Here is an 84,665-nt window from a genome sequence, read left to right on the forward strand (position 1 = left end):
AGCCCACCGCCCGCGTCGCGCTCGAGCAGATGATGGCCGCAGGCGATCCAGAAATCGTTCATCGGGCAGTTGGCCTCCGGCCCAGATCCACAAGCTTGAGATTGCCGTCAGGCTCGATGTCGTCCTCCATTTCCATGAACGAGAACGCCTTGCCGTGCCCCTGCCCTTCGCGCAGTTGCAGTCGGCGGAAGGACTCGCGGACCTCGCCGTCGCTTACGGCCCGGTGCACCGCAACAAGGGAGCTGATCGGATGGCTGCAGAGCGACTGCGAAAACGCCACCTCCTCTTCTGCGGCGCTCTTCGCTGTCGCCATATCCGGCGCGCCGAAACGATCGACCAGTTGCCCGGCAAGGAGATCGACCAGGCTGCGGTAATCGTCCTCGGTGGCCGGAACGATCTGCGCCAGCGTCGACCAGCCCCAGGATTGCACCCCGAGGAAACCGCCGCGAAAAGCCGCGCGCGCCTTTCCCTCGAGCTTCGCAGCATCGCAATCCCAAAAGCGGAAAACGCCGGAGACAGCCCATTCCCCCGGCTCCGCCGCCACGTCGAACACGAATGTGTCGGAGGGATCGAGCGCGATGGTACGCAGGAGCTTCACAGCCGCGGCCCCCCGAGTGCCGGATCGAGCCAGGATGGGGTCGCGAGCGCCTGCACGAGGTCGCCACGTTCGATCGCGCCCGCCCCAATCCGGCGCGTCAACAGATCGCCGCGATCGTCGATGCGCTGAATGGTCTGCCGTTCACGGGGCATGCGGGAAAGATATTCGCGCGCGACGCCGTCGAAACCGTCCGCCTGCCAGCCATCGAATGCCATCATCAGGTGCCGGGCAAAGCTCTCCGTGATCTGCGCCGCGCCGGCCTCCCCAAAACCTTCCTGGTCGAGTGCCGAAGCGAGGGGATGAAGGCCCGGCTCGTCGTTATTCATGGCGACCGTCCGGATCATCGCGCCGAACACCAACCATGGGGGCGGCTCCTCCTCGATGGCCGCGGAAGGCCATCCCATGCGGCCGCCGCCGACCAGACCTCCGTTGATCCTGACGGCGTCCGGCCAGCCGATCGCGATCGGCTTGCTCGGCGGCGCGGAGGCGCGCAGAGCATCGGTGAGCGCAACCATGCCGGCGTAGAACGCACGCCGCGCGCTACGCAGCGGCTCGGCCGGCTCGAGCACCACGGCGAACTCCGCTAGGTCAAAGCGCCCAACATAGACGAGCGTGCCGGCGCCACTCTCCGGTGCAATGCGGCATGCGTGGGCAAAAGCGTCGCCATTCTCGCGCAACCGCACCAATGTGAACGGCGGCGGGAGGTGGATCGGTTCCGCCAGGGAAACGTGGCTCACTGGGATCGACGGCAGGCCGTCCTCCGCTTTCCTTTTCTTCCCGGTGGATAATGTCTATACGAGGCGAAGGGCCGGCGCGAGTCCGTCGTCGGCGCCCGAATGGCGGAGGGGTCAACCTGGAACAGCCATCGAAGACCGTCCTGATCTGCTCGTGCGAAGACACGATGCGTCTCGACGTGGCCACGATCCGGCGAGGATGCCCCAACAGCGAGATCAAAGGCTTTCGCCATCTCTGCGGCGCCGAGCTCGATCACTTCCGTAACGCGGCCGCCGCTGGTGGCGCGCTGACGGTGGCTTGCACGCAGCAGGCGGCGCAGTTTGCCGAGGAGGCCGGCGAACGGCCTGATGCGATCAGCTTCGTCAACATTCGCGAAACGGCCGGATGGTCGCGAGACGGCGTACGGGCCGGTGCGAAAATGGCCGCCCTGCTCGCATCCGCCTCCATTCCGGGCCCGGATTATCCGCTCGTCACCTTGTCGAGCGAGGGCGTGGTCCTGGTCTACGGGCGCGATGAGGCTGCGATCGAGGCAGGCCGCCTGCTTGCGGATCACCTTGACGTCACGGTGATGCTGAAGCAACTCGATGAGATGGTGCCACCCGCTGCAACGGTCTTCCCGATCGTGAAGGGCACGATCCGCTCCGCGAAGGGACATTTCGGCGCCTTCGAGCTTGCGATCGACGATTATGCGCGTCCCCGCCCCTCCTCGCGCGATCGCTTCGTGCTGGACGCACCGCGAAGCGGGGTCACCTCGCGCTGCGACATCGTGCTCGACCTTTCCGGCGGAATGCCGCTGTTTCCTGCCCACGAGCTGCGCGACGGTTATCTCCGCGCCGACCCGAACGATCCCGCCGCGGTGCTGCGCGCCGTGCTGACCGCACGCGACCTCGTCGGCAGCTTCGACAAGCCGAGATATGTTGACGTTACGCCCGGTCTTTGCGCCCATTCGCGCTCGAACCGCACGGGGTGCCATCGCTGCCTCGATCTCTGCCCGACCGGCGCAATCACGCCCGCCGGCGATCATGTCGCCGTTGATCCGAACATCTGCGCGGGCTGCGGGCAATGCGCCGCCGCCTGCCCGACTGGCGCTGCATCTTACACGTTGCCGCCCGCCGATACGCAGCTTCAAAGACTTCGCGCCATGCTGCTCGCCTACCACGCGGCCGGCGGCGCCAACGCGGTGCTGCTGTTCCATGACGGCTCGCACGGCACACCGTTGATCGAAGCCCTGGCACGACATGGCGACGGTCTTCCCGCGAACGTGCTTCCCTTTGTCGTCAACGAACTCACGCAGGTCGGGCTGGAAGCGATCGTCGGCGCATTCGCTTATGGTGTAACAGCCGTGCGCTATCTGCTGCGCGCAAAGCCGCGCCACGATGTGACCGGACTATCGCAGACGATCGGCATGGCCGATGTGATCCTTGGCGGTCTCGGCTTTGATGGCCAGCGCGTCGCCACGATCGAGACCGACGACCCTGACGCCTTCGTCAGCCATCTGACCGGCATCGGCCCGCTCGCGGCGGTCGCAACACCGGCGACCTTCAGAACCGTCGGCAAGCGGCGCGACCTCCTGCGCTTCGGCCTCAGCGAGCTGCATCGTCTTGCGCCAAAGCCGGTGGACGTGATTGCGCTGCCGCAGGGCGCACCAGTCGGTGCGATCAGCGTCGACACGGACGGCTGCACGCTGTGTCTCTCGTGTGTCTCCGCCTGCCCGACCGGCGCGCTGCGCGACGACCCCGAGCGGCCCGTGCTGAAATTCATCGAGGATGCCTGCGTGCAATGCGGCCTGTGCCAGACCACCTGTCCGGAAAAGGTCATCACGCTCAAGCCGCAGATCGATTTCCGCGCCGCCCGCGCTCCCGCCGCAGTCATCAAGGAAGAGGAGCCCGCGCTCTGTGTCCGCTGCGGCACGGCGTTCGGGGTGAAGAGCACGATCGACCGGATCGCCGCCAAGCTCGAGGGGCGGCACTGGATGTATCCCGTCGGCGACAAGCGGATCGAGGCGCTCAGGATGTGCACCGACTGCCGCGTCATCGTCATGAGCGAGCAGCAATTCGATCCATTCAAGGGCATTCCCGAACGCACGCCGCCGCGAACGACGGACGACTACCTACGTCAGCGCGAGGGCAAGGACTAGACAAGACCACCAGACATACGCCGGGGCAGGAAACCAGGGGAAGCATCACCATGTCTCGTATGATCACAGCTCTGTCGACGTGCTTGATCTCCATCGCTTTCGCCGGCGCAGCCGCCGAAGCTGCCGCTCCTCCCCTCACCAAGGCGCAGAAGACCGCCGTGAAGCAAGCAATCGTCGCCTGCAAGGCCGAAGCCAAGGGTAAGAAGGTCGCGTGGCTGTCGCGCCGGAAATACGTCAATCACTGCGTTGCGGAAGCTCTAAGGGAGCACCCCAACATTGACGTCATTCAGATCCTCAAGCTCCATCCGGAGATGAGGGATCTCCCGATCGACAATTGGGACTCGATCTGAGGTCACTATCGCGATGTCGCGCGACCAAGGAAGTCGGTCAGCGCGCGGCGATCCTCGGCTGAACCGATGCGCTGCTCCGGCATCTTGGTGCCGGGGGTATAGGCGTTCGGTCCAACCTCGAACAGCTTTGCAACGGTCTCCGGCGTCCAGACGATGTCCATGGTCTTCAGCGCCTCGGAGAAGCGGTAGCCCGGCAGCGATGCGATCTTACGGCCAAACAATCCGGCAAGCGTCGGGCCTGCGCGCTGGACCTCTTTGTCCGACAGCGTATGACAGGCAACACACGCCCGGAATACGTCGGCGCCATGATCGCCGGCATAGGCAGCGAGCGGATCGGCCGGTGAGCCCATCAGACCTGAGCCGACCGGATCGCCGGTGCGTGCATTCCACCGCCTGATTTTGCCGTCCGCGCCCCCCGTCATCAGCGTCTCGCGATCCGTAAGGAAGGCAACCGACCACATCGGCAGCCCGGGCCCGACCAGCGTGCGTAGCAGGCTGCGCGACTTGCGATCGATGATCGCCACTGTGCCTCCAATGCCGGCCGCGGCAATCAGCTTGCCGTCGGCCGACATGGTCACGGCCACCACTGGTGTTGGGCCGGCCGATATCTCGCCGCTGACCTTGCCGTCCATGGTCAGCATCCGCAGCATGCCATCGACCGCACCTGTGACGATTTCACCGTCCGGCGCCACGGCCACTGCGTTAAGCGGAGCCGGCAACGTCACGACTTCAGGCTGGCCGTCCGACAACCGCCAGATGCGCAACGTAAGGTCATAGCCGGCGCTGACGAGCGACCTGCCGTCCGGCGTGAAGGCGACGCCGTTGACGTTCTGCGAATGCCCTTCGAGCACGCGCGACACGCCGTCCGACAGCGACCAGAGCCGCACCGTCCGATCCCATGAAGCCGATGCTAGCACCGCACCGTCGGGAGAGACCGCGAGTGCGACGATTGGACCGACGTGTCCCTCGAACACCCGGTCCGGCTGCCGCCGGCCCGCCATCCAGACCGCAATTCGTGCATCGGCACCCGCCGTGACCATGCGGCCGTCGTTCAGAAAGGCGACGGCATTGACCGCATCAGCATGATACCGCAGCACCTCATCCGCTGCCTCCGCCTTTAGCGACCAGCGAATGGCGGCTGAGTCGAAGCTGCCGGACAAGAGGCCGTCCCCATCGGGGGAAATAGCAAGAGCCCGCACGGGGCCGCCGTGTCCCGCCATGTCGGCGTGCACGGATGATACGGCAAAGATGGCCCACAAGGCTGCTGCGCCGCCCGCGCAGAAAGCTAGTCTCATTGACCCTCGCCGCGTCACGTTCACGCTCTCAAGATTGCCAGAAGAGCCGACGGAGATGAATATCTGAACCGATCTATTTGGCTGGTGCCGTCGTGCTCTTGGACGATCCTTGAGGCGCGGCCTGCATTCCAGGCGGACTCTGACCTTGGGGACTTTCGGCGGGCGCGCCACCCGAACCTGTATTGATTGGGCCCGTCCAGCCTTGCGGCTGTGGTTGGCCCTTCTCCTCGGGAGGGGTTGGTGCCGCAGATGAGTTGGTTTGCGCGGGTTGGGCGGAAGCGCTCTGGAAGAAGCAGAGTGCTGCGAAGCACAAGATTGTTGTTGGCAATTTCACGTCGGATCCTCCGGTGCGTGGTACTAAACCGGGCAACGCTGCCTTCCGTTCCGGAGCGTGCATTGCAATAACCTGACTTCGCGCATCCTCCGCTTGAACGCCGGTGGTCCGAAGACTAGTCTCTTGCTGGTCACGTCAAGGACGACTGACATGCAGGGGCCAACGCGGCCATTTCTGCGGATGATGGCGCGGCTGCGCGCTGTCCGAGCGCTTGATGGGCCGAAAGATCCCCTTTCCCGAGAAGACTCGCCCTTCCTGATCCTCGTTGCCATCGTGCTTGCGCTTCTTTTTGCGATATTAGAAGTCGACCTGAATAGCGCGGCGCTTCAGTCCCTGGGCTTGATCGGCGATGGCTTTTCCGTCGATCCCATCTTCAAGAGCCCATAAGATCGCCCGTGCCTTGGTGTGATCAACGAGTTTGCTCGCGGCAAGCCGTGTCGTATAAACACCTTGACGTTTCGATCGAAGGAGGCTGCGGATGAAGGCTTTTCTTCTTGGCTGCGTCGCGGCCATGGTGATCGCGATTGTGGGAATGGTGGTCTTGAATCGGGTCCAGGAGCCCGTCGCCCAAGCGTTTGCGACGACCGGGGTGCGTCTCTGAGACACTCAAATCTCGCAGAGCGTTAGGTCCCGTCGGCGGGTGCCATTCTCCACGCTTCTGCGTGCGAAAGACCCCACGATCGTCTCGGCTTTCGAGACCGTCGGGGCATCCTGTATCGGCAAGATGACACGCGAGGAGTTCGAGAGCATCGAGCCACTTTCGTGCACAGGCCCTGGCGTTTGCGGTGCAAGGTATACTGCACGCCGAGGGCGTCAACCATCGCAGCGTTCGGCGTCAACTTTTCTCGACTAGCCCCACCCGTTTTGGCCTTTCGGTGCACACGAAGCTGGAGTGCACATGCGTAGTGGCCTTCACTCAATTGGCATCAGCAAACTGGCGCGTCCGAGCCCGCTGCAAGACATTGATGCGTGCTGCGACTTTCCGACGGCGCAAGGGCGCCGAAGGATGGGTGACCGCGAAGTCGGCAAGCCAGGCCCGTGCTTCGCGTGGAACCTGGAAGGCCGCAGAATCCTGAGTTCGTGCGATATTTTTGAACCACTATTGCATGATACTCATAATATAAAAGACTATCTCGGCTTCGACCGCAGTTCCGATGGGAGGATAAAATGCGCAGGACCGGTGCACACAATTTTCCGGCAATTGATCGCGTGATCTATGGCAGACCGGCGGCTGAGGCCATCAACGAAGAAGCGGAACGACTGGAGGCAAAGCGCGTCTTCCTTATCGTCAGCCGCACCTTGAACACCAAGACCGACGAGATTGGGAAAATCCGGCATACGCTCGGCGACAAACATGCTGCGACCTTCGATGGAATTGCACAGCACACCACGCGCAAGCAAGCCGCCGAAGTTGCCCTCCACGCCAGGGAAGCACACGCCGATCTCGTCGTGGCCGTGGGCGGCGGTTCTGCCGTTGACCTCGCCAAGATCGTCATCATGGCGATGGAGCACGATATCCGCGATGAAGCCGGCTTCGATCCGTTCCCCATGGGCCCGGGCGTGAGCCATTTCCCGTTCCGCGCGCCTGCAGTCCGACAGATCGCCGTGCCGTCAACGCTGAATGGCGGCGAATACAATGCCGCAGCGCTTGTCACCGATGAGCGCAACAAGCTGAAGCAAATATTCTTTCACCCCCACATGATGCCGGTGGCAGTCATCCTCGACCCTGCCCTCACGCTTCATACGCCTTCGAATCTCTGGATGGGATCGGGCACTCGCTCCATGGATCACGGCATCGAAGCATTGTGCTCGCCAGCTGGCACCCCCCTTGCTGACGAAGTGGCTCTGGCGGGTATCCGCACGCTGCGCGATGGAATGCTCCGGACCCTGCAACAACCTGACGATTTCGAGGCGCGCCGCTTGTCTCAATACGGCTCATGGCTTGCGTCCTTTGGACTGCAGGCACGCGTTCCCATGGGCGCAAGCCACGGCATCGGCCACGTGCTTGGTGGGACTTTCGGGGTTCCTCACTACTATTGCACGCCCGTCATCATGCCGAGCCTTCTTCGCTATAACAAGCCGTTCACCGATGACGCGCAGAAGCGTTTGGCGGCAGCTTTGGGTGCTCCCGGTGGGGACGCGGCAGACGCCTTTGCGGAGTTCGTCAGGCAACTTGGACTACCAGGCCGCCTCGCTGAGGTCGGCATCGGCGAAGACAAGTTCGGCAAGATCAGCGAAATCGCGATCAACCATCGCTTCGTCAAATCCAATCCGCGTCCCTTCAACGACCAAGCCGAAATCGTCGATCTGCTACGCATGGCTGCGTAGCTGCCATGGCGGCGGCCGATGGTAGAGGCACGGCCGTTTGCCTCCGCCATCGGCCCGCCCCGTCGAGAAGCCAACGTTGGGTAAGCCGTGTCTCAATTGTCAGCCGAATGCGTTCTCTCGCAGCCGCTCGCGACCGGACTGCCCAAAGCCTGCCGTCCGGCCTCCAGCAGAAGGTCGGACAAACGCTTGTCGTCGACCGCACGCGCCAGCACGATCGAACCGACCATGGTCGCAATTGCGCCGGCGGCCGTCTGTCTCACATCCGATGACGGCCTCGCCGATGTCAGCCGCGCAATGATGTCGATCATCTTGCCGAGCCCCTGTTCAAGGGTGCGCCGCGCCTCTGGGCCTGACCGCCCGATATCCGCGGCCAAAGCCGGAAGCGCGCAACCGCGTCCCGGATCGTCACGGTGGCGGAGGCTCAGGTAAGACTCGACAAGTGCGTCGAATCCCTTCTCTGCAGGCAGCCCCTGCGTGAGAGCCAACCAATGCATGATCGTTCGATCCATGGCCAGGGCGAGCCCTTCGACGACCAACGCGTCGCGCGATTTGAAGTAGGCGTAGAAGCTGCCATGCGTCAGATTGGCGAGCTTCATCAGGTCGGCCACACTCAGGCCATCGGCGCCGGCCTGGCGCAGACCGCGGGAAGCGCTTTCGACGATGCGTCTGCGGGTATGCTGCCCATGGTCTTTCGGGTAACGCATCGCCTGCTCCGGGATGGCACAAGATATTCGCTGATGACGATCCCATCATGACCGGAGCTTCCAGCCCGCGCAGAGACGACGAATGTCGTCTGCAGCGCGGATCGCAAGCCGTGGCTTCACGCGACCTTCAGATTGGTCCCACTGTCGGCATCAAGGAATCCCGTCAGCCTGCCCCTGATCAATCGCTCGGCGTCCGCCATGATGCGGTCGATCAACTCCTTCACGGTCGGAATATCGTGGATGAGTCCGACGACCATGCCGCAGCTCCAGGCGCCCGCGTTCATATCGCCGTCGATCATCACCCTGGGATAGACGCCTGCCACCTGATCATGGATGTCGTCGATCTTGAGGCTCCTGCCCTTCTCGCGCTCGATCTCAAGCAGATGCTCGACGCCCTTGTTGTTCAGGACCCGCTCGGTGTTGCGGAGCGCGCGCATAACGAGCCTGGTGTCGAGCTCGGACGCCGCGACCAGCGCCTTCTTGACGTTTTCGTGCACCGGCGCTTCCTTGGTGGCGATGAACCGCGTACCCATGTTCATTCCCGCCGCTCCCATCGCAAGCGCCGCAACCAAGCTGCGCGCGTCGGCCATGCCGCCGGAAGCCACGAACGGGATCTTCAGTTCCTCGGCCGCACGCGGCAGCAGGATCATGTTCGGCATGTCATCCTCGCCCGGATGACCGCCGCACTCGAAGCCGTCGACGCTGACGGCATCGCAGCCGATCTGTTCGGCCTTCAGCGAATGCCGGACCGAGGTGCATTTGTGGATCACCTTGATGCCGCCCGCCTTCAAGGCCGGCATGTATTGTTCAGGGCTACGTCCGGCCGTCTCAACGATCCTGACGCCGCCTTCTCTGATGGCAGCGATGTACTCCGGATAAGGCGGGGCGCTGAAGGTCGGCAGGAAGGTCAGGTTCACGCCGAACGGCCTGTCCGTCATGTCCCGGCAGCGCGTGATCTCCTTGGCAAGCAGTTCCGGCGTCCGCTGGGTGAGGCCTGTGATCAAGCCGAGCCCGCCGGCGTTGGATACCGCGGCGGCCATTTCGGCGAAGCCGACATAATGCATTCCGCCCTGGATGATCGGATGTTCGATACCGAACAGTTCAGTGATCGCTGTCTTCACGAATGATCTCCCCGCGTTTCCGCTCAGTGGATGATTTCAAACAAGCCCGCGGCGCCCATGCCACCACCGATGCACATGGTCACCACGCCGTATTTCGCCTTGCGCCGCCGCCCCTCGATCAGGAGGTGGCCGGTGAGCCGCGAGCCGGTCATGCCATAGGGGTGGCCGATCGCGATCGAGCCGCCATTGACGTTGAGCTTGTCCGGATCGATGCCGAGCTTGTCGCGGCAATAGATTACCTGCACCGCATACGCCTCGTTGAGCTCCCAGAGATCGATGTCGTCGATCCTCAAACCGTGGCGCTTGAGCAGGCGCGGGATCGCAGCGACCGGGCCGACGCCCATCTCGTCCGGCTCGACCCCGGCGGCGACGAAGCCGCGGAAGATACCGAGCGGCTTCAGCCCCTTGCTGGCTGCAAACTTGCCGCTCGTGATCACACAGGCCGAAGCACCGTCCGAGAGCTGGCTGGCATTGCCCGCGCTGATGGTCTTGCCCTCGAACACCGGCTTGATCTTGGCGAGGCCCTCGGCCGTGGTTTCCGGACGCGGGCCCTCATCTTTCGTGAGCGTCACCTGTTCGTAGCTGACCTCCTTGGTGTCCTTGTTGACGAGCGCCATCCTGGTCGTGAACGGCACGATTTCATCGCTGAAGCGGCCGGCCTGCAGAGCGGCGCCGACGCGGCGCTGGCATTCGAGACTGTATTCGTCCTGCTTGTCGCGGCCGATCCTGTACCGCTCGGCGACGACCTCCGCCGTATCGAGCATCGACATGTACATTTCCGGCTTCATCGCCATCAACTCGTCGTCGACGGCGTGAAACTTGTTCATGTGCTCGTTCTGCACGAGGCTGATCGACTCGATGCCGCCGCCGATGGCGACGTCGACCCCATCAAGCATCACCGACCGGGCGGCAACGGCGATGGCCTGCAGGCCGGACGCGCATTGCCGGTCGATCGTGGTGCCGGCCACCGTCACGGGCAGGCCCGCGCGGATCGCGCCCTTGCGCGCCACATTCATCACCATGGTGCCTTGCTGCATCGCGCAGCCCATCACCACGTCTTCGACCTCGCCCGGCACGATGCCGGCGCGCTTCACGGCTTCGGCCATCACATGCCCGGCCATGGTCGGGCCGTCCGTGTTGTTGAGCGCGCCACGATAGGCCTTGCCGACGGCCGTCCGGGCGGTGGAAACGATGACTGCTTCAGTCGTCATGCTGGCCTCTTCTCTTTACGCGGCCGCATCCAGCTGCGCGTAGCGCAGCACGTGGAATGCGGGATCGCCGAACTGGATGTTGATGGAGGAGATTCGCTTGAAATAGTGTCCGACGTTCAGCTCGTCGGTCATTCCCATGCCGCCGTGAAGCTGCACCGCCTGGTCGGCTACGAACTTCCCGGCATAGCCGATCTTCGACTTAGCCCCGGAGGCGAGCCGCGACAGGCCGGAATCACCGGCGTTGAGGCTGAGATTGAGATGCTGCATCAGGGAGAGCGCTTCCTGATGGGCAATGAACATGTCGACCATGCGATGCTGCAACACCTGAAAGGAGCCGATGGTGGTGCCGAACTGCTTGCGGGTCTTCGAATAGTCCAGCGTTGCGGCATTCAGCTCGCCGATGGCGCCGACGACCTCGGCGCAGAGCGCGCCGATCGCGCGGTCACGACAGGTTTCCAGCGCGGCAACGCCCTCGCCTTCTGCTCCCAGCAATTGCCCGCGGACCTCGCGCAAACTGATCTCGGCGGCGCGGCGTCCGTCGATCGTCTTGAAGCTCTGGAGATTGACGCCCGCGGCATGCCGGTCGACCACGAACAGGCTGACGCCGTCGCGGTCGCGATTGTCGCCGGCGGTCCGCGCCGAGACGATCAGATGATCCGCCCACGGTGCCGCCATCACCATGGTCTTCTCGCCGCTCAGAACGTAGTCGCCCCCCTCGCGCCGCACTTTGGTCGCGACGTTGGCGAAATCGAACCGGGAGGCCCTCTCGGTCCAGGCCAGCGCCCAGATCCTGGAGCCGTCGATGATGCCTGGAATGAATCCCTGCTTCTGCTCGGACGTACCAAGCTGCTCGATCAGGCCGCCGGCAAGCACCACCGTTTCGACGAAAGGCTCGACGACGAGGTGACGGCCGAACTCCTTCATGACGATCATGGTCGACAACGGACCGCCGCCGAGGCCGCCGACGTCTTCGGAGAACGGCGCGGCGAGCAGGCCGAGCTCGGCGAAGGCCTTCCACCGCGTCCGACTGAGGCCCTCCTCGCTCGCCACGATCTTGCGCCGCGCCTCGAAATCATATTGGTCGCGCAGAAGGCGCTGAACGCTGGATCGCAGCAACTCCTGTTCTTCCGTGAACTGAATATCCATCCGATCCTCCCGATCCGCCGCGGCCTAGAGTCCGAGCACGGCTTTGGCGATGATGTTTCGCTGGATCTCGTTGGATCCGCCGTAGATGCTGAGCTTGCGCGCGTTGAGATATTTCTCGGACGCGGTGTGGCCGTAGTCCGGACCCGGCATGAAGTGGTTGGCACTGACCGGATGCTCGCGGATGGCAAGACCATAATTGCCGATCGCGCGGTGCGTGAGCTCGGTGATGTCCTGGAAGATCTCGGTGCCGCGGATCTTGAACAGCGACGCCGCCGGACCGGGATCGATGCCACGCGCCATCTGGGCGACGACGCGCAGTTCGGTCGCCTCCAGCGCCAGCACGTCGAGCTCGACGCGGGCGATGTCGCGTAGAAATTCCAGATGCGCCGGATCGTCGGCCGGTATCTCGGCCTTCACGATCTGCTTCAGCTTGCGGAGATAGCGGGTGGACCGGCCGATGCCAGCCATGCTGGTGCGCTCGTTGCCGAGCAGGAACTTGGCGTACGTCCAGCCCTTGTTCTCCTCGCCGACCAGGTTCTCGATGGGCACGCGGACGTCCTCGAGAAAGACGTCATTGACCTCGTGACTGCCGTCGATCGTGATGATCGGCCGCACGGTGACGCCGGGCGACTTCATGTCGATCAGCAGGAAGGAGATTCCCGATTGCGGCTTCGCATTCGGATCAGTCCGCACCAGGCAAAAGATCCAGTCGGCGTGCTGGGCCAGCGTGGTCCATGTCTTGTGCCCGTTGACGACGTAGTGGTCGCCCTCGCGCACCGCCTTGGTTCTGACGGTCGCAAGGTCCGAGCCGGAGCCCGGCTCGGAATAGCCCTGGCACCACCAATCCTCGCCGGAAAGAATTTGCGGCAGAAACTTCTTCTTCTGCGCCTCGTTGCCGAACGTGTAGATCACCGGCCCGACCATGGTCACGCTAAAGGCAAGCGGCGGCAGCGTTCCCGCCCGGGAGGTTTCCTGCTCAAAGATGAACCGCTGTGTGACCGTCCAGCCCGGCCCGCCAAACTCCTTGGGCCACAACGGCGCGATCCAGCCCTTCTTGTGGAGGATCCGGTGCCAGAGCAGTGACTGCTCCTTGGTCAGGTCGGTCTCCGGATTGGGAACGCGCATCTCCGCGGGATAATTGTCCGCGATGAAGGCGCGCACTTCATCGCGGAAAGCTGCGTCCTCGGCAGACAGCGCAAGCTCCATCGTAAGAACCTCCTTACCACTTTTCGCCGAAGGGACGGATTTCCAGCTCGAACGTCCACGCGCTCTTCGGCTGCTGATAAAGCTGCCAATAGGACGCAGCGACGGACGACGGCGGCATCAAGAGATCGGGATCGTCGAGCGCATTCGGACCGAGTGCCTCGAGCCGGCGCTGCCGCACCCATTCCGTGTCGACGCCGGAATCGATGATGAGATGCGCGACGTGAATGTTCTTGGGGCCGAGCTCGCGCGCCATCGCTTGGGCCACCGCCCGCAGGCCGAACTTCGCGCTGGCAAAGGCGGCATAGCCGCTGCCGCCGCGGAGCGACGCTGTCGCGCCCGTGAAGAAGATGTTACCGCCGCCGCGAGGCAGCATGAGCCGCGCGGCTTCGCGGCCGGCGAGAAAGCCGGAATAGCAGGCCATCTCCCAGACCTTGCGGAAGACGCGCTCGGTCGTATCGAGGATCGGAAAGTTGACGTTGGCGCCGATGTTGAAGATGCAGACCTCGAGCGGCGCATGCTTGTCGGCATCGGCGAGGAAGGAGATAACCTCCTCCTCCTTGCGGGCATCCAGCGAGCGCGCGTGGATTTCGCCTCCGGTGGCCTCGATCTCCTTGACGAGCGGCTCGAGCTTGGCGCCGTTCCGGCGCCCGGCAAACACCGTGAAGCCCTCAGAGGCGAATTTCTTGGCGATCTCGCCGCCGATATAGTCGCCGGCACCGATCACTGCGACAGTTGCGTTTCTCTTTTGCACGGATCGTCTCCCGGTTGAATTGAACTTCGTTAACTCGGCAGCTTATGCCGTCCTTGCGACCGGCCTGGTTTGCTCGAGGATGGACTCCTCGACGTCACGAAGCTGATCCTTGCCGAAGAACATCTCCTTGCCGACGAAGAAGGTTGGCGAGCCGAACGCGCCTCGGCTGACGGCGTCGTTGGTCAAATCAATCAACCTCTTCTTGACGTCGTCCTGCTGGGCACGGGCGATCAATCTGTCGATATCGAGCCCCGAAGCGATGAACGCGTTCCGGAAGATTTCGAGGTCGTCCATCTTCTTCGGCTCCTCCCACATATGGTGATAGGCCGCGCGAAAATAGGACTCGAACACGCCCTCAAACTGGGCTGCCACGGCGCCCCGCATCAGCATCAGCGTATTGACGGGAAAGAAGGGATTCTGGCGGAATTTCGTGACGTTGTGGCGGCGGATAAACCGCTGGGTCTCGAGCGCCTGATATTCCGGCTTGTTCTTGATCCCACGAAGCGAGTCGAACGGCGACATATTGCCCGTCGCCTTGTAGATGCCGCCGAGCAAGACCGGAACATAATCGAATTTCGCACCGGTGCGCTGCTCGATGCCCGGAAGCGCCACCTCTGCCAGATAAGCGTTCGGGCTGCCAAAATCGAATTGGAATTCAATCTTCAAGGTCATCTCGGCTCCTCCCGCGGAACATGTGCTTGCACTGGCGATCCGGTCGCCGGCCTGACTTTCCTCAAACATACAGTTCTAAAATAGAACTGTCAAACTCTCCCGCAATCTGCTGATTTCGTCTTGCCTGGAAGGGTATTGTTTGGAGTTTAGTACCTATCTAGAATGGCAAATCCCGCGCCGGCCTCCGCAACGATTCGAGATGAGGTCCGTGCCGTGGCGGTGACTGGAGTTTGTGGATGAAGTGGAAGGAACTCGAGGAAGAGCCGTGCTCGATGGCCCGAACTATCGGCGTGATCGGCGACCGCTGGACTCTTCTGATCCTGCGCGAGTGTTTTCTCCGCACGCGCCGCTTCGAGGGTTTCCAGTCGGCACTCGGAATCACGCGGCATCTGCTTGCCGAACGTCTGAAGAAGTTGGTTCGGCAGGGCATCCTGCGCCGCATTCCCTACCAGGAATCCCCCAAGCGGCACGAATATATCCTGACCCAGAAGGGGCTCGATCTGTATCCGATCATGATGGCAATCGTGCATTGGGGCGATACTCACATGGTCGACGAGCGCGGCCGCCCCTTGCTGCACCAGCATCGCAAGTGCGGAAAAGATTTCGATCCGGTCATGGTGTGCTCCGAATGCGGCGAGCCGCTGTCGGCCAAGGAGGTTCATACTCATCCCGGCCCGGGTGCTCGCAGCGCCCCGGCGGCAGCGGCGCCGACGACCTCGAAAACAAAGGCGCGCTCGCGGGCCGCCTGAGGCCTGCGCATCGAAGCAGTCTCGCGGCAGAGAGTGGCGCGGAAGATACCAGCAGACGCGATCTGGCGGCCAGGGAGTCCGTAACGTCCGCACAGCGCCAAGCTCGCTCTCAGACCCGGATCACATCGGCGCCAGCTTCGTGGGTGTAGAGACGCTCAACCTGTTCGGATCGAACTTTCAGCACAGCGCGTTGGTTGACATAGGCCTTGTCGGTGATCTCTCCTGCCGCCATTGATGGCGGATCTTTCAGCAGAACAAAGGAGCAGATCCGTTCGCTGCTTCCGACGGTCTCATTGTAGTCCCGAAAGCGATCCAGCAGGAACCCGACCACGGCGGGATCAGAGGTCAAATCCGCACCCGGAGTTTTCGAGATCCGTGCGGCCTCCGTGGGGTTCAACCAGCAGAGCAGCGCGCACGCCTCACGATTTTCGCCCGCGACCACCATGTCGAGCAAGACACCGCGCGTTGCGGCCAGGATTGCCGCGCGCATATTGCCGATCGAGACCCAGGTCCCATTCGCAAGCTTGAAGTTCTCGGAAATTCGTCCGGTAAAGCGCAGCCCGAGCTCAGGCTTCTGCGGATCCAGAAACGAGACAGTATCGCCGATGCGATAGAAGCCTTCCTCGTCGAAGGCCATTTCCGTCAAATCCGGCCGCCCGAGATAACCCGGCGTGACGTTGGGTCCCTTGACCCTGACCTCGTAAGTGTCCGAGACCGGAATGAGCTTGAGCCGCAGTCCCGGCGCGGGAAGACCGATCTCGCCGGGTCGATCTGTCGCCCAATGGGTCGTACTGATGGTCGGGGCGGTTTCGGTCGTACCGTAGCCCGACATGACCGGAATTCGCCGGCCGGTCGCCGAGAGTGTCAAGCGATAGAGCTTCTCCAGCGTGTCCTTTGAAATTGCAGCGCCGGCATAGCTCATCCGGTCCATCCGCTTGAATACACTGGCGCCCAGATCGAGATCCTTCTCGACCGCGTCACACAGGAGGTTATAGCCGGCAGGCACGTTGAACATGGCGGTCGGCGACACTTCCTTGAGATTGGCGACCGTCTTGTGAAAGAGCTGCGGCAGCGGACGGCCGTCGTCGATATAGAGCGTCCCGCCGTTCTTGAGGATGCCGTGAAGAATGACGTTGCTGCCCATCGTGTGATGCCAAGGCAGCCACTCCACCTGGACTGGCTCGGCCGGAGGAGACACGAGCTGGCTGCCCATTTGCAGGGAGCTTGCCATCATGCGGTGGGTGTTGAGCACGCCTTTCGGAAAGCCTGTCGAACCCGACGTGAAGAGTATCTTAGCGACAGCGTCGCACGAGACCGCACGAGATGCCCCGGCAAATCCGTCGCACGCGACTTTGGCTGTCAGAGCGCGGAAGGGCACCGTGTCCGGCGCGCCATCGACACTGATCCAGGTCGCGGCCGCCAATTCCGGAATGGTGCGGCCTGCGGAAAACTCGCGTCCGCTTTGGACGAACACGAAGCTCGGGCGCAGCACTTCGGCGATGTCCTTGAGACGAGCAAGTCCACCGGGCATCAGCGTGTAGTTTGGCGATATCGACGCCAGGATGACGCCGATTGACATCGCCGCAAACGAAACGACGGCGTTCTCGATCGAGTTTCCGGAGAGGATGGCCAGCTTGTCCTTTGGCTTTGCGCCCAGATCGAGCAAACTCTGGCCCACCGCCTGGACCTGAGACCAAGCCTCGCTGTAGGTGATCTCGTCCCACCCGCCCTTCGCGTTGCGCTGCGCGAGGAATATCCGGTCCGGGGTGGCGCTTGCCCAACTCGGCAAGAAGTCCGTGATGCGCCAGTCACAGGGCTTCCACTCCAGGGGCGAGCTCAATATGAGCGCGCCATCTGGTCGGCGCTCGATTGAAACCTCGCGCGGCGCAAACGTCAGTGCCTTCGTCGACATCGAATTGATCTCCTGAAGTACCGGGATGGCGATCGCACCCCTTGCGCTCGTCGCGCAGGACGCCGGCGCCGGCACGTCGTCAATGCCGCTCGCCCTCTCGCCTGTTACGCGCTCATTCGGACCTGGCGTCCAACACTTCTCCGAAGGCTTCCCAAGTCGAACCGGTCCAGCGCTGCAGACGCATCTGCGTCCAGATCATGTTCTCGGTTTCGCTGGTGTTGATCTTGATGCCCGGCAGTGCGGTCGGGACAACGAAGTCCCGGAGGTTCTTGGCCTGCGCCAGGATGTTCTTGCGGGACAGGTCGTCCCCGCATTGCTTCAGGATCTGCTCGAGCAGGATGCCCTGCTGATAACCGGTGAGATAGCTGCCGTTGGTGATATCGACGCCGGGCAGATATTTGTCGATAAATGCCCGATAGGCCTGCATGCCGGGATCATCTTTCCATTTCGGATCCACGACATCCTTGTTGATGGTGCCGACGATCACGCCAGTCGACTTGTCGAGGCCGGCCGGCGTGAGCGTGCCTCCAACCGAACCGGACGGAAAGTTGATGATGACGGTCGCCTTCCAGCCGATCAAAAAGGCCTGTCGGATCGCCTGCGCAGCGAATTTCGGCGTGCCCGCGATCATCAGGGCATCCGCACTGGAGCTCTTCAGGTTGGTGATCTGCGAATCGACGGTCGGTTCAGTGACCTCATAGGACGCGGTGACGACCCTGCGATCGTAGTCCTTACCGAGAAACGCCTTGAAGGCGTTGACGTAGTCTTTTCCGAGATCGTCATTCTGGTAGAGGATCGCATATTTGGCGTTCGGCAGAGCCTTCGTGAGGTATTTAGCGTAGATCTTTCCCTCGGTATCGTAGCTGACGAGACCTGTCGTGATCAGCGGGTAACTGGCGACATCGGTGAACTTGGACGATCCGCTGACGATCGCGATGCTGGGCACCCCTTTCGACTTCAGGTATTTTGACGTTGCCGAAATGGCGGGAGTGCCGAGCTGGCCGAACATGAATGCAACTTCATCGCTCTCGACGAGCTTGCGAACCTGCTCCACCGCTTTGGGCGGACTATAGGCATCGTCATAGGCGACGTAATTGATCTTGCGCCCGCTGATGCCGCCGCGGTCATTCAGGGACTGAATGTAGGCGATCAGCCCCTTGCCCACGAGACCGATCGATGAAGCCGGTCCGCTGAACGGAAACACCCCGCCAATCTTGATTTCGGTTGCGGTAACCCCGGGCTCGTCGGCCGCGAATGCCGGGCTGCCCAATAGCACGAGCAGAACGGCAAGACTCTTCCATCTCGGCAACATCGGCATCCTCCCTGATGCGCACTCTTCCGGTGCGCCGTTCAATTCTTATGTGTCTCTACGGCTCGCTAGGCGGCATGCCGTGCGAAATCGAGCGCGCTCGCCAAGCGTCGATGGCCAAGCGCGGCAACCGTTGCGCCTCTTGGATCGGCCGTCTTATTCCTCGAACCTACAGTTCTTTTTTAGAACTCGTCAAGCGCTTAGATGCATCTCCCCCTGACAAAGGACGAAGCGCTTGCGGTTTTGTGAAGAGTTGTACGCATGATTCGACAACATCAGAGCTAGAGGCTGATACCGATGTCCAGGCGCGGAGATCCCCCTCTCGGCCCGGATATCGCACGTCGCAATATCAGACCAATTCATTCTGTTATTGAACTTAAGAGATGATCGGAGGTCAGCCGTCAAATAGCACCGACGGCTGCGCTGCAACACGCCCGTCTAGCAGGCCAGCGATCCGCTTTAGATGCGCGGCGCTCGATTGAAGGGCTCAGGCTATAGACGAAGGAACGTCAAAGCGGGAGCACGCTCCACTGAGAGGGGCGAATTCCAAGGTCTTCAAGACGTTCAGGGCGCAGGCGACGCCGCCCGTGATCTCGCGACACGGACGCTACGGGTCATCCTGGCAAGCCAATCCGTGGACCGCGCTGAAGATAAGCGCACACTTCAGGCTTCCAAGAAGAACCCGTGATTTGACCTGCCGCCGAACGATGAGCCTCGCTTGAACGGTGACATTCACGGGGTCTGGGGCCATCACATCTACAGACCGGTCTGGCTTATAAATTTGGTGTTGAGGTAGGCTTCCATCGCCTCGGTGCCCCCTTCCGAGCCGTAGCCGGAATCCTTGATCCCGCCGAACGGCACTTCGGGCAAGGCCAGACCGAAGCTGTTGATGGACATCATGCCCGCTTCGACCGCCGAGCCGATCGCGGTTGCAGTCTTGGTCGAGCTGGTGAAGGCGTAGGAGGCAAGTCCGAACGGCAAGCGGTTGGCTTCCTCGACGACTTCGTCGAAGGTCGAGAAGCGCGAGATCAGTGCCAGCGGGCCGAACGGCTCCTCGTTCATCGCGCGGGCGTCCTTCGGCACGTCGCTCACCACCGTGGGCTCGAAGAAGTAGCCTTTGTTGCCGACGCGTTGGCCGCCCGTCTCGAGCTTGGCGCCCCTGCGGACAGCGTCCTGCACCATGCCTTCGATCGCCGTGACACGGCGCGGATTGGCCAGCGAGCCCATCTTGGAATCGGGATCGAGGCCGTTGCCGACTTTGAACGCCTTGGCACCGTCCACGAACTTGTCGACGAACTCCTTGAAGACGTCGTCCTGCACCAGCATGCGGGTGGGCGAGATGCAGACCTGGCCGGCGTTGCGGTACTTCGCCGCCGCCAAAATCTTCGCAGCCGAAGTGACGTCGGCGTCATTGAAGACGATGGCCGGTGCGTGACCGCCGAGCTCCATGGTGGCGCGCTTCATGTGCAGGCCGGCAAGCGCATTGAGCTGTTTGCCGACATGGGTCGATCCGGTGAAGGAGATCTTCCGGATCACCGGATGCGGGATGAGATATTCGGAAATCTCTGCCGGCACGCCATAGACGAGATTGATGACCCCGTCCGGCACGCCTGCGTCAGCAAAGGCGCGGATCAGCTGTGCCGGCGAGGCCGGGGTCTCCTCGGGCGCCTTGACGATGATCGAGCAGCCGGCGGCAAGCGCGGCCGACAGCTTGCGCACGACCTGGTTGATCGGAAAATTCCACGGCGTGAACGCTGCAACGGGACCGACCGGCTCCTTGATCGCGAGCTGGTAGATGCCCGGTCCGCGCGCCGGGATCAGCCGGCCATAGGCGCGCTTGGCTTCTTCGGCGAACCACTCGATCACGTCGGCGGCTGCCATCGCTTCCATCCTGGCCTCGCCGAGCGTCTTGCCCTGCTCCATCGTGAGCAGCGGGGCGATCTCGTCATTGCGCTCGCGCATGATCGCAGCGGCTTTGCGCATGATGCGGCAACGCTCGAACGGGGCGACATTGCGCCAGACCTTGAATCCTGCTGCGGCAGCGGCCAGCGCCTCGTCGAGGTCGGCCTTGCCGGCATGGGCGACGGTGCCGATCACCTCTTCGGTCGCGGGATTGAGGACTTCGATGACCTTGCCCGACTGGGCCGGACGCCATTTGCCGCTGATGAAAAGCTGGGTGTTCGAATAAGCCAACGGACTCTCCCTGTGATCGCTTCTGTATTGGTTTCAACGTGTGGACGATCGGGCCGCCATGGCAATGACATCGGCGGCCCGCGTCATCTCCGGTCCGAGATAAAGGCGAAAGCGCGGCTCGGCGACCAGGGAGCGAAAATCCGCCATGCGCGTCACCCCGCCGCCGGCTACGAACAGGAATTGCCCGGCGATCTCCGCCAAGATGTCCAGGTGCCAGCTGGCGGTCGGATGCATACAGAGAATGACCAGCCTGCCCTCGTCCCGCAGCTTGCGGAAAAAGTCGAGCATGAAGCCGATATAGCCATCCTGCAGGTTGAACTGCGGCTCGTCGAACAGGTGCACTAGCGGCGTCCGGGTCGGCGACGGCGCCAGGAAGGCCGACGGGACCCGCTTGCGAAAGCGCCGGACCTGGTAGGATTGATGATAGTGGATCGCGAGCCGGTCGCGCTCCCGGTATTTGACACCGTGGATATCGGTACCGGCAACAAGCACGCGGCCTGAGGTGGGCGCATTGGAGCCCGTCATCATCTCGAACAGCGTGGTCTTGCCGGCTCCGTTCGGCCCCACGACACCGACGATGCCGGGTTCGTCCAGCGACAGATTTGCTTCCAGCGTGAAGGTGGGGCGTCGGATGACGCGGCCTCTGGTGTAGACCTTCCGGATATCATCGAGAACGAGCAGCGGCGCGGACACTCTATTGCACTCCCAGCAAGCGCTGACGAAGCCCGCGATCGTCGCGGAGCGTGGCGGCCTCCCCGGTCCAGACGATCCGGCCGCGGTCGATCACCGCGGCATGGTCGGCGACCGACAGCGCGATCTCGGCATTCTGCTCGACCACCAGCGAGGCAATGCCCTCGTCCTTCATCCGCAGAATCGTCGCGAGCACGTCGCCAACGATCTTCGGCGCCAGCCCCTGGCTCGGCTCGTCAAACAGCACCAGCCCGGGCGAGCCGACCAGCGCGCGCGCGATCGCCACCATCTGCATCTCGTCGCCCGACAGATTCTCGCAGTCTCGCTCCATCAGATATTCGAGCGGCGAGAAGATTGCAGCGGCCTCCTTGACGGACCAGTAGCGGAAGCGCGTGCGCTTCTGCGCGATCGACAGATTGCGCGCCACTGACAGGGTCGGGCACAGTCGCCTGTCGTCTGGCACCCAGCCGATGCCGGCACGCGCGATCTCGTGAGTCGGGTTGCGCGTGACGTCATACCCGTCGAAGCGTACCGCGCCACGGCGCGGCCGCGTCAGCCCGAGGATCGAGCGCAGCATGGTGGTCTTGCCAGCGCCATTCGGCCCGAGCAGCGCAAAGACCTTTGCGTGCTCGATGGCGAGCGAGGCGCCGAACAGCGCCTGGGTCTCGCCGTAAAAAGTATCGACCCCGTCCACTTCGAGGATCATGCGAATTTCCCGAGATTGGAGCGCCGGACCCATTCATTCTGCTGCAATTCGTGCGGCGTGCCACGCGCCACCACCTGGCCCCAGTGGATGACGGAGATGCGGTCGGCGAGCGAGAACAGGAACTCCATGTCGTGCTCGATGGCGACGATGGTGAGCTTGCCCTTCAACCGTGCAACGAGAGCGGCCAGCCGCTGCACACCATCCGAGCCGAGGCCGGAGGTCGGTTCGTCCAGGCACAGCACCCGCGGCGCCTGTGCCAGCGCGACCGCGATCTCCAGCGCGCGTCGATCGCCATAGGAGAGATCCTTGGCGCGAATGTCGCCCTTGTCCGCAAGCCCCACCCCGGAGAGCGTTTCGGTCGCCTGATCGGTAAGCCGGCGGTCACCAGCCGCTGCGCGCGCTATGTCAAGGCCGCGCGCGCGAAACGCCGGCAAGCCCATCATGACATTGTCGCGCGCTGAAAATTCGTCGAACAGCGTCATGATCTGGAACGAGCGGGCGATGCCCTTGGCAGCGATGCGATGCGGGCTCAAGCCCGTGACGTCCTCGCCACCGAGCCGGATCGAACCGCGACTCGGTTTCACCCGGCCGGTGAGGACGTTGAAAAACGTGGTCTTGCCGGCACCGTTCGGTCCCATCACACCGTGGAACTCGCCCTCGCCGACCGCGAGATCGACGCTCTCCAGCACCACGCGGTCGCCGAAGCGGACACGTACGCCCGCGGCCTCGATCATGCTCATCGCCCACCCCCGACTAGCAACCGCATCGCGGACGTACCGCGCCGCCTCAGAGCGTTGATGGAATGTTGTTGCACGGCGGCCGAGAGCGCGCCTGCGATGCCCTCGGGACGGAACAGCACGATCGCCATGAACAGAAGACCGAAATAGAGCATCCAGGCATTGGTCAGCGCGCCGATCACGTCGCGGGCCGTGAGGAAGAGAAACACGCCGATCACGGGACCCCAGAAGCTGACGAGCCCGCCGCCGACCAGCGTCATCATCACGACGTAGCCGGATTGATGCAAACTCATGACATCGGGAAATGCGGCAAGCTGCGCCATCGCGAACAGGCCGCCGGCAAAGCCTGATAGCGCGGCCGAGAGGGTGAAGACCGAGGCCTTATAGAGCCACACATTATAGCCCAGATGCGCTGCGCGAACCTCGCTCTGCCTGATGGCGGCGACCACGCGGCCGTAGGGCGAATGTACCAGCCGCCACAATATGGCAGTGCCGACCGCGAAGACCGCGAGCACGAAATAGTAGAACGCGACATTGTCGGTGAGATCGAACGACACCAGGCCGAAATCCGCCGGCAGCCGCCAGATCTTGAGCAAGCCGTCCTCACCGCCAGTGATGCGGTGGGACTTGATCGCAAGCGTCCAGAAGATCTGACCGAAGGCGATCGTCATGAAGGCGTAATAGATGCCGCGCCGGTGCGAGATAAACAGCGCCACCAGCGCGCCGGCAAACCCGGCGATCACGGCTGCAGCAGCGAGACAAACCCAGAGATTAGCGAACATGTCGAACTGGCAGAGCCCGAATGCATAGGCACCGATGCCGAAATAGGCCCCGTGGCCGAACGACGGCAGCCCGGCCGTCCCCAGCACCAGGTTGAAGGCCAGCGCATAGAGCGACCAGATCAGGATCTCGATCCCGAGATAGGGATAGAGCCCGATCCGGGTGATCCAGAGCGGCACCGTCGCCAGCACCAGCCAGAGCACCAGCATCGTCGGCGTGACGAGACGCGCAGCGTCGGATGAGGTCGTCGAATTCGCCATCATTCCCTAGACCTCGAGCACGCTCTTCTTGCCCCAGAGGCCGCGCGCGCGGAACGTCACGACGGCAACGAGCAGGATGTACATGGATAGCAGCGACCATTCGGACGCATAGGCACCGGCGAGTCCGACGCAGAGCCCGACCAGGAGGCCGGCAACGACCGCGCCCCAAAAGCTTCCGACCCCGCCGAGCACGATCACGAGGAACGCGGGGATGACGGCGTCCACGCCCATATGCGGTCGGATGCCCCAGATCGGGGCGACGATGATGCCGGCGATCGCCGCAAGCATGGTGCCGAACACGAACACCAGGAGCCGCAGCCGCGACAGATTGATGCCGAGCGCGCGCACGATCTCGCTGTCATGGGCTCCCGCCTTCACGGTCGCGCCGAACGAGGTCTTTTCGATCAGGACCCAGACCAGGGCGATGATCCCGGCCGCGATGCCGGCTGCGTAGAAGCGATAGCTCGACCAGATCAGGTCGCCGAACAGGAAGCCGCCATTGATGGCTGATGGCACCTGCAGCACATAGTCGCGCGTGCCCCAGACCAGGCGGATCAATTCCTCGATCACCATCGCCGCGCCAAAGGTCAGCAACAGGCCGTAGAGCGGGTCCTTTCCGTAGGTCCGTCGCATGCAGAACTCGATCAACATGCCGATAAGGCCGACGATGACGGGCGCGATGACGAGGGTTGCCGCGTAGCGCCAGCCGAGCGGCAGCGCGAGCCACAACTTTGCAAGATCAGCCGGTAAGGGCGGGCGAGGCCCCGTGAGCTGCATGGCGACATAGGCGCCGAGCGCAAACAGCGAGCCGTGCGCGAGATTGATCTGCTCCATCAGCCCAACGATGAGCATGAATCCGAGCGCGATCAGCGCGAACAACAGGCCAAGCGTCAGGCCGTTCAAAAGATGCGGAAGAAGGTCGAACAAGGTCTGGTCTCGCAACTGTCTTTCCAGGGGCCAGGGCGCGGATGGCGCCGCGCTGGCGGCGCCATCGTTCTGCGACTTGACGACCCGTCCTCAGGAATCGACGGTCGGCACCTGCTCATAGGGCGTGAGCTTGCACTTGGTGGGCGCGGCGTCATCGGCGGCCGATTTCGGTTCCGTCCAGCTGATGATTTCGAACAGATCGGTGTTGTCCGCCGGCTTGGCGTTGCGCCGCGCCAGATAGATCGTCTGCTGCATCTGATGCGTCACCGGATCCATGTAGGCATCGAAATGCTGCATTCGGTCGGTCGCGGAGACTTTCAGGTTCTCGAGCTCTTTGATGATCTTGACGTTGTTGGTCGACCCTGCCCGCTCGATCGCCCGGAGCAGTTCGCGCGTCGACATATATCCGTTGTAGGAGACGTTCCCCGGCACCGGGATCGGACCGTCCTTGTTGGCAGCCTGCCACTTCTTCACGAACTCGGCGACGCCAGGCAGTTGCAGCTTGTGATACCAGGTGGTGCCGAACACGCCGAACAGGCTGTCGGGCGCGCCCCAAACGTCGGGCCAGTCCTGCTGGTTGTTGATCCAGGCGGGCTTGCCGTCGAGCTTGAGCTGCGCGACCTGCTCGCGGAGCGCCTTGATGTCGTCTCCACCGATCGCGGTCGCCACCACATCGGGCTTCGCCTGCTGGATCTTCAGGAGATACGCCGTGAAGTCACGCGTATTCTGCGGCACCAGCAGATTGTCGATGATCTTGCCGCCGGCAGCCTCGACCTGCGCCTTGGTCGCGGCAGACGTCGTGTGTCCCCAGACATAGTCGTTGGTCAGCAACATCCAGTTCTTGCCGATGGAATCGACCGAGTTCTTGACCGATGCCTTGGAGAAATTGGTGCCGTTTCCGTCCCAGACGAATTTCACGCGCGAGCAGTTCTCCCCGGCCTCGCTTGGCGCGGAGGAATTGGTGTTCATGTAGATGACGCCGTATTTGCTGGCGACCTGGGTGATGGCGTTGGCGACGCCGGAATGCAGCGCGCCGATCAGGATGGTGCAGTCCTCGCGGGTGATGAAGCGCTCGGCGACGCGGCTGCCGGTCGCCGGCGTCGTCTCAGTGTCCGCGGTGATGAACGTCACCTGTCGCCCGAGCACGCCGCCTTTGGCGTTGAACTCGTCGATTGCCATCTTGATGCCGCGGAAATCATCCTGGCCGCTGTTGCCATATTGACCGCTGGCATCGCATGTCAGGCCGAGCTTGATCGGCTTTGCTCCCTGCGCCCAGGCATGGTTCTCCCGCCACGGCCCGAAGAAGCTGCCGGTGCCGCCGATGACGCTCGCCATCAAGCTGCCCTTCAAGACGCTTCGCCGTGAGATCTGACGCACTCTCATCGCTCCCTCCCCGTTTCGACGTTTCTGCTCTTTTTATGCGTTTAGAATATTCATTCCAATAACGAAGTAAAGTAGAATATTTGATCCAAACGGTGAAATGCCGTTAAACAGGTGGCCGATCCGGAGACCCGACTCGATGAACAAGGCCCAGGGCGTGATGAGTTACGACGAGCTGCGCGGCGCGATTGCGCAGCGGCACCGCGCCCTATCGGGCCGGCTGCAGCAGATCGCAGAATTCGTGCTCGATCATCCGACCGATGTCGCACTCGGCACCGTGGCGGAGGTCGCACAGCGCTCGGGCGTGCCGCCCTCGGCGATCGTCCGCTTCGCCCATGCGCTCGGATTTGGCGGCTTCACCGAAATGCAACAGGTGTTCCGCTCCCGCCTCGTCGCCGGCGTCGCGCCAAGCTACAAGGCGCGGCTCGCCCGCATGAAGAGTGAGGAGAAATCGGTGCTCGGCCGCCAGCCGGCCGCGGTGCTGTCGCGCTTCGTCTCGGAGGCGCAATCGGCGCTGGTTACGCTCAGTCAGTCCGTGCACACGCGCGAGCTTGAGGCGGCGACGGCGATCCTTGCGAAAGCGCGCGACATCTATCTGCTCGGCCTCGGCGGCTCGTTTCCGGTCGCGATCCACCTCGCCTACGTCTTGCGCAAGCTCGGACGCCGCGTTGTGCTGCTCGACGGCGTCGGCGGCAGCATTCATGAGCAGTCGCACGCGGCCACCGCGGACGACGCGCTTGTCGCGATCAGCTTCCGAAACTACTATCCCGACACGGCACGGCTATTCCCCGAGCTTGTCGCGCGCAGCGTGCCCACAATATCGATAACAGACAGCCTGCTGAGCCCGATCGTCGAAGGCGCGAGCGTCGTCTTCGAGATCCAGGACATGCCCGAGCCGGCGCTGCGCACGCTGGTGGCGCCGATGTGCCTGGTGCAGGCGCTGGCGATCGGCCTCGACCTTGCGGCGGACTGACATTTCATAACAAGGAGAAGATCATGGCATCGCATGACGGAACGAAGGTCTTGGCTGGTCAAGTCGCGTTGGTCACGGGCGCCGGACGCGGGCTCGGCCGCGCCTTTGCAGAGAAGCTTGCCGCGCTCGGCGCCGACGTCGCTATCCACGGCATGCGCGAGAACGGGCCGGCAGAACATGGCGAGGGCACCACGCTGACCGCGGTGGCCGCGGAAATCGGCAAAGACTATGGCGTCCGCAGCCAACGCGTGCTTGGTGATCTCACGGACGGAGAGGACATCGCGCGCGTGATCGCGGAGACGGAAAGCTCGCTCGGTCCCATCGATATCCTCGTGCACAATGCCGGAGGTGATATCGCGGCCGCCGGCGGCAAGCCCGATCCGAACGACGCCGTGAACATCAGGGAGGCCGACGTGCGCGCGGTGCTGGAGCGCAATTTGCTCTCGACCATCCTGACCTGCCAGGCTGTCGCGAAGGGCATGATGGAGCGGCGGCGCGGCCGTATTGTCACGCTCGGCTCGGTCGCCGCTTTCAAGGGGCGCACTCACGGCTCGATTTATGCGGTGGCGAAGGCCGGCGTGACGCACTACACGCGTTGCCTCGCCGACCAGCTCCGCGCCTACGACATCGCCGTCAACTGCATCGCGCCCGGTGACACCCGCACCGGCCGATTTCTCGGCACCCGCGCAGTCGATCCTGACAGGATGGTCGAGACCGGCACGCTCGATCGTATCGCGACCGTCGACGAGGTCGCCCGGGTCGTCGAATTCTTCGCCGGACCCATGGGCGCCTTCGTCTCGGGTCAGGTGCTGCGCATCGACGGTGGCGGACAGGCATGGCCGGCGTGAGCTCCGGTGTGCATGCTCCAGACCGACCAGACGTTTGGCTTCAAATGGGTCACCGGTTCACGTAAGGCCTCTGCGAAGGCTTCTCCCGACCCAACGCTCGAGGTCGTCCATCACCGTGTAAAAGGCGGGCACGTACATCAAACTGAGGATCGTCGAGCTGAGGAGGCCGCCGATCACGGCGATCGCCATCGGCGCCCTTCGCTCGGCATCCGTTCCCATGCCCAGGGCTATCGGCAACATGCCTGCGCTCATGGCTATCGTAGTCATCACGATCGGCCGGGCTCGTTTCCGAGCGGCGTCCAGCAGAGCCTGCGTGCGATCAAGGTTCCCATCGCGCCTGGCCACGATCGCGTACTCGACGAGAAGAATCGAGTTCTTCGCCGCGATTCCCATGAGCATGAGCATTCCGATCATGACCGGCAACGACATCGACATCCGCGTCATCAGCAACGACCCCAGAGCGCCTCCGATCGATAGTGGCAGCGCCGTGAGAATGGTCACCGGCTGAACGAAGCCGTTGAAGAGCAAAGCGAGAACGACGAAGAGCAGAACGATGGCCGATCCAACCGCGAGCTTGAACCCATCGAACAGCTCCTGCATGCGTTCTGAATCGCCTGCAGGCTTGTAGAATACGCCTGCCGGCAGCCCCCTCATCGACGGCATCTCGGCCACCAAGTCCTCCGCCTCGCCCACCGTCAGGCCACTCAGTTCCGCTTCGACCGTCTCGCTTCTGGTGCGGTCGGTCCGCTCGATCTGGAGCGGACCCGAGCCAAAGCTGATATCGGCAATCGCGGACAACGGCACCGGCTTCTCGTAGGCAGGCACCAGCAGCAGCGACAGGCCTGCCATATCGGAACGAGCAGCGTCGTTCAGCAAGATGCGCACGGGGATCTGTCGCGCGCCTAGGCTGAACTTGGACAGGTTCTGGTCGATATCTCCGACGGTGGCAATATTGACCGTCTTGGCAATCACGGCCGTAGACACTCCAAGAAGAGCGGCCTTGTCCGCCTTGGGCGTAATCTGGAGCTCCGGTCGGGCGAAGCTGCTCATGACTCTCGCGCGGTGGAATCCCGTAGTGGTACCCATATCCTGGGCCAACCGACGTGCCGCATCGGCGAGCGCAGCGGCGTCATCGCTCGACAGGGATACCTGGATTTTCGCGCCGGAAGATCCGTCCTCGCCGAGGCGAATCCGAATGCCCGGAATGATCGAAAGTTGCCGCCCGATCGAGGCTTCGAACGCCTGTTGGGACAGAGCTCTCTCGGCCCTCGGAACGAGATTGATCGTAACGGTCGATCTTCTGACCTCGCCTACCGAGGTAGACAGGTCTCCCGGGCCGGAAAATGTCGACGTCTCGGTTCCGACCGCGGCATAGACGGACGCCACTTCAGGTCTCGTCCTGAGCAAAAACGCAACCTTCTGCGTGGCGGCGTCCGTTTCCTGCAAAGTCGCACCCGGCGCCAACTCCACGCTGAGCATCGTACGGCTTCGATCGGCCGCCGGCATGAAATCCGTCGGAAGGGATGGAATAAGGACGAGCACTCTTAAGCCTGCTGCGCCGCAGTCCTCCGGCCAGCGATGCTGGGCTTGCGTTCCTTCTTGGAGAGACCGCTAGTGGATCGCCGCGTACATGATCTTTTCTTCCGTCGCCTGTGACGCCGGCATTTCCTCCACGATCCGTCCGCCCCGCGCCACCAGGATCCGGTCGGAAACCGCGAGGATCTCCGGCAGATAGGAGGAAATCACGATGACCGCCTTGCCTTGCGCGGCGAGTGCGCGGATCGAGGCATGAATCTGCGGGATCGCGCCGACATCCACGCCTCTGGTCGGCTCATCAAAGATGATCAGCGACGGCTCCTGCGCCAGCGATTTGGCCACCACCACCTTCTGCTGGTTGCCACCGGAATATTCGACGATCTTCAAGCTGCGCTTGAGCGCGGAGATCGACAGCGCGTTGATCCAGCGATCGGCGATTGCCCTCCGTTCCCTGAACGAATAGAGCAGCCGGCGGCGCTTGGGCGAGGCGAGATAACCGAGATAGACGTTGTCGTCCACCGTCATCGTCTCGAAGAAGCCGTCGAGCTTGCGGTCCTCGGTGATGTAGACGATGCCGTCGCGCACGGCCTGTCGCGGCACGCGATAGCGCACCGGCTTGTCCCTGAGGTAGGTCAGTCCGCCGCGCAGGAAATTGCGCTTCCTTGCACCACAGATAATGTGAGCGATTTCGGTTCGCCCGGACCCGACCAAGCCGGCGACGCCAACCACCTCGCCCTCATAGACCGAGAATGACATGTTTTTGACGATGCTTCCCATTGTCACGATCGCAGTTGGACAGTGCAGCGGCGCACCGTCGCCCTGAAGTGCACTACGATGGCCGCACGATGCTTTGCTTCCCCGAACGGCCTGCCACGCTCGTGCAGATGTTTGGCGATCTCGTGCGCTGCTTCCCTAACAGACCGGCCATCGTCGAGGATCGCATCATCAGCTATCGCGAATTGGATGAGCTGGTCATGGCGATCAGCGCCAGGCTTGGTGTGACACAGGGCGACTGCGTCGCGTTATTTCTGGGCAACTGCTGGGAGTTCCTGACCTGCGTGATCGCCTGCAACCGGATCGGCGTCATCGTGGTGCCGATCGGCACGCGCCAGCGACAGGCGGAATTGACTTTCCTGCTCAATGATAGCGGCGCCAAGGCGCTGATCTTTGAGAGCGATCTCAGTGACGCCGTGCCTGCGCAGCAAGATGTGCCCTCGCTCACCCACCGATTCGTCATTCGCGGCGTAGCCCCCCATGCAAGGCCGTTCGAAGAACTGCTAGCGCCGCCCGGCCCCACGACCCAGGTCGAGCGTGTGTCGGAAGAAGATGTCGCCGTCATCCTCTATACGTCAGGCACCACGGGGCGCCCGAAGGGTGCGCAACTGACGCACCTTGGCATCATCCACTCCGCCCTCACCTTCGCGCGCTGTCACGGCTTGAACGAGACTGACCGCGCGCTGGTCGCTGTCCCGCTATCGCATGTCACCGGCCTGGTCGGTATCGCACTTTCGGCCATGATCGTTGGCGGCTGCGTCGTTCTGATGCGTCAGGCATTCAAGACGGGAGACTTTCTGGCTCTCGCGAGTCGCGAGCGGATCACATACTCGATCCTCGTTCCGACCATCTATACCCTTTGCGCGATGTTGCCGGAACTCGAGAATCACGACCTGTCTGCGTGGCGGATCGGCTGTTTCGGCGGTGCGCCGATGCCGGTTGCCACCATCGAGATGCTGGCGGCGAGACTGCCCCGCCTGGAACTGCTCAATGCGTATGGGGCAACCGAGACAACCTCGCCCGCAACCATCATGCCGCGAACGCAGTGGCGCGGACATATAGACAGCGTCGGAATGAGCGTGCCCTGCGGCCGGATCAAGGTCGTCGATGACAACGGTATCGAAGTTCCCAGGGGTACGCCGGGCGAGCTGTGGATCGCCGGACCGATGGTTGTCCCCGGGTATTGGCGGCGCCCCGATGCAAACCAAAGCGAGTTCGTCGACGGGTCTGGCGCTCAGGTGGCATCGGCACGATGGATACCGAGGGATTTGCGCGCGTCTTCGACCGCAAGAAGGACATGATCAACCGCGGCGGCTTCAAGGTGTTCAGCGCCGAAGTCGAGAATATCCTTTGCAGCCTCGATGGCGTGCTGGAATGCGCCATTGTCGGCCGGGCTGATCCAGTCCTTGGAGAGCGCGTCCATGCGATCGTCGTCGTTCCCGAAGGAAGCGCGCTTGCTGAGATGGACGCGAAGGCATTCTGCGCAGAGCGATTGTCGGATTACAAGGTGCCGGAAACAGTCACGTTGCGGACGATACCGCTACCGCGCAATGCAAACGGCAAGGTTCTGAAAGCCGAGCTGCGCGAGAGCAAGACATGAAACTGACTTGATTGTCAGGGGCCTGCATATCTTGAGACGCCTGCTGACATTGGCTGTCGGAAGATTTTTTCTTGATCTCCCGGTGCACACGTCGTGCACCCGCCGCATTCTAACGAATTGAAAAACTTGAGCTCTCGCTCCAATCCATCACGGGGGCTGCGGGAAAACGCCCAATGGCTAGAATGAGTTGTCGGGGCCATGCAAGGTATTCAACAGGCGGCAAGTGCTTGAGTTTACCCAGCGTGTGTCGCGACCTGGCACAACGGTACAACAAAAGTTGTACTGGCCCTCTCCGCCCTACGGCCCCGCCTTCCCCTTGCGCGCGGCGATCTGCTGGAGCGCCCAGCGCGCGTTCTTGCGCACGTCAGGATCGGGATCGTTGGCGATCACCACGAGGTATGCCTCGCCTTCGGGAGCGGCGATCTCGCCGAGCGCGGCAGCCGCCTCCTTCCGCAAATTCGCCTGCTCATGGTTGATGCAGTTACCGATCGGACGCAGGGCGCGCTCGACCTTCATCTTGCCGAGGCTGCGGATCGCCTTGAGCCGCACCTGCCAAAACTCGTCGGCAAGTGAGACGATAAGCTGATCGGCGGCGAGCGAACCATTGACGTTGAGCCCGAGCGTCTCGGCTGCCATCTCCCGGACCATCCAGTCGGCATCCCTGAGTGCGCGGGTGATCGTCTCGGCCGCCGGCTTCATCTGCGAGAAGGCGAGCGCGCTCACCGCGGCGCGGCGCACATGGGCGTCGGGATCATGGATCAGCGCGGTGAGCGCCGGGATCGACTCTTCGAGCTTCAGGAAACCGATGACGCCGATCGCCTGCACGCGGACGGCCGCGTCACCATCCTGGAGCGCTTCCAGCGCGGGCTTCAGCGTGTCCTTGCGGCGCAACTCCTTGAGCGCGCGCAGCGCGCCCATGCGGACGAATGCGTGAGCGTGCTTGACCAGCGGCAGGATGATTTCGGCGCAAGCGGGGTCCTTGAATTCGGCCAAACTGTCGGCTGCTGCCGAGGCCACGATCCGCTCGGGATCGATAAGCAGCTTGACGAGTGCACTCGCCGCCTCCTGCCCGTCGAACTCGCCGAGCGCCATCGCGACCTGCTGGCGCACGCCGGCGTCGGGATCTGACACCATGTTGGCGAGATGCGCGACCGCGGCCTGATCGCCGGAATGGCCGAGCGCGATGATGGCGACGCGCCGCTCGGCCGGATCTGCGGCTTGCAACCGCTCGTCGGCATCTTCGAGATCGTCATAGGATTCGAACGGGCTCGACATGACTACCTCAAGAGATAGGGAATGTTCACGGTGACGGCACCGGTCGGGCAATCGGCCTCGCAGGGCATGCAGTACCAGCACTCGTCATAGGCCATGTAGGCCTTGTTGGTCATTTCGCTGATGCGGAGTACGTCGAGCGGACAGACGTCGACGCAGACGGTGCAGCCCTTGTCGGCGATGCATTTGGCGTCGTCGACGACCACCGGAACCGATGTCTGATAGGACGCGAGAGGCATCGTTGATCTCCTGTTGCTTGTCGTTGGCGATGGATCAGGCGGTCGCGCGGATGCGCTGCTTGTCGTAGAGGTCCTTCTCGTCGTCCGCGATCGGGACGACATAGGGCTCGACCGCGCGCTTCTCACTGGTCATCCTGCCATTCTGTTTGCTCAGCAGCGTGTGGCAGAACCAATTCTCGTTGTCCTTCTCCGGGAAATCGGTGCGCCAGTGGTAGAGGCCCCAGCGGCTCTCCTCGCGATACAAAGAGGCATGTACCGCCATGTCGGCACAGTCCATGATCGACTGCACTTCGAGCGCGCGGAGCAGCTCGTGTGCGTTACGGGCGATCATATGCTCCTGCATGTCTTGCCGCGCCTCGGCGAGGCGGCGCATGCCGAGCTCGTATTTGCGCGTGACCTTCGGCGGCTGGAGATAGTCGTTGACGAGGCGCCGCGTCTTGTACTCGACCTGGTTCGGCGGAATGCCGTCCTCGCGCCTGGTCGGCGCCATCACGCGGTCGCGCTCCCTGGCCACGTCGGCGGCATCGAACTCCGCGAAGTCGTGGCTGTCGGCGAACTCCATCGCGTCGATGCCGGCCACCGCGCCGTTGGTGAAGGCGCCGAGCATGTAATTGTGCGGCACGCTCGCCATGTCGCCGGCGGCGTAGAGGCCGGGCACGGTGGTGCGCGCATTGTCGTCGACGAACACGCCGGAGGCGCTATGGCCGGAGCAGAAGCCGATCTCGGAGATGTGCATCTCGATCGAATCGTTACGGTAATCGACCCCGCGTCCCTGCTGGAACAGGCCACGCGTCGGCCGCTCCACCTTGTGCAGCGTGGATTCGATTTCCGAGATCGTATCCGGGTGGAGATGCTTGAGCTGGAGGAACACCGGGCCCTTACCCGACAGCAGCTCGTTGTAGAATTCGAGCATCATCTGTCCGGACCAGTAGTCACATTCGATAAAGCGCGATCCCTCGTTGTTGGCGGTAAAGGCGCCGAAGGGACCGGCGACATAGGCGCAGGCGGGACCGTTGTAATCCTTGATCAGCGGATTGATCTGGTAGCATTCGAGGTTCGCAAGCGCGGCGCCGGCGTGATAGGCCATCGAATAGCCATCGCCGGAATTGGCAGCATTCTCGTAGGTTCCGAACATGTAGCCGGAGGTCGGCAGACCAAGGCGGCCGGCGGCGCCCATGCACAGGATGACGGCCTTGGCTTTGATCACCAGCATCTCTGCGGTACGCGTATTGACGCTGACCGCGCCAGCGATGCGCCCATCTGCCGACTTGAGCAGACGCGTCGCCATGTAGCGATTGGAGATCAGGATGCGGGCGCGCCGGAGCTGGCGGTAGAGCGCCTTTTTCACTGTCTCGCCGTTCGGCATCGGCAGCACGTAGGTGCCGATATGATGCACCTTCTTGACGGCGTAGTCGCCGTTCTCGTTCTTCAGGAAGCGGATGCCGAAGCTGTCGAGCTCTTCGATGATGCCGTAGCAGTTCTGCGCGTACTTATAGACCGCCTTCTGGTCGACGATGCCGTCATTGGCGATGGTGATTTCCTTGGTGTACTGCTCCGGTGTCGCATAGCCGGGGATGACGGCGTTATTCAAGCCGTCCATGCCCATCGAGATCGCGCCGGAGCGCTTGACGTTGGCCTTTTCGAGCAGGACGACATTGGCCTTCGGATTCTTCAGCTTCGCCTTCAGCGCAGCCATCGGGCCGGCCGTGCCGCCGCCGATGACCAGCACATCGCAGGAAACCTCCGAAAGTCCGTCGACGATCTGATCTAGTGCCATCGCTTGCTCCTGGTTCGCCGGCATCTCCGGCGCCTTTGCATCAGATTTGTTCAGAGGGCGTCGCGGCGATAGCAATTAGTTGTCGCCGGAACGCGATTTGCGCCTCAGCGCTCGACGAAGGCTTTCTCGATCACGAAATGGCCGGGCTGGCTGTGGTTTCCTTCGACGAAGCCGTGCGCAGAGAACATCGCGGGGAGCTCCTCCAGCATCGCCGGGCTGCCGCAGAGCATGATGCGGTCGGTCTCGATATCGAGGCTGCCCTGCCCGATATCGTCGAAGAGCTGGCCCGAGGCGATCAGATCGGTGATGCGGCCACGATTCCTGAACGGCTCTCGGGTGACGGTCGGATAGTAGACGAGCTTGTCGCGGATCAGCGGTCCGAAGAACTCGTGATTGCGGAGGCCTTCGACCACGTGCTCGCCATAGGCGAGCTCAGAGACTTGGCGGCAGCCATGGGCGAGCACGATCGTCTCGTAGTTCTCGTAGACGTCGGGGTCCTTGATCAGGCTGGCGAACGGCGCGAGCCCGGTGCCGGTCGAAAGCAGCAGGAGGCGCTTTCCCGGAATGAGGTTGCCGGTGATCAACGTCCCCGTCGCCTTGCGACCGACCAGGATGATGTCGCCTTCTCTGACCTTCTGGAGGCGCGAGGTCAGCGGACCGTCCTGCACCTTGATCGAGAAGAACTCGAGCGCTTCCTCGTGATTGGCGCTCGCCATGCTGTAGGCCCGCATCAAGGGCTTGCCCTCGACCTCCAGCCCGATCATGGCGAACTGGCCGTTCTGGAAGCGAAAGCCGGGATCACGCGTCGCCGTGAAGCTAAACAGGGACTCGGTCCAGTGCCGGACCGACAAAACCGTCTCTTTCTGAAATGCGCTCATCCTCGTCTCCGTGCCTCGATCGCGCACAAGGTTTCGGAGAGACGGGAATCCGGCAACGCGGAAGTGAAATTCCCGGTCGATTAGTTTCACATTTCGCGGGCGATGATCGGAGAGCAGCCGGCGTTGGCAACTAGTTGCTATTCGCACTCGTCTGCGACGCCGTAGAAGAGGGTCGGAGATACGTCATGACCATGACCTTGGTAGTACCGACCGTGGCCGACTACGAAGCGAGCGCCGATCTGGCGACGCTCCTCGTCCGCACCACACTGGACGACGCGCTGAGCGTCCCTGCCGAAAAACTTCGCCTCTCCTGCAAATGCGCCCACTGCACCCGCGCCCGCTTCGACGGCCGTTTCCCCGAGCACTTTCCCGGTATCGCCATCACCGAGATCGGCGACCTCGGCTATGGGCTGAACATCTCGTTTTCGGACGGGCATAACAGGGGAATTTATCCCAAGCCGTATTTGTTGAGTTTGGCGGGGAGATAAGCCCTCGGCCGCTCCTCTTGCTCCACTGTCGTTCCCCGCGAAAGCGGGGAATCCAGTACGCCGCGGCCCCTCAGTATCCCACTGACGTCTCTGGAATACTGGATCGCCCGCCTTCGCGGGCGATAACAGCGGAGTAGTTGGCGCCGACATGCCACAAACGAACCGCGCCCCCATCTGGCACGGACATTGCTCCTCTTTAGAACGATTTGAACGTTCCGGAGGCAGATGATGTTGCAGGCGGCGAATGCGGTTCGCGGGGCTGTTCCCCCGGCAGTCCGGCCTGCAGGCAGCTCCTCGCTGCTGCTCACCGAGAACCAGCAATGGATCGGCGGGCCCCCGCCGCTGATGGACAAGCTCTCCCCGCGAGAGCGGGAGCAGGTGCTGAAGCAAGGCCGCCGAAAAGTGCTCAACCGCGGCCAGACGCTGTTCAGCCAGGGCGGCAAGCATGACGGCATCTGGCTGATCGAGAGCGGCCGTATCCGGGTGTTCTACACCTCCCCACTCGGGCGCGAGATCACGCTGGCCTATTGGCACGTCGGAAATTTCGTCGGCGGGCCAGAAGTGTTCGAGGGCACCGTGCATCAATGGTCCGGTGTTGCGTCCAGCAATTGCAGCGTCGTGCATCTTCCCGGAAAGGAGCTGCGGTCGCTTGCCGTGGAGATCCCGAACCTTGCGATCGGCCTGATCGAAGGCCTGACGTTCAAGGGCAAATGCTATTCGGCTCTCGCCCAGATGCTGGGAACGCGCTCGATCACGCAGCGCCTTGCGCATCTGCTGCTGCACCTCGTCGAGCTCTATGGCGTCGAGGACGCCGATGGCAGGGTGATCGCGGCCGCCTTCACCCATGCCGACATTGCGCACATGGTCGGTGCCACCAGGCAATGGGTCACGATCAGCCTGAAGCGGATGCAGGAGAAGGGAATCGTGCAAACCAAGCGGTCACAGATCGTGGTCTGCCGGACGGACGTGCTGGAGGAGATGCGCGGCCACGCATCCGATTGACCGAATTTGCGACCATCGCCCCTGCACAGGCAAGCGGCTTTATAGTGCAGAACTGCTCAAGGAGTATGCAATCAGCTTTTCCCGGCAACTAATCGACTGCAGCGCTCATTCCGGATTTGCCCTGTCCGGGCCCTCACCCAATCATGGCAACCACAGCACATCCAACCGAATGAGGATGAGAATGGTCCGCCGTCTTTCCACGCTCTCGATCACGACGTCGGTGACGTCGCTGGCCCTTCTGGTCGCGCAACCGGCCTCGGCGGAAACCGTCACGCTTGGCATCGGAACGCAGGATACGACAACCAACACGGTGACGGCCGGTGTCGTCATCCGCCAATTGCACCTGCTCGAGAAATATCTGCCGAAAGACGGCAAATACAGCAACATCAAGTTCGAGCTGGAGTGGCAGAACTTCACCTCCGGCCCACCCGTCACCAACGCGATGATGGCGAACAAGCTGCAGATCGGCATGATGGGCGACTATCCGCTGATCGTGAACGGCTTCACCTTCGAAAGTAACCCCGAAAGCAGGAGCCGGCTGATCGGTATCGCCGCCTACAGCCTGTCCGGCTCCGGCAACGGCATCGTCGTTCACAAGGACTCGCCCTATTACGATCTCGCCGATCTCAAGGGCAAGCTCGTCAGTGTACCGTTCGGCTCCGCCGCCCATGGCATGGTGCTCAAGGCGATGCAGGACCGTGGCTACACGTCCGACTTCTTCCAGCTCGTCAGCCAGAGCCCGGAGGTCGGCTCGACCAATCTCCAGGAAAAGAAGATCGACGCGCATGCCGACTTCGTTCCCTTCGCCGAGCTGCTGCCGTTCCGCGGCTTCGCGCGGAAGATCTTTGACGGCGTCGAGACCAACGTCCCGACCTTCCACGGCATCGTGGTCCGCACCGATTTCGCCGATAAATACCCGGAGGTCGTGACCGCCTATCTGAAGGCGGTCATCGCCGCCAATCAGTGGCTGCGCGACGATCCCAAGCTGGCCGCGGAAAAGATCCAGGAATGGACCGGCATCAGCAAGGAAGTGGTTTACATCTTCCTGGGGCCCAGCGGCAATATGACCACCGATCCCACGGTCAAGCCTGCGTTGATCGACGCCGCCACCGCCGACGTCAAGGTTCTGCAAAATCTCGGCCGGATGAAGGAATTCGATCCGAAAAAATGGGTCGACGATGGCTATATCCGCAAAGCCTATGCCGAGATGAAGCTCGATTACGACGCGCAGCTCGCGAGCACCAAGAATTACGAGATCGCCGGCGAAGACGCCTTCTGCAAGAAGCCGATCACCGATCCGCGCAAGGCCGGCGAGGTCTGGGTGGATGATGCCGGCATCATGCCGTTTGCGTCCGCGGCGTGCACCTTGGGGGCCTATGCAGACTTCAAGGCCAAGGGCAAGAAGATCAACGTCGCCTACGTCTTCGACACCACGCGCGGCATCAAGCTGTTCGCCGACCAGGCCTTCTTCGCCGTCGGCGATGGCGACGTCGCGCCGTTCCTGCTGAAGAAGGACGCCGAAGCCTATGCCGCCAAGATCGGCGGCAAGGTGCTGGGCTTCGACGACGCGGTAAAGGCGGCGGTCGGCGGAGGCAAGACGTGAGCAGTCCCGCCATCCTCAGACATCCCGAGGACAGCATGCCGGCAACAGCCATTGCAGAGGCGGGGCCGGAGCCCGTCGCCACCCCGCCCTCCTTCGGCACGCTCGCGCTGCGCTGGTACCGACTGAACCGCAGCGGCCTGCGCGCGATCGCGATCGGCATCACCTCGCTGCTGGCATTCCTCCTGGTCTGGCACCTGCTCACGACCTATCGCGTCGTGTTCTTCGTGCGCTTCACCAATGTGCCCTCGCCGCTCGCGGTCTATGCCAGCTTCACCAAGGCGATCCACGATCCAAAATTCCTGATGCACATCCTCTTGAGCTGCCGGCGCATCCTCGTCGGCTTCTCCCTCGCAGCCATCGTCGGGGTGCCGCTCGGTCTCGTGATGGGCCGCTTCAAGCTCGTCCATGAGATCATCTTCCCGGTCGCCGAAGTGCTGCGACCGATCCCGGCAATCGCTTGGGTGCCGATGGCGATCATGCTGTGGCCGACCAACGAGCAGAGCATCGTCTACATCACCTTCCTCGGCTCGTTCTTTCCGATCCTGGTGAATACACTTCACGGCATGACGCTGGTCGATCCCGTGCTGGTGCGCGCTGCGCAGTGCCTCGGCGCGCGGGAGCGCTCGATCTTCCGGGAGGTGTATTTTCCGGCGTCGCTGCCGCACATCTTCACCGGTCTTACGGTCGGCATGGGCGTAGCCTGGGTATCGCTGATCGCGGCCGAGATGATCTCGGGCCAGTACGGCATCGGCTACTTCACCTGGGAGGCCTATTCGCTGGTCCAGTACGCCGATATCGCGCTCGGCATGATCGCAATCGGCGTTCTCGGCCTGGGATCGAGCCTGCTGATCCGGGGCGCCGGACAATTGGTGATGCCGTGGAGAGCGAAATGAGCGAGATCCCCGCCAAGGCACCGCAAGGCCATATCGAAGTCAGGAGCTTTTCCCTCAGCTATGACAGCATCGAGGGACCGGTCCAGGCCGTCACCGATACGCAGATCCATGTGAAGCCGGGCGAGTTCGTCTCGATCGTCGGGCCCTCCGGCTGCGGAAAATCGACGCTGCTCAATGCGGTCGCGGGCTTCCTCAAGCCGACCACCGGTATTGTCACCGTCGACGGCGAGCCTGTGAGCGGACCCAGCGCCGAGCGCGGCATGGTGTTCCAGCAATATTCGCTGTTCCCCTGGAAGACGGTGCGGGAGAACGTCGAGTTCGGGCTGAAGATGCGCGGCATGCCGCGCTCGCAGCGTGAGCGCGCCGCCCGGACGCTGCTCGGGCTGGCGGGCCTGGAGGCCTTCGAGAAGCACTATCCGGAAAAGCTCTCCGGCGGCATGAAGCAGCGCGTCGGCATCGTCCGCGCGCTCGCGACGGGGCCGAAAGTGCTGTTGCTGGATGAGCCCTTCGGTGCACTCGACGCCCAGACCCGCGTCATCATGCAGCAGATCCTCACCAACATGTGGCAGCGGCTGAAGATCTCGGTGCTGTTCGTCACCCACGACATCGACGAGGCGATCTTCCTCTCCGACCGGGTCTACTGCATGACCGCGCGCCCCGGCTCGATCAAGGCGGAGATCCCAATTCCGCTGGAACGGCCGCGGCAGCAATCGATGATGATGTCCTCGGAATTTTTGGCGCTGCGCCGCGGGCTGATGTCCCTGATCCGCGAGGAAAGCCTGAAGGCGATGGGCGGCGAGATCAACGACCTCGGCATGCGGGGATTGAACATCGAGCTGCACGGCCAATCTTTGGCCGAGGTACTTTAGGCGAAGAACACCCGAAACCCGCACTGGTCTAGATGCTGCGATAGCGCTCGATAGCTGAGAGATCCGGCACTGTTCCGAGCCCCGGGTCGTCACTCAGCTGAACCGTGCCTTCGCGCACGTCGACCAGGGAACCGCAAAACAAATCGCGCAGCGGATTGTCGTTGGCGTCGACCTCCAGCCAGCCATCTCCTCCGATGCCGGCCATCAGATGAGCCGAGGCAAGAAGTCCAATGCCGCCGCCGAGATAGTGTGGGCAAAACGTCTTGCGCACGTCGAGAATGTCACGCGCCAGCCCGGCACAGACCGTGAGCCCGCCCCATTTCGCGATGTCCGGCTGAACCACGCCGAGCACGTCCTCGGTCAACACCTGCCTGAAGCCTTCGGCGCTTGAAATGTTCTCGCCGGCGGCAATCGGCATGTCCGCGCCTGCCCGCAGTCTTAGCCATTCTCCGCGTGGCCGATCGGCGCGGATAGGCTCTTCCAGCCAGCGCAGGTCGAACCCGCCAAGCCGATCCAGCATCTGAAGCGCCTGTTCGACCGACCAGCCCTGATTGGCGTCCGCCGCAAGCATGCCCGCGCCGACGATCTGGCGCAGGGCCACGAGATTGGCGAGGTCGGTGTCGGCGCCGAATCCGACCTTCAACTTCAACGCGCGATGACCTCGCTCGAGTGCGGCTTCGGCCGTCTGCGTGGCTCCGCCGGGATTGATGCCACTGGCATAGACCTTGATTGTGCTGCCGTGCCCACCAAGCAGCCGCCACAGCGGCAAGCGCCGACGGCGCGCCGAGAGGTCCCATAGCGCGAGATCGATGCCCGCGATCGCCTGCGCAAACGGACCGGGTTCGCCGCATTGCAGCGCCAGCACTTCAGTGCCCCTCGTCAGGCTCTCGAAGGCTTGAGCCGGACCGTCGAACCTGCGCCCGACGAGACCGGGCGCGAGCACCTCGTTCACGAGCCGCGCACGATGCTCCGCACCGGGCGCAGGGAAATTCGACCAGGCCTCGCCCCACCCCTCGACGCCATCTTCATCGACGGCGCGAATGAAGACGGCGGGGCGGTTGAGCATGCGGCCGAACGACGTCACCACCGGCGTCGCCAACGGATAGCGATAGCAGAACGCTTCGATCGAGCGGATAGTGAAGCTGTCAGACGTCATGTTGCAGATCCTGCGATCGGGATCGGAGCACGCGGAACGGCCATCAGCTCAGTACGCGCGCGCGAAGTCACCTTCCCGCTTGATATCAGTAAATACGGGAAAGCGCGCCTTCCACGGCGTTCCCTTGGCCTTGGTCAGCTCGTTGAGCCGTTCGAGCACACCAAGGCCATCCTTGCGCAGGCTGGCGGCAACCGCCGCGCGGTCCGGGAAATTCTTCAAGACGGCATCGAGCCAGATCGTGCGGCCCGCCAAAAACCCGCCCGCGCCCGCGGCATAGGCAAAGTCGAGCACCCGCTCGAATTTCTCCGGCGCAGCACCGCCGGAGAGCAGCACCCAGGGGATGCTGCGCGCGCGGCAGATATCGCCGATCGCATCGAACTCCATCTGCGCGGCTTTCGCCTCGGCACTGCCATCCCGGGCAGGCAGACCGTTGGCCGCCAGCGGGCTCTCCAGCTTCAGAAGGTCGACGCCATATTCCGGCTTGGCGAACTCGCGCACGCTCTCGATGACCAGACCTGGAAGTTTTCCGGGCGACTCCACGTAGTCGGCGGTGTGATTGGCGCTGCCGAGGAACGGATAGACCAACAGCTCCAGGACGTAGGGAATGTCGTGACGGGCGCAATCCTGCCCGATCTCGCGAACGAACCGCTTCTGATGCTCGTTGACCGCAGCATCGGCGTCCGGCCGGTACCACGCCAGCACCTTGACGGCGTCGCCGCCCATGGCGCGGATCTTCTCAACGCTCCAGTCGGTGATCGCCCGCGACTTGCGTCCGCCCGAGGTCTCATCCACCCGGTGCTCTTCAAGAGTCATGATGAGACCGCAACGCGGCGGCAGAAGATCGATCGCCGCGGGCACCGCGAAATTCGGATCGAACAGCATCGAGCTGCAATGTGGGGCGAGGTTCTCGACGAGCAGACGCTTTGCTGCCGTCACGTCGGAATACTCGACCTGGTCCCGCGTAATCCCCTTTGCTTTCGCAATAGCGTCAAACAGCGGCGGCCGCTGATCCAGCGCGACCATGCGAAAATGACCGTCGGCGTCGGCCAGACGCGCCAGGCCGCGGTTCTTTCCAATCGTTCTCATGGCTTCGTCCTCATGAATGCAAGACACTCGTTGATGGTGGGGATTCCGTTGCGTCCGCCTGCGTGGCGGCATTTCATTGCGGCGGCCGCGGCCGAAAACGCCATCGCACCACGCACGTCGAGGCCGGAGCCGATCGCGAGGGCGTAGGCGCCATGGAAGACGTCACCGGCGCCGGTGGTGTCGACCACATCGACCGCGAAGGCCGCCTGTCGGTGCAGGCGGCCGTTCTCGTACCAGCTCACGCCCTCGCCACCGCGCGTGACGGCGATGATGCGACAGCCGAAGCGGGCGAGCGCCGCGAGGGATTCATCCTTGGCCGAGCCGCCAAAGGCCGTGAGCGCGGGCTCGGAGAAGATTGCATGGTCTGTCAGGGGCAACAGCCGCTCGAACACCTCGGCATCGGCCATGTCGCCGTCGAGCACCGTCGGAATCCCGCGCGCGCGGGCTTCTCGGAACAACGTCGCGGCCCCCTCAACCCAGCGCGGATCGGCGAGCACGGACGATGCGCGCGAGACAGCTTCGAGCGGGAGCCAGTCGGCGGCTTCCGGATAGAGGCCGCGGAAGTTCACGATCTGCCGCTCGCCGGAATTGTCAACGATGACACCGGAGACGGACGAGCGGCCGTCGGCAAACAGCCGAAAATTCTCGACGTCGACGCCTTCCGCGGTGAAGGCTGACTTCATCTCATGCCCGGCAGCATCATCCCCTGCCCGCCCCCAGAACGCGACGGACGCACCGAGCTTTGCGACCGCCACGCTCGCATTGGCGGCCATGCCGCCGCCGAGCGTGCCGTACTCGACGGCCCTGATCTTCTCGCTTCCACCCGCGAACGGCCGGTCGACGCGCCAGACCTGGTCGAGCGCGGACAACCCGAGACAGATCACGTGCACGGGCCTCGCCTTGGACGCGACGTCCGCCAGCGCCGTGAGATCGCCGATGTTGACCAATGCGCTCACCGCACGACCTGTCCATTTGCGGCATCGAACAGATGCGTCTTGCCGGGCTGCGGTCGCAGATTGAGGCGATCGCCGACCTTCGGTCGTAGCGACGGATCGACCCGCGCGATGGATGCCGCGCCGGCGAGATCGAAATGGATCAGCGTGTCCGAGCCGAGCGGCTCAACGAGCTTGACATTCACTGCAATGCCGTCGGCAGCGACGGCAAAATGTTCGGGGCGAATGCCAAGGACAGCGCTGCCGGCCCGCCGCAGCCCGTTTGCCGTCTCCTCGCCCAACGGCACCACCGTTCCGCCTTGCGAAAGGATCGCACGCTCCTGTCGCCATTCGACCGGGAAGAAATTCATGGCTGGCGAACCGATGAAGCCGGCCACGAACTGATTGGCCGGCCGCTCGTAGACCGCCTCGGGCGTGTCGTATTGCTGGATCGTGCCGCTCTGCAGCACCACGATGCGGTCGGCCATGGTCATGGCCTCGATCTGGTCATGCGTCACGAAGACCATGGTGGTCTTGAGCTCCTGCGACAGCGCCTTGATCTCGGCGCGCACCTGCCCGCGCAGCTTGGCATCAAGATTTGAGAGCGGCTCATCGAACAGGAAGGCTTTTGGATTGCGCACGATTGCGCGCCCCATGGCGACGCGCTGGCGCTGGCCGCCGGAGAGCTCCTTCGGCTTGCGGTCGAGATACGGCTCGATGTGCAGCAGCGCCGCCGCGCGCTTCACCCGCGCGTCGATCTCCGCCTTCGGCGTTCCCCGCAGCTCCAGCGCAAAGGACATGTTGTCGTAGACCCGCATGTGCGGATAGAGCGCGTAATCCTGGAACACCATCGCGATGTCGCGCTGCGCCGCCTGCACGCCGTTGACGCGCTTGTCGCCGATGTAGAGATCTCCGGAAGAAATCGGCTCGAGACCTGCAATGATCCGGAGCAAGGTCGACTTGCCGCAACCGGACGGGCCGACGAAAACCACGAACTCGTGGTCCGCGATCTCAAGGTTGAGATCCGGGATCACAGTGAAATTGCCGTAGCGTTTGGTAAGGTTGCGGATAGAGATCGAGGCCATATCGCTTAGTCCAGCGCCAGTACAGGCTTGATCAACTCGCCCTTGGCGAAGCGGGCGAAATTCTCGGGCAAAGCGGACAGGCCGAACTCGCCGTCGACGAGAACGCGGTATTCGTCCTTGTACCTGCGCAGCAGTTCGACGTTCGGCTCGAAATCCGAGACCGGGAAGTAGAAGGTCCGGATCATGTAGAAATCCTTGCGGCGGAACACCTTGCCTTCCTCGATGGTCCAGGGCGCGGCGTTCTCGCCGACCAGCACCAGCGCCCCGCGCGGCAGGACCAGCTCGATACCGAGGTTGCGTGCCGCATGCGCGCCGGAGCACTCCATGATGAGGGCGAAACGCTTTGACGTGTCGCCGACCGGATGCGGTTTCGCGCCGAACGATCGGGCGATATTCAAGCGTGCCGCGTTGGGATCAGCGACGTGGATATCGTCATAGCCGAGACTGCGGAGCGCCAGCACGACGCCGAGACCGACAGGCCCCGCTCCCATCACGAGGACCGCACCTGCCTCCTCCGACGACACTACGCGACTGACGAACCGCACGGCGTGGCCGGAGGTGCCGATGGTGTCGAGCAAGAGCGGCGCGAGGCTGTCCTCGATATCGTCGGGCACCGGCAGCAGGCAGTTCTCCGGCACCGGCACGTATTCGGCATAGCCGCCCGGCCTGTTCCAGCCGATCAGGCTCGAGACCTCCAGGCACATCTGGGTGTCGCCGCGCTTGCAGGCCGCACAGTGGTCACAGTGCAACGGGATATAGACGGCGCAGCGGCGGCCATGCAGGCGGTGGCCGGGCTGCTCGACGACGCCAAAAATCTCGTGGCCGGCGGTGAACTCGGCGCCTTTGTGCCAGAGCTTGAAGTCCGAGCCGCACAGCGCGGTGCGCGAGACACGGACCAGCACTTCGCCGCTGCCGACATCAGGCATTGCGACGCGCTCGATGGTGATGCGGTCATTGCCGTGGAACACCGCGGCCTGCATGATTGAGTTCGGACGGGGGGACACGTTCATCAAATACCTAGCCTTTCACCGCACCGAGCGTCAGCCCGGACACCAGCCAGCGCTGAACCAGAGCTGCCAGTACCAGCGGCGGCAATGCGATCAGCGTCGCCGCGGCCATCAGGGCGCCCCATTGCGTCGAGCCTTCGCCGATGAAATTGAAGGCAGCCGCGATCAGGGTCTTGGTGTCGCCATTGGACAGCACCAGCGCAAACAGGAAGTAGTTCCAAGAGAATACGAAGGCGAGTATGGCCGAGACGGCGATGCCGGACGCCACCAGCGGCAGCGCGATGCGCCAGAGGATGCGCGTGACGCTGCAACCATCGACCTGTGCCGCCTCGAACACGCTGCGTGGAATGGCATCGAACGACGGCAGCAACACCCAGATCACGATCGGGAGCGTGATCACCGCGTGGCTGAGGATTAGCGCCGTGTACGACCCGATCATGCCGACCTGCCGGAACATGACGTACCACGGCAGCAGGAACAGCGTTCCCGGTGCCATGCGCGCCGCGAGCGTCAGGATCGCCGGCCACGAAATACGCGTCCAGGAAACGGCGAACGCGGCCGGGATTCCGAACAGGAGCCCGAGCGCCGTCGAGCCGACGGTCACGATCAGGCTGTTGAGGGCGTAGCTCAGGAACGGCGTCGTCTTGGTCAGCTCGACATAATTGTCCAGCGTCGGCGTGAAGATCAGTGTCGGCGGATAGGCCGTCACCTCGAAGGACGGCTTGAAGGAGGACAGCACCATCCAGACCGTTGGCGTCATGATGATAACGCCGGCCAGCACGAGCTGCACCAGGTTGAGCCAGCGTATCCAGCGGTCGGTGTTGACTGCGTCGGTCATGAGATCACCACGCCACCGCGCCGCGCAGGCGGTTGAAGGCGAGCACGGCGCCGAACACGATCGCGGTTAGCGTCAGCATCAACGCGCTGGCATAGCCGATGTTGAAGAATTCGAAGCCGACCCGGAAACCGTAGATATTGAGCGTATTCGAGGCGTTGCCGGGCCCGCCTTGGGTCGTGATGTAGATGATGTCGAAAAAGCGCAGGAGATCGACGCTACGCAGAATGGCTGCAGTGACGATGGTCGGCAGCAGCAGCGGCAGCGTGATGCGCTGGAAGGTCTTGAACGCAGATGCGCCATCGATTTGCGCGGCCTCGTAGACGCTCGGCGGCAGAGATTGCAGGCCGCCGAGCACGATCAGGGCGACGTACGGTGTCCACTGCCAGCTATCGATCAACGCAACCGTCGGAATGACCCATGTCGGCGAGGCCAGCCAGTCCGATGGCGGCAGGCCGAGCGATTGCAGGATGTAGTTGGCCGCGCCCAGTGACGGATCGAGGATCACCAGCCACATCATGCCGGCGACCACCGGCGGCATCATGAAGGGCGAGATGAACAGCGATCGCACGATCCCAGGAAGGCGCTTGGCATGAAACAGCACCAGCGCGAGCCAGACGCCGAAGACGAGCTGCAGCACCAGCGAGAGCACGAACAGCGCAATGGTGATCCACAACCCATGCCAGAACTCGACGTCGGACATCAGCTTCGTGTAATTGGCAAGGCCGGCAAAGGACTGCTTGCCGGTCGAAGAGAAAGTCTGGAAGCCGAGCCAGATCGTATAGACGACCGGAAATGCGATCATCGCGACCGTGAAGATCACGGCCGGCGCCGAGAGCGCCGCCATTTCCAGCTTCTGCCGGTCCTGCGTGAGTGTCGCAGCCGTGTCAGACATGTATTCCTGTCCTCGATCGAGTTAGGTGTCGGCCGGCGCGAAACCAGCCGGCACCGGGCGGTCAGTTCAGCGCGATCAGCGCGTCCAGCGCCTTGTCGGCGTCCGCGCAAGCCTGATCGACGGTCTTTTGCTTCAGGATCAAATCCTGCACCGCCTGACCAATGAACTCGCGCGATTGCGGATTGGCGACGATGGGATAGCCGACTTCGGACGAGCCCTTGGTGGCGAGCACGTCGAGCGCGGCCTGCCATTCCTTGCGCACCGGCTCCTCGTCGATCCACTTGCGATATTCGGGGTCCTTGGCGACGGACGGACGCGGCGGGGCAATGCCCTGCAGAGCCATCTTCTTCTGCACCTCGGGGCTCGTCGCCCACTGCACGAAGTACCAGGCGGCATCCGGCTGCTTGCTGTGCGAGGACACCGCCATGCCCCAGCCGATCGTGGTCGGCACCTGGCCGGCCTCGCCCGCCGGGAACGGCAACAGGCCGGTGTCCTTCAGGCGCGCGCCGCCTTCCATCACCGTGCGCAATTCATTCGAGGATTCGAACGCCATCGCCGCACGGCCGCCGCGATACAGCGCCGAAATCTGCTGGAAGCTGTAATTGACGACGCCGGGCGGTCCGAAGTCGCGCAGCAGCCGGCTATAGGTGTCGAGCGCCTCCTTGCCCTTGGCCGAACACAGGCTCGACTTGCCGCTCGCGATATACGTGCCGCCGATATTATGCAGCATGTTGCTGAAGGTGTAGGCGATCGCAGGCTTGAGGCCACGCGAAACGAACGGCGTCACCGTGCTGTCGCAGGTCTTGATCTTCTCGGCGGCGGCCTCGACGTCCTTGATGGTCTTCGGCGCCTCGAGGCCGCACTTCTTGAAGATATCGGTGCGGTAATAGAAAATCGGGCCCTCGATGTTCATCGGCATGCTGGTCAGCTTGCCGCCGAACGTCGCGGCCTTCAGCAGGGCCTGGCTCAACCCCGCCGGATCGTAGTCCTTGGCGACCTCGTTCTTGGCCATCGCGGTGAGATCGCCGTACCAGCCGGCAGCGGCGAACTGCTCGCCTTCGCGCGAGGGCAGCGTCATGAACACATCGACCTCGTCGCTGTTCGCATTCATGACGGTGACCAGACGCTGGCGCATCTGCTGTTCCTGATAGCCGTCGACCTTCAGGGTCATGCCGGTCAGCTTCTCGAAATCGGCCTTATAGGTGAGCAGCGCCTGCGAAACCGGATTATTGTTGGCGAGAAAGGTGACGGTCTTGCCCTTGAACTTCATCCAGTCGAATTCGGCCGCGCGCGCCTGCGCGCTGACGGCGACAATCGCAAGAACGGGCAACGCGACGCGCGTCGCGAGCATCCTGGCCTTCATCGAACTCTCCTCCCGCTGGCCGCCTTATGCTGTCGGCGCCTTTTGAAAACGGTTACATCCTAAGCGCCATCTCACCTCTGTCAAGCGATAGACAATCGATCCTTTGTGCGGCAATATCGCAGATATCCTCCTTGTCTTGCCCGCGATCCGGAATTGTAACGTTACATCATGAATCGACCGTCCGCCAAATTGACGAAGCAAGGCATCCGCGCCGTCGCGGCACGGGCCGGCGTGTCGACGGCATCGGTTTCGCGTGCGCTCAACAACCCCGATGCGGTGAGCCCGTCCCTGCGCGCGCGCATCGCGCAGGCAATCGAAGCCGTCGGTTACATCCCGCATGCGCCGGCCCGGATTCTGTCATCGCGGCGATCGCGTACGCTTGGCGCCATCGTGCCGACGATCGACAACACGATGTTCGCGCGCGGCATCGCCTCACTGCAAAAATACCTGTCCTCGGTGGGTTACATGCTGTTTCTCACCACGAGCGGATACGATCTCGACGTCGAGCTGCAACAGGCCCGCAACCTGATCGGCCGCGGCGTCGATGGCCTCGTGCTGCGGGGCGACTGCCATCACGAAGGGTTGCGCAAGCTACTCGCGGACAATGCGGTGCCTTTCATCAATGTCGGCATCTATCAGCCCGACCGGCCCTACCCTTGCGTCGGCACGAACAACGAGGCCGCCGCCCATCGGGCGGCCGGGCATGTCATCGAGCTCGGCCATCGCCGGATCGGAATCGTTTCCGCTCTCCAGCGCAACAACGACCGCGCCGGCGCCCGCGTCGCCGGCTTTCGCCGCGCGCTCGCGGAGAAGGGCCTGGAGCTGCCTCCGGAATGGCATGTCGAGGTGCCCTATACCCTGGACGACGCGCGCGAGGCGGCGCGCCATCTCCTCAACCTCAAGAATCGCCCGACGGCAGTGGTCTGCGGCAACGACGTCATTGCCTACGGCGTCCTGTTGGAAGCGGAGCGCAGCGGCTTTTCGGTGCCGCGTGATCTGTCGGTCGTCGGCTTCGACGACCTCGACTGGAGCCGCCATTTGCGACCGAGCCTGACGACGATCCACGTCCCAACCGACGAGACCTGGCAGCGTGCCGGAGAATATCTGGTGCGCAGCCTCGCCGGTGAGCAGACCATCATGCATCGCGAGATCGACTTCTCGCTGGTGGTCCGGGAATCGACGGCTCCGCCTCCCGCAATCCCGAAGTGAGATCCTCCGATGAGTGCCAGCTTTTCTCTCACCCCCGGTTTTCATGCCGTCGTGGTCGGCGGCGCCGGCGACATCGGCGCCGCGATCAGCAACCAGTTCTGCGATCTCGGGGCGATGGTGACCGCCACAGGCGTCAATGACGCCGATCTCGCACGCTCCCTGCTCAAGCCGCGCGCCGGACTTGCGCTCACGACGCTCGATGTCACGAGCGATGAAGCCGTCGCGTCACTCGCCGGGCAACACCAGCGCGTCGACGCGCTGATCAATTGCGCCGGCATCCTGGCGCGAGACAAGGAATACGAAATCGAGACCTTCATGAAAGTGCTCGACGTCAATCTCACGGGCACGTTCCGGACCTGCATGGCGTTCCGCTCGCAGCTGGCGAAGATGAAAGGCTCGATCGTCAACATCGCCTCGATGAACGCAACCCTGGCCCTGCCGCGGATTCCGGCCTATTGCGCCAGCAAGGGCGGCGTCGTGATGCTGACCAAGGCGCTGGCCCTGGCGTGGGCCGAAGACGGCATCCGCGTCAACGCCGTTGCGCCCGGCTATGTCGAAACCGCGATCAATGCCGCCGGCCGCACCGACCGCGCCCATTATCAGCGAATCGCCAACCGCACCGCGTTCAAGCGCTGGGGCCAGCCCGAGGACATCGCCGGTGCCGTCGCCTTCCTCTGCATGCCAGCCTCGCAATACGCGACCGGAACGGTGGTCGCGGTGGATGGCGGGTTTCTTGCGGGCTAGCGGCAGCTGTCACACGCTCGCAAGCTGGCGCGGCTGCAGGTGCAGCCGCGCCGATCTAGCTCAGCGGAAGTTGCCCTTGGTCTCGGGGATCACGACCGCGCCGATCAAATAGATCACGAACACGCCGACTGCAAAGTAGGCCAGCGACATCGGAATCTCCGCGGGGCTGCCGCTTACCAGCGAAACGAACGTCGGCATCATTCCGCCCAGCGCAAAGCCGATATTCCAGGACAGGCCGGTGCCGCTGGCGCGGAGCGCCGTGGGGAACCGCTCGTTCAGAAAGATCAGCACCGGCGCATAACCGGCATTACCGATGAAGGCGATGGCAAGCGCATAGAGCGTGATCTGCGTGGTGTCCTTGGTCGTGGCGAGGTTCAGATAGCACAGCGGCAACAGCACCGCCGCCAGGACCCCGATCAGCAGGAACGTCTTCTTGCGGCCGATGAGATCGCTCAGCGCGCCGACCAGCACCGCGGCGAAGAACGCCGAGACGCTGGCGCCCATCAGGATCAGCGAGGAGGTCTGGTTCGGAACCGCGTTGATGACTTTCAGGAAGCTCGGCAAATACCCCGAGGTCAGATAATAACCGGCGCCGCCGCCGAAGGTAATGAGCAGGTTGATCAGCAGGACGCCGCGATACTCGCGGGACAACACATCCTTGACTGGCGCCTTCGAGACCTTCGCCTGCTTGTTGCCCTGCTGGCGCTTGAGCTCCTTGAAGTAGGGAGATTCTTCAAGATTACGGAAGATGAACCAGCCGAGCAGCGAGCTCAACAGCCCCGAGAAGAACATGAAGCGCCAGCCCCAGACGGCGAAGGCATCTCCAGGGAATACCGAGGACGTAATCAGGAAGATGAAGGACGCCAGCAGCGCGCCAATGCCGGCGCCGCCGCCGCCGACCAGGCCCGACATCGCGCCGCGCCAATGCGGCGGCACCGATTCCGTGCCGATCGTGTGGGTCGAGGCCACCACGCCACCGACGAACACGCCCTGCACCAGGCGCAGAATCAGGAACACGATGGGAGCGATCACGCCGACTTGCGCGATGGTCGGCAGCAGGCCGAACGCGGCCGTGCTGATGCCGACGCCGACGATGGCGATCAGCATGGCCTGCTTTCGGCCGTGCACGTCGGCGTAGTGCCCGAACACCGCTGAACCTAGCGGCCGCATCAGCAGCGTAACGGCGAACGAACCGTAGACCGCGGCGAGCGACAGCGCCGCATTGCTCGACGGAAAGAACAGCGCGCCGACCACCGGCGCTACATAGAGCAGAATGAACAAATCGAACAGGTCGAGTGCCCATCCGAGTACTGACGCGATGATCGCATTGACCATCTGCTTGTTATCCGTCGATGCCCGTGCACCGGCGACCGGCATATCCATCTCAGCCATTTTGTTTTACCCTCCCCGTTTGAGTAGGACCGCGGTCCGCGCGAACCGCGGCAGCTTGTTGCGTCGCGTATCAACGCCCAACGAATTTCGGCGGACGCTTGGCGTTGAAGGCCTCGACGCCTTCCCTAAAATCGTCCGACTGGCGCAGGCGGCTGTAGCAGTGCCCCTCGAGCTCGATGGCGATGGCGAGTGTCGAGTCCTCGGTATCGTTGAGGAGTTTCTTGGCGGTACGCTGCGCCAGTGGCGAGAAGCTGCGGAGCTCGTCGACAAGCTTGTCGGTCGCCTTCTCCAGTTCGGCATCGGGCACGCATTCGGTGGCGATGCCCCACTCCAGCGCCTGCTTCGCCGAGATGCGCTTGGAGCGCATCACGATGTCCTTGGTGCGGGTGATGCCGACCATTTTTTGCAGCCGCGCCGACCCGCCGGAGCCCGGGATCTGGCCGAGCTTCTGCTCGGGCAGCGCGTACTGCGTGGTCTCCGAGGCGATACGGAAGTCGCAGGCCAGCGACAGCTCGAAGCCAACGCCGAAACAATAGCCGCGATTGGCGACGATAACAGGCTTGGCGCAACGCGCCGGCGCGGCGATGTTCCAGGCGAGCTTGGAAACGTGCTCGGGGCTCGCTTCCATGAAGCCTCCGATGTTTCCGCCGCTCGAGAAATGCTCGCCCTCACCGCGCAGCACAATGATGCGCACACGCGGATCCTCGTCCAGCGTCTCGAAGGTCAGCCGGAGCTGGTCGCGCTGCGGCATCGCCACGACGTTGTAGGGGGGACGTCTCAGGATGATGTCCGCGCGCTCATGCGCCTCGTCGATCTCGACCTTGAACCCATCGAGCTTGGCAAGCCGGGGATCGGCAAAAGTGTAGGGTGACAGCATTTTCGCTTCCTTCTGTTGATGCGTGACGATCAAGCGGCGTCCGATGGCGGCCGACGCTCGGTCTCGTATTCTCCGGCGACGAGCAGACGCCGCAGCAGCTTGCCGACCGGCGATTTGGGAATCGCGACGACGAAGACGTAGCGGCGCGGCCGCTTGAAGTTGGCGAGGCCCGAGGTGCGGCAGAACTGCTCCAGCTCGCTCTCGGAAACGTTGCGATTGCGCTTGACGAAGGCGGCGACGACCTTGCCCCATTTTTCGTCGGCCACACCGACCACGGCGACCTCGTCGACCCCGGGATGCAGCGACAGGCAGCTCTCGATCTCGACAGGAGAGACGTTCTCGCCGCCGGTGATGATCATGTCGTCGACGCGGCCCGTTACGAAGAGGTCGCCGTCGGGATCGACGAAGCCGGTGTCGCCGGTGAAATACCAGCCCTCGCGCAACGATTTGGCGTCGGCCTCGGGGCGGCGCCAATAGCCCTCAAAAGCCTCGTCGCCCGCGAGCGTGGCGATGATCTCGCCCTCCTCGCCGACCGCGGCAAGCTCCGTCACCGAACGCGCGCCGATGCGCACGACCTTGACGTGCTGGTTCAGCCCGGCCTTACCGGCAGAGCCGGGTTTTGCCGTAGCGTTCTGATCGATCGTGAAGGTGTAGATCTCGGAGCTGCCGTAATGGTTGACGAACAGCTCCGGCCTGAAGGCCTCGTTCAGCTTCTTCAGCAGGCCATCCGTCATCGAGGCGCCGGCAAAGCCGAGCTTGCGCACGCTGGAGACGTCGGTCCGGGCAAAGGCCTCGTGATGGACGAGATCGTGATAGAGCGTCGGCACCAGATAGAGATTGGTGATCCCTTCCCGCTCGATCAGCTCCAGCGCGTGGCGGCTGTCATAGCGCGGCAGGCAGATGAAGCTGCCGCCGATCAGCGACATCGCGAGCAACGAGCGGACGCCCATGGTGTGGTAGAGCGGCATCACGCCGAGCGTGCGCTCGCCGCGGCCGTAGAGATTTTGCGCGACATGAGCGATCGCCGCGGCACGCTCGGCGCGATGACGCCGCGGCACGCCCTTCGGCCGCGAGGTCGTGCCCGATGTGTAGAGCATGATCGACCAGGCATCAGAGCCGACGCTCGGCTCGGCGTCGGGCGCGCTGCCCCTGATCAGATCAGCAAAGCCTGTCGCCTCCCCTGTGCCCGGATCGACCGACACGCGTAGCACCCGGCCGGCGAGCGCCGAACCCTGCACCGCCTCAGCAGAAATATCCTGGTAGAAAACTGCGCGGGCTTCAGCGTTCTCGATGCAGAAGTCCAGCTCGTCGGCCTTGGCTCGCCAGTTGATCGGGGTGATTACGAGTCCGGCGAACTGGCAGGCCCAATGCAGCGTCGCGGCCTCCCAGCGGTTTTGCAGCAGCGTGACGACGTGGTCGCCGGGCTTGAGGCCCAGGCGGCCGAAGGATGCGACCAAGGCAGAGATCTTGTCGTACCATTGCCGGTAGGTCAGGCGGAGATCGCCGTCGACCAGCGCGATGGCGCGCGGATCGCGCGCGGCGCTGGCCATGAAGCTGCTGGCGAGATCAAGCATCTGACGTCTCTTTTTTCGATGAAGCGAGCTGGGCGGCGGCGTCGAGGGCCGCCTGGATGATCGGCGTGTAGCCGGTGCAGCGGCACAGATGCCCGCTGAGAAGATCGCGAATCTCCGCCTCGGTCGGCGCCGGGTTCCTCGCGAGATAATGATCGAGCGACATCAGGATGCCGGCGGTGCAGAAGCCGCACTGAAGCGCGTGGTGACGGCGGAAGGCCTGTTGCAGCACGCCGAGGCGATCGGCCGCGGGTGCAAGCCCTTCAACCGTCTTGATCTCGCCGCCGTCGACCTGCGCCGCCAGGGTGAGGCAGGAACGGGTCAGCATGCCGTCGACGACGACCGTGCAGGCACCGCAGACGCCGTGCTCGCAGCCGACATGGGTGCCGGTGGCGCCCAACTGGTGCCGCAGGAAATCGGACAGCAGCGTCCGAGGCTCGGCTTCCCCCGCGACGGGCTCGCCATTCAGCGAGACGTGGATGGGATGGCGGGCGTCGGATTTGAGACGGGTCATCGCAGAACCTCGCCGATCAGATCGCGGCCGATCATGCGCACCAGGTCGCGGCGATAGCGCGCGGTGGCATGGACGTCGTCGCGGGCACGGAGCTCGTAGGCAAAGGCGTTGAGGGCATCGTCGAGCGCGCTGCCCTCGAGTCGCGGCCAGTCCCGCGCCGTCGGGACGTCCGCAACGCCACCGACCGTGAGGCGGACGCCGGATGGCGTCTTCATCGCGGCGCAGGCCACGATGGCAAAATCGCCGTGCCGGCGTGCGACCTCGCGGAACGCGAAGCGAGATCCATTGATGACCGGAAGCGAGATGCCTTCGATCAGCTCGTCGTCGCTGCGCGCCGTCAGCATCATGCCGGCGAAGAAATCCTTGGCCGCGACGCGGCGACGGCGCCTGGCACTGCGCAAAAGCACCTCGCCGCCGAGCGCGACCAGCGCGAGCGGCATCTCGGCGCTGGGATCGGCATGCGCGAGCGAGCCGCAGATGGTGCCGCGGTTGCGGGTCTGCATGTGACCGACGCAGGGCAGCGCCAACGCCACCAGCGGCAATGCCTCGGCCAGATCCGGCCAGGCCAGCAGATCGGCCTGGCGCACGCCGGCACCGATGACGACGGCATCGGCTGTCCGCTCGATCTTGCGGAGCTCCCGGATCCGCATGATGTCGATCAGAAGCTTCGGCTTGGCGAGGCGCATGTTGAGCATCGCCATCAGCGACTGTCCGCCGGCGAGCACACGGGCATCGCCGCCATGCTGCGCGAGCCCGTCGAGGACATCACCGACGGTTTCGGCGCGGAGATAGTCGAATGCGGGCGGCTTCATCGGCGCCCCCCGAATCGGCCGGCGAATTTCGCCAGCAGAGCGAACAGCGAGAAGCCGCCCGATGCACCACCGCCGCCGGCCCTGCGGGCGAGCGCTGCGAAGAACTGGCCGATGATCACCCGCGTCGCGCCGTCGAGCAGCCGGCCGCCGATGCTTGCGATCTTGCCGCCGATCGCGGCGTCATAGCTGTAGGTCAGCTTCGTCCCGCCGCTGCCGTCGGGCGCGAGCATGATGCGCCCCTCAGCGCTGCCGAAGCCGAGCGCGCCGGTGGCGCCGCCGCGCAAGGTGACCGCGCGCGGCGGATCGAGATCGAACAGCTCCACGTCGGCGCGATAGCGGCCGGTGACGGGTCCGATGCCGAGCGTGACGTCGGCGCGGAAATGCGTCTCGGTGATCTTGTCGACGCGCTGGCAGCCGGGAATGATCGATTGGAGCGTGGCAGGATCGAGCAGCATGGCCCAGACCTGCTCGGGCGTCGCCCTCACCGAGGCCTGCCCTTCGCCGCGAAGCCGCCGATCCGCTTCGCGCGCAGGCACCGCAGCCACGCCCCCCGCGGGAGGCGGCGGCTCGGCGCCGCGCACCAGCTCGGCAAGCCGCGCGGGCACCAGCGGCAACGTGACGTCGGCAACGCCGAGCGCGTCCGCAACCGCATTGGCGAGGCACACCGGTGTCGACATGCAATTGCCTTCGCCGACGCCTTTCGCGCCGAGTGGCGTAAACGGCGACGGCGTCTCCATGTGGAAGATCTCGGGCTCCGGCACCTCGGTGGTGGTCGGCAGCAAATAGTCCGCCAGCGTTCCCGTCAGAAAGCTGCCGTCGTCAGCGTAGGCATATTCCTCGTAGAGCGCGGCACCGAGCGCCTGAGCGAAGCCGCCGCGGATCTGGCCATTGACCATGCCGGGATGCAGGATGGTGCCGCAATCATGCATGGTGACGTAGCGGTCGATCCGCGTCTGCAGAGTAATGCGGTCGATCTCGACGCCGCAGAAGTCGAAGATGAAGCCATGACACAGCGAGGAGTTGATGCGGTCGTCCTCGCCGGGCGGGGTCAGCTCCGGCGGCGTCCAGAACACGGTCTCACGGATGGTCTGGCCGGCATCGTCAGGCAGCGAGCCCGGCGACCAATGACCGAGCGCAGCGACACGCGAGAACGCGATCCGGTTTTCCGGATTGTGCCTGGAGGCAACGAAGCCCTTAGCAAACACGATGTCCGCGGCTTCGACGTTCAACTGGCTGGCGGCGATGCGGGCGAGACGGCCGGCAATGCGCTCGGCTGCCAGTTTTGCCGTGCCGGCCACCGCGGCGGCGAAGCGGCTGGCATAATTTCCCGACGCGATCGACCAGGCATCCTTGGCGGTATCGATCTCGGTGTTGACGCGGATGTCCTTCGGCTCCAGGCCGAAGACGTCGGCGACCACTTGCGACAGCACGGTGCGATGACCCTGCCCCTGCGGCACGGAGGCGACGTGAACGGTGACGCTGCCGACCGGATCGAGGCCGACAGTGGCGGTCGCCTGCGCCCCGTTTTTCGGCCCGGCCTTGCGGCGCTCGGCAGCGGTCAGCACCGTTGTGATATAACCCATATTGGAGACGCTGGGCTCCACCACCGCCGTGAAGCCGATCCCGTAGAGACGCCCCTCTGCCCGCGCCGCGTCGCGCCGCGCCTTCAGTTCCGCGAGCCTGCCCTGCTCGACCGCGCGCGCGATGGCTTCCTGGTAATTACCGGAATCGAGCAACGCGCCGGTCGCGGTGCGATAGGGAAAAGCACCAGCCTCGATCAGATTGCGCTTGATGACATCGAGCGGATCAAGACCGAGCCCGATCGCGATCCGCTGCACCAGGCGTTCCAGCGCGAAATAGACCTGCGGCCCGCCAAAGCCGCGGTTGAGGCCGGTCGGTGTCTTGTTGGTGACCACGACGCGGTTGCGGATCCTGACGTGGCTGATGTCGTAGGCCCCCGTCATGTTGCCGTGCATGCGGTAGAGCGTGGCCGGCTCGGGTGCGCGCAGATGCGCGCCGCAATCCTCGACCTGGTCCCAATCGAGCGCGAGAATCTTGCCGTCGGCCGCAACCGCCGCGGCCAATGTCGTCGCACGGTTGGTCGCCGACACCGACGCGGTGAGATGCTCGAGCCGGTCCTCGATCCACTTCACCGGCCGACCCGTGACGCGCGCCGCAGCCGCGATCAGAACGATGTACGGAAACACGCCCTGCTTGACGCCAAAGCTGCCGCCGGAATCCGGCGGCGTGCGCAGCCGCAGCCGATTGCCCGGAACTTTCAGTGCACGCGCAATCACGGTGTGGATGCTGAAGGGCCCTTGAAAATTCGCGAGAACCTCAAAGGCATCCTCGCCGGCATCATGCGAGGCGACGACGCCATAGGTCTCGATCGGGGTGCAGGAGTTGCGGGGATAGCGGATGTCGATGGAGAAGTGATGCGGTGCATCCGCAAACGCCCTTTCAGGATCGCCGTAGCGAAACGCGCGGTCGCTGGCGAGATTGCCGGGAAAACCGTCGTGCAGGACAGGTGCACCCGGTGCTATCGCCCCGAGCGGGTCGACTGTGGCCGCTCGCGGGCGATACGCGACATTGATGAGTTCGGCCGCATCTTCGGCGCGGGCACGATCGGTCGCCACGATCACGGCGACCGGTTCGCCGACATAGCGCACACGCTCGACCGCGATCGGCCAGCACTCGACCGGCGCCTTCACACCGACGACGAGACTCGTGGTTACCGCCTTGATCTGTTCGCCGGTCAGGACCGCGACAACGCCCGGCAGCCGCCTGGCCGCTTCAACGTCGATCGAGACGATATCGGCGTGGGCGTGCGGCGAGCGCAGGATCGTCGCATGCAGCGTGCCGGGCTGGACGCCGAGATCGTCGATGAATCGGCCGCGGCCACTAAGCAGCGCAGCATCCTCGACGCGCTCGATTGAACGCCCGACCCACGGCTTGTCGCCACTCTGATCAACCGAATTTGCGGATTGAACCGCGGCCTGCACCATGTCCCGACATACCTCCCGACGCGTTCTCTGACGCGACGGCGACGTTTGTCAGGACAGGAGGCGCGAGGGCCATACCGCCCGCTCTCACGACTTACCAAATCGTCTCATTCGAGAGCGTGCAGCGCAATATCAGCCCGCGAGGCGCGAGACGTTGCGAAACTCGCGCGGGCTGACACCGGCATGATCGCGGAAGAAGCGCGTGAAATGCGCAGGCTCCGGAAAGCCAAAGCGCTCGCTGAGCTCGCCGAGCGGCGTGTCCTCGCGCATCACCGCGTCGAGCGCGCGCTCCATGCGGACGACGTTGAGGTAAAGCTTCGGCGAAACCCCGAGCGAGGTCTCGAACAGGCGGAAGAACTGCGCGCGCGACAGGCCCGCGCCCTTCACGAACTGATCGACGTTGGCATAGGAATCGTTCACGCGCATCGCGTCCATCGCGCGGCGGATCCGCCAGTCGCAGCTCACCGCGCTCATGCTGCGGATCGAGGTCGGAAAGCTGCGCCAGGGCGTGAAACGCTCGATCACCGCGATCATGAGGTCCGAAAGCGTCTGCTCGTGGGTTCGCACCGCATCGGGATTCGCCATCATTTCGGCCGCAAGATGCAGCGTGAGTTGCCGAATGCGCGGCGAGACTTCGCCCGAGGGACGCTCGAAAAAGCCCGGCGCGCCGCTCGCGGCCCATCCGGGCCGGAACTCCTTCAGCCATTCCGGCTCGATATAGAGCGCCATGATGAGCGTGCGCGGGCGATTGACGTCATGCACATAGGCATGCGGCTTCCAGCCGTCGACGAGAACGGCGGCCGTGTCCGTGAGCGGCGTGACCTGGTCGCCGACCAGAAACTGGGTGTCGGCGCCCTCGACCTTGAGCAGGACGTGGCAGTGATGATGAGCGTGGCGGACCAGCGAACGGTCCATGTCGAGCAGAGCGACCCTGCCGAAAGCGCCATGAGCAATGCGCAGGGCCGTCGACATCAGTTTCGTCCTCCCGGCGTTGCGCCGCAAAATGGTTACTTTGCTGGTGCGGCACTATAGGCCGCTCCAGCTACATATTCCAACGGCGCAAACGGACGCAAGCCGCTTCCGGGCGGTAACCCGCTCACATCCGCGCCTCCGCAAGAAGGCGCGCGACCGCAGCGCCCGGATCGGCTTGCAAGGCTGTCGTCAGGTCGACGTCCTCCTCGCCCTTGACGCGGATGCGCTTGAAGGCGAGCTCGGACGCGCTGACGGGCGCTGTCGCATCGAGGCCCATCTTGGCGCCGATACCGTCCTCCGTGGTCGGATCGAGTTTCGAGCCGAGCGCGCCGGCGACGACCATGAGATCGCGATCGGCCTGGAAGCGCGTCGCCACCGCCCATTCGATCTCCTCGGAGGAAGAGATATCGACGTCCTTGTCGACCACAACCACCTGCTTGATGTCGTAATGCGCGCCGAAGGCGCACATCATGACGTTCTTCGGCTCGCCCTCATTGGTCTTGTCCATCTTGATCGCGAGATGATAGCGGCAGGTGCCGCCGCGCGTGAGGCGAACGTCCAGCACGGTCGGGAAGCTGCGGCGCAGATGCTGGAGCAGCGTCGCTTCGCGCGGCACGCCGCCGAGGATCAGGTGCTCGAAACCGCCGCCGACGATGGTGTGGAAGATCGGCTTGGCGCGATGCGTGATCGCGTCGACTTCGATCACCTCGCGATTGGCGCGCGGGCCGTAATATTGCGGGAATTCACCGAACGGGCCCTCCGGCTCGCGCACGCGTTGCAGGATCCGTCCTTCAATCACGATCTCCGCATGGGCGGGAACGCGAACCGAATTGGTGCGACATTTGACGACGTCCACGGGCGAGCCGAGCAGCGCGCCCGCAATCGCCATCTCGTCCTCGTCCAGCGGGGCAATCGCTTGCGAAGCCAGCAGCAGCGCCGGATGCGCGCCGATGACGATGGCGATCTCCAGCGCCTGGCCCAGCTCTTCCGCGATGCGATAGTAAGAGAACGTGTGCCGCGGCAGCAGCAGAACGCCGATACGATTCTTGCTGCTGACCTGACAACGGTGAATCGAAACGTTCTGAACGCCGGTCTTCGGATTGCGCGCGATCAACAGGCCGGCCGTGATATAGGGACCGCTATCGCGTTCATTGTGCTTCGGCACCGGAAGTTGTCGGAGCAGGTCGATGTCGTCGTGAACGACCTCCTGCACTGGACCGTCCGGAACCTCGCGGGTCGGCAGCGGATCGCTTGCGGCGGCAAGGAATCGCGGCAGCAACTGGTCCTCGGTGACGCCGATGGAATCGGCGACCCGGTCACGACCGGCAAACAGGTTGGCGATGACAGGAATCTCGTGCCCATCGGGACGCGGGAACAGCACCGCGCTGTCGCGCTCGAGCCGCTTCGCGATGGCGGCGAGTTCATCGGTCAGCGCAATACCCTCGCGGGCCATCGCGAGCTTGCCGCGCTCGGCGAGGTAAGCGAGCCAGGCACGCAGATCGGCCGGTGCGTTCGTGCTCTTCGCCGAATTTTGCATTCGCATGTAACGTATCTCTCCTCGGGCGTTCGGGTCAGGGCGCGATCTTGCGCAGCGACGGCGAGCGGCGCTTGAGCGCTTCGTCCTCGCCCCAGCGGCGCACCACGCCGATATCGATATCGAAGAGGTCGAGCACCCGGCCGACGGTGTGCTCGACCATGTCTTCGAGATTCTCGGGTTTTGCGTAGAAGGCGGGCACAGGCGGCGCGATGATCGCGCCCATCTCTGATAGCGACGTCATCGTCCTGAGATGCCCGGTGTGCAGCGGAGTCTCGCGCACCATCAGCACCAGGCGCCGGCGCTCCTTGAGCACAACATCGGCGGCGCGGGTCAAAAGCGTCGTGGTGACGCCCGAGGCGATCTCGGACATCGAGCGCATCGAGCACGGCGCCACAATCATGCCCGCGGTACGGAACGAGCCGCTCGAGATTGCCGAAGCCATGTCGTCGATCGCATGGCTGACATTGGCGAGCTCCCTCACCTCGGCGATCTTCAGGTCCGTCTCATAGGCAAAGGTCTGCTCGGCCGTCTTCGACATCACCAGGTGAGTCTCGACGCCGGCATTGCGCAGGAGTTGCAGCAGGCGCACGCCATAGGTGACGCCCGAGGCGCCGGAAATGCCGATGATCATCCGCTTGGGCGCTGCGTGCTGCATATGTCTGATTTCGCTCCCGTGGCCACGTACCCTCGAGGTCTCGTGGCCGGCCGCAAAACTAGGCAATCTCGGCCATCACAACAAATAATGATTGATTATATCATTCATCATCAGAGATGATGGCTCGCGAACGGTTGGCGAACGAAGGACTGGCCCTGTGGAACTCAGACAGATGCAATATTTCCTGTGCCTGGTCGATGAAAAGAACGTCACGCGGGCCGCGCGCCGGCTCAACATCGTGCAGCCGGCGCTCAGCATGCAGATCGCCAAGCTCGAGGCCGAGCTCGGCCAAACGCTGTTCGACCGCAGCGTCCAGGGCATGACGCTGACCAGCGCCGGCGAGGCGCTGGTGCGGCTGACGGCGCCGATCGTGCGCGATGCGGAGTATGCGCGCCAGGAGATGGCCCAAATCGGCGGGCGGATTTCGGGCCGCGTCGCGGTAGGCCTCATCACCTCCGTTGCGCAGAGCACAATGGCGAGCTCGTCAGCGACTGTCGCGCGCCGCTATCCCGAGATCATCCTCTCCGCGTGCGAAGGCTACACCGAGACGCTGGTGGACTGGGTCAACAGCGGCCAACTCGATTTCGCGCTGATCAACGTGCCGCGCCGAAGGACGCCGCTCGCCGCGCATCACATCATGGACGAGGAGATGGTGTTCGCCTGCCGCAAGGACGGCCCAATCCGGCCGCCGGCCAAGCTGCGCTTCGACCACATCGCGAATTTCGATCTGGTGCTACCCTCGAAGCGCCACGGCCTGCGGCTGATCCTGGACGAGCACGCCGCAGCCCTCGGCATCGACCTGCGGCCGCGCCTGGAGCTCGACACCCTGCCCGCCCTCTGCGACGTGATCGCGACCACCGATTTCGCGACCGTGCTGCCGACCATCGCGCTCCGGCAGTCGCTGGCAAGCGGGACCATTCGAGCCCACCGTTTCGACGCGCAACGGATCGTTCGCTCCATCGCCTGGGTGCATCACCCGCGGCGAGCGGTCTCGGTTGCGGCCAAGGCCGTGCTGGACGTCATCAGCCACGATCTGGCGCAGGCCGCGGCGGTGGCAAAGGAGTTGGCTGAACCTGGCTCCGGCGGCGCAGCCTCGTCATCCCGCAAGCAGCGTCGCAAGGCTGGGAAGACGATTTCCTGAATCCCGAACGCTCATTTGGACAAGATGTCGCGCCCCTTTGCAAAATGAGACGGGTTGGTAAGTTTCGAGACGAGCCGGCATGACGGTCACGTCAAGCCGCTAACTACGGTCCAGGCGCACAAAATCGCGGCCTGGCGCTCCTCCCGGACATTCCTGTCACGGACGCTCCCAAGGCTCGCAGAACAAGACACGGTCGGGAGATTCAGTCCGAGATGGCAAGGTTCGGTCACAGCAAGATCACGGACGACACAGCGCCGCACGTTGAAGGATTTCACCCTGACCGCAGGTCTTTGCTCTCGCTCGGCCTGGGCGCGGCTCTCTCCGCCACCGGGCTGCGTCCCGCGCAAGCCCAAGACTACCCCGCGCGTCCGATCCAGGTGCTCGTGCCCTTCGCAGGCGGCAGCGCCAGCGACGTCATCACGCGCATCCTGCTTAACCGCATGTCGGCGTCATTGGGACAGGCCTTCGTCGTCGACAATCGCCCTGGCGCCGGCGGCAATATCGGTACCGCGGCCGCTGCACATGCCGCCCCGGACGGCTACACGTTGCTGATGAGCACCTCCGGCCCACTGGCCGCGAACCGATCATTATACAAGGAGCTGCCCTACGATCCGCTGAAGGATTTCGCCCCGATCGGACTGTTCGCCACGTTGCCGAATGTCATCGTGATCAATTCGAGGCTGCCGCCGAAATCCCTGCACGAGCTGATCGAGTACACCAAGGCGCGTCCCCGGGAGCTGAACTACGGGACGGTCGGAGTCGGCTCGTCTCAGCACCTCGCTGCCGCCTATTTCGAGCAGCTCACGGGCACCGAGATCACCCACGTTCCTTACCGCAACATCGCTGCTTACACGCCGGACTTCATCGCGGGCCAAGTCCCGCTCGGCTTCCAGCTCTTGCCGAACGTCATCGGTCTGATCAGGAGCGGCGATGCGCGCCCGCTCGCGGTTGCCAGCGACAAACGCATGACGGCGCTGCCGGACGTGCCGACCGCGGCCGAGGCTGGCCTGAAGGATTACGAGAGCGCGGCGTGGCTTGCCCTGCTCGCGCCCGCGGGCACCGGCACCGCCGTTATCGACAAGCTCTATGCCGCCATGATCGAAGCCATGAACGATCCGAAGGTGCGCACCCTCCTGGTGGAGCAGGGCGCCGAGCCCCTGGTGATGGCCCCCCAAGGTCTGAAGGATTTCATGACCGCGGAAACCAGGAAATGGGCCGGGATCATCAAGAAGATCGGCATCGAGCCGATGTGACTTCCAGCTGTTGGTAATCAACCTCCTCCGCGCGATCCGCCACCCGCGCCCTGCTCGCCCAAAGCTCGCTCGCTGACCGGCTCGCGCATGGCTCAACGCAGCGGCGCTGGCGGTATGAGCTCGCGTTACGGCAGATTGTCCCGCAGAAAAATGTCGATGCGGATGCGTTCTTGGTCGGGGCTGATTGGCTCGCCCGAACAGTGCGCGAGCAGAACGCGTGCCGCAGAGCGCGCCTCGTGCCCGGGATCCTGATTGATCACGGCATCGAGCGTGCCGCGAACCAGGAAACGCCGTGTGTATTGGGTCAGCTCATGGGTGATCCAGACTACCTCGCGAGCGCGGCCCGAGGCCTCGAGCGCATCGGCGATGCCGCGGTTTCCGGCGCCGCAGCAGTATATGCCGCGAAGATCGGCATGGCGCGCGAGCAGTGCGGTCGTAAGCTCCCGCGTGCGGTCGCTGTCGTCGCGGCCCTCGATGACCGGCAGCGCGGGCAGGTTCGAATACTCGCTGGACAGGATCTGATAGAAACCGAACTGCCGTTCGGTGTGATCGCGCAGCGACAGCGACCCCGCGATCACCGCGACCGTCCCTTCGCGCCCAGCGAGGAAGCGCCCCATCAGCGTCGCGGCAGTGCGGCCCGCGGCGGGATTGTCGATGCCGACATAGTGCAGGCGGCGCGAGCTTGGCGCGTCCGACACGAGGGTCACCACGGCGACCCCGCGTCCGACGAGCTCGTCGATCGCGGCCCGAACCCTGGGATGATCGAGCGCGATGACGGCGACGCCCTGGTAGGCCGGCGACAGGGTTTCCAGCGCGCCGGCGAGCACATCCGGATCGAACACGTCGACATGGAGAATGTCGATGAAGCCGCGCTGGCCCGCGAGCCAGTCCGCAGTGCGCAGGACCTGCTCGCTCAGATTGGTCATGAAGCTGTTGCTGCCGGTCGGCAGCACGAAGGCGAAGCGGAACGTCTGCCCGCGGGCGAGCCGCGCCGCCGCGACGTCCGCGCGATAGCCGAGTTTTGCCACTGCGGCCTCGACACGCGCGACGGTCTTGGCGCGCACGCCCTCGCGGCGGTTGACGACGCGATCGACGGTCGCAAGCGAAACGCCGGCCGCACGCGCGACGTCCTCGAGCGTCGCACGAATCGCCGGCTGCGTCGCCCCACCCGTCATTCGCGCGCCGCCCACAGCATGCCGCGGGTCATCAGTGTGCGGATCTCCGGCACGTCGAGCTCGTAGGCACGGTGGCCGAGCGAGGAATAGAACACCCTGCCCGCGCCGTAGCGCTTCTTCCAGACCACGGGCATCACCACGCCCTCGATCCACGGCGCGTGCTCGCCGGTGAAGGTCGTCGTCGCCAGCACCTCGTTGGCGGGGTCGACATGCATGTAATATTGCTCGGAACGATGTTCGAAACTGTTCAGGCCCTTCATGATGGGGTCATCCGGCTTCGTCAAGTCGACCTTGTAGTCGATGATGTTGCCGGGATGGGCGACCCACTGCCCGCCGCACATGAACTGGTAGTCGACGGAATCGCGGAACGCGTCGCACATGCCGCCATGATGGCCGGCGAGCCCGACGCCGCTCCGCACTGCGGCGCAGAGATTGAGCGCTTCCGCCTTCTCGATCTTCGACATCGTGTAGATCGGAATGATCAGCGACATGTCGTGGATCGCGGGATCGGCGAATGCCGCCGTCGTCGTCTCGATCCGCACCTCGAAGCCTTCCGCCCTCAGCCAGCCGCGAATCATCGAGGCGCAGAGATCGGGATCGTGTCCCGACCAGCCGCCCCATACAATCATTGCTTTGCGCATGGTCATTCCCTCAGTCGACCTGTCCCGTTTCAAGTCCCGCCGGCAGCATCGCCGGCCGCTCGACGCTGCTTTCGATCTTGACGCGGCGCCCTTCATCGGCGGAGGTCTGGAACGCCTCCATCACCTCCAGCACGTGGAACGCAAGCGCACCGCTGGCGCGGTGCGGACGGTTGTTCAGGATCGCGGACGCCATGTCGGCGACCCCGATGGAGCGGAACTCACCCTCGACATGGCCGTGCGTCAACGGCATCGTTTCCCATTCGCCGCCGGTCCTGGCGAGGTGCACCTCGCCGCCGAAACGGTTCGGGTCCGGCACCTGCATGCTGCCCTTGTCGCCATAGATCTCGATCGGCGCATGCCGGTGCTTCGGTACATCAAAGCTCATCGCGATCGAGATGACTGCTCCGCTCTCGAATTCAAGCGTGCCCGCGACATGGGTCGAAACCTCGACCGGGATCAGCGTACCGTTCATCGGCTGGCTGGTGACCAGGCGCTCCGATTTCGGCCGCGCGGTCGAGCCCATCACGCTCGCGACCGGGCCGAGCAATTGCACGAGATCGGTGATATAGTACGGCCCCATGTCGAGCATCGGCCCGCCGCCCCGCAGGTAGTAGAAGCCTGGCGCCGGGTGCCAGCGCTCATGGCCGGGGCAGCCGAAGAAGGCACTGCCCGCCACCGGCGTGCCGATCGCGCCGTCGTCGATCAGCTTGCGGGCGGTCTGGTGCCCGCCGCCGAGGAACGTGTCGGGCGCGCAGCCGACGCGCAGGTTCTTCTGTGCGGCGAGATCGATCACCTTGCGGGCTTCGGCGGCGTTGATGCCGAGCGGCTTCTCGGAATGGACATGCTTTCCGGCATTCAGCACCGCGAGACTGACGTCGGTGTGGGCCAGCGGCACCGTGAGATTGATGACGACCTCGACGTCATCGCGCTTGAGCAATTGATCGACCCGCATCGCCGGCAGCCCGAAAGCGGCGCCCTGCCGCTCCGCGACTTCACTGCGCATATCGGCGAGCGCCCTGACCTCCATGACCGGGAAGCGTTGCGCCGCCTTGAGGTAGGCCGTGCTGATGACACCGCAGCCGATGATTCCAATTCCGACTTTTCTCATTGTGATCTCCGTAAGGGTCCGTTCATCCCTTGACCGCACCTGCAGTGAGGCCGGCAACGATGTGCTTCTGCGCCAGAAGGAAGAGAATGATCGTCGGCAGGATGGTCAACGTGATGAAGGCCAGGATCAGGTGCCATTCGGACGAATACTCGCCCTGATAGACCATGATGCCGAGCGGCCAGGGATAGAGCGCATCCGTGTTGAGCATCACCAGCGGCAACAGATAGGCGTTCCAGCTGTTGACGAAGGTGATGGTCCCGACGGTCGCCAGCATCGGTCGCGACAGCGGCAACGTCACATAGCGGAAGAACTTGATGTAGCTGCAGCCGTCGACCAGCGCAGCCTCGAGCAGTTCATAGGGTATGTCCTTGAAGAAGCGCCGGAGCAGCAGCACGCTCATCGCGAGGCTGAAGGCCACCTGCGGCAACGCAACGCCGAAATAGGTATCGAGCAGCCCGAGATCGCGCACCTTGATGAACAACGGAAGCACCGCGGTCGCCGCCGGAAACAGCAGGCCGAGCGTGAGATAGCTCAGCAGCATCGAGCTGCCGTAGAACTTGACATGGGCGAAGGTGAACGCCGCCATCGAGGCGGTGATCAGGGTCAACACCACCGCGAGCGACGATATGATCAGCGAGTTGCGCAGGAGTTGCCAGTAGCGCGCGGAGAACAGGATGTCGGCGTAATTCTGCCATTCCCAGTGACGCGGCAAACCGAACGGGTTGACGCGCAATTCGCCGAGCGATTTGAAGCCGCCGAGCAACGTCGCGAGCAGTGGCACCAGCACGAAGACGGCCACGATGGCGAGGAACACCGCCTTGAACAGCACGGCGGGATCGACCGGGTTGCGGGAAATCTTCGCACTACTCATCGCGCATGAACCAGCGCTTGTAGGTGAAGGCAAAGGTCACGCAGATCGCAAACAGGATGACGCCGATGGCGCTGCCATAGCCGACCCGCATGCGCGAGATGCCGTTGTTGTAGAGGAAGCTCACCATCGTGTTCGAGGAGTCCGCAGGCCCCCCGCGTGTCAGCGGCATGACGAGGTCGAACAGCTGCAGCGAGCCGACAATGGCGAAAAACACCGAGAGGCGGATCGTCGGATAGAGCAAGGGAATGACGACATGGCGCAGGGCTTGCAACCGTGTCGCGCCGTCGATGCGCGCCGCCTCGATCAGGCTCTTGTCGAGGCTCTGGAGCGCCGCGATGAACAGCATCATGTGGAAGCCAAAATACTTCCACACGATCACGATCAGCACGGCCAGCATCGACGTGTCGGTCGAGGCCAACAAATGCGGCGGCTCGGCGCCGAAGCTACGCCAGATCGAAGCGACGAGGCCGTAGTCGCCGTCATAGACGAAGCTGAAGATCAGCCCGGTCGCGATCTCGGCCAGGATATAGGGCATGAAGAACAGCATGCGCAGCGCCACGGACCCGCGAAAGCGTTCGGCGAGCATCAAGGCCAGCGTCAGCGCGAGCGGAAGCTGGATCGCGAGCGAGACCGCAATAATCAGCCCATTGTTGCGCAGCGCGAGCCAGAAGGCGCGCGTCTCCAGCACGAAGCGGTAATTGTCGAAGCCGATCCAGTTGGTCGGCCTGCCGAACCCGTTCCAATTGAAGGCCGAATACCAGGCGGCCTCGCCGATCGGCAGCACCACGAACAGCGTGAACAACAGCAGCGCCGGCGGCAGGAACAGGATCAGAACCGTGAAGCGGCCGTCCCAGGCCGGGCCGCGGACCGCGAGCGAAGAGAACGGTGTCCCCGCAACGCCAATCGCGGGCGAATTCGCGATACGCCGCGCCACCGTCAGTTGCCCTGCTTCCACGCCGCCTCGATCGCCTTCGCCGCATTCTGCGGGCTCATGCTGCCACCGGCGATCTCCGCGGTGACGTCGTTGACGACGCGGCCGACCGACGGACCAAGGCTCTGGTCATAGAAGTTCTGGTGGTAGTTCGACTTCGCCAGATTGGCCGCGATCAGCTTCATGAAGGCATTGTTGAGACCAGCGTCCGCGCCCTGCACCACCGGGATGATGAAGTTACCCGCCGCAAGCCGCGTCTGCACGTCCTTCGAGACGAAGTACTTCAGGAAATCGACCGCCTCCTTCGGCGAGCCTTTCGTGACCAGCCAGCCGGTGATGCCGCCGAGCGTGTCGGTCGGCGCGCCCTTGCCGCCGGCCACCACCGGGAAGTCAAACCAGCAGATCTTGTCTTCGCTCAATCCGACCTTGTCGGCGGCGAGAGCGCGCTGCAAATGATAGACCGTGCTGATCGCGAGCGTCATCGCCGCCTTGCCGTCGCCGAAATAGCCGACGGCCTGCGGATTCTTGAAACCAAGGAAGCCCTTCTGGAACGGCTGGAGATCGACGAGTTGCTTGAACAGCTCGCCGGATTTCTGGAAGGTCTCGCCGGCGAAGCCGCTGTCCTCGCCGCGCAATGCAGCGTCGAATGCCGGCTTGCCGCCGATGCGCACCGCAAGATGGGTCCAGTAGAAGTGCAACGGCCATTTGTCGGCGCCGCCGACCACGATCGGGGTCACGCCGGCGGCCTTCAGCGTCTTCACCGCCGCAAGCAGATCGTCCCAGCTCTTGATCCCGGCAGGATCGACTTTCGCCTTGGCCATCAGCTCCTTGTTGCAGAGGAAGCCGACCTGCGACAGCGCGGTCGGCAGACCATAAACGCGGCCGTTAGCGGTGAACGCGGCGAGCGCGGCCGGTGTGAGACTGTCGCTGTAACCCTTCACCTGTTCTGTGATGTCGTCGAGAACGCCTGCCTCGATCTGGGTCTTCAGGACGCCGCCGGCCCAGCTGTAGATGATGTTCGGCCGATCCTTGGATTGCAGGATGGTCGGCAGCTTGGCCTTGTAGGCTTCGTTCTCGAGAAACTGCATCTCGACCTTGACGCCAGGATGGGAGGCCTCATAGGCGCGCGCGACCTCCTCCCAGATCTTCACCTGGGCCGGATTTGCCTCGATGTGCAGCCACTTGACGATCGTATCGGCTGCTGCGGCGTCGGCCAAAAGCAGGCATGCGGCAGCGGCGAGTCCTAGCTTCCTGAGCAGTCTCATCACATCTCCTCCCGACCGGATCTTATTCTTTGCCGCGATCCTGCTCCCGATTTTTGAGGTACGCAACTAAAATTCTGATCTACGCACCTCACGCGGGAGGTGGCTAAATTCTGCGGAAGAGCTGCACGGCAACAGTGCTCCCTCAGGCTTAGCTGGCGAGCGCCTCGGGGCCTGAGCGTCAAGCGCTTCTGAACTCGTCGTATCGATCGACAGCAAATCCCGAAGCGCTGCCGCCGACGAAAACGGAATGCGCCAGAGAATATCATGCCTGCGGCGAAGGAGGCCTGATCGCTGGATCTCAGCCGCTCGCGGCCGGCAAGCCCGGCGTCTGCTGCGGCATGCCGGCGCGGTCGACAAGCACATCCGTGAGTCCCGCCCCCAGCCACATGCCGCCGAGCACGAGCCAGGCGGTGAGTGCGAATACGGAGGCACCGGTCACGCCGGCGCCGACCGCGCAGCCGCCGGCGAGCATCGCGCCAAACCCCATCAGCACCGCGCCGAACAGATAGCGCCGCATGCCGAGCCCGTCCGAAAATCCCTCGAGCTTCAGTTCATGCGCGCGCGCCGCGGCCAGAAACGAGCCGAGGAATACGCCGGGGACGATGCCGAGGTCGAAGCCGAGCCGAAGCTGCGCGCTGTTGAGCACCAGCATCAAGAGCTCGGCCGACGGCCCACTGAAGGTGAGGCTCTTCAAGGTCACCGGCGCGAAGGAAGCCTGCGACAGCTGGTAGGTGAAGAGCCAGCCGGCGACGACGGCCGTTCCGGTCGCAAGCGCGGCAAGGATCAGCCGGCGCGGCAACCGGCTGCGAAAGGCGAAGGCCAGCCCCGCAATCAGCCACAAACCTCCGAATGCAAGCTTCTCGCGCGTGCCGGCACCAAACATCGCCATGATGTCGCGCGACGGACCGCCATCGACCAGCCACAGGTTGGTCACCCATTCACGCGCGGGCGACAGCAGGCCGCGATAGGAGGCTTGCGCGGTCACGGCAAACACCAGCCCCGACAACAGTGCCCGCAGATTGCCATTGGCCGAGAGCACCAGCAGCCGGCTGGCGCAGCCCCGCGCCAAAATCATCCCGCAACCGAACATGACGCCGCCGAGGAGCGCGCCGGAGATGCTGCCCTGCTGCGCGAGCTGACGGGCCTCGGATACGTCGAGCCAGCGGAGCGCGACCAGGCCTTGCGTGCCCACCAGCGCCGCGGCAAAGGTCAGAAGCCAGACCGCGAGACGCGGGCCGCCCTCGCCACGGGAGAATTCGACCGCCGCGGCACGCAGACAGAAGCGGCTGCGCTGCGCGAAGAACCCGAACAGACCTCCGACCACGAGGCCGCCGAACCATGACAGCGGATCTTCACCCAAGAGATCGATGATCGGCGTCAGCACGTCCGCCTCGGCTGTTCCTGCGAGCATGCAATTCTAGCGATCGCGTCGTCGCGTCCCATGAGCCAGATCAAAGCTCGACGTCGCAGGATGCCGGAGCGGAGCGGCCTCACGGCCGTAGATAAGCATATCCCTGCTGCTGCAGCTCGACGAGCCGCACTACGCCGCCCTTCTCGGCCACCACGAAACCGGGCGTGAGATCGTCGAGCTTGACGCCCTGCGCCTTCATCGTATTGGCGCAGGCATCGAAGCCGACGCCGGCATCGACGAGCTTCGTCATCATCGCAACGGTGTGGTCCTGCGCCGCGAGTGCGTGGAAAGCACGCAGCGCCGGCCCGTGCACGACCAGCCTGATGTCGGCCTTCCCAGGTCCGCCAACGCCGTCGACATGGTTCTGCAGATTGCCCAGAACGAAGACGACACGATCAGCATCGGCGAGATGATAGACGACGCGCTGTCGCGCGGGCGTTTCCGTCGCCGCGGACGCCTGGCGCACCGCAAACGCACCAAATAGCCCGGCAAGGCTCGCGCGAAGCATGGATCGACGCTGCATGGTCCCCCTCCTATCGTGTCTGCTTGACGAACTCGGCGATTCGATCGGCGACGTCTTCCGCGAACAGGTCGCGGAAGAAATGATCGGCATCCTCGATCTTGTCGAGCTGCACTCTGCCCCCGCTCGAGCCGGCAAGCGAAGCGAAGGCCTCTGCTACATCGGGCACAACGCTATCCTTGGTGGCGGCGAGCACCAGCACCGGCGGCTTCACGCGCGCCGCGAGCGCGGCCGTGTCCTGGCCGGCGGCATCGAGACCATAGAATGACGCAAAGGTCCGCGCGGTAACCACGGCATTGCGACAATAGACGAAACCCGGGACGTCCATCCACTCCCCGCCCCGGCCCGCCGCAACCGCTTTCGTCGCCAGCTCCAGAACCGGCTCGAGCGGCTTGCCGTAGGTCGTGGCGTAGGAGGCGCGCAGATCAGCCTCGGCTTTCGCGGTCACCGGCGCCAGCAACACCCCACCCGCCACCGGCGCGGCTTCGCTTGCAGCGAGAAACCGTGCGACCTGGTTGCCGCCGCGCGAATGGCCGAACGCGAAGACGAGCCGGGACATGCCCCTCGCCCGCGCGACCCAGGCGCCGATCTCCGCAACTGCATCCTCAACGAAATAGTCATGCCGCGCGATACAGTCGTACATGCCTTTGCGGCGATCGAGCCCTAGCGACAGCGTATGGGCGAGCGAAGCGATGCCGCGCTGCTCAAGCGCCTTGGCAACGCCCTGAATGACCTCCATGTCCTTGTGCGCGAGCGTGCCGTGGGTCATTACGACAAGCGGCGTATCGGGTCCCATCGAGGCTGGCGTGCGCAGTGTCGCGAGCGTGGTGCGGCCGTCGACCGACAACTCGAGCTCCTGCTCGGCCGCATATGCGGACCCTGCGAACGCGAGCAAGACTGTCAGTCCTATCAACCATCGCATCAGCAGCTTTCTCCTCAGGGCCGGATAATCGTCCAGTTCTTCTCCGCCAAATCCATCAGCGCGGCAACCCCAACCTGCGTGACGCCGACGCCATCGATCAGCGGCGGCCGCTTGTCCTCCTTCGCCGCCAGCGTCTCCAGCGTGTTGCCGCAGGCGATGAAGCGCACATTCGGCATCGATTTCAGGAAATTCACCAGGCGCTCCTTCACCGGCGAGCGGTCCGCGAGCAGCATGTCGAGGCCGCCGTTGAAGGCAACCACTGCGATTTCGACGTCCTCGCCCTGTCCGGAATAATGCCGCGAGACGTTAGCGGCGACATCGAGGACGGCGCGCATCTTGACCGGGTCGTCGTCGCTGATCTGCAGCGCGAGCCTGTGAGGTTCGGCCGCCTGGGCCGCGGCCGGACGGATTGCGATGAGCGAGCCAACAGCGAGAGCCGCATGCAGCAGCGCGCGGCGGCTCGCCCGGCCGTGTATCACTCCACGCCCCGCGACTTCTTCTCCTTGCCATCCTCGGGCGTGACGTCGATGGCGGCAGCGCGCCCGATAATCTTCACCGGGGCGATGCAGTTCTTCATGCAGGGGTCTTTCTGCCAGAACGACTTCTCGCTGGTGGCGCGGTCGTCCATCACGAACCCCTGCTCGTTCGGCATCTTGATCGTCGCAAGGGTCTTCTTGTTCAGCTCGAAGTTTTGATCGGTGACGACGTCGTTAAGATAGAGGACGTAAGCGACCAGCGCATAATATTCATCGACGGACAGGGATCCCGTATTGCCGTAAGGCATGGCGTGACGGACGTAATCGAACACGGTGGACGCGTAGGGCCAGTACGAGCCCACCGTCTTGACCGGGTTGTCTGACGTCAGTGAACCCTTGCCGCCGGCCAGCACCGGCCAGCGGCCGTTGCCCTCGCCGAACTCGCCGTGGCAGCTCGAGCAATTGTCCATGAACAGCTTTTCGCCTTGCGTGGCCGTGCCCTTGCCTTCCGGCAGACCCTGACCGTCTGGCCGCACGTCGATATCCCAGCCGCGGATCTCGTCCGCGGTCGGCGCGCGGCCAATGTGATAGCGTGGACCGCTCTTGGCGTCCGCCTTCTGCTGGGCGAGCGCCGGCGCGCTCAGCGCGCATGCGAGCAGCGCGGCGGCAGTGAGCTTAAGCGACTTCGACATTCTCGACCTCACCATTGGCCTGCACATGCCAGGTCTGGATGCCATTATTGTGATAGATGGAGTTGACGCCGCGGATCTTGCGCAGCTCCGCCTTGCTCGGCTGCACGTAGCCGGTCTCATCCTGCACGCGCGATTGCAGCAGCAGCGGCTCGCCGTTCCAGTCGAATTCGTAGTAAAAACGCGTCAGCGCCTTGTCGAGAACGGGCCCGTCGAGCCGCGCCGGCCACCAATTTCGGCCGCCGTCGAGCGACACGTCCACGCGCTTGACCTTGCCGTTGCCGCTCCAGGCCAGACCCGAGACGATGGTAAAGCCTTTGCCGTGCTTGATCGGCGCTTGCGGGCTCGGGCTCGTGATCACGGACTTGGCGTCCATTGACCAGGTGAAGCGGCGCGCCTTGCCGTTCGGCATGAGGTCCGTGTATTTCGACGTCTCCTCGCGGGTGTGCCAGGGCTGGTCGCCGACCTTGATGCGGCGCAGCCACTTGACCCAGAGATTGCCCTGCCAGCCCGGCACTACGAGCCGCATCGGATAGCCCTGCTCGGGATAGAGCGCCTCGCCGTTCATCTTGTAGGCGATGATGCAGTCGTCGAGCGCTTTCTCGATCGGCAGGCTGCGGTCCATCGCGGCCGCGTCGGCGCCTTCGACCAGCAGCCACTTGCCGCTCGCCTTGACGCCGGCTTCCTCCAGCAGGGTGCGCAGCGAGACGCCGGTGTACTGCACGCAGTGGATCATGCCGTGGGTGAACTGGCAGCCATTGAGCTGGGCGCCGCGCCATTCCATGCCCGAATTCGCCGCGCATTCCATGAAGTGGATGCGGTTGACGCGCGGATAGCGCTTCAGCTCCTCCAGCGTGAGAATGAGCGGCCGCTCGACCAGCCCGTGGATCATCAGGCGGTGATCGGCCGGGTCGACCTCGGCGATGCCGCCATGATGCCGCTCGAAACAGAGGCCGTTCGGGGTGATGATGCCTTCGAGCTCATGCAGCGGGGTGAAGCTCACCGAGGATTCGCGCGAGGCGGTCAGCCATTCGACGTCGCGCCGGACGACGTCCTTCTCGAATTTCGACGGCTTGCCATACGGGCGCACCGCGACACCCTCGCCGAGCGACTTGGTCCATTCCGGCACATTGGGCGGTTGGTTGGCGGGATTTCCGCCTGCGGCCGCCGGCCTTGCCAGCATCGTGGCCGCGACGCCGGCGCCGGCGGCCAGGAAGTTGCGACGGGATTGACTGTCCATCTTCGACATCGCTTCTTACGCTCCGGTAACTTTGACGGCCCGGTTGGGCTCGAGCCGAACGGTCTTCTGTCGCGTCAGGTAATTCGCGACGACGTCCCAGATCGGCGGCCCTTCGGTTCCTTCGTTGACGCTGGCCCAGCCGGCGACCTGATATTCCCTGGCGGGCTCGATCGGCGTGCCGGTCTTGAGGACCTGCATGTCGGAGATGCGCTGCCCCTGCGGCTTGGTGACATCGATGGCGTAGGAGAGCCCGCCGATCCGCACCATATCGCCGCCCTGCTGGTAGTAGGGATCGACGTTGAAGAGATTGTCGGCAACGTCCTCGATGATCTCCTTCAACCGCGAACCGGTCATGCCCATGCGGTAGACCGCGGGATAGGTGATCGCGGTCGCGTTGGTGACATCCTCGAAGGTGATGTCCTGCCCCGGCAGCACGCTGGTGCCCCAGCGGAAGCCGGGCGACAGCGCGATCTCGGCATCGCGCTCCTGCAGCAGCGCCTGGCAGATCAGATCGTCGAACGTACCGTTGAAATTGCCGCGCCGGTAGAGCAGCGAGTCGGTCTTGCCGAGCACCTTGGCCAGATCGGAGGCGAAGGGTTTGCGGACCTCGGCGATCTTCGCGGCCATCTCGGCGTCCGCCGTGATCACATCCGAGAATAGCGGAATGAGCTTGTACCTGAAAGCCCTGACCTCACCGTCGCGGACATCGAGATCGAGCCGCGAGACGAACTTGCCGGACGAGCCCGAGGCGATCAGCAGAGTCTTGCCGACTTTGACGGCCTCGGGCAGCGCGTCATGGGTATGCCCGGTCAGGATGACGTCGATGCCCTTGACGCGGCTCGCGAGCTTGCGGTCGACATCGAAACCGTTATGCGAGAGCAGCACGACCAGTTGCGCGCCGCTCTTGCGGGCCTTGTCGACTTGCGCCTGGACGTCCTCCTCGCGCACGCCGAACGACCAGTTCGGAATCAACCAGCGCGGATTGGCGACCGGCGTATAGGGGAAGGCCTGGCCGAGCACCGCGATCTTGACGCCGCCGCGCTCGATCATGGTCGAGCCCTCGAACGCCGCCTCGTTCCATTCGGTGTCGCGGATGTTGAGACCGAGGAACGGGAAGCCGAGGCCTTCGATGGCCTGCTTGACCCGCTCGGAGCCGTAGGTGAACTCCCAATGGCCGGTCATGGCGTCGGGCTTGAGCAGCGCCATGCAGTCGATCATGTCCTGGCCGCGCGTCTTCAGCGAGGACCACGAGCCCTGCCAGGTGTCGCCGCCGTCGAGCAGCGCGACCTTGTCGCCGCGCTCGGCACGGATCGCCTTGATCACGGCCGCGGCGCGATCGAGGCCGCCGATCCGGCCGTAGCTCTTGGCCAGCGCCTCGAAATCCTCCGAGGTCAGCGCGTAGGCCGCCGACGAACCCGGCGCGATGCCGAAGCGGGCGAGGAACTCCTTGCCGGTGACGTGCGGCGGAAGACCCTTGGCCTCGCCGACGCCGAGATTGGTCGAGGGCTCGCGGAAATACAGCGGCATCAGCTGGCCGTGAATATCGGTCACATGCACCAGCGTGACATTGCCGAGCGGCTCGAAGGCCAGCAATTCCCTCTCAGTCAGGCGCTGCTGGGCGACCGCCCGGGTCAGGCCTGAGCCCACACCGCTCGACAGCGCCGCCGTAGCCGCGGCAACCTGGATGAACTCGCGGCGAGAGATCATACGCAATACTCCTGCAAGCTCATCGTTTCAGTTGCGCACCGACGGCGTCTCGACCGGCAACCCGATGCCGCGCCAGGCCACATAGAGCTCGAGCGCCAGGAACTCGTCCGAGAGTGGCTTGAATGGCTCAGCGCGCACGTCGAACATGCAGCCTTCGAACCGCTCATGCAGCGGCACCAGGCGCTGGTCGCGCAGCCGATAGGTCGGAAAGCCGTTGGTCTGGCCCTGGCTCAGGAAGTCCGCGCGCATGAACTTGCCGTTGTTCCGCTCGTGGCAGGATTCGCAGGCGAGATCGAGCTGGCCGTAGCGCGTGTAATAGATCTGCTTGCCGCGCTCGAACCAGGGCGACATCGGCCCGTCGGTCTTCACCGAGACCTTCATGCCGTGCGACTGGTAGCGCACGAACGCTGTCATGTCGGTCAGCTCACGGGATTTGAACTTCCAGGGCTCCGCCTTCATGTTTTCACTGCGGCAGATGTTGATGCGCTGCTCGAGATTGACCGGCTTCTTCAGTCTGTCGTCCCATTTCGGCATGGCGGCGCCGACGCCCTTCATGCTGGCCTCGGCCTCGCCGTGGCAGCTCATGCAGGACTTGCCCTCACCGCCCTCGACCTTCTTCCAGACATCCGCCGCGCGCTCCACGGCGAGGAAGCCCGGATTTTCGAGATCATCGTCCTGCAACGCGCGGGTCTCCTTGCTGCGAAACTCGTAGCCGGAGATGATGGTCTTGAAGACGTGGCCGGGCGGCGCCGCGATGCCCTTGCGCTCGGCGTCCTCAGCGATCGCGAGCGTCGCAACCGACGCGGCGGCCACGACCAGAGCGGCCAACCCAACAAATCGTCGCGCCATTGCGTGCCTCCTTCAATGCGCGATGCGCATCATGCCTTGAGCGCGATCTTCTCTTCGGCCGTGATCACCGTGCCGTCATCGTCCGTCCAGGAGAACTTGAACGTGCCGGCTTCGTCGACCCTGGCGTCGAACTGGACGTAGGGATTGGCCGAGATCGCCGGTTCGAGCGCGCAGGAGAACACCGCCTTGCCGTTGAACTCGCAGGCGAACTTGTTGATGATCTTGCGCGGAATGGCCTTGCCCTGTGCGTCCTTGCGCTGGCCGGATTCCATGACATGCGAGACCAGGGTCTTGATCTGGATGACCTCGCCCTTGGCCGCTTCCTTGGGAAGCTTGATGCGCGGTTTGTCTGCCATTGTTCCTCTCCTGACGCCCTTAGCCGCCGCAGCCGCCGATGGTGACCTTGACGGTCTTCTGCTCCATGAACAGCGAACCGTCACTCATCTTCGCGACCGCAACCACGTTCTGCGTGGCGGCGAGCCGGATCCGGATCGAGGCTTCCGCCTTGCCCGACAGCGGCGTGAACGACAGCGTCGCCACGCCCGCATTGGGGTTGCCGTCCGCGATGATCAGAACGTCTTTCACATAAGCGTCCGCCGTCATCGGGCTCTCGATGTTGATCGACAGCGGCACGGTGTTGCCGTTCTCCGCGATCTCCGGCAGGTCGAGCGCGATCTTGCCCTTGGCAGGCTGCTTGCCGCCGGTGAACGTCTCGATCCATTTCGCCGCATCGCCCGTCACTTCGGCATCGGCTGCCATGGGCATCAGCGTCAGCATGACGAAGCCGCCCCCGAGCGCAAATGCCTGCCGTCGATTGATGGCTTTCATTCCTGATCCTCCTCGCCGTCAGTTCAGCGTCTTGAGAAAAGCGATGACGTCCTCGACCTGCGCGGCCGTCAAAATGGACTTGCCAACGAACTCCGGGCGCACCCGGCTGAGGCCGTCATTCCTGAAGAACGCCGGCATGACGGTGTCGGTGAAGATGCGCTTGGGGTCGGCGATGATGAGGCGCAATTGCTCCTCGGTGTAGCGGCCGGCCACGCCGTCCAGGGATGGACCGAACTCGCCGTGGAACTCCTCGGACTTCAGACTTGTGACCTGATGGCAGGCCAGGCAATTGCCGAGCGTGCGCGTCAGAAACACCTTCTTGCCGGCGGCGGCATTGCCGGGCGCGCCGGTCAGGGATTTCGGCAAGGACTCGTTGACGATTTCGAGCCTGATCGGCTCCTTGCTCGGCTCTTGGGCAAGACCGCCCCCGGCCGACAGACAAAGTGCAAACGCAGCCGCAAGCAAGCGCCGCATGTTCCCTACCCTTATCGCGGGGTGACGCCCGCTCTTGGTCACGACGGACTCACAGTCCATCAAATTCAGTTATTATGATATGTTCATATGATTGACGACGTCAAGCGGAATTCGAAAGGCGCTCATGGTCAGCCGTTCGCGGCCAGAAACTCCCGGAACGAGCCGCGCTCGTAAGCGCGCTCCCGCACGAAACGAAACATCGCCAGGAAGTGCGGCGGCTTGAGATAGCCGGGTGCCCGCGCCACCTCGCGCGCCATCGCGTCCCTTGCTTCGAGGCCATCGGCGGATGGCGGAAAGAACTGAAAGGTCGGCGTGAACCTGATCCCGTATTTCTGGGCGAGCTCCTTCTCTGTTAATTCCTGGCGGTCGAAGTCCGTCACCTTGCGCGAGCCGACGAGGTTGAGCTGCAACACCTCGAAATTGTCGCGGATATAGCTGGCGATGCCGGCATCGGCGAAGTTCACCAGATGCGTCTCGCGGCAATAAGGGCAGCCGCGCAGCTCCCACATGATGGCAAGGCGCTTGCCGCCGGCCACAGCGCCCTCGAGGTCGTCGCGCAGATCGAGGAAGCTCTGCAGAAACCAGGGCTCGTGATAGAGCCCGTCTTCTCCGACGGCGGGCTCGGCCGCCGCCGCGCCGCGGCCGGCCAAGGCCGCGCCTGCCGCGAATGCCAAGAGGCCGCGTCGCGTCGGCGTGCGAAGCGACGTCGGGGTTTCGTGCATCGGAAGATCTTGCGCGTTGCTCATTTTCATTATGATATTCGAATACACGAATGTGACAAGGAGATCCGATCTTGCGCCGCACCATCGTGCTGCTGGCATGGCTGGCCTCGACCGCGCTCGCGCTCGGCGCGGAGGCCGATAGACCTGCGGATTTCGCATCGGCGATGGCGCCGATCATGGCCAATCTGCGCACCGCCGCGAGCTATGTGCGCACCGGAAATATCGCGCTGGCACAGATCGAGACCGACGAGGCGGTCGCCCGCTGGAAACGGCTGGCGTCGAACACCAATCCCCTGCCCGCTTACGCGCCGGCCGAATTGTCGCGATTTCTCGACGGAGGTCGCGATCGGCTCACGACAGCCACGGGCGCGCTGGACCGCGGAGACAATGTCGCCGCCGGCCGCGAGTTGCTTGCGATCCGGCAGGCTTTTCACGCGCTCAGGCGTCACACGGGCCTGTACGATCTCGGCGATTGCATCTTCGAGATCGCGCCCGCCATGGAAACGCTGCGCGTCGCGGCCATCAAGTACGGCGAACGGCCGGCGCCGGCGAATGCCGAGGAGACCGTTGCCGCCGCCAGCGCGTTCCGCGATCGCCTTCAACGCTGTAACGAATGGGCAAACAGCGAGATCGCTGCCCAAGGTGATTTCCGCCGCCTGATCGACGGCGCAATCGCTAGCAGCCATGAGATCGCTCATGCCGCGATGGCGGGCGACGGCCCCCTCGTGCATCGTTACCTCATCGAGCTGCAATCCTTTGCCCAGTTGCTCGACTTCCGTTACGGTTAGCCTCAGCCGATGCTGGTCAGTCCTGGAAAATGCTCGAGCAGCCATTCCGAGACCGCGGGCATCAATCCGGTCAGGAACATCAGACCGGTCACGACGAGGAAGACGCCCATCGTCTTCTCGATCAGGCCGAGATGCCGGCGCACACGACCGAGCGCGGCAATGAAGCGGCCGGTGAAGGCCGCTGCGACCAGGAACGGAATGCCGGTCCCGACCGAATAGGCGAGCAGCAGCAGTGCGCCCCGCCCGGTCGTGTCCTCCGAGCCCGCCATCAGCAGCACGGCGGCGAGGATGGGGCCGGCACAGGGCGTCCAGCCAAACGCAAAGGCCAGGCCCATGACGAAGGCCCCCGCCACGCCGGCCGGGCGGTTGTCGACCTGCACGGTCGCGCTGCGATAGAGCAGCGGAATCCTGAGCAGCCCCAGAAAATGCAAGCCCATGACGATGATCAGCCCGCCGGCGACGATGCCGAGCGTCGACAGATGAGCGGAGATGAAGCGTCCCGCGATCGAGGCGGTCGAGCCGAGCGCGACGAACACCAGCGAAAAGCCCGCCACGAAGGAAACCGCGGAGAGCAGGATCCGCGGCCGCAGATCCGGCCTGTCGCCGGAGAGATCCGTCACCGAGACGCCGGCCATGTAGCACAGGAAAGGCGGCACCAGGGGCAGGATGCAGGGCGACAGGAACGACAACAGGCCCGCGACGAAGGCCGCACCAAGCGTGACGTCCAAGGTCATTTCCGCCCCATCCCTAGCACATATACAAATTTAATGATATAAGCGCCAGGGACATTTGCAAGCAAGTCCGCAAAGGGCCGGTTACGCAGCATGAACAGAATCGTCGTTTTGCTCGCCCTCGCCGTCGGGCTCGCGCTGCCCGCGACGGCATCGCGCGCCGCCGAGCTCGTCATGTTCGAGCGCGCCGGCTGCGTCTGGTGCGCGCGCTTCAACGCCGAGATCGCCCCGATCTACGGCAAGACCGACGAAGGCCGGGCCGCACCACTGCGCCGGATCGACCTGAACAGCCCCCTTCCCGCCGATCTCGCCGGAATCGATCCGGGTCCCTTCACGCCGACCTTCGTCGTGGTACAAGAGGGCCGCGAGATCGGGCGCATTCGCGGCTATCCCGGCGATGCCTTCTTCTTCGGCCTGTTGGACCGAATCCTGTCGAACACGGGATCGGAACCCGGGAGGTCGTGACTGGTCTTGCGGATTTTGGTGAGAGGAATTTGACGCGATGCCGTTGCCAAAGCTGAAGGATATCGAGGGCTCCGCCGAACTCGAGCAGATGATCGAGAAGGCGCGCGAAGCCAGCGACATGCTCAAGGCGCTGTCCCACGAGTCTCGATTGCTGCTGCTCTGCATCCTCGCCGAGGGCGAGAAGTCCGTGACCGAGCTCGAGCAGTTCCTGGGCGAGCGCCAATCGACCGTCTCCCAGCAGCTCGCGCGGTTGCGGCTCGATCGGTTGGTGACGACCCGCCGCGACGGCAAGACGATCTACTACAGTCTCGCCAGCGAAGACGTCCGCAAGATTCTCACCGCCGTTTACGACGTGTTCTGCGAGCCGGTGCGCCGGCGCCGCCGGTAGTTCTCCACGCTGGATTTTCGCGCCCCACCGGCGCAGACTACCCGCAAGGCAGAACCAAAAACGAAGCGGGAGGAATGCTGAGCCCTTCGACCATAGCATTTGCATCCGGGCTTGCCGCCGGCGCCGTGCTCGGCGTTGCCGGCCGCGCGGGTCGTTTCTGTACGCTGGCGATGCTCGAGGACGCCTTCTTCGGATTGGATTTTCGTCGGCTGAAATCCTTCGCGCTGGCCGCGGCAGTCGCCCTGCTCGCGACCCAGGCGCTCGCCGCGTTCGGCATTGTCGATCTGTCGCGGTCAATCTACCTCACGGCGTCGATCGGACTTGGCGGTGCGATCATCGGCGGTCTGATGTTCGGCGTCGGCATGGCGCTGGTCGGCACGTGTGGTTTCGGCACGCTGGTGCGCGTCGGCGGCGGCGATCTGCGGGCCATTGTGGTCTTTCTCGTGCTCGGCCTGTCGGCGCTCGCGACCATGCGCGGCATCACCGGCATGCTGCGGCTGATGCTGATCGAGCCGTTGTCGTTGCGGCTACCCGAGGGAAGCACCCAGACCTTGACGTCGCTGCTCGGCGCGGGCAGCGCGATGCGCGCGATCCTCGTCGTGGCGATTTCCGCCGCGCTCGCCTTCTGGGCCCTTGCGGATGGCAGGTTGATCCGGTCGCCGCGGCTGCTCGCCTCCGGTCTTGCCGTCGGTGCAGCAATCGCGTTCGGCTGGTTTGCCACCGGATGGCTTGCCGACGACGAGTTCGATCCCGCGCGGGTCTCCTCGCTCAGTTTCGTGGCGCCGCTTGGTGATGCCATCCTTTACGTTGCCACGTTCTCCGGCGCGCGGCTCAATTTCGGCATCGGCTCGGTTGCCGGCGTCGTCGCAGGCTCGTTTGCCGCCGCGATGCTCGCGCGCGGCTTCCGCTGGGAAGCGTGCGACGACGCACGCGAGTTGAAGCGTCACATGATCGGCGCGCTGCTGATGGGCATCGGCGGCATCATGTCGATGGGCTGCACCATCGGTCAGGGCCTGAGCGCGCTGTCGACGCTCGCGGTTTCGGCCCCCGTTACGATGTTGGCCATCGCCTGCGGCGCGCGCCTTGGGCTCGAGTTCACGATGACCGGCGAGTGGCTGCCGGCCGTTCGCAGACTGTTCGGGGTCTCGACCTGACGAATTCGCCTCAAGCCGGGCGATGACAGTGAGTATGTGGTGACGGACATGCCTTCGCATTCTCGCGGCGTAATTCGCCCGAGCTTTGCTTGGTCTCGCTACCCTCTAAATCCAAGAGGGCGCAGGGAAGGCCGGGTGCCGGCTCGCACCCGCGGTCTGCTGCGCAATAGGCACACGCAGAAGAACCGCACAGCAGCATACAGGTGTGGCCAATCACTCGGCCTTCCCTGCGCAGTGGCTGGACGGCTTATGCCGTGATCTCCCGGGAGCCGACCATTCCTTCTGGCCT

84 protein-coding genes and 1 pseudogene (1 of these 85 only partly in view) are annotated in these 84,665 nt (G+C 63.8%); 23 read left to right on the top strand and 62 right to left on the bottom strand.

What is annotated here, in order from left to right:
* The 3 genes in view from RAD10_RS34130 to RAD10_RS34140 are tightly spaced (each overlapping or abutting the next) and all read right to left on the bottom strand, a layout consistent with a single transcriptional unit that may run on beyond the window.
* On the bottom strand, positions 1 to 62 hold the beginning of the coding sequence (locus RAD10_RS34130) for a DUF6352 family protein (protein ID WP_461620868.1). It extends 946 nt beyond the left edge of the window; the window shows 62 of its 1,008 coding nt (coding positions 1–62); the start codon lies at positions 60 to 62; its stop codon lies off the left edge, out of view.
* On the bottom strand, positions 59 to 598 hold the full coding sequence (locus tag RAD10_RS34135) for a DUF6505 family protein (protein WP_091952448.1): 540 nt from the start codon (positions 596 to 598) through the stop codon (positions 59 to 61). Before RAD10_RS34135 ends, RAD10_RS34130 begins: the two co-directional genes overlap by 4 nt.
* Positions 595 to 1,335, bottom strand: coding sequence for a biotin/lipoate--protein ligase family protein (locus RAD10_RS34140; RefSeq protein ID WP_461620869.1), 741 nt, complete (start codon positions 1,333 to 1,335; stop codon positions 595 to 597). Before RAD10_RS34140 ends, RAD10_RS34135 begins: the two co-directional genes overlap by 4 nt.
* Positions 1,336 to 1,499: 164 nt before the next feature.
* Between RAD10_RS34140 and RAD10_RS34145 the strand changes: the two genes are divergently transcribed.
* Complete coding sequence (locus RAD10_RS34145) at positions 1,500 to 3,470, top strand: 4Fe-4S binding protein (RefSeq protein WP_461620870.1); 1,971 nt, start codon at positions 1,500 to 1,502, stop codon at positions 3,468 to 3,470.
* A 50-nt stretch (positions 3,471 to 3,520) separates the two neighbouring features.
* Complete coding sequence (locus tag RAD10_RS34150) at positions 3,521 to 3,820, top strand: hypothetical protein (protein WP_461620871.1); 300 nt, start codon at positions 3,521 to 3,523, stop codon at positions 3,818 to 3,820.
* 5 nt (positions 3,821 to 3,825) lie between these two features.
* Here the strand turns inward: RAD10_RS34150 and RAD10_RS34155 are convergent, their stop codons facing one another.
* Positions 3,826 to 5,115: a c-type cytochrome gene (locus RAD10_RS34155; RefSeq protein WP_461620872.1), complete on the bottom strand. Its 1,290-nt coding sequence runs from the start codon at positions 5,113 to 5,115 to the stop codon at positions 3,826 to 3,828.
* Between the two features lie 484 nt (positions 5,116 to 5,599).
* Here RAD10_RS34155 and RAD10_RS34160 point away from each other — a divergent pair, with 484 nt between their 5' ends.
* From RAD10_RS34160 to RAD10_RS34170, 3 genes are all read left to right on the top strand, one after another.
* A complete protein-coding gene (locus tag RAD10_RS34160) occupies positions 5,600 to 5,836 on the top strand; it encodes a hypothetical protein (protein ID WP_461620873.1) in 237 nt (78 codons plus the stop codon).
* Between the two features lie 91 nt (positions 5,837 to 5,927).
* On the top strand, positions 5,928 to 6,050 hold the full coding sequence (locus RAD10_RS34165) for a hypothetical protein (RefSeq protein ID WP_461620874.1): 123 nt from the start codon (positions 5,928 to 5,930) through the stop codon (positions 6,048 to 6,050).
* 566 nt (positions 6,051 to 6,616) lie between these two features.
* Positions 6,617 to 7,777: an iron-containing alcohol dehydrogenase gene (locus tag RAD10_RS34170; RefSeq protein ID WP_461620875.1), complete on the top strand. Its 1,161-nt coding sequence runs from the start codon at positions 6,617 to 6,619 to the stop codon at positions 7,775 to 7,777.
* A 92-nt stretch (positions 7,778 to 7,869) separates the two neighbouring features.
* Here the strand turns inward: RAD10_RS34170 and RAD10_RS34175 are convergent, their stop codons facing one another.
* The 7 genes from RAD10_RS34175 to RAD10_RS34205 all read right to left on the bottom strand — a co-directional run bounded on the left by RAD10_RS34175 (position 7,870) and on the right by RAD10_RS34205 (position 14,588).
* On the bottom strand, positions 7,870 to 8,481 hold the full coding sequence (locus RAD10_RS34175; protein WP_461620876.1) for a TetR/AcrR family transcriptional regulator: 612 nt from the start codon (positions 8,479 to 8,481) through the stop codon (positions 7,870 to 7,872).
* A gap of 116 nt (positions 8,482 to 8,597) precedes the next feature.
* On the bottom strand, positions 8,598 to 9,602 hold the full coding sequence (locus RAD10_RS34180) for an NAD(P)H-dependent flavin oxidoreductase (protein WP_461620877.1): 1,005 nt from the start codon (positions 9,600 to 9,602) through the stop codon (positions 8,598 to 8,600).
* A gap of 23 nt (positions 9,603 to 9,625) precedes the next feature.
* Positions 9,626 to 10,813, bottom strand: coding sequence for an acetyl-CoA C-acyltransferase (locus RAD10_RS34185; protein ID WP_461620878.1), 1,188 nt, complete (start codon positions 10,811 to 10,813; stop codon positions 9,626 to 9,628).
* Between the two features lie 15 nt (positions 10,814 to 10,828).
* Positions 10,829 to 11,959: an acyl-CoA dehydrogenase family protein gene (locus RAD10_RS34190; protein ID WP_461620879.1), complete on the bottom strand. Its 1,131-nt coding sequence runs from the start codon at positions 11,957 to 11,959 to the stop codon at positions 10,829 to 10,831.
* Between the two features lie 24 nt (positions 11,960 to 11,983).
* Positions 11,984 to 13,165 (bottom strand): acyl-CoA dehydrogenase family protein, encoded by a 1,182-nt coding sequence (locus tag RAD10_RS34195; RefSeq protein ID WP_461620880.1) that lies wholly within the window; start codon positions 13,163 to 13,165, stop codon positions 11,984 to 11,986.
* A gap of 13 nt (positions 13,166 to 13,178) precedes the next feature.
* Positions 13,179 to 13,916 (bottom strand): SDR family oxidoreductase, encoded by a 738-nt coding sequence (locus tag RAD10_RS34200; RefSeq protein WP_461620881.1) that lies wholly within the window; start codon positions 13,914 to 13,916, stop codon positions 13,179 to 13,181.
* A 42-nt stretch (positions 13,917 to 13,958) separates the two neighbouring features.
* Positions 13,959 to 14,588, bottom strand: a complete 630-nt coding sequence (locus RAD10_RS34205; protein WP_461620882.1) for a DsbA family protein — start codon at positions 14,586 to 14,588, stop codon at positions 13,959 to 13,961.
* A gap of 236 nt (positions 14,589 to 14,824) precedes the next feature.
* Between RAD10_RS34205 and RAD10_RS34210 the strand changes: the two genes are divergently transcribed.
* The gene (locus tag RAD10_RS34210; RefSeq protein ID WP_091952473.1) at positions 14,825 to 15,337 is read left to right on the top strand and encodes a winged helix-turn-helix transcriptional regulator; all 513 of its coding nucleotides are present in this window, start codon (positions 14,825 to 14,827) and stop codon (positions 15,335 to 15,337) included.
* Positions 15,338 to 15,446: 109 nt separating this feature from the next.
* On the opposite strand, the gene RAD10_RS34215 is transcribed toward RAD10_RS34210, so the two are convergent.
* The 9 genes from RAD10_RS34215 to RAD10_RS34255 form a co-directional block, all read right to left on the bottom strand.
* Positions 15,447 to 17,249 (bottom strand): AMP-binding protein, encoded by a 1,803-nt coding sequence (locus RAD10_RS34215; RefSeq protein WP_461620883.1) that lies wholly within the window; start codon positions 17,247 to 17,249, stop codon positions 15,447 to 15,449.
* 112 nt (positions 17,250 to 17,361) lie between these two features.
* Complete coding sequence (locus tag RAD10_RS34220) at positions 17,362 to 18,561, bottom strand: ABC transporter substrate-binding protein (protein WP_461620884.1); 1,200 nt, start codon at positions 18,559 to 18,561, stop codon at positions 17,362 to 17,364.
* A gap of 753 nt (positions 18,562 to 19,314) precedes the next feature.
* Positions 19,315 to 20,751 (bottom strand): NAD-dependent succinate-semialdehyde dehydrogenase, encoded by a 1,437-nt coding sequence (locus tag RAD10_RS34225; protein WP_461620885.1) that lies wholly within the window; start codon positions 20,749 to 20,751, stop codon positions 19,315 to 19,317.
* Positions 20,752 to 20,784: 33 nt separating this feature from the next.
* The gene (locus RAD10_RS34230) at positions 20,785 to 21,444 is read right to left on the bottom strand and encodes an ATP-binding cassette domain-containing protein (protein WP_461620886.1); all 660 of its coding nucleotides are present in this window, start codon (positions 21,442 to 21,444) and stop codon (positions 20,785 to 20,787) included.
* 1 nt (position 21,445) lies between these two features.
* A complete protein-coding gene (locus RAD10_RS34235; protein WP_461620887.1) occupies positions 21,446 to 22,147 on the bottom strand; it encodes an ABC transporter ATP-binding protein in 702 nt (233 codons plus the stop codon).
* Positions 22,144 to 22,887 (bottom strand): ABC transporter ATP-binding protein, encoded by a 744-nt coding sequence (locus RAD10_RS34240; RefSeq protein WP_461620888.1) that lies wholly within the window; start codon positions 22,885 to 22,887, stop codon positions 22,144 to 22,146. The genes RAD10_RS34235 and RAD10_RS34240 overlap by 4 nt, the downstream gene beginning before the upstream one ends.
* Positions 22,884 to 23,927: a branched-chain amino acid ABC transporter permease gene (locus tag RAD10_RS34245; RefSeq protein ID WP_461620889.1), complete on the bottom strand. Its 1,044-nt coding sequence runs from the start codon at positions 23,925 to 23,927 to the stop codon at positions 22,884 to 22,886. The genes RAD10_RS34240 and RAD10_RS34245 overlap by 4 nt, the downstream gene beginning before the upstream one ends.
* Before the next feature lie 3 nt (positions 23,928 to 23,930).
* Positions 23,931 to 24,851, bottom strand: coding sequence for a branched-chain amino acid ABC transporter permease (locus RAD10_RS34250; protein ID WP_091953844.1), 921 nt, complete (start codon positions 24,849 to 24,851; stop codon positions 23,931 to 23,933).
* A gap of 90 nt (positions 24,852 to 24,941) precedes the next feature.
* Positions 24,942 to 26,234, bottom strand: coding sequence for an ABC transporter substrate-binding protein (locus tag RAD10_RS34255; RefSeq protein WP_461620890.1), 1,293 nt, complete (start codon positions 26,232 to 26,234; stop codon positions 24,942 to 24,944).
* Between the two features lie 136 nt (positions 26,235 to 26,370).
* Between RAD10_RS34255 and RAD10_RS34260 the strand changes: the two genes are divergently transcribed.
* Together RAD10_RS34260 and RAD10_RS34265 are read left to right on the top strand one after the other, a co-directional pair.
* A complete protein-coding gene (locus tag RAD10_RS34260; RefSeq protein WP_461620891.1) occupies positions 26,371 to 27,204 on the top strand; it encodes a MurR/RpiR family transcriptional regulator in 834 nt (277 codons plus the stop codon).
* A 23-nt stretch (positions 27,205 to 27,227) separates the two neighbouring features.
* Positions 27,228 to 28,052: an SDR family NAD(P)-dependent oxidoreductase gene (locus RAD10_RS34265; RefSeq protein WP_461620892.1), complete on the top strand. Its 825-nt coding sequence runs from the start codon at positions 27,228 to 27,230 to the stop codon at positions 28,050 to 28,052.
* Between the two features lie 57 nt (positions 28,053 to 28,109).
* On the opposite strand, the gene RAD10_RS34270 is transcribed toward RAD10_RS34265, so the two are convergent.
* Together RAD10_RS34270 and RAD10_RS34275 are read right to left on the bottom strand one after the other, a co-directional pair.
* Entirely contained in the window at positions 28,110 to 29,594 is a 1,485-nt protein-coding gene (locus RAD10_RS34270; protein ID WP_461620893.1) for an efflux RND transporter permease subunit, read from the bottom strand.
* Positions 29,595 to 29,663: 69 nt separating this feature from the next.
* Positions 29,664 to 30,365: pseudogene (locus RAD10_RS34275) on the bottom strand (ATP-binding cassette domain-containing protein); the annotation flags it as partial.
* A 14-nt stretch (positions 30,366 to 30,379) separates the two neighbouring features.
* On the opposite strand from RAD10_RS34275, the gene RAD10_RS34280 reads away from it, so the two are divergent.
* Positions 30,380 to 31,663, top strand: coding sequence for a class I adenylate-forming enzyme family protein (locus tag RAD10_RS34280; RefSeq protein ID WP_461620894.1), 1,284 nt, complete (start codon positions 30,380 to 30,382; stop codon positions 31,661 to 31,663).
* Positions 31,660 to 31,962 (top strand): AMP-binding enzyme, encoded by a 303-nt coding sequence (locus RAD10_RS34285; RefSeq protein ID WP_461620895.1) that lies wholly within the window; start codon positions 31,660 to 31,662, stop codon positions 31,960 to 31,962. The genes RAD10_RS34280 and RAD10_RS34285 overlap by 4 nt, the downstream gene beginning before the upstream one ends.
* A gap of 297 nt (positions 31,963 to 32,259) precedes the next feature.
* On the opposite strand, the gene RAD10_RS34290 is transcribed toward RAD10_RS34285, so the two are convergent.
* From RAD10_RS34290 to RAD10_RS34305, 4 genes are all read right to left on the bottom strand, one after another.
* Positions 32,260 to 33,237, bottom strand: a complete 978-nt coding sequence (locus tag RAD10_RS34290; RefSeq protein ID WP_461620896.1) for a HEAT repeat domain-containing protein — start codon at positions 33,235 to 33,237, stop codon at positions 32,260 to 32,262.
* A gap of 2 nt (positions 33,238 to 33,239) precedes the next feature.
* Entirely contained in the window at positions 33,240 to 33,473 is a 234-nt protein-coding gene (locus RAD10_RS34295) for a 4Fe-4S dicluster domain-containing protein (RefSeq protein WP_011085981.1), read from the bottom strand.
* 34 nt (positions 33,474 to 33,507) lie between these two features.
* Positions 33,508 to 35,250, bottom strand: coding sequence for a fumarate reductase/succinate dehydrogenase flavoprotein subunit (locus RAD10_RS34300; protein ID WP_028143603.1), 1,743 nt, complete (start codon positions 35,248 to 35,250; stop codon positions 33,508 to 33,510).
* A gap of 104 nt (positions 35,251 to 35,354) precedes the next feature.
* Positions 35,355 to 36,128: a ferredoxin--NADP reductase gene (locus RAD10_RS34305; protein WP_104461017.1), complete on the bottom strand. Its 774-nt coding sequence runs from the start codon at positions 36,126 to 36,128 to the stop codon at positions 35,355 to 35,357.
* Positions 36,129 to 36,319: 191 nt separating this feature from the next.
* Here RAD10_RS34305 and RAD10_RS34310 point away from each other — a divergent pair, with 191 nt between their 5' ends.
* The 5 genes from RAD10_RS34310 (at position 36,320) to RAD10_RS34330 (ending at position 40,983) form a co-directional block, all read left to right on the top strand.
* A complete protein-coding gene (locus RAD10_RS34310; RefSeq protein ID WP_165637140.1) occupies positions 36,320 to 36,616 on the top strand; it encodes a gamma-butyrobetaine hydroxylase-like domain-containing protein in 297 nt (98 codons plus the stop codon).
* A gap of 225 nt (positions 36,617 to 36,841) precedes the next feature.
* The gene (locus RAD10_RS34315; protein ID WP_092261903.1) at positions 36,842 to 37,618 is read left to right on the top strand and encodes a Crp/Fnr family transcriptional regulator; all 777 of its coding nucleotides are present in this window, start codon (positions 36,842 to 36,844) and stop codon (positions 37,616 to 37,618) included.
* Between the two features lie 181 nt (positions 37,619 to 37,799).
* The gene (locus RAD10_RS34320) at positions 37,800 to 39,221 is read left to right on the top strand and encodes an ABC transporter substrate-binding protein (protein ID WP_461620897.1); all 1,422 of its coding nucleotides are present in this window, start codon (positions 37,800 to 37,802) and stop codon (positions 39,219 to 39,221) included.
* On the top strand, positions 39,218 to 40,114 hold the full coding sequence (locus RAD10_RS34325) for an ABC transporter permease (protein ID WP_461620898.1): 897 nt from the start codon (positions 39,218 to 39,220) through the stop codon (positions 40,112 to 40,114). Before RAD10_RS34320 ends, RAD10_RS34325 begins: the two co-directional genes overlap by 4 nt.
* On the top strand, positions 40,111 to 40,983 hold the full coding sequence (locus tag RAD10_RS34330) for an ABC transporter ATP-binding protein (RefSeq protein WP_461620899.1): 873 nt from the start codon (positions 40,111 to 40,113) through the stop codon (positions 40,981 to 40,983). The genes RAD10_RS34325 and RAD10_RS34330 overlap by 4 nt, the downstream gene beginning before the upstream one ends.
* A gap of 28 nt (positions 40,984 to 41,011) precedes the next feature.
* Here RAD10_RS34330 and RAD10_RS34335 read toward each other — a convergent pair whose 3' ends face one another.
* From RAD10_RS34335 to RAD10_RS34370, 8 genes are all read right to left on the bottom strand, one after another.
* Positions 41,012 to 42,139, bottom strand: a complete 1,128-nt coding sequence (locus RAD10_RS34335) for a mandelate racemase/muconate lactonizing enzyme family protein (protein WP_461620900.1) — start codon at positions 42,137 to 42,139, stop codon at positions 41,012 to 41,014.
* A 48-nt stretch (positions 42,140 to 42,187) separates the two neighbouring features.
* Positions 42,188 to 43,225 (bottom strand): tagatose 1,6-diphosphate aldolase, encoded by a 1,038-nt coding sequence (locus RAD10_RS34340; RefSeq protein ID WP_461620901.1) that lies wholly within the window; start codon positions 43,223 to 43,225, stop codon positions 42,188 to 42,190.
* The gene (locus tag RAD10_RS34345) at positions 43,222 to 44,181 is read right to left on the bottom strand and encodes a sugar kinase (protein ID WP_461620902.1); all 960 of its coding nucleotides are present in this window, start codon (positions 44,179 to 44,181) and stop codon (positions 43,222 to 43,224) included. Before RAD10_RS34345 ends, RAD10_RS34340 begins: the two co-directional genes overlap by 4 nt.
* Positions 44,178 to 45,242, bottom strand: a complete 1,065-nt coding sequence (locus RAD10_RS34350; protein ID WP_461620903.1) for an ABC transporter ATP-binding protein — start codon at positions 45,240 to 45,242, stop codon at positions 44,178 to 44,180. The genes RAD10_RS34345 and RAD10_RS34350 overlap by 4 nt, the downstream gene beginning before the upstream one ends.
* Before the next feature lie 5 nt (positions 45,243 to 45,247).
* Complete coding sequence (locus tag RAD10_RS34355; RefSeq protein ID WP_461620904.1) at positions 45,248 to 46,252, bottom strand: zinc-dependent alcohol dehydrogenase family protein; 1,005 nt, start codon at positions 46,250 to 46,252, stop codon at positions 45,248 to 45,250.
* Positions 46,253 to 46,259: 7 nt separating this feature from the next.
* A complete protein-coding gene (locus tag RAD10_RS34360) occupies positions 46,260 to 47,087 on the bottom strand; it encodes a carbohydrate ABC transporter permease (RefSeq protein ID WP_018316074.1) in 828 nt (275 codons plus the stop codon).
* Positions 47,088 to 47,091: 4 nt separating this feature from the next.
* Complete coding sequence (locus RAD10_RS34365; RefSeq protein WP_461620905.1) at positions 47,092 to 47,979, bottom strand: carbohydrate ABC transporter permease; 888 nt, start codon at positions 47,977 to 47,979, stop codon at positions 47,092 to 47,094.
* A gap of 61 nt (positions 47,980 to 48,040) precedes the next feature.
* The gene (locus RAD10_RS34370; RefSeq protein WP_461620906.1) at positions 48,041 to 49,342 is read right to left on the bottom strand and encodes an ABC transporter substrate-binding protein; all 1,302 of its coding nucleotides are present in this window, start codon (positions 49,340 to 49,342) and stop codon (positions 48,041 to 48,043) included.
* 168 nt (positions 49,343 to 49,510) lie between these two features.
* On the opposite strand from RAD10_RS34370, the gene RAD10_RS34375 reads away from it, so the two are divergent.
* Both RAD10_RS34375 and RAD10_RS34380 read left to right on the top strand, forming a co-directional pair.
* Entirely contained in the window at positions 49,511 to 50,551 is a 1,041-nt protein-coding gene (locus RAD10_RS34375; RefSeq protein ID WP_461620907.1) for a LacI family DNA-binding transcriptional regulator, read from the top strand.
* A 9-nt stretch (positions 50,552 to 50,560) separates the two neighbouring features.
* On the top strand, positions 50,561 to 51,295 hold the full coding sequence (locus tag RAD10_RS34380; RefSeq protein WP_461620908.1) for an SDR family NAD(P)-dependent oxidoreductase: 735 nt from the start codon (positions 50,561 to 50,563) through the stop codon (positions 51,293 to 51,295).
* A gap of 60 nt (positions 51,296 to 51,355) precedes the next feature.
* On the opposite strand, the gene RAD10_RS34385 is transcribed toward RAD10_RS34380, so the two are convergent.
* From RAD10_RS34385 to RAD10_RS34425, 9 genes are all read right to left on the bottom strand, one after another.
* A complete protein-coding gene (locus RAD10_RS34385) occupies positions 51,356 to 52,687 on the bottom strand; it encodes an MFS transporter (protein WP_461620909.1) in 1,332 nt (443 codons plus the stop codon).
* A 70-nt stretch (positions 52,688 to 52,757) separates the two neighbouring features.
* Positions 52,758 to 53,564 carry an enoyl-CoA hydratase/isomerase family protein gene (locus RAD10_RS34390; RefSeq protein ID WP_461620910.1) on the bottom strand — a complete coding sequence of 269 codons (807 nt, stop codon included), beginning with the start codon at positions 53,562 to 53,564 and terminating at the stop codon, positions 52,758 to 52,760.
* A gap of 29 nt (positions 53,565 to 53,593) precedes the next feature.
* Positions 53,594 to 55,138, bottom strand: a complete 1,545-nt coding sequence (locus tag RAD10_RS34395) for an AMP-binding protein (protein WP_461620911.1) — start codon at positions 55,136 to 55,138, stop codon at positions 53,594 to 53,596.
* On the bottom strand, positions 55,131 to 55,649 hold the full coding sequence (locus RAD10_RS34400) for a (2Fe-2S)-binding protein (RefSeq protein WP_461620912.1): 519 nt from the start codon (positions 55,647 to 55,649) through the stop codon (positions 55,131 to 55,133). Before RAD10_RS34400 ends, RAD10_RS34395 begins: the two co-directional genes overlap by 8 nt.
* Positions 55,646 to 56,461 carry an FAD binding domain-containing protein gene (locus RAD10_RS34405; RefSeq protein WP_461620913.1) on the bottom strand — a complete coding sequence of 272 codons (816 nt, stop codon included), beginning with the start codon at positions 56,459 to 56,461 and terminating at the stop codon, positions 55,646 to 55,648. Before RAD10_RS34405 ends, RAD10_RS34400 begins: the two co-directional genes overlap by 4 nt.
* Positions 56,458 to 59,466, bottom strand: coding sequence for a xanthine dehydrogenase family protein molybdopterin-binding subunit (locus RAD10_RS34410; RefSeq protein WP_461620914.1), 3,009 nt, complete (start codon positions 59,464 to 59,466; stop codon positions 56,458 to 56,460). Before RAD10_RS34410 ends, RAD10_RS34405 begins: the two co-directional genes overlap by 4 nt.
* 129 nt (positions 59,467 to 59,595) lie before the next feature.
* Positions 59,596 to 60,435, bottom strand: coding sequence for a helix-turn-helix transcriptional regulator (locus RAD10_RS34415; protein ID WP_461620915.1), 840 nt, complete (start codon positions 60,433 to 60,435; stop codon positions 59,596 to 59,598).
* A 124-nt stretch (positions 60,436 to 60,559) separates the two neighbouring features.
* Positions 60,560 to 61,978, bottom strand: a complete 1,419-nt coding sequence (locus RAD10_RS34420; protein ID WP_461620916.1) for a UbiD family decarboxylase — start codon at positions 61,976 to 61,978, stop codon at positions 60,560 to 60,562.
* A gap of 28 nt (positions 61,979 to 62,006) precedes the next feature.
* Positions 62,007 to 62,627, bottom strand: a complete 621-nt coding sequence (locus RAD10_RS34425; protein ID WP_461620917.1) for a UbiX family flavin prenyltransferase — start codon at positions 62,625 to 62,627, stop codon at positions 62,007 to 62,009.
* A 172-nt stretch (positions 62,628 to 62,799) separates the two neighbouring features.
* Between RAD10_RS34425 and RAD10_RS34430 the strand changes: the two genes are divergently transcribed.
* A complete protein-coding gene (locus RAD10_RS34430) occupies positions 62,800 to 63,768 on the top strand; it encodes a LysR family transcriptional regulator (protein ID WP_461620939.1) in 969 nt (322 codons plus the stop codon).
* A 212-nt stretch (positions 63,769 to 63,980) separates the two neighbouring features.
* On the top strand, positions 63,981 to 65,021 hold the full coding sequence (locus RAD10_RS34435) for a Bug family tripartite tricarboxylate transporter substrate binding protein (RefSeq protein ID WP_461620918.1): 1,041 nt from the start codon (positions 63,981 to 63,983) through the stop codon (positions 65,019 to 65,021).
* Between the two features lie 125 nt (positions 65,022 to 65,146).
* Here the strand turns inward: RAD10_RS34435 and RAD10_RS34440 are convergent, their stop codons facing one another.
* From RAD10_RS34440 to RAD10_RS34525, 18 genes are all read right to left on the bottom strand, one after another.
* Positions 65,147 to 66,196 (bottom strand): LacI family DNA-binding transcriptional regulator, encoded by a 1,050-nt coding sequence (locus RAD10_RS34440; RefSeq protein ID WP_461620919.1) that lies wholly within the window; start codon positions 66,194 to 66,196, stop codon positions 65,147 to 65,149.
* Positions 66,193 to 66,837, bottom strand: a complete 645-nt coding sequence (locus RAD10_RS34445) for a ThuA domain-containing protein (protein WP_461620920.1) — start codon at positions 66,835 to 66,837, stop codon at positions 66,193 to 66,195. Before RAD10_RS34445 ends, RAD10_RS34440 begins: the two co-directional genes overlap by 4 nt.
* Positions 66,838 to 66,847: 10 nt before the next feature.
* On the bottom strand, positions 66,848 to 67,945 hold the full coding sequence (locus RAD10_RS34450; RefSeq protein WP_461620921.1) for a Gfo/Idh/MocA family protein: 1,098 nt from the start codon (positions 67,943 to 67,945) through the stop codon (positions 66,848 to 66,850).
* Between the two features lie 22 nt (positions 67,946 to 67,967).
* Positions 67,968 to 68,816: a carbohydrate ABC transporter permease gene (locus RAD10_RS34455; protein ID WP_461620922.1), complete on the bottom strand. Its 849-nt coding sequence runs from the start codon at positions 68,814 to 68,816 to the stop codon at positions 67,968 to 67,970.
* Positions 68,809 to 69,750 carry a carbohydrate ABC transporter permease gene (locus tag RAD10_RS34460; protein WP_018316058.1) on the bottom strand — a complete coding sequence of 314 codons (942 nt, stop codon included), beginning with the start codon at positions 69,748 to 69,750 and terminating at the stop codon, positions 68,809 to 68,811. The genes RAD10_RS34455 and RAD10_RS34460 overlap by 8 nt, the downstream gene beginning before the upstream one ends.
* A gap of 2 nt (positions 69,751 to 69,752) precedes the next feature.
* Positions 69,753 to 71,012 (bottom strand): extracellular solute-binding protein, encoded by a 1,260-nt coding sequence (locus RAD10_RS34465; protein WP_461620923.1) that lies wholly within the window; start codon positions 71,010 to 71,012, stop codon positions 69,753 to 69,755.
* A gap of 298 nt (positions 71,013 to 71,310) precedes the next feature.
* Positions 71,311 to 72,396, bottom strand: a complete 1,086-nt coding sequence (locus RAD10_RS34470) for a YeeE/YedE family protein (protein WP_461620940.1) — start codon at positions 72,394 to 72,396, stop codon at positions 71,311 to 71,313.
* Between the two features lie 106 nt (positions 72,397 to 72,502).
* Positions 72,503 to 72,946 (bottom strand): DsrE family protein, encoded by a 444-nt coding sequence (locus RAD10_RS34475; protein WP_028143569.1) that lies wholly within the window; start codon positions 72,944 to 72,946, stop codon positions 72,503 to 72,505.
* A gap of 10 nt (positions 72,947 to 72,956) precedes the next feature.
* A complete protein-coding gene (locus RAD10_RS34480; protein ID WP_461620924.1) occupies positions 72,957 to 73,865 on the bottom strand; it encodes an alpha/beta hydrolase family protein in 909 nt (302 codons plus the stop codon).
* A 14-nt stretch (positions 73,866 to 73,879) separates the two neighbouring features.
* Positions 73,880 to 74,314, bottom strand: coding sequence for a DsrE family protein (locus RAD10_RS34485; protein WP_461620941.1), 435 nt, complete (start codon positions 74,312 to 74,314; stop codon positions 73,880 to 73,882).
* Positions 74,315 to 74,340: 26 nt separating this feature from the next.
* A complete protein-coding gene (locus tag RAD10_RS34490) occupies positions 74,341 to 75,033 on the bottom strand; it encodes a c-type cytochrome (RefSeq protein ID WP_461620925.1) in 693 nt (230 codons plus the stop codon).
* The gene (gene soxC / locus RAD10_RS34495; protein WP_461620926.1) at positions 75,017 to 76,279 is read right to left on the bottom strand and encodes a sulfite dehydrogenase; all 1,263 of its coding nucleotides are present in this window, start codon (positions 76,277 to 76,279) and stop codon (positions 75,017 to 75,019) included. Before soxC ends, RAD10_RS34490 begins: the two co-directional genes overlap by 17 nt.
* A 6-nt stretch (positions 76,280 to 76,285) precedes the next feature.
* Positions 76,286 to 77,977, bottom strand: coding sequence for a thiosulfohydrolase SoxB (gene soxB / locus RAD10_RS34500; RefSeq protein ID WP_461620927.1), 1,692 nt, complete (start codon positions 77,975 to 77,977; stop codon positions 76,286 to 76,288).
* A 27-nt stretch (positions 77,978 to 78,004) separates the two neighbouring features.
* On the bottom strand, positions 78,005 to 78,826 hold the full coding sequence (soxA, locus tag RAD10_RS34505; protein WP_461620928.1) for a sulfur oxidation c-type cytochrome SoxA: 822 nt from the start codon (positions 78,824 to 78,826) through the stop codon (positions 78,005 to 78,007).
* Between the two features lie 29 nt (positions 78,827 to 78,855).
* A complete protein-coding gene (gene soxZ, locus RAD10_RS34510) occupies positions 78,856 to 79,182 on the bottom strand; it encodes a thiosulfate oxidation carrier complex protein SoxZ (RefSeq protein ID WP_461620929.1) in 327 nt (108 codons plus the stop codon).
* 19 nt (positions 79,183 to 79,201) lie between these two features.
* Entirely contained in the window at positions 79,202 to 79,654 is a 453-nt protein-coding gene (soxY, locus tag RAD10_RS34515) for a thiosulfate oxidation carrier protein SoxY (protein ID WP_461620930.1), read from the bottom strand.
* 18 nt (positions 79,655 to 79,672) lie between these two features.
* Positions 79,673 to 80,128, bottom strand: coding sequence for a sulfur oxidation c-type cytochrome SoxX (soxX, locus tag RAD10_RS34520; protein WP_461620931.1), 456 nt, complete (start codon positions 80,126 to 80,128; stop codon positions 79,673 to 79,675).
* A gap of 128 nt (positions 80,129 to 80,256) precedes the next feature.
* The gene (locus RAD10_RS34525) at positions 80,257 to 80,850 is read right to left on the bottom strand and encodes a SoxW family protein (RefSeq protein ID WP_461620932.1); all 594 of its coding nucleotides are present in this window, start codon (positions 80,848 to 80,850) and stop codon (positions 80,257 to 80,259) included.
* A 71-nt stretch (positions 80,851 to 80,921) separates the two neighbouring features.
* Here RAD10_RS34525 and RAD10_RS34530 point away from each other — a divergent pair, with 71 nt between their 5' ends.
* Entirely contained in the window at positions 80,922 to 81,638 is a 717-nt protein-coding gene (locus tag RAD10_RS34530; RefSeq protein ID WP_461620933.1) for a hypothetical protein, read from the top strand.
* Between the two features lie 2 nt (positions 81,639 to 81,640).
* Here the strand turns inward: RAD10_RS34530 and RAD10_RS34535 are convergent, their stop codons facing one another.
* Positions 81,641 to 82,372 (bottom strand): cytochrome c biogenesis CcdA family protein, encoded by a 732-nt coding sequence (locus tag RAD10_RS34535; protein WP_461620934.1) that lies wholly within the window; start codon positions 82,370 to 82,372, stop codon positions 81,641 to 81,643.
* A gap of 90 nt (positions 82,373 to 82,462) precedes the next feature.
* Here RAD10_RS34535 and RAD10_RS34540 point away from each other — a divergent pair, with 90 nt between their 5' ends.
* From RAD10_RS34540 to RAD10_RS34550, 3 genes are all read left to right on the top strand, one after another.
* Positions 82,463 to 82,834: a thioredoxin gene (locus RAD10_RS34540; protein WP_461620935.1), complete on the top strand. Its 372-nt coding sequence runs from the start codon at positions 82,463 to 82,465 to the stop codon at positions 82,832 to 82,834.
* A gap of 37 nt (positions 82,835 to 82,871) precedes the next feature.
* Positions 82,872 to 83,222 carry an ArsR/SmtB family transcription factor gene (locus RAD10_RS34545; RefSeq protein ID WP_018316042.1) on the top strand — a complete coding sequence of 117 codons (351 nt, stop codon included), beginning with the start codon at positions 82,872 to 82,874 and terminating at the stop codon, positions 83,220 to 83,222.
* Between the two features lie 74 nt (positions 83,223 to 83,296).
* Positions 83,297 to 84,376: a YeeE/YedE family protein gene (locus tag RAD10_RS34550; RefSeq protein WP_461620936.1), complete on the top strand. Its 1,080-nt coding sequence runs from the start codon at positions 83,297 to 83,299 to the stop codon at positions 84,374 to 84,376.
* The last annotated feature ends 289 nt before the right edge of the window (positions 84,377 to 84,665 follow it).

The organism is Bradyrhizobium sp. 23AC, from assembly GCF_054863025.1.

Excerpts from the sequence above, each read along its gene's own strand:
- RAD10_RS34145 (WP_461620870.1), top strand. The coding sequence starts at position 1,500 with ATGCGTCTCGACGTGGCCACGATCCGGCGAGGATGCCCCAACAGCGAG.
- RAD10_RS34150 (WP_461620871.1), top strand. The coding sequence starts at position 3,521 with ATGTCTCGTATGATCACAGCTCTGTCGACGTGCTTGATCTCCATCGCT.
- RAD10_RS34155 (WP_461620872.1), bottom strand. The coding sequence starts at position 5,115 with ATGAGACTAGCTTTCTGCGCGGGCGGCGCAGCAGCCTTGTGGGCCATC.
- RAD10_RS34160 (WP_461620873.1), top strand. The coding sequence starts at position 5,600 with ATGCAGGGGCCAACGCGGCCATTTCTGCGGATGATGGCGCGGCTGCGC.
- RAD10_RS34165 (WP_461620874.1), top strand. The coding sequence starts at position 5,928 with ATGAAGGCTTTTCTTCTTGGCTGCGTCGCGGCCATGGTGATCGCGATT.
- RAD10_RS34170 (WP_461620875.1), top strand. The coding sequence starts at position 6,617 with ATGCGCAGGACCGGTGCACACAATTTTCCGGCAATTGATCGCGTGATC.
- RAD10_RS34175 (WP_461620876.1), bottom strand. The coding sequence starts at position 8,481 with ATGCGTTACCCGAAAGACCATGGGCAGCATACCCGCAGACGCATCGTC.
- RAD10_RS34185 (WP_461620878.1), bottom strand. The coding sequence starts at position 10,813 with ATGACGACTGAAGCAGTCATCGTTTCCACCGCCCGGACGGCCGTCGGC.
- RAD10_RS34190 (WP_461620879.1), bottom strand. The coding sequence starts at position 11,959 with ATGGATATTCAGTTCACGGAAGAACAGGAGTTGCTGCGATCCAGCGTT.
- RAD10_RS34195 (WP_461620880.1), bottom strand. The coding sequence starts at position 13,165 with ATGGAGCTTGCGCTGTCTGCCGAGGACGCAGCTTTCCGCGATGAAGTG.
- RAD10_RS34205 (WP_461620882.1), bottom strand. The coding sequence starts at position 14,588 with ATGACCTTGAAGATTGAATTCCAATTCGATTTTGGCAGCCCGAACGCT.
- RAD10_RS34210 (WP_091952473.1), top strand. The coding sequence starts at position 14,825 with ATGAAGTGGAAGGAACTCGAGGAAGAGCCGTGCTCGATGGCCCGAACT.
- RAD10_RS34215 (WP_461620883.1), bottom strand. The coding sequence starts at position 17,249 with ATGTCGACGAAGGCACTGACGTTTGCGCCGCGCGAGGTTTCAATCGAG.
- RAD10_RS34220 (WP_461620884.1), bottom strand. The coding sequence starts at position 18,561 with ATGTTGCCGAGATGGAAGAGTCTTGCCGTTCTGCTCGTGCTATTGGGC.
- RAD10_RS34235 (WP_461620887.1), bottom strand. The coding sequence starts at position 22,147 with ATGATCCTCGAAGTGGACGGGGTCGATACTTTTTACGGCGAGACCCAG.
- RAD10_RS34240 (WP_461620888.1), bottom strand. The coding sequence starts at position 22,887 with ATGAGCATGATCGAGGCCGCGGGCGTACGTGTCCGCTTCGGCGACCGC.
- RAD10_RS34245 (WP_461620889.1), bottom strand. The coding sequence starts at position 23,927 with ATGATGGCGAATTCGACGACCTCATCCGACGCTGCGCGTCTCGTCACG.
- RAD10_RS34255 (WP_461620890.1), bottom strand. The coding sequence starts at position 26,234 with ATGAGAGTGCGTCAGATCTCACGGCGAAGCGTCTTGAAGGGCAGCTTG.
- RAD10_RS34260 (WP_461620891.1), top strand. The coding sequence starts at position 26,371 with ATGAACAAGGCCCAGGGCGTGATGAGTTACGACGAGCTGCGCGGCGCG.
- RAD10_RS34265 (WP_461620892.1), top strand. The coding sequence starts at position 27,228 with ATGGCATCGCATGACGGAACGAAGGTCTTGGCTGGTCAAGTCGCGTTG.
- RAD10_RS34285 (WP_461620895.1), top strand. The coding sequence starts at position 31,660 with ATGATCAACCGCGGCGGCTTCAAGGTGTTCAGCGCCGAAGTCGAGAAT.
- RAD10_RS34290 (WP_461620896.1), bottom strand. The coding sequence starts at position 33,237 with ATGTCGAGCCCGTTCGAATCCTATGACGATCTCGAAGATGCCGACGAG.
- RAD10_RS34295 (WP_011085981.1), bottom strand. The coding sequence starts at position 33,473 with ATGCCTCTCGCGTCCTATCAGACATCGGTTCCGGTGGTCGTCGACGAC.
- RAD10_RS34300 (WP_028143603.1), bottom strand. The coding sequence starts at position 35,250 with ATGGCACTAGATCAGATCGTCGACGGACTTTCGGAGGTTTCCTGCGAT.
- RAD10_RS34305 (WP_104461017.1), bottom strand. The coding sequence starts at position 36,128 with ATGAGCGCATTTCAGAAAGAGACGGTTTTGTCGGTCCGGCACTGGACC.
- RAD10_RS34310 (WP_165637140.1), top strand. The coding sequence starts at position 36,320 with ATGACCTTGGTAGTACCGACCGTGGCCGACTACGAAGCGAGCGCCGAT.
- RAD10_RS34315 (WP_092261903.1), top strand. The coding sequence starts at position 36,842 with ATGATGTTGCAGGCGGCGAATGCGGTTCGCGGGGCTGTTCCCCCGGCA.
- RAD10_RS34320 (WP_461620897.1), top strand. The coding sequence starts at position 37,800 with ATGGTCCGCCGTCTTTCCACGCTCTCGATCACGACGTCGGTGACGTCG.
- RAD10_RS34330 (WP_461620899.1), top strand. The coding sequence starts at position 40,111 with ATGAGCGAGATCCCCGCCAAGGCACCGCAAGGCCATATCGAAGTCAGG.
- RAD10_RS34335 (WP_461620900.1), bottom strand. The coding sequence starts at position 42,139 with ATGACGTCTGACAGCTTCACTATCCGCTCGATCGAAGCGTTCTGCTAT.
- RAD10_RS34340 (WP_461620901.1), bottom strand. The coding sequence starts at position 43,225 with ATGAGAACGATTGGAAAGAACCGCGGCCTGGCGCGTCTGGCCGACGCC.
- RAD10_RS34350 (WP_461620903.1), bottom strand. The coding sequence starts at position 45,242 with ATGGCCTCGATCTCTATCCGCAACCTTACCAAACGCTACGGCAATTTC.
- RAD10_RS34355 (WP_461620904.1), bottom strand. The coding sequence starts at position 46,252 with ATGAACGTGTCCCCCCGTCCGAACTCAATCATGCAGGCCGCGGTGTTC.
- RAD10_RS34360 (WP_018316074.1), bottom strand. The coding sequence starts at position 47,087 with ATGACCGACGCAGTCAACACCGACCGCTGGATACGCTGGCTCAACCTG.
- RAD10_RS34365 (WP_461620905.1), bottom strand. The coding sequence starts at position 47,979 with ATGTCTGACACGGCTGCGACACTCACGCAGGACCGGCAGAAGCTGGAA.
- RAD10_RS34370 (WP_461620906.1), bottom strand. The coding sequence starts at position 49,342 with ATGAAGGCCAGGATGCTCGCGACGCGCGTCGCGTTGCCCGTTCTTGCG.
- RAD10_RS34375 (WP_461620907.1), top strand. The coding sequence starts at position 49,511 with ATGAATCGACCGTCCGCCAAATTGACGAAGCAAGGCATCCGCGCCGTC.
- RAD10_RS34380 (WP_461620908.1), top strand. The coding sequence starts at position 50,561 with ATGAGTGCCAGCTTTTCTCTCACCCCCGGTTTTCATGCCGTCGTGGTC.
- RAD10_RS34385 (WP_461620909.1), bottom strand. The coding sequence starts at position 52,687 with ATGGCTGAGATGGATATGCCGGTCGCCGGTGCACGGGCATCGACGGAT.
- RAD10_RS34390 (WP_461620910.1), bottom strand. The coding sequence starts at position 53,564 with ATGCTGTCACCCTACACTTTTGCCGATCCCCGGCTTGCCAAGCTCGAT.
- RAD10_RS34395 (WP_461620911.1), bottom strand. The coding sequence starts at position 55,138 with ATGCTTGATCTCGCCAGCAGCTTCATGGCCAGCGCCGCGCGCGATCCG.
- RAD10_RS34400 (WP_461620912.1), bottom strand. The coding sequence starts at position 55,649 with ATGACCCGTCTCAAATCCGACGCCCGCCATCCCATCCACGTCTCGCTG.
- RAD10_RS34405 (WP_461620913.1), bottom strand. The coding sequence starts at position 56,461 with ATGAAGCCGCCCGCATTCGACTATCTCCGCGCCGAAACCGTCGGTGAT.
- RAD10_RS34410 (WP_461620914.1), bottom strand. The coding sequence starts at position 59,466 with ATGGTGCAGGCCGCGGTTCAATCCGCAAATTCGGTTGATCAGAGTGGC.
- RAD10_RS34415 (WP_461620915.1), bottom strand. The coding sequence starts at position 60,435 with ATGTCGACGGCCCTGCGCATTGCTCATGGCGCTTTCGGCAGGGTCGCT.
- RAD10_RS34420 (WP_461620916.1), bottom strand. The coding sequence starts at position 61,978 with ATGCGAATGCAAAATTCGGCGAAGAGCACGAACGCACCGGCCGATCTG.
- RAD10_RS34425 (WP_461620917.1), bottom strand. The coding sequence starts at position 62,627 with ATGCAGCACGCAGCGCCCAAGCGGATGATCATCGGCATTTCCGGCGCC.
- RAD10_RS34430 (WP_461620939.1), top strand. The coding sequence starts at position 62,800 with ATGCAATATTTCCTGTGCCTGGTCGATGAAAAGAACGTCACGCGGGCC.
- RAD10_RS34435 (WP_461620918.1), top strand. The coding sequence starts at position 63,981 with ATGGCAAGGTTCGGTCACAGCAAGATCACGGACGACACAGCGCCGCAC.
- RAD10_RS34440 (WP_461620919.1), bottom strand. The coding sequence starts at position 66,196 with ATGACGGGTGGGGCGACGCAGCCGGCGATTCGTGCGACGCTCGAGGAC.
- RAD10_RS34445 (WP_461620920.1), bottom strand. The coding sequence starts at position 66,837 with ATGCGCAAAGCAATGATTGTATGGGGCGGCTGGTCGGGACACGATCCC.
- RAD10_RS34450 (WP_461620921.1), bottom strand. The coding sequence starts at position 67,945 with ATGAGAAAAGTCGGAATTGGAATCATCGGCTGCGGTGTCATCAGCACG.
- RAD10_RS34455 (WP_461620922.1), bottom strand. The coding sequence starts at position 68,816 with ATGAGTAGTGCGAAGATTTCCCGCAACCCGGTCGATCCCGCCGTGCTG.
- RAD10_RS34465 (WP_461620923.1), bottom strand. The coding sequence starts at position 71,012 with ATGAGACTGCTCAGGAAGCTAGGACTCGCCGCTGCCGCATGCCTGCTT.
- RAD10_RS34475 (WP_028143569.1), bottom strand. The coding sequence starts at position 72,946 with ATGCAGCGTCGATCCATGCTTCGCGCGAGCCTTGCCGGGCTATTTGGT.
- RAD10_RS34480 (WP_461620924.1), bottom strand. The coding sequence starts at position 73,865 with ATGCGATGGTTGATAGGACTGACAGTCTTGCTCGCGTTCGCAGGGTCC.
- RAD10_RS34490 (WP_461620925.1), bottom strand. The coding sequence starts at position 75,033 with ATGTCGAAGTCGCTTAAGCTCACTGCCGCCGCGCTGCTCGCATGCGCG.
- soxC (WP_461620926.1), bottom strand. The coding sequence starts at position 76,279 with ATGTCGAAGATGGACAGTCAATCCCGTCGCAACTTCCTGGCCGCCGGC.
- soxB (WP_461620927.1), bottom strand. The coding sequence starts at position 77,977 with ATGATCTCTCGCCGCGAGTTCATCCAGGTTGCCGCGGCTACGGCGGCG.
- soxA (WP_461620928.1), bottom strand. The coding sequence starts at position 78,826 with ATGGCGCGACGATTTGTTGGGTTGGCCGCTCTGGTCGTGGCCGCCGCG.
- soxZ (WP_461620929.1), bottom strand. The coding sequence starts at position 79,182 with ATGGCAGACAAACCGCGCATCAAGCTTCCCAAGGAAGCGGCCAAGGGC.
- soxY (WP_461620930.1), bottom strand. The coding sequence starts at position 79,654 with ATGAAAGCCATCAATCGACGGCAGGCATTTGCGCTCGGGGGCGGCTTC.
- soxX (WP_461620931.1), bottom strand. The coding sequence starts at position 80,128 with ATGCGGCGCTTGCTTGCGGCTGCGTTTGCACTTTGTCTGTCGGCCGGG.
- RAD10_RS34525 (WP_461620932.1), bottom strand. The coding sequence starts at position 80,850 with ATGCACGAAACCCCGACGTCGCTTCGCACGCCGACGCGACGCGGCCTC.
- RAD10_RS34535 (WP_461620934.1), bottom strand. The coding sequence starts at position 82,372 with ATGACCTTGGACGTCACGCTTGGTGCGGCCTTCGTCGCGGGCCTGTTG.
- RAD10_RS34540 (WP_461620935.1), top strand. The coding sequence starts at position 82,463 with ATGAACAGAATCGTCGTTTTGCTCGCCCTCGCCGTCGGGCTCGCGCTG.
- RAD10_RS34545 (WP_018316042.1), top strand. The coding sequence starts at position 82,872 with ATGCCGTTGCCAAAGCTGAAGGATATCGAGGGCTCCGCCGAACTCGAG.
- RAD10_RS34550 (WP_461620936.1), top strand. The coding sequence starts at position 83,297 with ATGCTGAGCCCTTCGACCATAGCATTTGCATCCGGGCTTGCCGCCGGC.